Source organism: Pseudomonas sp. MIACH, assembly GCF_001269925.1.
GTDB lineage: Bacteria > Pseudomonadota > Gammaproteobacteria > Pseudomonadales > Pseudomonadaceae > Aquipseudomonas.
In genome coordinates this window covers 55,456-167,590 of sequence record NZ_LHVO01000064.1, presented here as the reverse complement: position 1 = coordinate 167,590, position 112,135 = coordinate 55,456, and the positions used below count along the sequence as shown (strand labels likewise).

Annotated in this window: 111 protein-coding genes, 4 tRNA genes, 3 pseudogenes and 1 riboswitch (2 of these 119 running past the window's edge); of the genes and pseudogenes, 37 read left to right on the top strand and 81 right to left on the bottom strand. The window is 60.3% G+C overall.

Going from position 1 to position 112,135, the window contains the following annotated elements; all coding sequences use genetic code 11:
* A protein-coding gene (locus AD670_RS28980) for an SDR family oxidoreductase (protein ID WP_053140187.1) crosses the window boundary here: on the bottom strand, positions 1–732 show its 5' portion. The gene continues 90 nt to the left of window position 1, outside the view; 732 of the gene's 822 nt are visible here — the first part of the coding sequence; the start codon lies at positions 730–732; its stop codon lies off the left edge, out of view.
* A 238-nt stretch (positions 733–970) separates the two neighbouring features.
* Positions 971–1,450: a GNAT family N-acetyltransferase gene (locus tag AD670_RS28975; RefSeq protein ID WP_053140184.1), complete on the bottom strand. Its 480-nt coding sequence runs from the start codon at positions 1,448–1,450 to the stop codon at positions 971–973.
* A 199-nt stretch (positions 1,451–1,649) separates the two neighbouring features.
* Between AD670_RS28975 and AD670_RS28970 the strand changes: the two genes are divergently transcribed.
* Both AD670_RS28970 and AD670_RS28965 read left to right on the top strand, forming a co-directional pair.
* Positions 1,650–1,979 carry a hypothetical protein gene (locus tag AD670_RS28970; RefSeq protein WP_053140181.1) on the top strand — a complete coding sequence of 110 codons (330 nt, stop codon included), beginning with the start codon at positions 1,650–1,652 and terminating at the stop codon, positions 1,977–1,979.
* A gap of 51 nt (positions 1,980–2,030) precedes the next feature.
* Complete coding sequence (locus tag AD670_RS28965; protein WP_053140178.1) at positions 2,031–2,297, top strand: hypothetical protein; 267 nt, start codon at positions 2,031–2,033, stop codon at positions 2,295–2,297.
* Between the two features lie 52 nt (positions 2,298–2,349).
* On the opposite strand, the gene AD670_RS28960 is transcribed toward AD670_RS28965, so the two are convergent.
* From AD670_RS28960 to AD670_RS28865, 20 genes are all read right to left on the bottom strand, one after another.
* Positions 2,350–3,267: a PfkB family carbohydrate kinase gene (locus tag AD670_RS28960; RefSeq protein WP_053140175.1), complete on the bottom strand. Its 918-nt coding sequence runs from the start codon at positions 3,265–3,267 to the stop codon at positions 2,350–2,352.
* The gene (locus AD670_RS28955) at positions 3,260–4,726 is read right to left on the bottom strand and encodes a cytosine permease (RefSeq protein ID WP_053140172.1); all 1,467 of its coding nucleotides are present in this window, start codon (positions 4,724–4,726) and stop codon (positions 3,260–3,262) included. Before AD670_RS28955 ends, AD670_RS28960 begins: the two co-directional genes overlap by 8 nt.
* A 77-nt stretch (positions 4,727–4,803) precedes the next feature.
* A complete protein-coding gene (locus tag AD670_RS28950; protein WP_053140169.1) occupies positions 4,804–5,814 on the bottom strand; it encodes an ADP-ribosylglycohydrolase family protein in 1,011 nt (336 codons plus the stop codon).
* The gene (locus tag AD670_RS28945; RefSeq protein ID WP_053140166.1) at positions 5,811–6,524 is read right to left on the bottom strand and encodes a GntR family transcriptional regulator; all 714 of its coding nucleotides are present in this window, start codon (positions 6,522–6,524) and stop codon (positions 5,811–5,813) included. Before AD670_RS28945 ends, AD670_RS28950 begins: the two co-directional genes overlap by 4 nt.
* Positions 6,525–6,595: 71 nt before the next feature.
* Entirely contained in the window at positions 6,596–7,156 is a 561-nt protein-coding gene (locus AD670_RS28940; RefSeq protein ID WP_053140163.1) for a DUF1285 domain-containing protein, read from the bottom strand.
* 16 nt (positions 7,157–7,172) lie between these two features.
* Positions 7,173–7,778, bottom strand: coding sequence for a DUF4823 domain-containing protein (locus tag AD670_RS28935; protein ID WP_053140160.1), 606 nt, complete (start codon positions 7,776–7,778; stop codon positions 7,173–7,175).
* Between the two features lie 144 nt (positions 7,779–7,922).
* Entirely contained in the window at positions 7,923–8,891 is a 969-nt protein-coding gene (locus AD670_RS28930; RefSeq protein ID WP_053140157.1) for a GTP 3',8-cyclase MoaA, read from the bottom strand.
* Between the two features lie 114 nt (positions 8,892–9,005).
* The gene (locus AD670_RS28925) at positions 9,006–9,665 is read right to left on the bottom strand and encodes a TetR/AcrR family transcriptional regulator (protein WP_053140154.1); all 660 of its coding nucleotides are present in this window, start codon (positions 9,663–9,665) and stop codon (positions 9,006–9,008) included.
* A 436-nt stretch (positions 9,666–10,101) separates the two neighbouring features.
* Positions 10,102–10,896 carry a TatD family hydrolase gene (locus AD670_RS28920; RefSeq protein ID WP_053140151.1) on the bottom strand — a complete coding sequence of 265 codons (795 nt, stop codon included), beginning with the start codon at positions 10,894–10,896 and terminating at the stop codon, positions 10,102–10,104.
* A 62-nt stretch (positions 10,897–10,958) separates the two neighbouring features.
* On the bottom strand, positions 10,959–11,948 hold the full coding sequence (locus tag AD670_RS28915; protein ID WP_053140146.1) for a DNA polymerase III subunit delta': 990 nt from the start codon (positions 11,946–11,948) through the stop codon (positions 10,959–10,961).
* Positions 11,941–12,573, bottom strand: a complete 633-nt coding sequence (gene tmk / locus AD670_RS28910) for a dTMP kinase (protein ID WP_053140143.1) — start codon at positions 12,571–12,573, stop codon at positions 11,941–11,943. Before tmk ends, AD670_RS28915 begins: the two co-directional genes overlap by 8 nt.
* 19 nt (positions 12,574–12,592) lie before the next feature.
* Positions 12,593–13,714: an endolytic transglycosylase MltG gene (gene mltG, locus AD670_RS28905; protein ID WP_053140140.1), complete on the bottom strand. Its 1,122-nt coding sequence runs from the start codon at positions 13,712–13,714 to the stop codon at positions 12,593–12,595.
* Between the two features lies 1 nt (position 13,715).
* Entirely contained in the window at positions 13,716–14,531 is an 816-nt protein-coding gene (gene pabC / locus AD670_RS28900) for an aminodeoxychorismate lyase (protein ID WP_053140136.1), read from the bottom strand.
* Positions 14,531–15,775 (bottom strand): beta-ketoacyl-ACP synthase II, encoded by a 1,245-nt coding sequence (gene fabF / locus AD670_RS28895; RefSeq protein WP_053140134.1) that lies wholly within the window; start codon positions 15,773–15,775, stop codon positions 14,531–14,533. The genes pabC and fabF overlap by 1 nt, the downstream gene beginning before the upstream one ends.
* A 127-nt stretch (positions 15,776–15,902) precedes the next feature.
* Complete coding sequence (gene acpP / locus AD670_RS28890; RefSeq protein ID WP_003442511.1) at positions 15,903–16,139, bottom strand: acyl carrier protein; 237 nt, start codon at positions 16,137–16,139, stop codon at positions 15,903–15,905.
* A 191-nt stretch (positions 16,140–16,330) separates the two neighbouring features.
* On the bottom strand, positions 16,331–17,074 hold the full coding sequence (gene fabG, locus AD670_RS28885) for a 3-oxoacyl-ACP reductase FabG (protein ID WP_015885432.1): 744 nt from the start codon (positions 17,072–17,074) through the stop codon (positions 16,331–16,333).
* Positions 17,075–17,098: 24 nt separating this feature from the next.
* A complete protein-coding gene (gene fabD, locus AD670_RS28880; protein ID WP_053140131.1) occupies positions 17,099–18,037 on the bottom strand; it encodes an ACP S-malonyltransferase in 939 nt (312 codons plus the stop codon).
* Positions 18,038–18,162: 125 nt separating this feature from the next.
* Positions 18,163–19,173, bottom strand: coding sequence for a phosphate acyltransferase PlsX (gene plsX / locus AD670_RS28875; RefSeq protein ID WP_082341067.1), 1,011 nt, complete (start codon positions 19,171–19,173; stop codon positions 18,163–18,165).
* Between the two features lie 4 nt (positions 19,174–19,177).
* Positions 19,178–19,360: a 50S ribosomal protein L32 gene (gene rpmF, locus AD670_RS28870; RefSeq protein WP_008152339.1), complete on the bottom strand. Its 183-nt coding sequence runs from the start codon at positions 19,358–19,360 to the stop codon at positions 19,178–19,180.
* Positions 19,361–19,373: 13 nt separating this feature from the next.
* Entirely contained in the window at positions 19,374–19,904 is a 531-nt protein-coding gene (locus tag AD670_RS28865; protein ID WP_027607804.1) for a YceD family protein, read from the bottom strand.
* A gap of 105 nt (positions 19,905–20,009) precedes the next feature.
* Between AD670_RS28865 and AD670_RS28860 the strand changes: the two genes are divergently transcribed.
* The gene (locus AD670_RS28860) at positions 20,010–20,588 is read left to right on the top strand and encodes a nucleoside triphosphate pyrophosphatase (protein ID WP_053140126.1); all 579 of its coding nucleotides are present in this window, start codon (positions 20,010–20,012) and stop codon (positions 20,586–20,588) included.
* Positions 20,589–20,674: 86 nt separating this feature from the next.
* Here the strand turns inward: AD670_RS28860 and AD670_RS28855 are convergent, their stop codons facing one another.
* From AD670_RS28855 to rluC, 3 genes are read right to left on the bottom strand one after another with little or no spacing between them, the layout of a single operon-like run.
* Positions 20,675–21,658, bottom strand: coding sequence for a S49 family peptidase (locus AD670_RS28855; RefSeq protein ID WP_053140122.1), 984 nt, complete (start codon positions 21,656–21,658; stop codon positions 20,675–20,677).
* Between the two features lie 21 nt (positions 21,659–21,679).
* On the bottom strand, positions 21,680–22,342 hold the full coding sequence (locus tag AD670_RS28850; RefSeq protein ID WP_053140117.1) for an HAD-IA family hydrolase: 663 nt from the start codon (positions 22,340–22,342) through the stop codon (positions 21,680–21,682).
* Positions 22,329–23,288, bottom strand: coding sequence for a 23S rRNA pseudouridine(955/2504/2580) synthase RluC (gene rluC, locus AD670_RS28845; protein ID WP_053140114.1), 960 nt, complete (start codon positions 23,286–23,288; stop codon positions 22,329–22,331). The genes AD670_RS28850 and rluC overlap by 14 nt, the downstream gene beginning before the upstream one ends.
* 767 nt (positions 23,289–24,055) lie before the next feature.
* On the opposite strand from rluC, the gene rne reads away from it, so the two are divergent.
* Positions 24,056–27,241 (top strand): ribonuclease E, encoded by a 3,186-nt coding sequence (gene rne / locus AD670_RS28840; protein ID WP_082341066.1) that lies wholly within the window; start codon positions 24,056–24,058, stop codon positions 27,239–27,241.
* A 403-nt stretch (positions 27,242–27,644) separates the two neighbouring features.
* On the opposite strand, the gene AD670_RS28835 is transcribed toward rne, so the two are convergent.
* The 3 genes from AD670_RS28835 to AD670_RS28825 all read right to left on the bottom strand — a co-directional run bounded on the left by AD670_RS28835 (position 27,645) and on the right by AD670_RS28825 (position 30,760).
* Positions 27,645–28,271, bottom strand: a complete 627-nt coding sequence (locus tag AD670_RS28835) for an NTP transferase domain-containing protein (protein WP_053140110.1) — start codon at positions 28,269–28,271, stop codon at positions 27,645–27,647.
* Positions 28,271–29,257 (bottom strand): XdhC family protein, encoded by a 987-nt coding sequence (locus AD670_RS28830; protein ID WP_053140108.1) that lies wholly within the window; start codon positions 29,255–29,257, stop codon positions 28,271–28,273. Before AD670_RS28830 ends, AD670_RS28835 begins: the two co-directional genes overlap by 1 nt.
* A gap of 171 nt (positions 29,258–29,428) precedes the next feature.
* Complete coding sequence (locus AD670_RS28825; RefSeq protein WP_053140106.1) at positions 29,429–30,760, bottom strand: dicarboxylate/amino acid:cation symporter; 1,332 nt, start codon at positions 30,758–30,760, stop codon at positions 29,429–29,431.
* Positions 30,761–31,099: 339 nt separating this feature from the next.
* Here AD670_RS28825 and AD670_RS28820 point away from each other — a divergent pair, with 339 nt between their 5' ends.
* Complete coding sequence (locus AD670_RS28820) at positions 31,100–32,098, top strand: AraC family transcriptional regulator (protein ID WP_053140104.1); 999 nt, start codon at positions 31,100–31,102, stop codon at positions 32,096–32,098.
* 138 nt (positions 32,099–32,236) lie between these two features.
* Here AD670_RS28820 and AD670_RS28815 read toward each other — a convergent pair whose 3' ends face one another.
* Genes AD670_RS28815 through AD670_RS28805 form a run of 3 tightly spaced genes read right to left on the bottom strand, consistent with a single transcriptional unit; the run spans position 32,237 to position 34,584 of the window.
* The gene (locus tag AD670_RS28815) at positions 32,237–33,583 is read right to left on the bottom strand and encodes an ATP-binding protein (RefSeq protein WP_053140102.1); all 1,347 of its coding nucleotides are present in this window, start codon (positions 33,581–33,583) and stop codon (positions 32,237–32,239) included.
* On the bottom strand, positions 33,580–34,257 hold the full coding sequence (locus tag AD670_RS28810; protein WP_017138377.1) for a response regulator: 678 nt from the start codon (positions 34,255–34,257) through the stop codon (positions 33,580–33,582). Before AD670_RS28810 ends, AD670_RS28815 begins: the two co-directional genes overlap by 4 nt.
* A gap of 18 nt (positions 34,258–34,275) precedes the next feature.
* Positions 34,276–34,584, bottom strand: coding sequence for a hypothetical protein (locus tag AD670_RS28805; RefSeq protein ID WP_053140100.1), 309 nt, complete (start codon positions 34,582–34,584; stop codon positions 34,276–34,278).
* A 135-nt stretch (positions 34,585–34,719) separates the two neighbouring features.
* On the opposite strand from AD670_RS28805, the gene AD670_RS28800 reads away from it, so the two are divergent.
* Positions 34,720–35,436, top strand: a complete 717-nt coding sequence (locus AD670_RS28800) for a 4'-phosphopantetheinyl transferase (protein WP_053140098.1) — start codon at positions 34,720–34,722, stop codon at positions 35,434–35,436.
* A 10-nt stretch (positions 35,437–35,446) separates the two neighbouring features.
* Here AD670_RS28800 and AD670_RS28795 read toward each other — a convergent pair whose 3' ends face one another.
* Positions 35,447–37,057, bottom strand: a complete 1,611-nt coding sequence (locus AD670_RS28795) for an ATP-binding protein (protein ID WP_053140096.1) — start codon at positions 37,055–37,057, stop codon at positions 35,447–35,449.
* Positions 37,054–37,779 carry a response regulator gene (locus AD670_RS28790; RefSeq protein ID WP_053140094.1) on the bottom strand — a complete coding sequence of 242 codons (726 nt, stop codon included), beginning with the start codon at positions 37,777–37,779 and terminating at the stop codon, positions 37,054–37,056. Before AD670_RS28790 ends, AD670_RS28795 begins: the two co-directional genes overlap by 4 nt.
* Before the next feature lie 736 nt (positions 37,780–38,515).
* On the opposite strand from AD670_RS28790, the gene AD670_RS28785 reads away from it, so the two are divergent.
* Complete coding sequence (locus AD670_RS28785) at positions 38,516–41,410, top strand: ribonucleoside-diphosphate reductase subunit alpha (protein ID WP_053140092.1); 2,895 nt, start codon at positions 38,516–38,518, stop codon at positions 41,408–41,410.
* Positions 41,411–41,678: 268 nt separating this feature from the next.
* Here the strand turns inward: AD670_RS28785 and flgE are convergent, their stop codons facing one another.
* The 6 genes from flgE to AD670_RS28755 form a co-directional block, all read right to left on the bottom strand.
* The gene (flgE, locus tag AD670_RS28780; protein ID WP_053140090.1) at positions 41,679–42,983 is read right to left on the bottom strand and encodes a flagellar hook protein FlgE; all 1,305 of its coding nucleotides are present in this window, start codon (positions 42,981–42,983) and stop codon (positions 41,679–41,681) included.
* Positions 42,984–43,014: 31 nt separating this feature from the next.
* The gene (gene flgD / locus AD670_RS28775) at positions 43,015–43,734 is read right to left on the bottom strand and encodes a flagellar hook assembly protein FlgD (protein ID WP_053140088.1); all 720 of its coding nucleotides are present in this window, start codon (positions 43,732–43,734) and stop codon (positions 43,015–43,017) included.
* A 16-nt stretch (positions 43,735–43,750) separates the two neighbouring features.
* Positions 43,751–44,194, bottom strand: coding sequence for a flagellar basal body rod protein FlgC (gene flgC / locus AD670_RS28770; RefSeq protein ID WP_053140086.1), 444 nt, complete (start codon positions 44,192–44,194; stop codon positions 43,751–43,753).
* Between the two features lie 3 nt (positions 44,195–44,197).
* The gene (flgB, locus tag AD670_RS28765; protein WP_003175633.1) at positions 44,198–44,605 is read right to left on the bottom strand and encodes a flagellar basal body rod protein FlgB; all 408 of its coding nucleotides are present in this window, start codon (positions 44,603–44,605) and stop codon (positions 44,198–44,200) included.
* 311 nt (positions 44,606–44,916) lie between these two features.
* Entirely contained in the window at positions 44,917–45,744 is an 828-nt protein-coding gene (cheR, locus tag AD670_RS28760; protein WP_053140084.1) for a protein-glutamate O-methyltransferase CheR, read from the bottom strand.
* 44 nt (positions 45,745–45,788) lie between these two features.
* Positions 45,789–46,721 (bottom strand): chemotaxis protein CheV, encoded by a 933-nt coding sequence (locus AD670_RS28755; protein ID WP_032886773.1) that lies wholly within the window; start codon positions 46,719–46,721, stop codon positions 45,789–45,791.
* Between the two features lie 92 nt (positions 46,722–46,813).
* Between AD670_RS28755 and flgA the strand changes: the two genes are divergently transcribed.
* The 4 genes from flgA (at position 46,814) to AD670_RS28735 (ending at position 49,409) form a co-directional block, all read left to right on the top strand.
* Positions 46,814–47,578 (top strand): flagellar basal body P-ring formation chaperone FlgA, encoded by a 765-nt coding sequence (flgA, locus tag AD670_RS28750; RefSeq protein WP_053140082.1) that lies wholly within the window; start codon positions 46,814–46,816, stop codon positions 47,576–47,578.
* 142 nt (positions 47,579–47,720) lie between these two features.
* On the top strand, positions 47,721–48,044 hold the full coding sequence (gene flgM / locus AD670_RS28745; protein WP_053140080.1) for a flagellar biosynthesis anti-sigma factor FlgM: 324 nt from the start codon (positions 47,721–47,723) through the stop codon (positions 48,042–48,044).
* 48 nt (positions 48,045–48,092) lie between these two features.
* Positions 48,093–48,563 carry a flagella synthesis protein FlgN gene (locus tag AD670_RS28740; RefSeq protein ID WP_053140078.1) on the top strand — a complete coding sequence of 157 codons (471 nt, stop codon included), beginning with the start codon at positions 48,093–48,095 and terminating at the stop codon, positions 48,561–48,563.
* A 96-nt stretch (positions 48,564–48,659) separates the two neighbouring features.
* Entirely contained in the window at positions 48,660–49,409 is a 750-nt protein-coding gene (locus AD670_RS28735; RefSeq protein WP_053140076.1) for a flagellar brake protein, read from the top strand.
* Between the two features lie 60 nt (positions 49,410–49,469).
* Here AD670_RS28735 and AD670_RS28730 read toward each other — a convergent pair whose 3' ends face one another.
* Complete coding sequence (locus tag AD670_RS28730) at positions 49,470–50,852, bottom strand: MFS transporter (protein WP_053140074.1); 1,383 nt, start codon at positions 50,850–50,852, stop codon at positions 49,470–49,472.
* Between the two features lie 277 nt (positions 50,853–51,129).
* Positions 51,130–51,206, bottom strand: a tRNA-Arg gene (locus tag AD670_RS28725).
* A 330-nt stretch (positions 51,207–51,536) separates the two neighbouring features.
* On the opposite strand from AD670_RS28725, the gene AD670_RS28720 reads away from it, so the two are divergent.
* The 3 genes from AD670_RS28720 to AD670_RS28710 all read left to right on the top strand — a co-directional run bounded on the left by AD670_RS28720 (position 51,537) and on the right by AD670_RS28710 (position 52,675).
* The gene (locus AD670_RS28720; protein ID WP_053140072.1) at positions 51,537–51,767 is read left to right on the top strand and encodes a hypothetical protein; all 231 of its coding nucleotides are present in this window, start codon (positions 51,537–51,539) and stop codon (positions 51,765–51,767) included.
* Positions 51,768–51,778: 11 nt separating this feature from the next.
* Positions 51,779–51,958 carry a PA3371 family protein gene (locus tag AD670_RS28715; protein WP_053140069.1) on the top strand — a complete coding sequence of 60 codons (180 nt, stop codon included), beginning with the start codon at positions 51,779–51,781 and terminating at the stop codon, positions 51,956–51,958.
* Between the two features lie 390 nt (positions 51,959–52,348).
* Positions 52,349–52,675, top strand: coding sequence for an Arc family DNA-binding protein (locus tag AD670_RS28710; protein ID WP_003175643.1), 327 nt, complete (start codon positions 52,349–52,351; stop codon positions 52,673–52,675).
* A 179-nt stretch (positions 52,676–52,854) separates the two neighbouring features.
* Here the strand turns inward: AD670_RS28710 and mgtE are convergent, their stop codons facing one another.
* From mgtE to ltaE, 8 genes are all read right to left on the bottom strand, one after another.
* The gene (gene mgtE, locus AD670_RS28705; protein WP_053140068.1) at positions 52,855–54,297 is read right to left on the bottom strand and encodes a magnesium transporter; all 1,443 of its coding nucleotides are present in this window, start codon (positions 54,295–54,297) and stop codon (positions 52,855–52,857) included.
* Between the two features lie 337 nt (positions 54,298–54,634).
* A tRNA-Arg gene (locus AD670_RS28700) sits at positions 54,635–54,711 on the bottom strand.
* A 72-nt stretch (positions 54,712–54,783) separates the two neighbouring features.
* Positions 54,784–54,860: transfer RNA gene (locus AD670_RS28695), tRNA-Arg, on the bottom strand.
* A gap of 108 nt (positions 54,861–54,968) precedes the next feature.
* Positions 54,969–55,059 (bottom strand) — tRNA-Ser (locus AD670_RS28690).
* A 62-nt stretch (positions 55,060–55,121) separates the two neighbouring features.
* Complete coding sequence (gene csrA, locus AD670_RS28685; RefSeq protein ID WP_003175645.1) at positions 55,122–55,310, bottom strand: carbon storage regulator CsrA; 189 nt, start codon at positions 55,308–55,310, stop codon at positions 55,122–55,124.
* Positions 55,311–55,484: 174 nt separating this feature from the next.
* Entirely contained in the window at positions 55,485–56,726 is a 1,242-nt protein-coding gene (locus tag AD670_RS28680) for an aspartate kinase (protein WP_053140066.1), read from the bottom strand.
* 94 nt (positions 56,727–56,820) lie between these two features.
* Positions 56,821–59,439 (bottom strand): alanine--tRNA ligase, encoded by a 2,619-nt coding sequence (alaS, locus tag AD670_RS28675; RefSeq protein ID WP_053140064.1) that lies wholly within the window; start codon positions 59,437–59,439, stop codon positions 56,821–56,823.
* 145 nt (positions 59,440–59,584) lie between these two features.
* A complete protein-coding gene (gene ltaE / locus AD670_RS28670) occupies positions 59,585–60,589 on the bottom strand; it encodes a low-specificity L-threonine aldolase (RefSeq protein WP_053140204.1) in 1,005 nt (334 codons plus the stop codon).
* 191 nt (positions 60,590–60,780) lie between these two features.
* Positions 60,781–60,950: riboswitch (FMN riboswitch) on the top strand.
* 113 nt (positions 60,951–61,063) lie between these two features.
* Here ltaE and AD670_RS28665 point away from each other — a divergent pair.
* Positions 61,064–61,573 carry a 6,7-dimethyl-8-ribityllumazine synthase gene (locus tag AD670_RS28665; RefSeq protein WP_016979790.1) on the top strand — a complete coding sequence of 170 codons (510 nt, stop codon included), beginning with the start codon at positions 61,064–61,066 and terminating at the stop codon, positions 61,571–61,573.
* Positions 61,574–61,706: 133 nt separating this feature from the next.
* Here the strand turns inward: AD670_RS28665 and astE are convergent, their stop codons facing one another.
* The 14 genes from astE to acs all read right to left on the bottom strand — a co-directional run bounded on the left by astE (position 61,707) and on the right by acs (position 77,709).
* A complete protein-coding gene (gene astE, locus AD670_RS28660; RefSeq protein WP_053140062.1) occupies positions 61,707–62,711 on the bottom strand; it encodes a succinylglutamate desuccinylase in 1,005 nt (334 codons plus the stop codon).
* Between the two features lie 11 nt (positions 62,712–62,722).
* Complete coding sequence (locus tag AD670_RS28655) at positions 62,723–63,013, bottom strand: hypothetical protein (protein WP_053140059.1); 291 nt, start codon at positions 63,011–63,013, stop codon at positions 62,723–62,725.
* A 38-nt stretch (positions 63,014–63,051) separates the two neighbouring features.
* A complete protein-coding gene (gene astB, locus AD670_RS28650; protein ID WP_053140057.1) occupies positions 63,052–64,398 on the bottom strand; it encodes an N-succinylarginine dihydrolase in 1,347 nt (448 codons plus the stop codon).
* A gap of 156 nt (positions 64,399–64,554) precedes the next feature.
* The gene (astD, locus tag AD670_RS28645; protein WP_172681535.1) at positions 64,555–66,024 is read right to left on the bottom strand and encodes a succinylglutamate-semialdehyde dehydrogenase; all 1,470 of its coding nucleotides are present in this window, start codon (positions 66,022–66,024) and stop codon (positions 64,555–64,557) included.
* Positions 66,021–67,046 (bottom strand): arginine N-succinyltransferase, encoded by a 1,026-nt coding sequence (astA, locus tag AD670_RS28640; protein ID WP_053140053.1) that lies wholly within the window; start codon positions 67,044–67,046, stop codon positions 66,021–66,023. Before astA ends, astD begins: the two co-directional genes overlap by 4 nt.
* A 52-nt stretch (positions 67,047–67,098) precedes the next feature.
* On the bottom strand, positions 67,099–68,118 hold the full coding sequence (aruF, locus tag AD670_RS28635; RefSeq protein WP_003175655.1) for an arginine/ornithine succinyltransferase subunit alpha: 1,020 nt from the start codon (positions 68,116–68,118) through the stop codon (positions 67,099–67,101).
* A 217-nt stretch (positions 68,119–68,335) separates the two neighbouring features.
* Entirely contained in the window at positions 68,336–69,556 is a 1,221-nt protein-coding gene (locus AD670_RS28630; RefSeq protein ID WP_053140051.1) for an aspartate aminotransferase family protein, read from the bottom strand.
* Between the two features lie 247 nt (positions 69,557–69,803).
* On the bottom strand, positions 69,804–70,784 hold the full coding sequence (gene argR, locus AD670_RS28625; RefSeq protein WP_053140049.1) for a transcriptional regulator ArgR: 981 nt from the start codon (positions 70,782–70,784) through the stop codon (positions 69,804–69,806).
* Between the two features lie 216 nt (positions 70,785–71,000).
* Positions 71,001–71,765 (bottom strand): ABC transporter ATP-binding protein, encoded by a 765-nt coding sequence (locus tag AD670_RS28620; protein ID WP_053140048.1) that lies wholly within the window; start codon positions 71,763–71,765, stop codon positions 71,001–71,003.
* A 27-nt stretch (positions 71,766–71,792) separates the two neighbouring features.
* Complete coding sequence (locus AD670_RS28615; RefSeq protein WP_053140045.1) at positions 71,793–72,905, bottom strand: succinylglutamate desuccinylase/aspartoacylase family protein; 1,113 nt, start codon at positions 72,903–72,905, stop codon at positions 71,793–71,795.
* Between the two features lies 1 nt (position 72,906).
* Positions 72,907–73,605 carry an ABC transporter permease gene (locus tag AD670_RS28610; protein WP_053140043.1) on the bottom strand — a complete coding sequence of 233 codons (699 nt, stop codon included), beginning with the start codon at positions 73,603–73,605 and terminating at the stop codon, positions 72,907–72,909.
* A complete protein-coding gene (locus tag AD670_RS28605; RefSeq protein WP_053140041.1) occupies positions 73,602–74,291 on the bottom strand; it encodes an ABC transporter permease in 690 nt (229 codons plus the stop codon). Before AD670_RS28605 ends, AD670_RS28610 begins: the two co-directional genes overlap by 4 nt.
* A 91-nt stretch (positions 74,292–74,382) precedes the next feature.
* Positions 74,383–75,168, bottom strand: coding sequence for an ABC transporter substrate-binding protein (locus AD670_RS28600; protein ID WP_053140039.1), 786 nt, complete (start codon positions 75,166–75,168; stop codon positions 74,383–74,385).
* 585 nt (positions 75,169–75,753) lie between these two features.
* On the bottom strand, positions 75,754–77,709 hold the full coding sequence (gene acs, locus AD670_RS28595) for an acetate--CoA ligase (protein WP_053140037.1): 1,956 nt from the start codon (positions 77,707–77,709) through the stop codon (positions 75,754–75,756).
* 411 nt (positions 77,710–78,120) lie between these two features.
* Between acs and AD670_RS28590 the strand changes: the two genes are divergently transcribed.
* The 5 genes from AD670_RS28590 to AD670_RS28570 all read left to right on the top strand — a co-directional run bounded on the left by AD670_RS28590 (position 78,121) and on the right by AD670_RS28570 (position 82,583).
* Positions 78,121–78,390 (top strand): DUF2790 domain-containing protein, encoded by a 270-nt coding sequence (locus AD670_RS28590; protein WP_053140035.1) that lies wholly within the window; start codon positions 78,121–78,123, stop codon positions 78,388–78,390.
* Positions 78,391–78,900: 510 nt separating this feature from the next.
* The gene (locus AD670_RS28585) at positions 78,901–80,151 is read left to right on the top strand and encodes a ribonucleotide-diphosphate reductase subunit beta (protein WP_024077017.1); all 1,251 of its coding nucleotides are present in this window, start codon (positions 78,901–78,903) and stop codon (positions 80,149–80,151) included.
* 365 nt (positions 80,152–80,516) lie between these two features.
* Complete coding sequence (locus AD670_RS28580; RefSeq protein WP_371263207.1) at positions 80,517–81,047, top strand: Bro-N domain-containing protein; 531 nt, start codon at positions 80,517–80,519, stop codon at positions 81,045–81,047.
* Positions 81,048–81,146: 99 nt separating this feature from the next.
* A complete protein-coding gene (locus tag AD670_RS28575) occupies positions 81,147–81,863 on the top strand; it encodes an HNH endonuclease (RefSeq protein ID WP_053140031.1) in 717 nt (238 codons plus the stop codon).
* 72 nt (positions 81,864–81,935) lie between these two features.
* A complete protein-coding gene (locus AD670_RS28570) occupies positions 81,936–82,583 on the top strand; it encodes an HAD-IB family hydrolase (protein ID WP_053140030.1) in 648 nt (215 codons plus the stop codon).
* Between the two features lie 114 nt (positions 82,584–82,697).
* Here AD670_RS28570 and AD670_RS28565 read toward each other — a convergent pair.
* Positions 82,698–82,943 (bottom strand): annotated as a pseudogene (locus tag AD670_RS28565) (LysR substrate-binding domain-containing protein); the annotation flags it as partial.
* A 68-nt stretch (positions 82,944–83,011) separates the two neighbouring features.
* Here AD670_RS28565 and AD670_RS28560 point away from each other — a divergent pair.
* A complete protein-coding gene (locus tag AD670_RS28560) occupies positions 83,012–83,959 on the top strand; it encodes a hypothetical protein (protein WP_053140026.1) in 948 nt (315 codons plus the stop codon).
* Between the two features lie 94 nt (positions 83,960–84,053).
* On the top strand, positions 84,054–84,434 hold the full coding sequence (locus AD670_RS31270) for a helix-turn-helix transcriptional regulator (protein ID WP_082341064.1): 381 nt from the start codon (positions 84,054–84,056) through the stop codon (positions 84,432–84,434).
* Here the strand turns inward: AD670_RS31270 and AD670_RS28555 are convergent.
* From AD670_RS28555 to AD670_RS28540, 4 genes are all read right to left on the bottom strand, one after another.
* On the bottom strand, positions 84,364–84,921 hold the full coding sequence (locus AD670_RS28555; protein ID WP_053140025.1) for an AAA family ATPase: 558 nt from the start codon (positions 84,919–84,921) through the stop codon (positions 84,364–84,366). The genes AD670_RS31270 and AD670_RS28555 overlap by 71 nt on opposite strands.
* 79 nt (positions 84,922–85,000) lie before the next feature.
* The gene (locus AD670_RS28550) at positions 85,001–86,506 is read right to left on the bottom strand and encodes an amidase family protein (RefSeq protein ID WP_053140023.1); all 1,506 of its coding nucleotides are present in this window, start codon (positions 86,504–86,506) and stop codon (positions 85,001–85,003) included.
* A gap of 101 nt (positions 86,507–86,607) precedes the next feature.
* Positions 86,608–87,393: a hypothetical protein gene (locus AD670_RS28545; RefSeq protein ID WP_053140022.1), complete on the bottom strand. Its 786-nt coding sequence runs from the start codon at positions 87,391–87,393 to the stop codon at positions 86,608–86,610.
* 108 nt (positions 87,394–87,501) lie between these two features.
* The gene (locus AD670_RS28540; protein ID WP_053140020.1) at positions 87,502–88,560 is read right to left on the bottom strand and encodes an MBL fold metallo-hydrolase; all 1,059 of its coding nucleotides are present in this window, start codon (positions 88,558–88,560) and stop codon (positions 87,502–87,504) included.
* A gap of 123 nt (positions 88,561–88,683) precedes the next feature.
* Between AD670_RS28540 and AD670_RS28535 the strand changes: the two genes are divergently transcribed.
* From AD670_RS28535 to AD670_RS28520, 5 genes and pseudogenes are all read left to right on the top strand, one after another.
* Positions 88,684–89,310, top strand: coding sequence for a TetR/AcrR family transcriptional regulator (locus AD670_RS28535; RefSeq protein ID WP_053140019.1), 627 nt, complete (start codon positions 88,684–88,686; stop codon positions 89,308–89,310).
* Positions 89,311–89,500: 190 nt separating this feature from the next.
* Positions 89,501–90,559 carry a diguanylate cyclase gene (locus AD670_RS28530; RefSeq protein ID WP_053140018.1) on the top strand — a complete coding sequence of 353 codons (1,059 nt, stop codon included), beginning with the start codon at positions 89,501–89,503 and terminating at the stop codon, positions 90,557–90,559.
* Between the two features lie 265 nt (positions 90,560–90,824).
* A pseudogene (locus AD670_RS32420) lies at positions 90,825–91,595 on the top strand (PAS domain-containing protein); the annotation flags it as partial.
* A 69-nt stretch (positions 91,596–91,664) separates the two neighbouring features.
* Positions 91,665–92,144 carry a methyl-accepting chemotaxis protein gene (locus AD670_RS32415; protein WP_371263206.1) on the top strand — a complete coding sequence of 160 codons (480 nt, stop codon included), beginning with the start codon at positions 91,665–91,667 and terminating at the stop codon, positions 92,142–92,144.
* Between the two features lie 84 nt (positions 92,145–92,228).
* Positions 92,229–92,750, top strand: a complete 522-nt coding sequence (locus tag AD670_RS28520) for a DUF1003 domain-containing protein (RefSeq protein WP_053140016.1) — start codon at positions 92,229–92,231, stop codon at positions 92,748–92,750.
* 57 nt (positions 92,751–92,807) lie between these two features.
* Here AD670_RS28520 and AD670_RS28515 read toward each other — a convergent pair whose 3' ends face one another.
* Positions 92,808–93,689, bottom strand: a complete 882-nt coding sequence (locus AD670_RS28515) for a LysR family transcriptional regulator (protein ID WP_053140015.1) — start codon at positions 93,687–93,689, stop codon at positions 92,808–92,810.
* Positions 93,690–93,769: 80 nt separating this feature from the next.
* Between AD670_RS28515 and AD670_RS28510 the strand changes: the two genes are divergently transcribed.
* Both AD670_RS28510 and AD670_RS28505 read left to right on the top strand, forming a co-directional pair.
* A complete protein-coding gene (locus AD670_RS28510) occupies positions 93,770–94,477 on the top strand; it encodes a CTP synthase (RefSeq protein ID WP_053140014.1) in 708 nt (235 codons plus the stop codon).
* Positions 94,474–94,797, top strand: coding sequence for an antibiotic biosynthesis monooxygenase (locus AD670_RS28505; protein WP_053140013.1), 324 nt, complete (start codon positions 94,474–94,476; stop codon positions 94,795–94,797). Before AD670_RS28510 ends, AD670_RS28505 begins: the two co-directional genes overlap by 4 nt.
* A gap of 105 nt (positions 94,798–94,902) precedes the next feature.
* On the opposite strand, the gene AD670_RS28500 is transcribed toward AD670_RS28505, so the two are convergent.
* Entirely contained in the window at positions 94,903–95,226 is a 324-nt protein-coding gene (locus tag AD670_RS28500) for a DUF2025 family protein (RefSeq protein ID WP_027605634.1), read from the bottom strand.
* A 232-nt stretch (positions 95,227–95,458) separates the two neighbouring features.
* On the opposite strand from AD670_RS28500, the gene AD670_RS28495 reads away from it, so the two are divergent.
* From AD670_RS28495 to AD670_RS28485, 3 genes are all read left to right on the top strand, one after another.
* Positions 95,459–96,586 (top strand): glycerophosphodiester phosphodiesterase family protein, encoded by a 1,128-nt coding sequence (locus tag AD670_RS28495; RefSeq protein WP_053140011.1) that lies wholly within the window; start codon positions 95,459–95,461, stop codon positions 96,584–96,586.
* Positions 96,587–96,686: 100 nt separating this feature from the next.
* Entirely contained in the window at positions 96,687–96,995 is a 309-nt protein-coding gene (locus AD670_RS28490) for a PepSY domain-containing protein (RefSeq protein WP_053140009.1), read from the top strand.
* A gap of 186 nt (positions 96,996–97,181) precedes the next feature.
* Positions 97,182–98,354 carry a GAF domain-containing sensor histidine kinase gene (locus AD670_RS28485; protein ID WP_053140007.1) on the top strand — a complete coding sequence of 391 codons (1,173 nt, stop codon included), beginning with the start codon at positions 97,182–97,184 and terminating at the stop codon, positions 98,352–98,354.
* On the opposite strand, the gene AD670_RS32410 is transcribed toward AD670_RS28485, so the two are convergent.
* The 3 genes and pseudogenes from AD670_RS32410 to AD670_RS32400 form a co-directional block, all read right to left on the bottom strand.
* On the bottom strand, positions 98,355–99,059 hold the full coding sequence (locus AD670_RS32410; protein ID WP_371263205.1) for a methyl-accepting chemotaxis protein: 705 nt from the start codon (positions 99,057–99,059) through the stop codon (positions 98,355–98,357). It lies immediately after the preceding gene.
* Positions 99,060–99,287: 228 nt separating this feature from the next.
* A pseudogene (locus tag AD670_RS32405) lies at positions 99,288–99,398 on the bottom strand (hypothetical protein); the annotation flags it as partial.
* Between the two features lie 402 nt (positions 99,399–99,800).
* The gene (locus AD670_RS32400; RefSeq protein WP_371263204.1) at positions 99,801–99,983 is read right to left on the bottom strand and encodes a hypothetical protein; all 183 of its coding nucleotides are present in this window, start codon (positions 99,981–99,983) and stop codon (positions 99,801–99,803) included.
* Positions 99,984–100,243: 260 nt separating this feature from the next.
* On the opposite strand from AD670_RS32400, the gene AD670_RS28475 reads away from it, so the two are divergent.
* The gene (locus AD670_RS28475; protein ID WP_053140005.1) at positions 100,244–101,263 is read left to right on the top strand and encodes a transporter; all 1,020 of its coding nucleotides are present in this window, start codon (positions 100,244–100,246) and stop codon (positions 101,261–101,263) included.
* A 341-nt stretch (positions 101,264–101,604) separates the two neighbouring features.
* Entirely contained in the window at positions 101,605–103,221 is a 1,617-nt protein-coding gene (locus tag AD670_RS28470) for an inorganic phosphate transporter (RefSeq protein WP_053140003.1), read from the top strand.
* Between the two features lie 63 nt (positions 103,222–103,284).
* Here the strand turns inward: AD670_RS28470 and AD670_RS28465 are convergent, their stop codons facing one another.
* The 3 genes from AD670_RS28465 to AD670_RS28455 form a co-directional block, all read right to left on the bottom strand.
* Positions 103,285–104,259, bottom strand: a complete 975-nt coding sequence (locus tag AD670_RS28465) for a biotin-dependent carboxyltransferase family protein (protein ID WP_053140001.1) — start codon at positions 104,257–104,259, stop codon at positions 103,285–103,287.
* Positions 104,256–105,134 (bottom strand): allophanate hydrolase subunit 1, encoded by an 879-nt coding sequence (locus tag AD670_RS28460; RefSeq protein WP_053140000.1) that lies wholly within the window; start codon positions 105,132–105,134, stop codon positions 104,256–104,258. Before AD670_RS28460 ends, AD670_RS28465 begins: the two co-directional genes overlap by 4 nt.
* Positions 105,135–105,269: 135 nt before the next feature.
* On the bottom strand, positions 105,270–106,082 hold the full coding sequence (locus tag AD670_RS28455; RefSeq protein WP_053139998.1) for a 5-oxoprolinase subunit PxpA: 813 nt from the start codon (positions 106,080–106,082) through the stop codon (positions 105,270–105,272).
* A gap of 104 nt (positions 106,083–106,186) precedes the next feature.
* On the opposite strand from AD670_RS28455, the gene AD670_RS28450 reads away from it, so the two are divergent.
* Entirely contained in the window at positions 106,187–107,104 is a 918-nt protein-coding gene (locus AD670_RS28450) for a LysR family transcriptional regulator (RefSeq protein WP_053139996.1), read from the top strand.
* Here AD670_RS28450 and AD670_RS28445 read toward each other — a convergent pair.
* On the bottom strand, positions 107,101–107,997 hold the full coding sequence (locus AD670_RS28445; protein ID WP_053139995.1) for a LysR family transcriptional regulator: 897 nt from the start codon (positions 107,995–107,997) through the stop codon (positions 107,101–107,103). The two genes, AD670_RS28450 and AD670_RS28445, sit on opposite strands and share 4 nt — an antisense overlap.
* Positions 107,998–108,102: 105 nt before the next feature.
* Here AD670_RS28445 and AD670_RS28440 point away from each other — a divergent pair, with 105 nt between their 5' ends.
* Complete coding sequence (locus tag AD670_RS28440; RefSeq protein WP_053139993.1) at positions 108,103–108,861, top strand: SDR family NAD(P)-dependent oxidoreductase; 759 nt, start codon at positions 108,103–108,105, stop codon at positions 108,859–108,861.
* On the opposite strand, the gene AD670_RS28435 is transcribed toward AD670_RS28440, so the two are convergent.
* Positions 108,760–109,272 (bottom strand): multidrug/biocide efflux PACE transporter, encoded by a 513-nt coding sequence (locus AD670_RS28435; RefSeq protein ID WP_053139991.1) that lies wholly within the window; start codon positions 109,270–109,272, stop codon positions 108,760–108,762. The two genes, AD670_RS28440 and AD670_RS28435, sit on opposite strands and share 102 nt — an antisense overlap.
* An 88-nt stretch (positions 109,273–109,360) precedes the next feature.
* Here AD670_RS28435 and AD670_RS28430 point away from each other — a divergent pair, with 88 nt between their 5' ends.
* Complete coding sequence (locus tag AD670_RS28430) at positions 109,361–110,215, top strand: LysR family transcriptional regulator (RefSeq protein ID WP_053139989.1); 855 nt, start codon at positions 109,361–109,363, stop codon at positions 110,213–110,215.
* 13 nt (positions 110,216–110,228) lie between these two features.
* Here AD670_RS28430 and AD670_RS28425 read toward each other — a convergent pair whose 3' ends face one another.
* The 3 genes in view from AD670_RS28425 to AD670_RS28415 are tightly spaced (at most 34 nt apart) and all read right to left on the bottom strand, a layout consistent with a single transcriptional unit that may run on beyond the window.
* Positions 110,229–111,452 carry an RNA polymerase sigma factor gene (locus AD670_RS28425; RefSeq protein WP_053139987.1) on the bottom strand — a complete coding sequence of 408 codons (1,224 nt, stop codon included), beginning with the start codon at positions 111,450–111,452 and terminating at the stop codon, positions 110,229–110,231.
* A complete protein-coding gene (locus AD670_RS28420) occupies positions 111,449–111,928 on the bottom strand; it encodes an SRPBCC family protein (RefSeq protein WP_053139985.1) in 480 nt (159 codons plus the stop codon). Before AD670_RS28420 ends, AD670_RS28425 begins: the two co-directional genes overlap by 4 nt.
* A gap of 34 nt (positions 111,929–111,962) precedes the next feature.
* Positions 111,963–112,135 carry the 3' portion of a YciI family protein gene (locus tag AD670_RS28415; RefSeq protein WP_053139983.1) on the bottom strand. Its footprint extends 172 nt past the window's final position, so the window shows 173 of its 345 coding nt (coding positions 173–345); the start codon falls outside the window, past its right edge — the gene reads right to left on this strand; it ends in the stop codon at positions 111,963–111,965.

Here is a 112,135-nt window from a genome sequence, read left to right as displayed (position 1 = left end):
CGTCATCGCCACCTCGATGGGCTGGCCGATGCGCTTGGGCGGGTGCAGGTCGAACGCACGCTGGCGCTCGGCGTGGGGGTCGGGGAAACCGTTCCAGTAATCGACGTTGAGCTGGGTTTCGATATAGCCCGGGGCGATGGCATTTACGCGGATGCCCTTGGGCGCGTATTCGATACCAAGGGCGCGGGTAAGGCCGAGCAGGCCGTGCTTGGCGACCGGGTAGGGAAAGCAGCCGGGAATGATGTGGCTGGAATGGGTGGAGGCGATATTGATGATGTTGCCGATGCCCTGCTCGATCATGTGCGGCAGCACCGTGCGGCAGCCGTACCAGGCGCCGTCGAGGTCGATGGCGAAGCAGCGGCGCCAGTCTTCGTCGCTCATCTCCAACGGGTCGCGGAACACATTGACCCCGGCACAGTTGACCAGCACATCCACGCGGCCAAAACGCTCGATCGCCACATTGACCAGCGCCTGCCATTGATCCTTGGACGTGATATCGACGGGTTGGGCGTAGATCTCGGCGCCGCGTTCGCGCCAGTGGGCAGCGACTTTCTCGACCTTTTCGCCCTGGATATCCCCAATCACCAGGCGCGCCTGCTGGGCCTGGAAACACGCGACGATCGCCTCACCAATGCCCTGGGCGGCGCCGGTGATGATCACCACCTTGTTCTTCAGGCGCTCGCCGTAGGTTGGCTCGGGCACGGCGGGTAATGACAACGGTTGGGCCTGCATCGCTTCACCTGTTTTATTTTTGGTAGTGAGTGCTGATGCGGACGACTATAAACCCATCATTTGAAATATCTCAATATATAAATTTGCATCCCATATATTGAACAAAAACAAAAAATAATGTGGGAGGGGGCTTGCTCCCGATTGCAATACATCAGTCACAGCAGCAGTGGCTGACACACCGCTATCGGGAGCAAGCCCCCTCCCACATTGGATCTACCGTGCGTTCAAGAAGGTGGCTTCAGCCGAGGGCGAAGTCCCGCAGCGCATCGCCTTCCATGCGATAGCGCACCCACTCCTCCTGCGGCTGGGCGCCGATGGATTTGTAGAAGGCAATCGCCGGCTCGTTCCAATCCAGCACGCTCCATTCAAAGCGCCCGCAACCGTTATCGAAGGCAATCTTGGCCAGGTGGCGCAACAGCTTCTTGCCCGCGCCGCCGCCACGTTGCTCGGGGTTGATGTAGAGGTCTTCCAGGTACAGGCAGTTGCTGCCCAGCCACGTGGAATAGCTGAAAAAGAACACCGCAAACCCAATCGGCAAGCCATCCCGCGAGCAGATCAGGCCATGGGCGGTGGCGCCCTCGCTGAACAGGCTGCGCTCGATGTCCACCACGCTGGCGATCACTTCGTGCCGGGCTTTTTCGTACTCGGCGAGTTCAGTGATGAATGTCAGGATCTGCGCAGCATCGCTGGGCACGGCGGGGCGAATCTCGATGGTCATGGGCGAGCCTTGGGCAATTTCAAAGCACACATACTAAGGCGCTTTGATGACTGATTGCAGTGCAATTTCTCGGTAGCCAGGCAGTCCACACACAAAATCTTACAGGTGATACAGCACCGTTCGTCGCCACCCAGGCACGATCATTAAAAGACGACTGACCAATAGAGGGTAAGGACATTAATCATATGGAGACACCCTCATGAAGAATTCCAAGTTTGCCGCCCTCGCCCTCACTGGCCTGCTGTCCGCCGCATCGCTGAGTGCCGTGGCTGCCACCTCCTCTACCGGGCCGACCAACCCAGCGACCTCTGAATCGCAAAAGTCCATGGGGACGGGTTTGGACACCAACGGCGGCGCAGTCATCGACAACACCAATGGCGCCGACCCGCATACCAAAGGCCAGGACACCGGTCGCCAGAGCCCGCCAGCCGTGGGCAACGGCAAAATGGGGCCATCGGTCAACGAGCCAAAGATCAATAAAGGCGACGACTCGAACCTGCCGGGCGCGCCAAAACAACCTGCACCTTGATCCCATGATTGAAAGACGAACACCCAACCATTTCCCAGTGAAGAGGTCTGCATGAACGTCGATAGAAACCTTGAAAAAGAAGTCCTCACCCGCCTGCTGCACGCCCACCCGCAAGGCTTGGGCAAGGAAGTGCTGGATAACTACCGCGGCGAAAAAGAGGTTGCCAGTGTCTTGGCATTCTTGCAGGACCGCGGGCTCATCAAGGATGGGCATGTCACCACCGACGATGCCGGTGAGTACTCGCTGAATCTGCCGATCAAGTTGACGGCGTCAGGTGTGGATGAAGCGCGCAAGCTCGAAGGTGAGACGCGCCAGTAGCCCTCATGCAAAACCCAATGTGGGAGGCCCCCCTCCCACATTTTTTTCGCGTTTACTCGGTGAGTAATGAGTCGACTTCGGCGCTGCCTGGGGAAGTTGCCGGCCCCCAATGCGTCACCGCCAAGGCTGCCGCTGCATTCGCCCGCCGTGCTGCCGCCGCTGGTTTCAAACCCGCCGCCAATCCCGCAATAAACACTCCTGCATGCGCATCCCCCGCGCCATTGCTGTCCACCGCCTGCACCTTGAAGCCGGGCACATGCTCGATCTGACCTGCACACCCCACCCAGCAACCATTCGGTCCGTCGCGCACCACCAGCAGCGTCTCGGCGGGCAGGTACTGATTAAGCGCGGGCAATGCGGCAGCGATGGTCGCCGCGCCGGTGAACGCCAAGGCTTCAGGGCCATTGCTGGTCCAGATATCGATACGTGGCAACAGCGCACGCATCAAGGCCGAATCCGGCGCCTTGACCAGCGGGCCCGGGTCGAACACCACCACGATTTGCCGTGGCAGTGCCAGCAGCCAGTCGATCAGCGGCTGGGCCTTGCCCTCCAGGAGCAGGCTGTAGCCACTGACATACACATAGTCATCCGGATGAGGCACAACATTGGCCAGGTCCTCGGCACTCAGTTCACCCTCGGCGCCGATATGGGAAATAAAGGTGCGCTCGGTGGTGGCCTCGGTCAGGGACACACACAGGCCGGTGTCCTTGCCGTCGCTGGCTGCCAGGGCCATTTCAATGCCCTCGGCCTGCATCGCCGCGCGGGCCAGATCGCCGAAGCGGCCAGTGCCGTGACGGCCCAGATAGACCACCGGCAAGCCATTGCGCCGCGCTGCCGCCATCACATTAAAGCCTCCGCCAGCTTCGAAGCTGGCGGACTTGGCCAGCACGTCGCCGCCGGTCGCGGGCAAGGTGTCGAGGGCCATGACCAGGTCGACGATGACCTGGCCGGTGTGCAGCAATCTAGACATTGGAGCTCTCTACTAACGCCGGACGACGGTCAGCCGCGCCGCCCAGTAGCGCATACATTCCGCCGGCAACCAGGAAGGTGACGATCCAGCCCAGGCCGTTGTGGCCGAGCCAGGAGTCGGACAACGGCCCGGCGAACCAGATGTTCTCGGCGGTGGTGCCGATGGTGGTGAAGCTGAAACCGAGCACGATGGCCACGGCCCAGGCGCCGAATGCACGCCATTCAACGCCGCCGCGATACCAGTAGGCGCTGCTTGGGCTCACGTCCAGCAGGTCCTCGGGGCTGTAGTAGTGACGATGGATCAGGTCGACCACGAAGATCCCCACCCACGCGGTGATCGGCACCGCCAGCAACGAGATGAAGGTGATGAACGGGCCGTAGAAGCTGTCGGCGATCAGCATGAAGTAGATGGAACCGGCGAAGATCGCCACGATATCGACGATCACCGCATGCACGCGCTTGACCTTCAGGCCGAGGGTCAAGGTGGTCAGGCCGGCCGAATACACCGACAGGTTGTTCGACAGCAACAGCCCGCCAAACGCGGTGATCAGGTACGGCACCGCCATCCAGGTCGGCAGCATGTCGCGGATCGCAATGATCGGGTCAGTGGCCGAGGCCAGGTCATTGTTGCCCACCGACAACAGGCCACCGAGGGTGATCAGCAATACCAGCGGAATCCCCGCGCCAAATGCCGCCGAGGCCACCAGGCGCACGGCCGTGACGCTGCGGTGCTGGTAGCGGGACATGTCGGCACCGGCGTTGGCCCAGCCGATACCGGTACCGGCGGCCATGGTGCCAACACCGATGATCATCGCGCTCAGGGGAGCCGGGGTGGCGTTGAACACCGCGCTCCAGTCGATGGTGGCGCAGAGGAAACCGCCCACCAGGATATTCAACGCGCCGAACACGTAGGTGGCCCACTTCTGGATCACCAGCAAGGTGGCGTGACCCAGCCCCGAAACTGCCAAGGTCAGCAGCACGAAAATGCCGATGAAAATCAGGGTGAGGACCGGTGCGCTTTTCGCCTCGACCGCAGAGCCGAACAGAATCGAACACAACGACAGCAGCACGAAGGCGGCGGTGGTGGTGTTAACGGTTTCCCAGCCCAGGCGCGACATCAACGACACCAGTGTCGGGCCGATATTGCCGCGTACGCCGAAGATGGCGCGGGACAGCGTCAGGCTGGGTGCACGACCACGCCGGCCGGCGATGGAGATAATGCCCACCACCGCGAAAGAGCCGGCGGCGCCAAGGATCGCGACGATGACCGCTTGCCAGATGGCCAGGCCGCGAAACGCCACGAGAGTCGCACCGAGCGGCAAGCCGAGGATGCTGATATTGGCGGCGAACCACACCCAGAACAGTTGCAGCGGATGGCCGTTGCACTCGCCTTCAGGGACCGGTTCGATACCGCGGGTTTCCAATTGTCCGGCGCTTTGACCGGAAGAAGTGCTGCTCATGGGGGGGCTCCTGGTGCCTGTATTGTTGTGGTTGTGGCAGGGAATCAAAGCGTTAAACGATCATCCTGACTCGGCGCCTACCGCGCTTGTCGCAAGGCCAGCAGGCTCTGGACCAAGGGCTGCAGGTCCAAGCCATTGACGGCTTTGACTTGATCGATCATCGCCTCAGGCCAGCACTGCATACCGAGGCAGGCACCGAGCATCGCGCCGAGCATCGCCGCAATCGTGTCGGTATCGCCGCCCAGACTGGCTGCCAGGCACAGCGCTTCGAACGCGTTCATGTCACCCACCGCGACTTGCTGGGCGAGCGCAAACGACACCACCACCGACTCCTGGGAGGCAACGGAGGTGCCGATCAATTCATACAGCAGGTCAGCGAACAGGGCTTTGTCGCCGCTGCCGACGCTCAGGGTTCGCGCCCAACTGATGCGGGTGGAAATCCGCCCACCGGCGATCCAGTGACCGTGATTTTCCGCCTGCTGGGCGACCTGAGTGCCGATATTCAGCGCTTCCCCCAGATCCACACCGTTGATGCCGGCCGACACCACCGCCGCCACTGCCGCCGCGCTGGAGATGCCCAGCGTGGTGTTGTGAGTGACCTGGCAGGCCTGGATAACCGCTTGGACAAACGCGGTCAGGTCGCTGACGTCGGCGGCGATGCCCACCGGCGTAATGCGCATGGCTGCACCGTTGGTGGTGCCGTAGCGCCCGGATTCTTCCGGCGTGTGGCCGGCGAGGATCATGTCGATGGCGCGCTTGGTAGACGGACCGAGCAGGTCCTGGGAGCCTTTGGCGCGCATCACCGCTTCCCAGTCGATCAGGCGCTGGGCGAGGACAGTCGGCGCGATCCTGCCTTGGCCTTCGACCAGCAATTCAGCCACCAGGATGGCCTGCTCAGTGTCATCAGTGATGGAGCCGGCCGGCATATTGGGCGCGATGGGTTGGTCGGCGTCGGCATCTTCCAGGCCGGTAATGGCACCGAAGCGCTGTTGCACTTGCTCACGGCTCAGGGACTGGGTGGGCATGCCCAGGGCGTCGCCCAGGGCCAGGCCGTAGAACGCGCCGAGCGCGCGGGTATTCGGGGTCATTTCGAAGATCCAAACTGCAGGTGCAGGCGAAAGTGCAGAGGGTCGAGCAAACTTTCGACGTACTCCATAAAGCGCTCGCGGCGGTCGTAAGTGGTGCGTGACGCCTTGAGAAACACGCTCCCGGCCGGTCGGCCAAGCAGCTCGGCGTCTTCATCACTGAGGGGCTCGGCGCCGATCCATTGGTCACCTTCGGCGCCGACATAGCCGTAGGCCGCCAGGGTAATGGTCAGGGAATTGTCGATCAGGCCAACCCGGGGCAAGCTTTCCAGGCCACCCGAAGCCGGCATCAGCGAGCGTTCAAGGGAGACGGCCGTGCCATCGGTGGTGCGTCGGCGGCGGTCGAGGGCAATAAACTGGTCGCTGCCGAAGCGGCTGAACAGATCGGGGCGTGTCACGGCTTCCAGGCGCAGGATATCGGTGGTGACCAATGCGCCGGTATCCGCCAAGGCTTGGGCCCAGCCACTGTTTTGATCGAGCACCATGCCGTCAAACGTAACAATGGAGCCGACACCGCTCTGGGTGGCGATGTAGTTGCGGCGTTTGAGCTCGGCGAGGGCTTCACGTAGCGTGCCGCGACTGACCGCAAACTCTTCGGCCAGTTGATGCTCGCCCGGCAGCAGGAAACCGTCGGCCATCACCCCACCCTCGATACGGCGGATGAGCTCGTCGACGACGCGTTTTTTCTTATCAAATCGAACATGTCTAATCATGTACAAATTGATAACCGAAAGCGCCCGTTTGCAGCAAGCGAATTATTTCAGGGAGATGAAAAAAACCAGACTCACGGCTCCAGGCCGATGCGGAAAAACTCGCCGCAGCTCCATACACCCAGCCAGTTCTGACCATTGATCGGCCGGCTCACCGCCAACTCAACCAATTGGTAGAAAACGTTGCGATGCACCAGGGCCTCGAGGTTGGTACGCACGCGCAGATAGGGCGACGGCTCCTGGGTGACGGGGTCGATTACCACCCGCAATGGGTGTTCGATATCGGCTTCGATGGGCTCGTCGACGTTGGTCATGAAGCGCAGTACCTGACCTTCGCCCTCCCCTTCGACTTCCAGGGTTACCGCGACAAAAGGCGCGTCATCTACGCTGATGCCGACTTTTTCCACGGGAGTGACCAGGAAGTAATCATCGCCATCGCGGCGGATGATGTTGGAGAACAACTTGACCATCGGCTTACGCCCGATCGGCGTGCCCTGGTAAAACCAGGTACCGTCGCGGGCGATGCGCATATCGATGTTGCCGCAGAAATCCGGGTTCCACATGTGCACCGGCGCCGGCCCCTTGCCCTTGGGCAGTTGAGCCAACAGATCGTTGGCCTTGGCGGAATCGGTCATGGCGTTCTCCTCGGTCTTACTGATCGCTCATGCCCAGCAGGCCTCGGGCGTACTGCGCCAAGGGGCGGGCAATCAGATCTTCTGGCTTGTTGTCGTGGAACGTCAGTAAACCGCCACGACTGCGAATACGTGCAGTATCAATCAAATACTGGGTGCTGGTCTCGATCAACATGATCTGGATAACACCGTTGTCCAGGCCAAGCCGGTCCAGCGCCTCTTGATCAGCCCATTCGTCGGCGTTGCCAATACGGTCATCTGCCTTGGCGAAACGGCAGTACAACAGGTAGTGGGCACCCGCCGCACGGGCTTCGGCCATCGCCTGTTCCAGGCCTTCCGGCTGACGAGCGCGGCGCACCATGGGAAAGTATTCGACGAAACCGTTGAAGGCTTCCTCGGCCACCACATTCGGTCGCGGGTAGGCACTGCCCGGCGGAACGAAGACGCCCTGGGCGATAAACACAAACGAGTCCGGCTGTATACGAACCGAGGCGGTACGACGGGTATCGCTGTGGTCAAGCAACCCGGCGTCGCTCATCTGATAGCGGGTGCCTTCGGCCATATCGCTGACGGTCATGCAGCCACCCAACGCCAGAGACGCCAGCAACAAAACCAGACTACGCATCCTAATCCTCCAGAAGCCGGTGACGGAAAACCGGCGAATGGGCACGAGATGCAGAATCCGCGCCATTTGGAAACAACGCAGACCTAAATGTGGGAGGGAGCAAGCCCCCTCCCCTATTGAATGATGTTTAATCTTGGGAAAGGGTTAACCACCGATGATCTTCATGATCGTCGCGCCGCCGGAGAACGCCACTTCCTGCTTGTCACCCAGGGCCTTCATCAGCAGGCCTTGCAGCGCCGGAAGCGCTTGGTGACGAGGTTTGTCCAACAGGTCGCCGACGTAGTGACGGTTGCTCGACGACAGGCAGCCATGCAGCCAGCCGGTCGACGACAACCGCAGCCGTGAACAGGTGCGGCAGAACGGTACGCTTTCGTTGGCGATCACGCCAAAGAAGCCTTTGCCCGGCACTTCGTAGCGCACCGCCGTGGCATCCACGGGAGCGTTGGCTTGCAGGTATTCGTGGTGTTCGCCGATCAGGCCGAGCAATTGTTGCAGGCTGACGAACTGCTGCAGGAACGCGTTGGAGTCCTTTGCAAGGTGGCCCATGCGCATCAATTCAATAAAGCGCAGCTCGTAGCCACGCTCCAGGCAGTAGTCGAGCAGCGGCATCACCTGGTCGAGGTTCTGGCCGCGCAACGGCACCATATTGACCTTGATCTTGATTCCGGCAGCGCGCGCCTGGTCCATGCCGTCGAGCACGGTGGCCAGGTCACCACCACGGGCGATGCTGCGGAAGGCGTCGGCGTCCAGGGTGTCGAGAGAGACGTTGATACGCCGAATGCCGGCGTCCACCAGCAGCGGCAGTTTGCGCGCCAGCAATTGGCCGTTGGTGGTCAGGCTGATATCGCTCAGGCCCATGCCGCCGACTGCGCCCATGAAAGCTTCCAGCTTGGGACTGACCAGCGGTTCGCCGCCGGTGATGCGCAAGCGGTCGATGCCCGCCGCCTCGATCAGATAGGCCACACCACGGGCCATTGCCTCGGCCGAGAGTTCGTCCTGGGCAGCCACCAGCCGCTTGCCGTTTGGCACGCAGTAGGTACACGCGTAATTGCAGGCTGAGGTCAGGCTGATCCGCAAATTGCGAAAACGCCTGCCTTGACGATCAACGATCATGGATCACTCCGGCAGAGGATGATTCGGGCGCGCTAAAAGCTGACTGATAAATCAGCTTTTAGCAAGATCCTTGCCTGAGTATATTCCTGGGGTAATGCGCCTGGCAGTAAATAATCAGCTGGCGGGCGTTTCGACGGGGGCCTGTGGCAGCTCTGCGCTGTGCTTGCGCTTGTTGCCCATGCGCACGCCGATGTCCATCAGGAACTGGAAAAAACCTTCCTGGTCTTCCAGCACGTTGCTCCAGAACGGCGAGTGGTAGAGCGCCACGGCGCCGTGCACCAAGGCCCAGGCGGCGCAGTAGTGGAAATACGGCGGTACGTCTTCAAGCTTGCCTTCGCTGATACGACCCTTGATCAGCAGGGTCAGGCGCTCGAAGTTCGAGGCGCGGATCTTGTGCAGTTCCTCGACCATCTCCGGTACTTGATGGCCCTTGACCACCTTCTCTTCCAGGCGGTCAAACAAGCGGTAACGCTGCGGGTCACGCATGCGGAACTCGAAGTAGGCCCGGGACAAGGCTTCCTTGTCCTTGTCGACATCGGCCGAATGCAGCAGCTCGTTCAGGTCGCGCTCATAGTCGAGCATCAGGCGAAGGTAGATCTCGGCCTTGGACTTGAAGTGTTTGTAGATCGTGCCTTTGCCGATACCCACGGCATCCGCGATCATCTCGACGGTGACGCTGTCTTCGCCTTGTTCGAGGAACAACTTGAGTGCGGTGTCGAGAATTTCCTGCTCACGGCGGCGAAACTCACGGACCTTACGGGGTTCTTTGTGCATGAGGAAGAGGTCTGCAAAGGTCGGAATAGGGAGGGTTGCGCAGGGCCACGAATACATGGCGATACGATTTACCCAGTGCGAGGGATTATCCCGACTGAACGGTCGTTGGGCAACGCCTATGTGAACCCGTGACGCACTTTACTTTCAGCACGCCAACGTTTTCATGGATCGCAGTCAGAAATAATACGCAACAACTACACCCGTACACGTGCCCAATGAGAACTCAAGCGAAGCGCGGGTATTCCAAATCTGTTTAAAAAACGATCAGTCGCGACTGGACTGAATCAGATACTGATCAATACTTGAACTGTCGGCGTGACATCTCCCCCAAGTGAAGCGCCGACCTGGGTACCGACGGACTGTGTGCCCTTGTTTTACTCCTAATGGTCTTAACCCGGATTCACCCCCCAGAACCCGGGTTTTTTTTGCCTGCGATTTAGTCGCGTCGCGCGGCTACATGGGCCAGCGGGAACAGGCGCTTGAAGTTCTCGGTGGTTTGCTCGGCAAAGCGCTCATAGGACTCACCGCGCAGCATGGCCAGGTAATCCGCTACGTCCCGCACATACTCAGGCAGGTTCGGTTTGCCACGATGGGGAATCGGCGCCAGGTATGGCGAGTCGGTTTCCACCAGCAGGCGATCGGCCGGCACTTGGCGCGCGACGTCGCGCAAGGCATCGGCATTGCGGAACGTGACAATGCCTGACAGGGAAATATAGAAACCCAGGTCAAGCGCCGCCTTGGCCATGTCCCAATCTTCGGTAAAGCAATGCAGCACGCCAGCCTGGGGTAAGGCGGCTTCGCGCAACAGGGCCAGGGTGTCGGCACGGGCGCCACGGGTGTGGACAATCACCGGTTTGCCGGTTTGCTGGGCGGCCTGCAAATGCAGGCGAAACGAGGCCTGCTGCAACTCGGCGGCTTCCGGCTCGTAATGGTAGTCCAGGCCGGTTTCGCCAATGGCTACCACACGCGGGTGATTGAGTTCGCCCAGCAGCCAGTCGAGGGCCGGCGCTTCGCCGGGCTTGAGGTCCAGCGGGTGGATACCCACCGAGCAATCCACATCGGCATAACGCTCGGCCAGGGCTTTGACGTCGGCAGCATTTTCGGCGCTGACGCCAATACACAGGAAGTGCCCGACCCCACGCTGGCGTGCAGCGTCGAGGGCAGCATCGAGGGAGCCGCCATGTTGGGCAAGGTCGAGGCGATCAAGGTGGCAATGGGAATCTACAAGCATAGGAAATTACGACTTAAGTCACGGAAAGTGTCTGGCCAACGATACACCGTCGGCCACTGAAATTAACGCCGGCCGAGCAAGCCGACCCACTGCACCAGCAGCGCTTCGAGCAACAGCACGCGGTTGAGGTTGGCCTTGCCGAGCACTTTCTGGCGATGGGCGAGGATCCAGTCCTGAATATTCAGCACCTTGTCCTGCGCGCTTTTCTGCGCGAGGTATTGCACCACCTTGCGCATATCCGGCAGGCCGAGGCCGTTTTCGTCCTGGGTCAACTGGTAGCGCAAGATCAGGCTCGACCAGTCGCAGAACCAATCGAACAGCAGCAGCAAGGGAATATCCTTCCAGGCGCTTTCAGCCAACTGGGTGGCGGACAGCTCTTGCTTGAGCAGTTTTTTCACCCCGTCCACCACCAGGGCTCGCTGCTCACGCACGCCCTGGGCTTGCAGCTTGACGGCAGCCAGCGGGGAACCGGCCGCCAGGGTCAACAGCTCGACCCGTTCTTCTGCGGAACAATCGGGCAGCGCCTGCGCCAGCCATTGCAGGCTCATAGCCTCGCTCGGCAACGGGCAGGCCTGCTGCACGCAACGGCTGCGAATGGTCGGCAACAAGCGGCTGGACTGGTGGCTCACCAGCAAAAGCACCGTGTCGCCGGAGGGTTCTTCCAGGCTCTTGAGCAAGGCATTGGCGGCGTTGATGTTCATCGCCTCCACCGGCTCGATCAGTACCACCTTGCGCCCGCCCATCTGCGCGGTCTGCACCACGAAGCTGACAAGGTCACGCACTTGGTCGACCTTGATCGCCTTGTCGGCTTCCTCGGGTTCGAGCAGATAGTTGTCCGGGTGGCTGCCGGCCTTGAGCAACAGGCAGGATTTGCACGCGCCGCAAGCTTCAAGGTTGACCGGGCGCTGGCACAGCAGGCTGGCCATGAGTCGCTCAGCCAGATCGCGCTTACCAATACCGATCGGCCCGTGCAGCAGATAGGCGTGGGCGTGCTGGGCACGACCGGCCAACTGTTGCCAGAGACTGTCCTGCCATGGGTAGGCTTCAGCCACGGGCGCGCTCCAACAGCTTGGGTAACAGGGCGTCGATGGCCTGCTGCACCTGCGTCAACGGCTGCGCCGCGTCCAGCAGGTGGTAGCGCGCCGGTTCAGCCTGGGCGCGCTTGAGAAACGCGCTGCGCACAGCATCGAAAAAAACCTGGCCTTCCAGCTCGAAACGGTCGAGACGCCCACGGGCGCTGGCACGCGCCATGCCCACTGCCACCGGCAGGTCGAACAGCAGGGTCAGGTCAGGACGTAAATCACCCTGCACAAAGGTTTCCAGGGTAGCGATGCGCGCCAGGGACAAGCCTCGGCCACCACCTTGATAGGCATAAGTGGAATCGGTGAAACGGTCGCAAATCACCACGGCACCACGGGCCAGGGCCGGGCGAATCACCTCGGCCAAGTGCTGGGCACGGGCAGCGAACACCAGCAGCAGCTCGGTGTCCGGATCCATCTGTTCTTCGCCTGGGGCCAGCAACACTTCACGGATGCGCTCGGCCAGCGGTGTCCCGCCGGGCTCACGGGTCAACACCACCTCGACACCTTCAGCGCGCAGACGCTCGGCCAGGTAATCGCGGTTGGTGCTCTTGCCGGCGCCTTCGGGGCCTTCCAGGGTAATAAACAAGCCAGTCACAGGCAGTCCTTAGTCAGAGTTATTGCGGGCTTTGCGGCGCGGCGGCGTCCGGCGCGGGCTCGGCGGGTGCATCAGCAGGCGGCGTCAGGTCTTCCGGCGGTTTTGCCAGCGGTGCCGGGCTTGAGCGGTAATCGGCGCGGCGCTTGAGTTGGAATTCGCGCACCGCAGCATTATGCGCACCCAGGTCATCAGAGAAAACATGGCTGCCGTCGCCACGGGCGACGAAATACAGGCTGCTACCCGGCACCGGGTTCAATGCGGCATGGATGGCCTCGCGGCCGACCATGGCGATTGGCGTCGGCGGCAGGCCCGCAATCATATAGGTGTTGTAGGGGTTGGCTTCCTTGAGGTGCGCGCGGGTCAACTTGCCGTTGTAGCGCTCGCCCAGGCCGTAGATCACGGTGGGGTCGGTCTGCAGCAGCATGCCGATTTTCAGGCGCCGTACGAACACCCCGGCGATCTGCCCACGTTCTTCGGGCACACCGGTCTCTTTCTCCACCAGGGAGGCCATGATCAACGCTTGATAGGGATCGGTATAAGGCGCGTCGGCAGCGCGTTTGCTCCACTCCTGGGCGAGCACGTCATCCAGACGGTTGTAGGCTTTTTTCAGGAACTCGACATCGGTCATCCCACGCACGAAGCGGTAGGTATCCGGGAAGAACCGACCTTCGGGGAACACGCCGGGGTGGCCGAGCTTGTCCATCACTTCGCTGTCACTGAGGCCCGACAGGGTCTGCACGATCTTTTCATGCTTGGCCAGGGCCGAACGCACCTGACGGAAATTCCAGCCTTCTACCAGCGTGAGGCTGTATTGCACCACTTCGCCCCGTTGCCACAGGCCGATCAGGCCTTCGGCGGTCATGCCTGGGGTCATGCGGTATTCACCGCTGTGCAGCGGCTGGCCGTCGAGGTTGAAGCGCCAGTACAAGCGCAGCCAGAAGGCGCCGTCGAGCACGCCGTCGGCTTCGAGGCGATTGAAGGTCCCGGTGGGGGTCGCCCCTGCCGGCACATCGAGCAATTGCTCCTGGGTCAGATTCAACGGCTGCTTGAGGGCAGCGTCATATTTCCAGGCGCAAAAGCCCAACAGCAAAGCCGCCGAGAACAGACCGATCAGCAGCAGTACAACCAGTTTTCGTATCAACTCAAATATCCAATAGCGCGCGAACAATGCCCTGCAGTTTACGGGTGAGCGGCCCAACCGACCAGCTCATCGCAGCGCAGCCACGCACCGGCCAAATGCCATAAACGCTGTTGCACACAAAGACTTCGTCAGCCTGCTGCAATTGCTCCAGGCTGATGTCAGCCACGGCCACCGGGATGTCCAGAGCATGCGCCTGGGCCAGAATCTCAGCGCGCATGACGCCCGCAACGCCGCAACGATTCAGATCGGCGGTTAGTAACAAGCCATTACGCACCAGGAACAGATTGCTGAAGACACCTTCGATGACACGCCCGGACATATCCAGCATCAAACCTTCGGCATGTTCGGCATCCTGCCATTCAGCACGGGCGAGCACCTGCTCCAGGCGATTGAGGTGTTTGAGACCAGCCAGCAGCGGCTGCTCGGCCAAGCGGGTGGTACACGCAAACAGACGAACACCGTCGGTTGCATGGGCCTGGGGATAGGTCGCAGGCGGACTGCCCTGCAAGATACGGCGCACAGGTGCGTCAGGGTTGATGCCATAGCCGCGCAGACTGTCGCCGCGCGTGAGGATCAACTTGAGCACACCGTCGCCGAGAGCGGCGGCATAGGCCTGCACTTCACTACGGACCAAGTGTGTATCCGTAACGAAAGCGAGGCGCCTGCAGCCCTCATCGAGGCGCTGCAGGTGACGGTCAAGCAGCACGGGCTGCCCGACCTTGACGGCGATGGTCTCGAACAGGCCATCACCGTACGCCAGGCCGCGATCTTTCAGGGGCACGCTGTCCGCTGGCTGACCGTCGACCCAGCTGTGCATCACTCGGCGAACCGGCGGAACACCAGGGAACCGTTGGTACCACCAAAACCGAACGAGTTGGAGATCGCAACGTCGATCGGCATCTCTTGCGGCTCATGCGGCACAAAGTTCAGGTCGCAGCCTTCGTCCGGCTCATCGAGGTTGATGGTCGGCGGAGCGACCTGGTCCTTGATGGCCATGACACTGAAGATCGCTTCGACCGCGCCCGCCGCACCCAACAGGTGGCCGGTCATGGACTTGGTGGAGCTGACCGCCAGCTTGTAGGCGTGCTCGCCGAACACCGACTTGATGGCTTCGGCTTCCGCCAGGTCGCCCGTCGGGGTCGAGGTGCCATGGGCGTTGATGTACTGCACCTGGTCCGCATTGACCTTGGCATCGCGCAGGGCGTTGGTGATGCAACGCGCAGCGCCGGCACCGTCGGACGGTGGCGATGTCATGTGATAGGCGTCGCCGCTCATGCCAAAACCGATCAACTCGGCATAGATGGTGGCACCACGCGCCTTGGCGTGCTCCAACTCTTCAAGCACCAGCGCACCGGCACCGTCGGCCAGTACAAAGCCGTCACGGCCCTTGTCCCACGGCCGGCTGGCACGGGTCGGCTCGTCATTGCGGGTCGACAGTGCACGGGACGCGCCGAAGCCGCCCATACCCAGGCCGCAGGCGGCCATTTCAGCGCCACCGGCGATCATCACGTCAGCTTCGTCATAGGCGATGTTACGTGCCGCCATGCCGATGCAGTGGGTGCCCGTGGTGCACGCCGTGGCAATCGCGTAGTTAGGCCCCTGCGCCCCCAAGTGGATGGACAGGAAACCGGAAATCATATTGATGATCGAGCCAGGCACGAAGAACGGTGAAATTCGACGAGGGCCGGAATCATGCAGCGTGCGGCTGGTTTCTTCGATATTGGTCAGACCGCCAATACCCGACCCCATGGCCACGCCGATGCGCTCACGGTTGGCGTCGGTAACTTCCAGGCCGGCGTTACGCACTGCCTGAAAACCGGCTGCCAGGCCGTATTGAATGAACAGGTCGAGTTTGCGGGACTCTTTGATCGAGAGATATTCCTCGACATTGAACCCCTTTACCGAGCCGCCAAAACGGGTGGAATAGGCAGAAAGGTCCGTGTGTTCGATCAGACCAATACCACTGCGGCCAGCCAGAATGCCCTGCCAACTGCTCGGCACATCCGTACCCAGTGGCGATAACATACCCATACCGGTGACTACGACGCGTCTACGCGACACAGCACTCTCCTTTTTCTAATGACGACACTTTGCTTCAGAGCTCACTTTTCATCAGCGCTAAAGAAAAAACCGCACGCCGTTACAGCAGTGCGGTTTTTCCCTAACAGCAAGCGACGACTACAAACGATTACGCCTGGTGGTTAGTAACGTAGTCGATAGCAGCTTGAACAGTAGTGATTTTTTCAGCTTCTTCGTCCGGGATTTCGGTCTCGAATTCCTCTTCCAGAGCCATCACCAGCTCAACGGTGTCAAGGGAATCGGCACCCAGGTCTTCTACGAAGGAAGCAGTGTTGACCACTTCTTCTTCTTTAACACCCAGTTGCTCGGCAACGATTTTCTTGACGCGCTCTTCGATGGTGCTCATACCTTGTTTAACTCCTAATGGACAAATTCAGGCAGCTGGCCAGTGGGTAAGTGTATAGAAAGCCATTTCAGCTTTTCAACTGAAAGCTTCACCCTGTACCCGGTACGCCACCTGCCTATAAATTAAGTTGCAGCTTTATAACGGATTTTAGACAGCTCGTATGACATTTTTTTGAAGCGATCCGTCACAATTTAACTCATGTACATCCCGCCGTTCACCGGGATTGTAGCCCCAGTCACGTATGCCGCACCGTCAGATGCCAGGAAAGTGACCACATTCGCGATCTCTTGAGCCTGGCCCAGACGGCCCAGCGGAATCTGCGTCAGCAACGCTTCACGCTGTGCTTCCGGCAGTTCGCGGGTCATATCGGTGTCGATGAACCCTGGGGCCACCGAGTTGACCGTAATCGACCGCGAGCCGACTTCACGCGCCAGTGCACGGCTGAAACCTTCCAGACCGGCCTTCGCGGCTGCATAGTTTACTTGGCCTGCGTTGCCCATGGCACCCACTACGGAGCCAATATTGATAATTCGCCCCCAACGGGCCTTGGTCATGCCACGCAAAACACCCTTGGACAGGCGAAACAGACTGTTCAGGTTGGTATCGACCACGTCGTACCATTCGTCGTCTTTCATGCGCATCATCAGGTTGTCGCGGGTGATACCGGCGTTGTTCACCAGAATTGCCGGCGCGCCAAACTGCGCGGTGATCTCGGCCAGCACGGCAGCCACGGACTCATCGCTGGTCACGTTCAGCTCAAGGCCGGTGCCTTGAACGCCGTTTTCCTTCAGGGTCGCGGCGATACGCTCGGCGCCCGAAGCAGAAGTGGCGGTGCCAATCACGACGGCGCCCTGACGGCCCAGTTCCAGGGCGATGGCCTGGCCAATGCCACGGCTCGCGCCGGTAACCAGTGCAACTTTACCTTGCAGACTCATGCAGGCTTCTCCTAAGTTCGGGGATCAGGCCAGCGCCGCACGAGCGGCAGCGAAGGCATCCGGGGTATTTAGATTGGCAGTCGACACGCCATCGGCGCAGCGCTTGTTCAGGCCAGCCAGGACTTTGCCCGGGCCGCACTCGACCAGTTCGGTGGCGCCATTGGCGGCCAGGGTCTGGACCGACTCGACCCAGCGCACAGGCTTGTAGAGTTGCTCCAGCAGGTCGCGTTTGAGGGTGTCGAGGTCGGCGGCCACGGCCGCGCTGACGTTCTGCACCAGCGGAATCTGTGGCGCCTGCCAGTTGATGGCAGCGATGGACTCGGCAAAACGCTCGGCAGCCGGGCGCATCAGCTCGCAGTGCGACGGCACGCTCACCGGCAACGGCAATGCACGCTTGGCACCGCGCGCCTTGCAGCCTTCGATGGCACGCTCGACGGCCGCCTTGGCACCGGCGATCACCACCTGACCAGGGGAGTTGAAGTTTACCGCGCTGACCACTTCGCCCTGGGCCGCCTCGGCGCAGGCTTCGATCACCACGGCATCGTCCAGCCCCAGGATAGCGGCCATGCCACCTTGCCCGGCCGGAACCGCTTCCTGCATCAGTTGGCCACGACGCTCGACCAGCTTGACCGCTTCAGCAAGGGTCAGGCTGCCCGCCGCCACCAGGGCGCTGTATTCGCCCAGGCTATGACCGGCCACGAAAGCCGGGCGCGCGCCGCCTTCCGCCAGCCACAAGCGCCACAGGGCGATCGAAGCGGTCAGGATGGCCGGCTGGGTTTTATCGGTTTGATTGAGCAGCTCTTCCGGCCCTTGCTGGGTCAGCGCCCACAGGTCGTAACCCAGGGCCTCGGAAGCTTCCTTGAACGTGTCCAGGATCAGCGGGTATTGCGCGCCCAGCTCGGCCAACATGCCGAGGGACTGCGAACCCTGCCCTGGAAAGACGAATGCGAGGGATGTAGACATGTAACAAGCCCCTAATGATCTGGTCGTCGGAAATGGTCGCTCCTCGGTGGGAGCGTACGAAACTGACAGATTGGATGGTCAATTGAACTGGCCGGTCACATTTAAGCATTCCCTGGCCAATTCGCCTAAGGCAACAGGTCTTCAAGACGGCCGTGCAAGCGTTGCGGCAGGTTTTCCTGGATTTCGATCAACGCCCGCGCAATCGCGCTCTGGAAGCCCTCCACACCGGCGGAACCGTGGCTTTTGACCACAATGCCCTGCAACCCCAGGAAACTCGCGCCATTATGCCGCGCCGGGGCCAGATCGGCCTGCAAGCGACGCATCAACGGCAGCGCCAGGGCACCCACCAGTCGCGATGCGAAATTCTGCCTGAACAACGCCTCGATGCGCGTGGCGATCATGGTCGCCAGGCCTTCGCTGGATTTAAGCAGGATATTGCCGACAAACCCGTCGCACACCACCACGTCCGCTTCGCCACGGTACAAGCCATCACCCTCGACAAAGCCGATGTAATTCAAGCCGCGTGCGCCCTGCAGCAGGGTGGCAGCCAACTTGACCTGCTGGTTGCCCTTGATGTCTTCGGTGCCGATATTCAGCAAGGCCACCCGCGGTCGAGCCACGCCCAGCGCCTCGGCGGCCACCGAGCCCATCACGGCGAACTGGAACAGGTGCTCGGCACTGCAATCCACATTCGCGCCAAGGTCCAGCAGCTGGCAATAGCCTTTCTGCGTCGGAATCGCCGCGACCATCGCCGGCCGATCAATCCCCGGCAGCGTCTTGAGCACATGCCGCGACAACGCCATCAATGCCCCGGTGTTGCCGGCGCTGACACAGGCTTGCACCTTGCCGTCCCGCAACAACTCCAGGGCCACGCGCATTGAAGAGTCAGGCTTGCCGCGCAGGGCAACTGCCGGCTTTTCATCCATGGTGATGGTTTCGCTGGCGGGCGTAACGCTCAGGCGCGCACGATCCACCGCCGGATGGCTGGCAATCAGTTCTTCAAGGAGGGAGGGTTGACCGACGAGGGTCAGGTGCAGCGAGGGGGTAGCAGACAGGCTGGCAATGCAGGCCTGAACAATGCTGCGGGGACCGAAGTCCCCGCCCATTGCGTCAATCGCGATGACTTGAGCAGACAAGTGATTACTCGTCAGCGCCCTTGTCGATCACTTTACGGCCACGGTATACGCCTTCTGGCGATACGTGGTGACGCAGGTGAATTTCACCGGTGGTTTTTTCTACAGACAGAGTGCTTGCCGTCAGGGCATCGTGCGAACGACGCATGTCACGGGCAGAGCGGGATTTTTTGTTCTGCTGAACAGCCATAATTGATTAACTCCTAAACGTTTGGGTCACGCTTTAACTGCGCCAATACACTGAACGGGTTGGACCGCGTTACCTCGTCCTCGCTCGGTTCGGACTCGTCATCGAGACCCGCCGGCTGCTGGCATTCTTCCGGATGATGAGCAGGCACAATGGGCAAGGCGAGCAGAAGCTCCTCCTCGATCAGTGCATGCAGATCCAAAGGATCTTCGCCCAGTTCCAGCACGTCATAACCTTTCGGCAACGACTGGGTATTCGCACCCTCCTTTACCACAGCATAACTGCACTCGCTGTGAATCGGCAGGGTGACCAGCTCAAGACAACGCTGGCAAACCATTTTGACTTCGGTGTCGATAAAGCTGTGAATTACCACAGATTTACGTTCATCTCGTTCAAAAACGAATTTGGCCTGCACCGTACCGACAGTGTCGGAAAGCGGGTCGCAGAGTCTCTCCAAATCGGCCAGCAGCAACTCACCTTGAAGGGAAGTGCCACGATCAGCCAATTTGCGCGGGTCAACGTGAGGTGGAATCGGGTCATTCAACATAGGCGCAGCATTATAGGGATGCACCCAGCCATGTCAAAGGAAATTCAGCCCTGTGCGTCAGCCGGTCGCCCCGCTAGAATCGGCGGCTGCCTTGAGGAGACGTATATGCTGCCTTTATTGCTCGCTTCCAGCTCGGTTTACCGCCGGGAATTGCTCAGCCGCCTGCACCTGCCGTTCATCTGCAGCTCGCCGGATATCGACGAAAGCCACGCCACCAATGAGTCCGCCGTGGATCTGGTCAAACGCCTGGCCGAACAGAAAGCCCGCGCCCTCGCCGCCAGCCACCCAGGCCACCTGATCATAGGCTCCGACCAGGTAGCTGCCCTGGAAGGCCGGATCATCGGCAAACCCCATACGTTCGAGAATGCTCGTGAGCAACTGCTGGCCGCCAGCGGCAAGCGCGTGAGTTTCCTCACTGGCCTGGCCCTGCTTAACAGCGAGACGGGGCACTGCCAGGTCGACTGCGTGCCCTTTACCGTGCACATGCGCGAGCTGGATGCAGCGCGCATCGAGCGCTACCTGCGGAGCGAGCAGCCGTATGACTGCGCGGGCAGCTTCAAGGCTGAAGGGTTGGGCGTGAGTTTGTTTCAGAGCACCGAAGGGCCGGACGCGACCAGCCTCGTCGGCTTACCGCTGATTCGTTTGGTCGACATGCTGCTCAGCGAAGGCGTGCAAATCCCTTAAGAGCACTGCAAAACCAAATGCGGGAGGGGCAAGTCGAATCGTCGCACCGCCCCTCCCACATTTTGATCTACGACAGACTTCAGCTATCAGCGCAGCGTCGGACCCTGGAAGCCCATATACAGCGCCAGCTTCTCAGCCACGCTGGCACCAAGCTTCTTGGAGAAACGATCAAACGGCGATTCTTCAACAGTGAAGTCCACCAGCTCTTTCTCGCCGATCACGTCCCGCGCCACCAGGCTGGCACTGCCCAAACCATCGATCAGCCCCAGCGGCAATGCTTGCTCGCCCGACCACACCAACCCGGAGAACAACTCCGGATGCTCTTTATCCTTCAGGCGATCCCCACGCCCCTGCTTCACGCTGGCGATGAACTGGCGATGGGTCGTATCGAGCACACCCTGCCAGAACTGGGTTTCATCGGCCTTTTGCGGCTGGAACGGATCAAGGAACGACTTATGCTCGCCCGAGGTGTAGGTGCGGCGCTCAACACCCAGCTTCTCCATAGTGCCAACAAACCCGTATCCGGCCGCCGTCACACCGATGGAGCCCACCAGGCTGGCCTTGTCGGCGTAGATCTGGTCAGCGGCACTGGCAATGTAATAGGCACCGGAGGCACCCAGGTCGGAAATCACCGCGTACAGCTTGGTTTCCGGGTGCAGGCCACGCAGACGGCGAATCTCGTCATACACATAGCCCGATTGCACCGGGCTGCCGCCTGGGCTGTTGATGCGCAGGATCACGCCCTTGACCTTGGGATCTTCAAACGCAGCACGCAGGCTGCTGACGATATTGTCGGCGCTGGCGGGCTCCTTGTCGGCGATCACCCCACGCACTTCGATCAACGCGGTGTAATTGGCGCCACGGGTTGCGCTCTTTTCCATATCCATCAGCGGGCTGAACAGCGCCAGCATGAGCAACAGGTAAGTAAAGGTCAGCAACTTGAAGAAAATCCCCCAGCGCCGCGCTCGACGCTGTTCCTGGACACCGGCCAGGAGCGTCTTCTCCAGCAGCTTCCAGCTCTTTTCATCACCGCTTTCAGCCTTTTCAGGCGCTTTCCACTCGTCACTCATACCATCAACCCCAGCAAAGACTTATTGGGCCCGATTGAGCCAGGCCTGCAATTCAGAAAAATGATCAATCGTGACCCGAGGCTCGTAGTGCTGCAAAGCCTCGGCGGACTGGGCGCCATAGCTGACCGCCACGCTGTCCATGCCGGCGTTGCGCGCCATCATCAGGTCGAAGGAAGCGTCGCCCACCATCAGCGCCTGTCGCGGCGAGACGCCGCAATGAGCAATGATCTGCTCCAGCATCAGAGGGTGAGGTTTGCTGGCGGTTTCATCCGCAGCGCGGGTGATATCAAAAGAATCTTCAAAGCCATGCGCCTTGAGCACTCGGTCCAACCCGCGACGGGCCTTGCCGGTGGCCACGGCCAGGTGATAGCCCTGGGCGCGAAAGGCCTCCAGCGACTGCGCCACACCGTCGAACAGCGGTGAAGGCGTAGCCTCCAGCGCGATGTAGTGATCAGCATAATGGTCGCGGAATGTCACCAGCTCAGCGTCACTGATCTGGGGGTACAGGGTACGGATCGCCTCAGGCAAGCCCAGACCGATAATGCCCTTGACCGCCAGGTCAGTGCACAACTCAAAGCCCGAACGCTTGGAAGCGGCGTGCATCGACTCGACAATCCGACCAATGGAATTACACAGGGTGCCGTCCCAATCAAAAATCAGCAGCTTGTAGTCAAGGTGCGACACTCAAACGCTCCACGGTCTTGGCCCACATCTCATCGACCGGCGCCTGCAGCTTCAGCTCGCCGCCGTCAGGCAGCGGCACGGTGAGCATGTAGGCGTGCAGGAACAGGCGCTTGCCACCCAGGTCGCGGATTTCCTTGGAAAAACCCTCATCGCCGTACTTGGTATCGCCAGCAATGCAGTGGCCCGCATGCAAGGTGTGCACGCGAATCTGGTGGGTACGCCCAGTAACGGGTTTGGCCTCGACCATGGTGGCGAAGTCGCCGAAGCGACGCAGCACCTTGAACAGGGTCAGGGCTTCTTTGCCCTCTTCGTCCACTTCGACCATGCGCTCGCCGGAGCGCAAGTTGCTCTTCTGCAAAGGCGCGCGGACGCTCTTGATCGAACTGGCCCAGTTGCCGCGCACCAGCGCCATGTAGCGCTTGTCCACGCCATCGCCGCGCAGGGCGGTGTGCAGGTGGCGCAACATGCTGCGTTTCTTGGCGATCATCAACAGGCCAGAGGTGTCGCGGTCCAGGCGGTGGACCAGCTCCAGCTCCTTGCAATCCGGGCGCAACTGACGGAAGGCTTCGATCACGCCGAAATTCAGGCCGCTGCCACCGTGAACCGCAATACCGCAGGGCTTGTTGATCACGATCAGCTTGTTGTCTTCGAAGACAATCGATGCTTCAAGGCGCTGCAGCAGGCCTTGAGCCAGAGGCACAGGCTCGTCGCGCTCAGGCACGCGCACCGGTGGCACACGGACGATATCGCCCGCCTGCAGCTTGTACTCAGGCTTGATGCGCCCCTTGTTCACGCGCACTTCGCCTTTACGCAAAATGCGGTAGATCAAGGTCTTGGGCACGCCTTTGAGCCTGGCCAGGAGAAAATTATCGATGCGTTGGCCGGCATATTCCGGCGAGACCTCAAGCAGCTGGACGCTGGGGGTCTGGGGGGCGGTAGTCGTCATGGCGGCGATGATAACAATTTTTTATGGAATTGAAGCACTTAATCATTGCTGCTATAGTCGCGAACGCCGCCAAAAGCGGCCTGGACAGAGGACTAGCGGCAAACTGCCGGCCCTGACCATCGCAATTCATCAGGACGCGAGGCCGTCCTACGGGGCGTTCACCACCCTGGAAGGCTTGAGATTGTAACAAGCGCAGGTGACATGAGGCCTGAAGCGAGTGCAGAAAGCAGAGTGAATACTCGCGTTCTGCGCCGATATTTACGGCCAGTTCACAAAGTGCAGTCAGTCTTGAGCCGGACCACGGCGAATGCTTCGGAAACAACGCCTGTTAAGAGCTGAGTGAGAGCGCAGTCGCCCACACTCAGTCTTGTTTAGCCATGAGCGTGGACTCCCCATTGGAGAACACGGTAAATGCCAACCCGCTGCGGATTCTGCGCGCGGCAGCACCCGAATTATCAGGGATACGTGTAGGGTGGAGATGCACAACCGTCGGACCGTGTAGCACTAGGCTTATATTTAGACGCTTCATCTCGTCCACAGTCGCCGGTTGATTCCTCCTCCTGACCTTAGCTTTTGTTGAAGTGGTGCCTTTGTCACCACCGCTAACAAGCAGGACGCGTCCGTCGCGATACCGGCCCAATTGGCCGATTTTGCTGGACACTGGAGTGGCCAACCACTCTTGACGCACCTGACACCGACCGTGAGAAGTCGTGTGTGCCGAACGCCGTTTCCGGCAGCCCGGAAACCGACGGTACAACATGAAAAGAATGCTGATTAACGCAACTCAACCCGAAGAGTTGCGTGTTGCACTGGTAGATGGCCAACGCCTCTACGACCTGGACATCGAATCCGGTGCACGCGAGCAAAAGAAGGCCAACATCTATAAAGGCCGTATTACTCGCATCGAACCAAGCCTTGAGGCTGCCTTTGTCGATTTCGGCTCCGAGCGCCACGGCTTCCTGCCCCTCAAAGAAATCTCCCGCGAATACTTCAAGAAAGCCCCAGAAGGCCGCGTGAACATCAAGGACGTCCTGAGCGAAGGCCAGGAAGTCATCGTTCAGGTCGAAAAAGAAGAACGTGGCAACAAGGGCGCCGCCCTGACCACCTTCATCAGCCTGGCCGGCCGCTACCTCGTGCTGATGCCGAACAATCCACGTGCCGGCGGCATCTCCCGTCGCATCGAAGGCGAAGAGCGCAACGAACTGCGTGAAGCGCTGAACGGCCTGATCGCACCAGCCGACATGGGCCTGATCGTGCGCACTGCCGGCCTGGGCCGCAGCAGCGAAGAAATGCAGTGGGACCTCGACTACCTGCTGCAACTGTGGACCGCCATCAAAGAAGCGTCTCTGGATCGTTCCGCGCCGTTCCTGATCTACCAGGAAAGCAACGTGATCATCCGCGCCATCCGCGATTACCTGCGCCAGGACATCGGCGAAGTGCTGATCGACAGCGTTGAAGCCCAGGACGAAGCCCTGACCTTCATCCGCCAGGTGATGCCGCAGTACGCCAGCAAGATCAAGCTGTACGAAGACAGCGTGCCGCTGTTCAACCGTTTCCAGATCGAAAGCCAGATCGAGACCGCTTTCCAGCGTGTCGTCGAACTGCCTTCCGGTGGCTCCATCGTGATCGACCCGACCGAAGCCCTGGTGTCCATCGACATCAACTCGGCGCGCGCCACGAAGGGTAGCGACATCGAAGAAACCGCCCTGCAGACCAACCTGGAAGCGGCTGAAGAAATCGCCCGCCAACTGCGCCTGCGTGACATCGGCGGCCTGATCGTGATCGACTTCATCGACATGACCCCCGCCAAGAATCAGCGCGCCGTGGAAGAGAAAGTCCGCGAATGCCTGGAAGCTGACCGTGCCCGCGTACAGGTCGGCCGCATCTCGCGCTTCGGCCTGCTGGAAATGTCCCGTCAGCGCCTGCGTCCATCCTTGGGCGAGAGCAGCGGCATCGTCTGCCCGCGTTGCAACGGCACCGGCATCATCCGTGACGTTGAATCGCTGTCCCTGGCGATCCTGCGCCTGATCGAAGAAGAAGCCCTGAAAGACCGCACCGCCGAAGTCCGCGCACAAGTGCCGATCCCGGTTGCCGCTTTCCTGCTCAACGAAAAACGCAACTCGATCACCAAGATCGAACTGCGCACCCGTGCCCGTATCGTGATCCTGCCGAACGATCACCTCGAAACGCCGCACTTCGAAGTACAGCGCCTGCGTGACGACAGCCCGGAAGCCCACAGCGGCCAATCCAGCTACGAAATCGCTGCTGCCGCTGCCGAAGTGGAAGAAGTCCAGCCAGCCGCCGCGACCCGCACCCTGGTGCGCCAGGAGGCTGCCGTGAAGACCGCGCCTGCCCGTGCCAACGCACCGGTGCCGGTTGAAGCCGCTGCCCCGGTTGCTGCGCCGGCCGCCCTGCCTGAGCCAAGCCTGTTCAAGGGCCTGGTGAAGTCGCTGGTCAGCCTGTTCGCCACCAAGGAAGAGCCTGCGGCGCCGGTTGTGGTTGAAAAGCCTGCAACCGAACGCCCAGCGCGCAACGAAGAACGTCGCAACGGTCGCCAGCAGAGCCGCAACCGTAACGGTCGTCGTGACGAAGAGCGCAAGCCACGTGAAGAACGTGCGCCGCGCGAAGAGCGCGCCCCTCGTGAAGAGCGTGCACCTCGCGAAACCCGTGAAGAAACCCCGGCCGTAGCCCGTGAAGAACGTGCACCGCGTGAAGAGCGCGCACCACGTACCCCACGCGCTCCGCGTGAAGATCGCAAGCCGCGCGGCGAGCGTGAAGAACGTGTGCGTGAACTGCGCGAGCCACTGGATGCCACCCCAGCTGTTGCTGGCGCTGCAGCCGCCACCGCTGAAGAGCGTCCAGCTCGCCAGCCACGTGAAGAGCGTGCGCCACGTGAAGAGCGCCAGCCGCGCCCTCCGCGTGAAGAGCGTCAACCACGTACCGAGCAAGCCGCTGCCACCAGCGAAGAAGAAGTGCTGACCGGCGAAGAGCAACTGCAGGAAGACGGCCAGGACAACGCCGAAGGCGATCGTCCACGCCGCCGCTCCCGTGGCCAGCGTCGTCGCAGCAACCGTCGTGAGCGTCAGCGTGATGCCAACGGCAACGTGATCGAAGGCTTGGAAGAGACCGGCGAGAACGCAGAAGGCACGAACAACGAGCCAACGGGTGCCGAACTGGCTGCCGGCCTGGCCGTTACCGCTGCGGTTGCCAGCTCGGTGATCAGCGCACCGGCTGAAGCCCAGGCGCATGAACAGGCTGAACGCGCGACTGCCGCTGTTGAAGAAACCGCAGCTGTAGAAGCGCCAGTTGCCGAGACCCCTGTGGTTGAAGCACCGGTCGTTGAAGCAACCTCTCCTATCGAAGCCCCAGTGGTTCCGGAAGTGGAAGTGGCACCGACCCGCGACGCCCAGCCAGAAGCCGAAGTGATTGCGGTAGAACCCGCTCCGGTGGCTGAGCCTGAACCAGTGGTTGAAGCCGCTGTTCAAGCCCCGGCGATCGAAGAAGCTGCCCCGGTGGTGCGTGAAGTTCGCGAAGAACAGACCGCCTTCCAGTGGACTGCCGAACCGGCCGCCCCGGTTGAAGCGCCAGCCCCTGCCCCCGTGGTAGAAGAAGCGCCAGCACCGGTTGCCGAAGTCGTGGTTGCAGAGCCAGCACCAGTGGTTGAGGCTGCTCCGGTGGTTGAACCTGCGCCAGCGGTTGAAGCGCCTGTGGTTGCCGAAGTTGCCGCCCCGGTGGTTGAAGCCACTCCGGCCAGCGCCCTGACCGAAAACGGCCGTGCGCCGAACGACCCACGTGAAGTGCGTCGTCGTCGCAAGGAAGCCGAGGCCGCCGCTGCTGCAGCAGCTGCTGCACCGGCCGTGGTCGAAGCTGTCGAAGCGCCAGCTCCGGTTACTGAAACCGTTGTTGAGCACAAGGCCCTGGAAGAAGAGCACGAACCTAAACCGTTCGCCTGATTCCTTCAGCCACTAAAAAGCCCCGCCTGAGTGATCAGGCGGGGCTTTTTTATTCAAGCGGAAAAACCGATCCATCACTTGTGCAATGTCTTCACCAACCCATACCGCCCGCCATCTTATCGTAACGATTTGCCGCGTTCTCAAGCCGCTGTTGCCCGGCAGCGTTCGAGAATACTGGCCTATTTTTTCCTGAATTGGACTCCTGAGGCTTCACATCAGCTTTCACCTCGGCTTTCGGCTGATCCGTCACGCCGGAGACAGGAGAAGACTGCACAACAGGAGGGGTAGGGACATAAGGTTGAATTCTAAGCATTAGCGCTACTCTGATTTTCGTTAAGGAACCGTAGCGGAACTGCTACAGCGACCTCATTTAATAAACAGCCGTAAATTTCGGACATCAGAGTTATCGCAATGCGAGGTCAGAGCAGTCGCCAACAGTTGTACCCCCACTTGCATCCTCATACCTCAGCTGTCTGGGTATATCCACATCCCATAACACGCCAGGATCATCCACCTGCACCTCTCTTACAACGGCATACGCAAACAGCGGCTTTGCCCCACGGTCACCGCTAAGCGCCATTAACGCCGGACCAAACGAACGCGCAAAGGCAACCGGATGTCCATATTGTCCAGCGTGCGCCAGCACATTGATGCTTTCCAGGCCCTCTATCACACGCTCAATACTGGAGGGCCGTATAAACGGCATATCCCCCAGCACCACCAACCAGCCATCCGCCGTGCCACTGGCGGCTACGGCTGCGGCGATGCTTTCACCCATGCCGGCTGACTGCAGCAGCAAGACCTGGCAGCCATACGCTTCGGCCAACCGAATGACCTCCGTGCGATCCGGCGAGGTCACCAGCCAGCGCGCCACCAGGCGATCCGGCAAATTCACCAATACCTGCTCGATCACCGGCCGCGTCACGCCATCATGACCCACGCAATCGGCGAGCAATTTATCCTGGTCAGCCCCCGCCTCGGCTCGGAACCGGCTGCCCTGCCCCGCCGCCAAAACAATCGCCGTCACCATTACTCAGCAACCACCGGCAGGGGCTTTTTCTGCATCGGCGCCACGCCGTTCTTGATCGCGACAATTTCCGCCATCAACGACAAGGCGATCTCCGCCGGCGTATGGCTACCGATATGCAAACCAATCGGCCCATGCAAACGCGCAATGGCCTGTGCCGATAAGCCCAGCGCCGCCAGATCCTCGCGACGCTTCTGGCTATTGACCCGCGAACCCAGCGCGCCAATGTAGAAGGCACTGGAGTTCAGTGCCGTCAGCAAGGCCATATCGTCGAGGCGCGGATCATGGGTCAGGCAGACAATTGCCGTACGCTCGTCGGTCTGGATGTTCAGCACTGCCTCATCAGGCATGCCCGGCACGAAGCGGCCGTGCTGCGCCTCCCAGCCGTAGACAAACTCTTGGCGCGGGTCGCAGATCAGCACTTCGAAATCCAGCAAGCGCGCCATCTCCGCCACGTAGCGTGACAACTGCCCGGCGCCGATCAATAACAGGCGCCAGCGCGGGCCGTAGATGGCCCGCAGGCGCTCACCATCAAATGTGACGACATCAGTCTTACTCGCCGCGCTCAGGCTCACGTGACCCGTGGCAAGGTCCAGTTCGCGCGCGACAATTTCATGGGCCTCACAGCGTGCGAGCAACTCCGCTACCCAGGCCCAATCGTCCACGCGCTCTTCAGTGAGGCGCAGCGTGCCGCCACACGGCAAGCCGAAACGCGCGGCCTCGTCGCGAGTCACGCCGTACGTCACCAACTGCACCGGCGGCCCGTCATGCGCCAGACGGCCATCCTGCAAGCGGGCGATCAAGTCGTCCTCAATGCAACCGCCGGATACCGACCCAATGACCACGCCGTCGCCACGCAAGGCCAACATCGCGCCCGGTGGACGCGGCGCACTGCCCCAGGTCTGGACCACGCTATACAACACCACCTGCTGCCCCGCGCGGCGCCATTCGAGCACGCTGCGCAGGACATTCAAATCAACACTGTCCATAAATCCTCCTGCCAGTCTGCGTTTGGAACCTGCCACGTGGCGCGAATTTCATCGAGTAGATGACTCTAAGTGAAAATATTGCAAAAAAGTAATCCCACACAAACGCAAACGCCCCGAACCAGTCGGGGCGTTTGCGGATAGCTGTCAGCGTGGGTTCACGCCATCAGCGGCTTACTTGATCACCGGTGCAGGGCCTTCGGCCACGCCCAGGTCATCTTCTTCACGGGTGTCGGAGATACCGCGACCACCGGAAGCCAACTCGCTTTGCAGTTGATCGGTGTCCAGTTCCTTGACCCACTTGGCCACAACGAGGGTGGCAACGGCGTTACCGACCAGGTTGGTCAGTGCGCGGGCTTCGGACATGAAGCGGTCGATACCCAGGATCAGCGCCAGGCCGGCAACCGGCAGGTGGCCGACAGCCGACAAGGTGGCAGCCAGTACGATAAAGCCACTACCAGTCACGCCGGCAGCGCCTTTGGAGGACAGCAGCAGCACCAGCAGCAGGGTGATCTGGTGGGTGATGTCCATGTGGGTGTCAGTCGCCTGGGCGATGAACACAGCAGCCATGGTCAGGTAGATCGAGGTACCGTCGAGGTTGAACGAGTAGCCGGTCGGAATCACCAGGCCTACGACGGATTTCTTCGCACCCAGACGCTCCATCTTGATCAGCATGCGTGGCAATGCGGATTCGGAGGAAGACGTACCCAGAACGATCAGCAGCTCTTCACGGATGTAGCGGATCAGTTTCAGGACACTGAAACCGTGAGCGCGGCAGATACCACCCAGCACCACCAGCACGAACAGCAGGCACGTGATGTAGAAGCAGATCATCAGCTGGCCCAACTGCACCAGGGAACCTACACCGTAGGCACCGATGGTGAACGCCATGGCGCCCAGGGCACCGATTGGCGCGAGCTTCATGATCATGTTGATGATGTTGAACATCACGTGGGCGAAGCGATCAATGAAGTCCAGCACCGGCTTGCCGTAGGCACCCAGGCGATGCAGGGCGAAACCGAAGATCACCGAGAACATCAGCACTTGCAGGATGTCGCCGTTGGCGAAGGCGCCGACGATGGTGTTCGGGATCACGTTAAGCAGGAAGCCAACGATGCTCTGGTCGGCACCGGCAGTCACATAGGCAGCGACTTTGGAGGCGTCCAGGGTTGCCACGTCGATGTGCATGCCGGCGCCCGGTTGCACGACGTTCACCACGATCAGGCCGATCAGCAGTGCGATGGTCGACACGATTTCGAAGTACAGCAGCGCGTAGCCGCCGGTTTTGCCGACCGATTTCATGCTTTGCATGCCAGCGATGCCGCTGACTACGGTGCAGAAGATAATCGGGGCAATGACCATTTTGATCAGCTTGATAAAGCCGTCACCCAGTGGCTTGAGCGCCACACCGGTCTGCGGGTAGAAGTGACCGAGCAAAATACCGATAACGATTGCAACGATCACCTGGAAATACAGGGATTTGTAGATTGGCTGACGAGTCGTCATTGCAAAGTTCCTCAATCGTCCCGTGTGGCAAATATCCGCCATTGCCCACGACACTTGAATTGCGAACCCTCCTGCACTGGAGGGATTTGTTGTTTGCGAGACCTGTAGGACCAGGCCTGCGCTGTAATCCTTATCGCAAACGCCGTGCCACTTTGCTGAAAACCCCTGAGGGCCTTAAGACATCAGGGCTACGGATTTTAAAGCACCCTCCAAAGTGCCAAGTCAGCTGGCGGATTTCCGCCGCACTGTCCAATCCCGTCCTACAATTTGGCGGATATCCGCCTTGTCGCCCTGCCAAGTGATGACTACCATCCGCCCTTCCATGGACGAGGGCCCCGTATGCGTGAACGTACCATCGCCAGTCATTACGCCCGGGCAGCCCTCGGCGGTGCGCGTCAGGCCGGTTACGACTATTCGGGCCTGCTGCAACAGCTGGGCATCACCCCGGAACTGTTGAGCGAACCCCGCGCCCGCATTGCGCCCGAGCAATTTACCCGGCTGTTGCAAATGCTCTGGCTGGCTCTGGACGATGAATACCTGGGCTTCGCCGAGGGCCCTAGCAAACGCGGCACCTTCGCCATGATGTGCCATGCGCTGATCCACTGCCGCACGCTGGAGAAGGCTCTGGAGCGCGGCTTATTATTTTATAGCCTATTCCCACAAGGCCCGCGCTGGCAGCTGACACGAGAAGGCGAAATGGCCCGCTTGAGCCTGGATGATTCTCAGCTGTGGGACCCGGATCACTTCCTCAGCGAATGCCTGCTGGTGATCTGGCACCGCCTGGGCAGTTGGCTGATCGGCCAGCGCATTCGTTTGCACCAGGCCACGTTCAGCTACCCGATGCCGGCGCACGCCGCTGAATATGACCTGCTGTTTCCCTGCACCCTGGTGTTCGGTGCCCCCAACAGTAGCCTGGTGTTTCCCGCCCGCTACCTGAGCCTGCCGCTGTTGCAGGACGAGCGCACCCTCAAGCATTTCCTTGAGCGTTCCCCCGCCGACCTGCTGTCACGCCCGGATGAAGGCGACAGTTTGAGCAGCCAACTGCGACGCTTGTTGAGCCGTGACCGCACGCCGTGGCCCGACCTGGAAGCCGTCGCCCAGCACCTGCACGTCAGCCCGCAGACCCTGCGCAGACATTTGCGCGAGGAAGGCACCAGCTTTCAGGCACTCAAGGATGAGTTGCGGCGGGACATCGCCATCTACCACCTGGGACGGGCGGATTTGTCGTTGCAGGAGATCGCCGAGCAGTTGGGGTTCTCCGAACCGTCGGCGTTTCATCGGGCGTTCAAGAAGTGGACAGGGCTGACGCCGGGGGCGTATCGGGCACAGGAGAGTTAGCGCTGCGTCGTTTGTGAGGGCCTCATCGGGGGCAAGCCCCCTCCCACATTTTGAATTTATTCACACATCAAACTTTGTGAACACAGTCAAAGGTGGGAGGGGGCTTGCCCCCGATAGGGCCAGCCCAGCCACTAAAGATCACACTGACGGAAAGTGAATCTTGAACGCCGCGCCACCCAGCGGTGAATCCCCCAGGGTCAGTCGTGCGCCGTAGCTTTCGATGATGTCCTTGACCACCGCCAACCCGATCCCCTGCCCCGGGTGCTGGCGGTCCAAGCGCTCGCCCCGTTGCAGAATCCGTGCACGCTGGTCCGGCGGTACTCCAGGGCCGTCATCTTCGATGCACAATTCGATGCCCTCAAGATTTTCCACCAGGCTGATGCGCACTTCGCTCAGGCACAGCCGATAGGCGTTTTCCAGCAGATTGCCGAGCAATTCGAGCAGGGCGCCCTTCTCGATCGGCACATCGCAGGCGTCCGGTAATTCAAGGACCACTGTGACGCGCTTGTCGCGGTAGACCTTGTCCAGCGTATCGCACAGGCTTTGCAGGACCGGCTCCAGGCGCACCTGATGGCGTACCAGACCGCTTTTGCGCAAGCTAGCACGCTGCAACTGATAGCTGATCTGCTGGCTCATGCGCTCGATCTGGGATTGCAGCACCCAGGCCTGATCGCGGTCTTCCGGGCGCTGCGCCATGTCTTCGCTCACGCTTTGCAACACAGCCAGCGGTGTTTTCAGGCTGTGGGCCAGGTCATCGAGGGAGTCGCGGTAACGCGCCCGCTGCTCGCGCTCGCTGTGCAGCAGGCGGTTCAGGGAGCCCGTGAGCCGCAGCAATTCGCGCGGGTGTTGTTCGGAGAGGCTTTCACGGGTGCCGCCTTCGATCTGGTCAAGCTCCTGGCTCAATCGCCGCAGGGCTTGCAGGCCCCAGGTCAGGCCCAACCACAGCAAGGTCAGCAGCACCAGCAATGCCGCGCCGAAACCCAGGTAGAGGTTTTCGCGCAGGCCTTCAAGGGTCAGTTGGTATTCGCGCACCGGTTGCAGGGCCACGATACTGAACGCCGCGCTCTTGCCGCCGAGCAGCTTGACCTCGACGTCGTAGACGAAGAACTCCTGGCCGTCGGCCTCGCGAATCCGCGCAAACTCGTTGCCGCGCCCGTCATAGCGCGGCTTGTAGTTGATGTTTTCGTCGCGGGTTGCCCGCGAGCGCCATACCAGGTGGCCTTCACGGTCGTAGATATAGCCGAGCAAGCGGCTATCGGCGAGGTTGAAACGCTCATCCGGCAATTGCGCCGGCATCAGCAGGCGATTGTTTTCCACCCGCGCCGCGGAGATCAGCGTGGTGACGTCCGACGCCAGGCGCTGCTCGATGGAATCTTGCAGTGCCAGGCTGAACGCGCCCTGCATGGCGGGCAACAGGCCCAGCATAAACAGCACGGCCAGGGTGGCAGCCGCGAGCATCAAGCGCACACGTAGCGAGCGGATCAACGGCAGCGCTCATTGAACAGGTAACCCAGGCCGCGCACGGTGTCGATCGGCTTGAACCCGGCCGGGCCTTCCAATTTACGGCGCAGTCGACCGACCAGGACTTCGATGACATTCGGATCACGCTCGTCGTCGTCGGGGTAGAGCTGCTCCATCAAGCGGTCCTTGGCGACCACCTGCTGGTGATGGCGCATCAGGTATTCGAGGATGCGGTATTCATAGGCGGTCAATGCCAGAGGCTGTTCGTCGAGAGACGCTTGCTTGCGGTTGAGATCGAGCAGCAAGGGGCCGGCGACGATGGTCGACTGGGTAAAGCCGCTGGAGCGGCGCAGCAAGGCGTTCATCCGCGCCTCCAGCTCTTCGAACTGGAACGGCTTGACCACGTAGTCGTCGGCACCGGCGGCCAGGCCTTCGACCTTGTCCTGCCAGTTGCCACGCGCGGTGAGGATCAGGATCGGAAAGGTCTTGGCCTGGCTGCGCAGTTGGCGGATCAGGTCCAGGCCGCCCATGCCGGGCAGGCCCAGGTCGATGATCGCCAGGTCATGGTTGAATTGACCGGTCTGGTACAGGGCCTCTTCGGCATTGGCCACGGCCTCGACCACGTGGCCGCTGTCGGTCAGGCGGGTAAACAGGTGATGACGCAGCAGCGCCTCATCTTCCACCACCAGCAATTTCATAAGGCTCTCCAAAGCAAATCAACTGTCCGACAGAGGGATATCATAGCGGCCCTGCAGGTCTTGCGGGCGCAGTTTAATGCCATTGAACTGGCCGGTCAGGTGTTCATAGCCGGCGCGATAGCTCGGCTGCGGGGCGGCCAAGCCAAGGGACTGACCCCAGGGCGTGGGCTGACTGCCCGCGTCTTCGATACTGACACGCTGCATCAAGATGCTGGATTTCTTGGTTTTCTCACGACCGAATGCGGCAAAGGCACCATCGGAGGCCTGAACCCCTGCGGTGGCACTGAGCATGGTTAACGCCAACATCAGCTTTTTGATCGCAGTCATGGTGCTACCTCATACGCGTTTGGCTGTGAGGCCAGACTACGCAGGCGCCCCTGAACTCCCCCTGAACAGGCTCTGAACCTCACCTGAACCACGGCGGGCTATCCTCTTGCTCCTCAACTCGGCAAAATACCGCCCATGACGCCCCTACCCGCTTGCTGCACCCCACTCGACGCCCATTGGCCGCTGCCCGAACCCTTGCCGGGCACGGTGTTTCTCAGCACCCGCTTTGACCCCGCATTGCTGGCCCCCGGCGACTTCCAGCACTGCGCCGTGCCGCCACCGGCGAGCATCCAGCGCTCGGTGGCCAAGCGTCAGGCCGAGTTTCTCGCCGGTCGCCTGTGCGCGCGCGCGGCCCTGCAACAGCTCGATCACACCAGTTGCATCCCGGCGATCGGCGAAGACCGCGCACCGGTGTGGCCCGCCCACATCAGCGGTTCCATTACCCACAGCACCGGACATGCCGCCGCGATTGTCGGGCACAAGGCGCAATGGCGCGGGTTGGGGATGGACCTGGAGAACGTACTGAGCCTGGAACGGGCAGAGCGTCTGGCCGGGGAAATTCTGACGGCGCAAGAGCTGCAGCGTATGGCTGATGTGCCGCGAGAGCAGATCGCCTTGCTGGTGACACTGACGTTTTCGGTCAAGGAGAGCGTGTTCAAGGCGCTCTACCCGATCGTGCAGAAGCGCTTCTATTTTGAGCATGCCGAGGTGCTGGAGTGGTCAGAGGCAGGGTATGTGCGCTTGCGCTTGCTCACAGACCTGTCCAGCGAGTGGTGCCACGGCAAGGAACTTACCGCGCAGTTTGCGGTGAATGAGGGGCAGTTGTTGAGCCTGATTGCCATCGGCGCTTGATAGACCGACATCAGGGTTTATCTTGATCCCTGGGCCAACTCAAGCTGAAACACGCGCCGCCCAAATTATTGCTTTTGCTGATCAATGCCCTGCCGCCATGCCAGTAGATAATCCGCCGCACAATCGACAACCCCAGGCCATGCCCGCCCGAGGCACGGGTGCGGCTGTCGTCCAGGCGCAGGAACGGCGTGAAGATACGCTCCCAGGCGCTTTCCGGCACACCGGGCCCGTCGTCCTCCACATCAATACGACAACGCACCTGGCCCACCTGATAACTGATCAACACCTGGCCCTGGGCGTGGCGCATGGCGTTGCTCACCAGGTTTTGCAGGGCGCGGTGCAAGTAACGCGGCTCGGCATCGACCCAGGCGTCATCCCAATGCGTTGAGGACAGGCAAATACCCCGTGCCACGGTCACCTGCGGGCGCAGTGGCGATAATTCGCCGATCACTTGATCAAGCAGCGCATCGAGGTCGACCCGCTGGAAAATCAACGCCGGCGCCCCCTGTTCCAGCCTTGCATAGGTGAGCATTTCATCCACCAGGCCGTCGAGGTCCTGGATATCACTGTCCATGCCTTCCAGGTACTTGCGCCGCGCTTCAGGCGTGGCGGCGTCGCCGATCATCTCCAGGCCGAAGCGCAGGCGTGCCACCGGTGTGCGCAATTCATGGGACACCGCGCGCACCAGTTCACGCTGGATCGCCAACAGTTGCTGCAGGTGCTCGGCCATGCCATTAAAGGCTGCCGCCAGGCGCCCCACCGAATCGGCGCCCCGGGCTGGCACACGTACCTCCAGATTGCCTTTGGCGATGCGCGTGGCGGCGGCTTCCAGGCCTCGGAGCCGGCGCTCCAGCTGACGCACCAATAGATAGACAATCAGGCCGATCAGAGTCAGGCCGATCAACGCGATCAGGACCAGCCATTGCGCCGGGTACGGGCTCATCTGATACAGCGGGCCGAGTTCCAGCACCCAGGGCGTTCCGACCATGCCGGCAAACACGCGGATCGAATCGCCGCCCTTGCCCAGGGCCATGACCGTATCGCCCTCCGATACTCGGCGGCGTTGGTCGTCGTCCATATCGGCCTGGTCGAGGGTCATCAGGTGCATTTCGAAACCAAAGCCCTTGGCCTCCTTTATATCCGCCAGCCGTTGCGGCTGCTCGGAAACGGGGAAGCGCACCAATTCGTCGGCCAGCAGGTAAATGGTCGCGCGGGCCAGTTGCTCGCTGATCTGCTGCACTTCGCCCGTAAGCACCCACTGTTCCTTATCGCTGACCAGGCGCAGCACCATTGCGGCGTGGGGCCCGGTCTGTTCCACCAGCACCTGGCCGCGTTGCAGACGGGTGCGCTGGCTGAGGTCCAGTTGGGCATCGGTGAGGCTGCGTAATTCCAGGGGGATGCCGAGCAAACGCTCCCACACGGCCAGGGCGCGCTGGCGTTCGATGGCGCTCATGGGCTGCAGGTTGTCGCCCATCAAGGCAAAGGTACCGTGGGCCAGGCGCTCACGGTATTGGCCGCTGCGCACCTCGTTGAGCAGGTGCAGGGCCAGCACGCCGAGCAGCGCCACCAGAATCAGCGCCGCGCACATGCCGCCATAGATACGCAGGAAGATCGAGTTCACAGCGGCATATCGGCGGCGGCTTCAGGAACGAACAAATAGCCTTTGCTGCGGATGGTCTTGATCAGCCGAGGGTGGATCGGGTCATCGCCGATTTTCGGGCGAATCCGTGAGATGCGTACATCAATGGAGCGGTCCTGGCCGTCATAGCCGATGCCGCGCAGGGCGATAAAGATTTCTTCGCGAGACAGGATGCGCCCGGCATTCGCCACCAACAGCCACAGCAGGTCGAACTCTGCACTGGTCAACTCGATACCGTTATCGTGCAGCCAGGCTTCGCACAGGGCGTTATCCACCACCAGCGGGCCGAATTGCAGGCGGCGCTGGCTTTCCACACTGGCGGGCTCCGCCGGCTCACTGCGGCGTAACAGGGCCTGGATGCGCGCCAGCAACAGGCGCGGGCGCACGGGTTTACACACGTAGTCGTCGGCGCCCATGTCCAGGCCCAGCACCTGGTCCATGTCGTCGGTACGGGCGGTGAGCATCAGGATCACGCCGTCGTAGCGCTCGCGCACCTTGCGACAGATACTCAGACCGTCTTCGCCAGGCAGCATCAGGTCGAGAATCACCAGGTCCGGTTGCTCGGCGATGATCCGCGCCGCAGCCAGGGCGCCATCACCTTCCACAGAAACCCGCAGGCCGTTGCTTTCCAGGTAATCGCGGGTCAACTCGGCGAGTCGCTCGTCGTCCTCGACGATCAGGATTTGCCAGGCTTCTTGCTCCACGGGTGATCCTCGTTGTTATAAAGGGATTCGTTGGCCGAGTAGGCCATACCTTATTTGTAATGTTTTGAGGGCATAACAAAGGCCGATTGTAGCCATGGTCAAACCCTCTCGCACAAGCCGGGAAATCCATTCGGTGATCGCGTTTTTTTGTGATAGGGTTCGCGCCCTCAAAAACCCGACTGGCCGTTTTTTCCTTGGAATATTCAGTGACAAACGGCGCGATCCAGCAGTACTGCGGCCTACACGGGCGTTCCACGTTTCATACACATTTTACCCACAGCGTTATCCACAGGTAGTGCGTTGCTAAGCCCCCCAAAACGCATTATCTTGTAGCTCGGCGCTAAAAAAACCCTACATGTAGGGTTTTTGAGCGAAAAGACCCAACACAAATCAGACAAGAAACTCAAGCCCTTTCTTGCTCCTGTTTGGTCTAACCCAAGCATTTTTTGAAAGCCCAAACCGCGCACGCGGATGGCAGCCGTTTTCAAGCTCCAACAGCGGAAAACGGTACGGGTGTTGCAGTGCTTGAACCTGGCAACTGTCACCCACCAGAAATACGGCCAGAGGCTTTAGAGCCTTGAACCGAAGACTTCGGCATGGAAGCGGCGCGATCAGCCCCCTTCCTCCTGTCCCGAAGTTGTTATGCCAGGCCCAGGCCTGCTGTAAATGCTTCAGGACGGAACGGTGGGCACCGTGATGGTGCCCAAATAAATATAGAATGTGGAGACAACCCCCCATGCAAACCGACACAACTCGCGAGAACCCGCAAGGCTCCGTGCCGCAGGCCGCTGATTCGAATATGGATCTGGCCGCCACTGCACCTGGCCAATTGCGCGTGATCAAGCGTAACGGGACTGTCGTTCCTTACACCGACGACAAAATCACCGTCGCCATCACCAAAGCGTTTCTTGCAGTTGAAGGCGGCACCGCTGCCGCATCGTCGCGCATCCACGACACCGTTGCCCGCCTGACCGAACAAGTCACCGCGACCTTCAAGCGTCGCATGCCATCGGGCGGCACCATCCACATCGAAGAAATCCAGGACCAGGTCGAACTGGCCCTGATGCGTGCCGGCGAGCAGAAAGTTGCCCGTGACTACGTGATCTACCGCGATTCGCGCGCCAAGGAACGTGCCGTGCGCACCCCGGCCGAAGAAGCCGCCGTACAAGCGCACCCATCGATCCGCATCACCCTGGCCGACGGCAGCTTTGCACCGCTGGACCTGGGCCGCCTGAACACCATCATCACCGAGGCCTGCGAAGGCCTGGAAGAAGTCGACGGTGATCTGATCCAGCGCGAAACCCTGAAGAACCTATACGACGGCGTGGCCCTGACCGACGTCAACACTGCCCTGGTGATGACCGCCCGTACCCTGGTTGAGCGTGAGCCGAACTACTCGTTCGTGACCGCGCGCCTGCTGATGGACACCCTGCGTGCCGAAGGCCTGGGCTTCCTGGGCGTGGCCGACAGCGCCACCCACCACGAAATGGCCGACCTGTACGCCAAGGCCCTGCCGGCCTACATCGCCAAGGGTATCGAATTCGAATTGCTGAACCCGATCCTGGCCACCTTCGACCTGGAAAAACTCGGCAAGGCGATCAACCACGAGCGCGACCAGCAGTTCACTTACCTGGGCCTGCAGACCCTGTACGACCGTTACTTCATCCACAAGGACGGGATCCGCTTCGAACTGCCGCAAGTGTTCTTCATGCGCGTGGCCATGGGCCTGGCGATCGAAGAGAAGCACAAAGAAGACCGTGCGATCGAGTTCTACAACCTGCTGTCGTCGTTCGACTACATGTCGTCCACCCCGACCCTGTTCAACGCCGGTACCCTGCGTCCACAGCTGTCGAGCTGCTACCTGACCACCGTGCCGGATGACCTGTCGGGCATCTACCACGCGATCCACGACAACGCCATGCTGTCCAAATTCGCCGGCGGCCTGGGCAACGACTGGACGCCAGTGCGCGCACTGGGTTCGTACATCAAGGGCACCAACGGCAAGTCCCAGGGCGTCGTACCGTTCCTGAAAGTCGTGAACGACACCGCCGTAGCGGTCAACCAGGGCGGCAAGCGCAAAGGCGCGGTGTGTGCCTACCTGGAAACCTGGCACATGGACATTGAAGAGTTCATTGAGCTGCGCAAGAACACCGGTGATGACCGTCGTCGTACCCACGACATGAACACCGCCAACTGGATCCCTGACCTGTTCATGAAGCGTGTCTTCGATGACGGCAAGTGGACCCTGTTCTCGCCATCCGAAGTGCCGGACCTGCACGACCTGACCGGCAAGGCCTTCGAAGAGCGCTACGAGTACTACGAAGCCCTCACCGAGTACCCAGGCAAGGTCAAGCTGTTCAAGACCATCCAGGCCAAAGACCTGTGGCGCAAAATGCTCTCGATGCTGTTCGAAACCGGCCACCCATGGCTGACCTTCAAGGACCCGTGCAACCTGCGCAGCCCGCAGCAGCACGTGGGCGTGGTCCACAGCTCGAACCTGTGCACCGAGATCACCTTGAACACCAACAAGGACGAGATCGCCGTTTGCAACCTGGGCTCGATCAACCTGCCGAACCACATCGTCAACGGCAAGCTGGACACCGCCAAGCTGGAACGCACCGTGAACACCGCCGTTCGCATGCTCGATAACGTGATCGACATCAACTACTACTCGGTGCCACAGGCGCAGAACTCCAACTTCAAGCACCGTCCGGTTGGTCTGGGCATCATGGGCTTCCAGGACGCGCTGTACCTGCAGCACATTCCTTACGGTTCGGATGCAGCGGTCGAGTTCGCCGACAAGTCCATGGAAGCGGTCAGCTACTACGCGATCCAGGCTTCCTGCGACCTGGCCGACGAGCGCGGCGCCTACGAGACGTTCCAGGGTTCGCTGTGGTCCAAGGGCATCCTGCCGCTGGATTCGCAACAGATCCTGATCGAGCAGCGTGGCCAGAAGTACATCGACGTAGACCTGAACGAATCCCTGGACTGGGCGCCGGTACGTGCCCGTGTGCAGAAAGGTATTCGTAACTCCAACATCATGGCCATCGCACCGACCGCGACCATCGCCAACATCACCGGCGTATCGCAGTCGATCGAACCGACCTACCAGAACCTGTATGTGAAATCGAACCTGTCGGGCGAATTCACCGTGATCAACCCGTACCTGGTTCGCGACCTGAAAGCCCGCGGCCTGTGGGACTCGGTCATGATCAACGACCTGAAGTACTACGACGGTTCCGTGCAGCAGATCGAACGCATCCCGCAAGAACTCAAAGAGCTCTACGCGACCGCCTTCGAAGTGGACACCAAGTGGATCGTTGACGCCGCCAGCCGTCGTCAGAAGTGGATCGACCAGGCTCAGTCGTTGAACCTGTACATCGCCGGCGCTTCGGGCAAGAAGCTCGACGTAACCTACCGCATGGCTTGGTACCGTGGCCTGAAAACCACTTACTACCTCCGTGCCCTGGCCGCGACCAGCACCGAGAAGTCGACCATCAACACCGGTAAGCTGAACGCAGTGTCCAGCGGCAACCACGGTGATGACTCGGTGCTCGCCGCACCGGCTGGCCCGGCACCCGTGCCAAAGGCCTGTGCGATTGACGAGCCGGATTGCGAAGCTTGCCAATAAGCTGAGCCGCAGGCGCTGAAAGGCGCCTGCTCGAAACCCCCGACATGCCCCCTGGGTGTGCCGGGGGTTTTCTTTTGCCCGCCAAATACATTCAACCGCAGGAGCTGGCTTGCCTGCGACAACGGTGTATCAGCCCCACCCAGTGGCTTGACGGAGCGCTATCGCAGGCAGAGCACTCGCCACCGTGGACCGAGTTATCTGTACGCCTCATGTTGCCGCCCAAAAAAAAGCCCCTCTCTCGAGGGGCTTCTTGTGCAGCGCTACCGCATCAGGTCATCTGAATGATGGTCTGCATGATGGTGCTCTGGGTAGAGATGGTCTTGGCGTTCGCCTGGTAGTTGCTCTGGGCCTTGATCAGGTCCACCAGCTCATTGGTCAGGTTGACGTTGGAGTTCTCCAGGGAGTTGGCCACGATCGAACCCAGGGTCCCGGCTTGCGGGGTGTCGTAACCTGGCTGACCCGAAGCGAAAGTCTCTCTCCAGCTGGTCCCACCTGCAGGCTGCAGGCCCTGTTCGTTGTTGAAGCTGGCCAGGGAGATTTGGCCAATGGCCTTGCTCTGCTGGTTGCTGAACGTGGCGAACAGTACACCACTGCCGTCGATTTTCAGGCCGGTGATCTGGCCAGTGGCGTAGCCGTCGGTGGTCGGCGGGTTGCGGTAGCTGGCCGAGTTGTACTGGGTGATATTGCCCATGTTGACGGCAATAGGCCCTGCAGTGGCTTCATTTGGCGTCCAAACACCGTCGGTCACCGAACCTGGGATCCAACCGGTGAGCGTGAGGGTCTTGCTGCTCACCCCGCCTGTCACGACATCCTTGAGCTTGCCGGCACCATCGAAGGTAATGGTGGATGGCACGGGAGCAGTGATGCCCGTCGTGGTCGGCTTGGAGCCATCCAGGTTACGGCCGTCGATCAACGTGTAGGCGTTCCACTCATTGGCGTCAGTTTTCACCATGTACTGCACCATCGAGTGCGAGTTGCCCTGGGAGTCGTACAAGGTGGTGCTGTACTGGGTGGTGAAGGTGGTGGTATCGGTTGGGTCGAACGGCTTGGTGGTCTGGTTGATCACCGGCTCCGACGAGTTCAGGTTACTGGTGGAGTCGACTTTGGTGGACGCCTTCGGCGGCAGGTACGACAGGTTCAGTTGCAGGTCGGTCAAGCCGCCCTTGATGATCTTGCCATCTTCATCCGCCGCATAGCCTTGCAGGCGCGAGGTGCCGGTGTTGTTGGTGATATAGCCATCTTTGTCGGCACGGAAAGCACCGCTACGGGTGTATTCCAGGGAGCCGTCGCTGCCCTTCTGCACGAAGAAGCCACCGCCCTGGATCGCCATGTCCAGCACGCCGCCGCTGTTGTTGACGTCACCCTGGGTGAACTGCTGGGACACAGCCGCCAGGTTCACGCCGTTGCCGATGCTGTTCTGGCCGGTGCCCAGCTTGGACGCGGCGTAGATGTCGGCGAATTCCGCACGGGACGATTTGAAGCCAGTGGTCGCGACGTTGGCGATGTTGTTGCCGGTCACGTCCAGTTGTTTGTTGGCCGCATAGAGGCCGCTAAGGCCGATATTAAAAGACATGTTTCTCTCCCTCTGCCGTATTTAGCCGGCTCTATGTACCGATAGTCTGAATTTGCGACAGCTTGACGCTGCCCATGCCACCGGCAAGGTTCAGCAGCATTTCGCCGCCGGTCTTGCTCAACGTCACGCTGGTTACTGTTGCCGGCAGCGAAGTTGCCAGGGCAACCGAGTCACCCTTGTCATTCTTGGTGGTGGCCGCGAAGGTGTAGGTGCCTGCGGGGGCCACTTCACCCTTGTCGTTCTTGCCATCCCAGATGAAGTCGGAGTTACCCGCGCTCTGGGCACCCATATCGATGGTGCGTACCACAATGCCGTCTTTGTCGGTGATCTTGATGGAAACGTTACCCGTCGCCGCCGTCACCGCCACCGAACCGGTCATGCTCTTGCTCGTATCCACCAGGGCCTTGTCGGTCTGGGTGATGATCGAGCGCCCTACCAGCGACGACGCCTGCAGCGCTTGCGACGAGCTGAAGTTACTGGAGATCGCATTCACCGAGTCGTTCAGGGTGTTGATGCCTTCCAGGCTGCTGAACTGCGCCAGTTGAGCAACGAACGCGCCGTTGTCCTGAGGCGACAGCGGGTTTTGGTTTTTCAGCTGAGTCACCAGCAGTTGCAGGAATGCATCTTTGCCCAGCGACTGATTGCCAGTGGCGGCGGAGGCAGTACTTGCCACATTGTTCGTTGCAGTGCTGACCTTGCTGTTGAACAGGTCCTGGACCGCAGTGTTGGTTGACGTATCAACAATGGCCATTATTCGGTGCCCCTTATCACTGACCCAGGGTCAGGACCTTCTGCATCATGGTTTTGGCGGTGTTCATCATTTCCGCGTTGGTCTGGAACGAGCGGCTGGCGGAAATCATGTCGGCCATTTCCTCAACCACGTTGACGTTCGGGTAGTAGACATAACCCTTTTCGTTCGCGGCTGGATGGTTCGGCTCGTAACGGGCTTCGAGGTTGCTCTGGTCTTCGACGACGCCGAGCACCTGCACACCTTTGCCCGCTTCGCCCTGATCCTGGAACAGCGAATCGCTGCCGCCGTTCTGGCCGCCCTGGAACATGGTGGCGAACACCGGGTGACGGGCGCGGTAGGTCTGGTCAATGCTCGAAGACACGGTCTCGGCGTTGGCGATGTTACTGGCGACGGTGTTCAAGCGCGTGGTCTGCGCGCTCATGCCACTGCCGGCAATATTGAAAACACTGGACAGGGACATGGCTTACTCTCCACGCAGGGCTGACATCAGCCCTTTGAATTTACTGTTGAGCAGGGTGAAGCTGGCCTGGAAGTTCACCGAGTTCTCGGCGTAGGCCGATTGCTCCAGCTGGGCGTCGACGGTGTTCTGGTCGATCGACGGCTGCATCGGCGTGCGATACAGCAGCGACTCGTCACCACTGCTCAGGCCTTGCGCTTCGATATGACGGCTGTTGGTCATGTTCAAGGCGAAGGTGCCGTTCTTGGTCTTGTCCTGCTGTGCGGCGAGCACGGCGGAGAAGTCCAGGTCCCGAGCCTTGTAGTTCGGGGTGTCGGCGTTGGCAATGTTGTTGGCCAGGACTTCGGCACGCTGGGCGCGGAAGCCCAGGGCTTGTTCGTGGATACCGAGCGCTTTATCGAAGCTGATGCTCATGGCGGAAACCTTTAGGCTGACCTGCTGTTCGTTAACAGGGTTATAGCAAGGCGCATGCCAATATCTGATAACCCCGTAAATCAAGGGGTTGCGAGAAGCTTGCCGGCGACAATGCCAGAAAAGCGGCAACGGGTTTCCGCGTGGCGCCAGTAAAGCGGCAATGGGCAGTTGCCGCTTTCTACACCTTTGCCGCAGAAAAAAAGTGGGAGGGGGCTTACTCCCGATGGCGGTGAATCAGTGATAGATACATCAACTGAACCACCGCCATCGGGAGCAAGCCCCCTCCCACTTTTTTGACCGCGTACGCTTTATTACTTGGCCTGGTAGATGATTCCCGGGCTGCACTGCACCATCTGGAAATGATCCGGCAGGCCATTGAGTGCCTCGGATGCACCGAGGAACAGGTAACCGCCACGCTTGAGGGTGCCGTGGATGCGCAACAGGATGTCCTTCTTCACCTCGGCCGAGAAGTAGATCAGCACGTTGCGGCAGAACACCATGTCGAACTTGCCCAGGCTGGCGTAGCTGTCGAGCAGGTTGAACGAGCGAAACTCCACGCGACTCTTGATCGGCGCCTTGACCGCCCAACGCCCTGCCCCTTTCGGGTCGAAGTAACGCTGCAGGCGTTCCTGGGACAGGCCACGACCCAGGGCCAGGCTGTCGTACTCGCCGGTCTTGCAGTTGGTGAGCATGGTGCCGGACAGGTCAGTGGCGACAATCTGCGCACCGGCCTTCAACTGGCCCATGTTGGTCCGTTCGAACTCATCGATGGCCATGGAAATCGAGTACGGTTCCTGCCCCGAGGAGCAGGCGGCCGACCAGATACGCAGGCGCTGACCCGGGCTGGCCTTGATGGCCTCCGGCAGCACTTTGCTCTTGAGCACTTCAAAGGGGTAAGTATCGCGAAACCACAGGGTTTCGTTGGTGGTCATGGCATCGACCACCATTTCCTTGAGGCCACTGCGTGGCTGCCCCTGGATCCGTTGAACCAACTCGCCCAGGGACTTGATGCCCTGCTGCTCCATCAGTTTGTTAAGACGGCTGGATACCAGGTATTGCTTGTTCTCACCGAGCAATATGCCACAGGCTTTTTCCAGGAAGACCCGGAACTGTTCAAAATCCAAATTACCCGTAGACACTGATACCGCCTCTAAAATCGTATGACCGCCAGGGGGAAAGCCCCCTAGCTGTGATCTGCTGCCTTGATCCGGTCGACTACCCGGGATGCCAGGTCATCAGGGCGGAATTTGGCCAGGAAGTCATCGGCACCGACTTTCTTGACCATCGCCTGATTGAATACGCCCGACAACGAAGTATGCAGGATGATATGCAGTTTTTGCATGCGTGGATCGCTGCGTATCTCAGCCGTGAGGGTGTAACCGTCCATTTCCGGCATCTCGATGTCAGAGATCATCATCAAGAATTCTTCTTCCGGCTTCTTGCCTTCATCCACCAGCTTGCGCAGGTAATCCAGGGCCTGGCGACCATCATTGAGCGCCACCACCTCGACACCGACGGTTTGCAGGCAGCGGGTCACCTGCTTGCGCGCCACCGAGGAGTCATCCACCGTGAGCACGCGCAGCGACACGGCTTTGTGCGCCGTTTCGGCATCGACCACACCCACGGAAATCGATTCCGAGGTGGGTGCGACTTCGGCGAGGATCTTCTCCACGTCGATGATTTCCACCAACTGGTTATCGACCCGCGTCACCGCCGTGAGGTAGTGATCGCGGCCGGTGCCCTTGGGCGGCGGATGGATCTCTTCCCAGTTCATGTTGACGATGCGCTCCACCGAGCGCACCAGGAAACCCTGGGTCTTGGTGTTGTACTCGGTGATGATCACGAACGGGTTCTCGCGGTCCTGCAGGCCAGCCGAACCGGTGGCCAGGGCCAGGTCAAGGATCGGGATAGTCGCGCCACGAATATTCGCCACGCCGCACACGACCGGGCTGGACTTGGGCATGATCGTCAGCTTGGGGCATTGCAGCACTTCCCGCACCTTGAACACGTTGATGCCATACAGCTGTTTGCCATCCAGGCGAAAAAGCAACAACTCCAGGCGATTCTGCCCTACCAGCTGTGTGCGCTGGTTTACTGAATCCATTACTCCTGCCATGCCATGACTCCTACGCTAAAACCTTTGGCTATACCTACAAGGGCGGCGCGCACCCAACACTAAACGGCACGAGCTTTGCTAATTTGATGGCTATGGATATTAAAACGACAGTTTCCCGACGCCTTGGCCTCACACCGTATCGCAGAACACTCTGCGTAACGTTGGCGCTGCTTGCTTTCAGCCTGGGCACCACGGCCCGTGCAGATAACGTCACCTTGCCTGATCTACTTATCGGCGTCACTCAAGGCTTTCTTGAGTTCACTGTAGAAGATTATCTGGCGACCACCCAGACGCCGGGACGTTATGAAATCCAAGTCAGCCAATTAGACCCGCGCCTGCGCATGCCAATGTGCGACAAGGAATTGACAGCCTCCCTGGAAAGTCCGGCCCAACCCATCGGGCGTGTGACCGTCAAGGTACGCTGCGAAGGCGCCTCGCCCTGGACCGTTTTCGTGCCGGCCCAGGTCAAATTGTTCCGTGATGTGGTGGTGGTTGCCCGCCCGCTGAAACGCACCGGGATTATCGGCTTTGAGGATGTGGCACTGCGCGAACGCGACATCAGCATGATCAACCAGGGCTACCTGACCTCCCTCGACCAGGCCATCGGGCAAAAGCTGACCCGACCAGTGGTCACCGACCAGGTGATTACACTGGTACACCTGGAGCAGGCGGAGGTCATTCGCAAGGGTGATCAGGTGGTGATTTCCGCCAGCAGCGGCGGGTTGCAGGTGAAAATGCCGGGCGAAGCGCTGTCCAACGGCGGCATGAGCGAACAGATTCGGGTCAAGAACCTCAACTCCAACCGCGTGATCAAAGCGCGGGTGACGGCCCCCGGGCAAGTCGAGGTAGCTTTATAGATCACTGGTACAGGACGCTGGGTTTTCCTACACTGTGCACGAGATGTCCCGTGCGGAGATTTATTGTCATTTGCGCCTAAAGTTTGTCCGGGTATGGCCGAAAACATGGCAAGCGTCCAAATACCCAGAGGTTTTTTTTATCATGGTCATCGATTTCAGCCGTTTAAATAACACCCCGACTACGTCAGGCACTACGCGCACCACCAGCACCAAGGACAGCGTAGAAGCCAAGGCGCCGGCGCTGCCCGTCAAGGCAGAGCAGGCCAGTGCCAGCCAAAGCGGGGAATCCGTACACCTGAGCAATGAGGCTCAACAGTTGCAGAAGGTCACTGACTCGCTGCGCGATCAACCGGTAGTCAATAAAGCCCGCGTGGCCGAATTGAAGCAGGCGATCGCCGATGGCAGCTATAAAGTCGACAGCAACCGTGTAGCCAGCAAGCTGCTTAACTTCGAAGCCGAGCGCTAGGCAAAGGCCTGCGCAGGGCTTTTGGACGCTTAAAACCCAAGGCCAGCCATGCATCACGACGAACATTTGCTTCAACTGATCATTGATGATCTAGCGCCGACGCAACAGCTGCTCGAGCTGCTTAAAGAAGAATCCCTGGCTCTCTATGGCCGGGATATGCCGCTGCTGGAAGAAATTCTGGCGCGCAAACAGTCGTTGATTGTCCTGCTGGAACAGCACGGCAAAAAACGCAGCCAGATCCTCATCAGCCTTGGCCTGCCGTCAGACCACGACGGCCTGGCGCAGTTGGCCAGCCACTCCTCGGTCGGCGATCAATTGCTGGCCCAGAGTAAAGAACTCAATCAATTGCTCGCCCAGTGCCAGGAAGCCAACCTGCTTAACGGTCAGTCGATCCAGCTTCAGCAAGCTACGACCGCCAACCAGTTGCGTATACTCCACGGCGGAGAGCCACCGGCACTTTATAACGCCCAGGGCTCCACCTCGCGCCTGGTCAAGCCAAGTACCCGCAGCCAAGCCTGACACCGGTTTACCGCGTGCCCTATCCAAGGCGCGCCACATGCTGGCAAAATGCCGGTTCTTGCGTGTAGTCGTATTTTGTCTGGAGATGGAAGAACCGTGTTCAACGCCCTTAATGCGGAAGATGCCCCGCAGCCCCCCAAGGTCCTCACCACGCCTCTGGAAATCGCCGGCACCTTGCGGATGCTGCAAGACAGCCATGATCCGCTGATCATCACCTTCCACGAACGCAGCCAACGCTTCCAGAGCTATCTGGTCGACGTCAACCGCGAAGGCAACACGCTGGCGCTGGACGAAATGATCCCCCGCGATGGCGAGCGCCACCTCGAAAGCGGCGAACCCTTTCGCATCGAAGGTTTTCATGATGGCGTACGCGTCGCCTGGGAAAGCAAAGGCACCCTGAGCATCAGCGAAAAAGACGGCCACCGTATCTACACCGGCAGCCTGCCGGACGAGGTGGTCTACCATCAGCGCCGCAACGCCTTCCGCGCCGCACTGAAGCTGGCGCAACTGGTGAACATCGAACTCGGTGGCGAAAAACTCAAGGCGCCGGTCAACGGCAAATTGCTGGATATTTCCGCCACCGGCTGCAAATTGCGCTTTGAAGGCGATATTTCCGAGCGCCTGCAACTGGGCCAGGTCTACGACCGATTTATCGCCGCACTGCCGTTTGGCAGCATGACCACCTCGGTCGAGCTGCGTTACCTGCACTTCGAAGACAAGATCAACACCACCTTCGCCGGTGTGCGCTTCCACAACATGAGTGGCCTGGTACAGCGCCAGGTCGAGCGTTTTGTGTACCAGTTGCAGCGTGAAGCGCGACGCTTCGACAAGGACGACGATTTTTAATCTCTAAAGATCGCGATAAAAAAACGGGCAGATCCTTTGGGGATCTGCCCGTTTTTGCATTCAGGGGCGCGCCCTGCTCAATTCATGAGGATGCTCGTCCGGCCCCAAGGGCTCGGGTGGCCCTTCGAAGGCTGGCTCATCCACGGGCGGCGCAGGATCGACCTGCGGCTCCGGATCGGGGGCAGTTTGCATCTGCTCCTGCACCACCTGCTCATCGACACGCGGGTCCAGCGCGGCCACCAGCGGCGAACTCGACATACTGTCGGGCATTGCCACGTGATGCAGAGGGGCGTCTTCCACCTGATGCAGGTTGGTCACTGCCTTAGGCCGGATGCGCCACACCAGGATCAGCGCGCACAGGCTGAAAAATGCGTACAGCATCTGGCTGCCGAACAGCTTCATCACCACACCCGCCAGCAACGGTCCGATGCTGGCGCCGACACCATAGGTCACCAACAGCATGGCCGTCAGCGATACCCGGCGATCGCCTTCCACATGGTCGTTGGAAAACGCCACCGCCAATGGATACAGGCAAAACTGTACGAGAGAACACAAGAAGCCTGCCACAAACAGCACTTCCAGCGGCACTTGGGTCATGATCGCCAACGGCAGCGCAGCTACCGCCAGGCACAAGGCGAAGCAGCGGATCAGCAACGCGCGATCATAGCGATCCGATAACCAGCCCAACGGCCACTGCACCAGCAGCCCGGCAAAAATGCAGCTACCCATGAACAGACCTACCTGTTCGGTGGTCAGCCCTTGCTGTGAAGCATAAAGCGGCGCCAGACCGTAGAACGAACCGACGATCAACCCCGCCCCCAACACCGTGCTCAGCGACTGCGGCACGCGCTTGATAAAGAAGCGCGGCTCCATCGGCGCAGGATGCAAGGCCGCCGGGTGAATGCGCCGGGTCATGGCCACCGGCACCAGGCACAGGGCGAAGCACAGTGCTACCAGCATCAGCAGCTCAAGACCAAGCTGGGGATGCATCACCAGGATCAACTGGCCTAATACCAGGCCGAGGTAGGAAGCGATCATATAACCGCTGAACACCACGCCACGCTGCTTGGCATCTGCCTGCTCATTGAGCCAGCTTTCGATGACCATGTACTGGCACATCATGCCCAGGCCCACGATCACCCGCAGCACGATCCAGGCCGGCAGCCAATCGATCAGGCCATGGCCCAGCACCGCCGCACCGACAATCCCGGCACACGTGGCGTAAGCACGGATATGCCCGACTCGGGCGATCAGGCGGTGCCCGATCTTGCCGCCCAGTACCAGGCCGAAGTAGTTGGCCGCCATCAGCGCACCGACCCATAGACTGTCGACATGGTCGGCCGCCAGGCGCAAGGCCAGGTAAGTACTGAGCAGGCCGGAGCCAATCAGCATCATCAAGGAGGCGAAATAAAGGGCTCGAAAAGATTTCCAGATTTGGCGCATCGGCGTTCCGAGCGGCTCCTTGCGGTGAGAGACAGGGCTATCAGCATGATAGTCCTGGGTGGTTGGTTCCGGACAGGCGGTATGAGCTGTTTCCGGGGATTATTTTGCTTGAACAGCTCAGACGCTGTCGGGTAAGGCTCAAGTTACACCGCCTCAGAAAATACCCGGCAGCACCTGCTGTGAACCTTGATCAGCGCCAAGGTTCGCCCGGTGTTTGAAAAGATCGAGCGCGCACAAAAAAGCCCCGCACAGAATAGGCTGTGCGGGGCTTTGAATCTGGTGTCCCAGGGCCGGTTCGAACGGCCAACCTTCCCCTTAGGAGGGGGATGCTCTATCCAATTGAGCTACTGGGACAAATGACAGCCATCGGGCCAAGGGCACTGCGACGGACGGCGTGCATGTTAACGGCCGAGGTGGGTTTTGTCATGTCGTCCGTAGGCTTTTTGAGTGTAGGCCGATCCTTGCCGGAGCAACCGTGGTTTCGCCCCGCAAATACGGGCACATGACAGGATCGTGCAAAATGCACTTCCCCAAAATGCCAGCATTGCAAATTGCAACCTTCAGACGCCTTAAAGCAAACTTAAACCATTGATTTTAATGGAATAATAGTTTGGCACGACACCTGCAATACTTCTCCGACAAGACCCATCCAGCCAGCCACGGCGTTAAGCGGAGAACATGACCATGAACAGTGCCATTCTGTTAACCCTCAACACCCTAGCCCTGGCTGCACTGCTGATGTTCCACTTTCAATCGACTGGCAGCAATGACCCGGCGCAGATCAGCCAGCAGGCAGTCCCTCACCACTTGCAACAACGTCCGCAACTGGCCGTGATGACACCGAATGCACAAGCGCCCGTACGCCTGACTCAAGGCACTCAGGCTGCACCTGCCTCTGAACACTGGGTTTTCTGAGGGATCCGCTGATGACCAAATCTGGCTGGCTGTTTCTGTGCCTGACCGCTGTCACTGGCCTGTACGGCCTGAGTGCCGACACGCAAGACGGTCAAACGACCGCACTTATTGCCAGCGGCGTTTGCGCCTGCGGTCTGCTGCTCACCCTCGTGGTAGGGCGTCGCATCAAATTCGACCCGGTTCTGCGCTGACACACCCCCCCTCTCCCGCCCTACCTTACGTCGCATGAGCTAGTAAATCGGCAGATTGCCACTAGTCTTAAAGATAAGGGCAAAAGGCCACTTTGCTATACGATGTGCGGCCTTAAACCCTGCTGCGGCCTGTGCCTGCGGGAGGATCGCCTGACGCCCCCTCTCGCAGAAAAGTTTTCCAACCAGTCCGCAAAAATGCAAATGAGTGCTGGCATAAAGCCTTTAGGCAGTTCAATATTTGTCACAGAATTGACGCCAAGGAACTGGCAAATCTGAGGCATGATGCGGCCTCTTTGCAATTCGGGTTGAACTTTGGTCGTGAGTCTTGTCTTAACACTCATCTTGCGGCCAATTCCAATAACCGCTCCCCTGAACTAACCGGTTAAATATATGCGCCCATTGAAACAGGCAATTTATTCCAGCCGTACGGCTGACAAGTTCGTCGTACGTCTGCCAGACGGAATGCGGGAACGCATTGCCGAGGTGGCTCGCAATCATCACCGCAGCATGAACTCCGAAATCATCGCGCGCCTGGAACAGAGCCTTATTCAGGAAGGTGCGCTGGGTGACGAGTTGAGCATGCGCCTGGACAGCCCCGAGCTGTCACTGCACGAACGCGAACTGCTGCAGCGTTTTCGTCAGCTCTCCCACCGCCAGCAAAATGCCCTCGTCTCGCTTATCGCGCACGACGTCGAGGCGGCCGCAGAAGCCAACTGAATCTGCCACTGAAAGCCGAAGCCAGCCATGTGCTGGCTTTTTTTTGCCTGGAGTTTGTAGAAGCAAGCTTGCTCGCGAAAAACCTGGGAGCGCCGTGGGTAGTCAGGTTTTGCGCGGTATCGTTGACGATTTTCGCTGGCAAGCCAGCTCCTACGGAGGAGCCGGCTTGAGAGAGGAGGTCAAAGCAAGAAGATCGTCGCCAGACCGAGGAAGATGAAGAAGCCACCACTGTCAGTCATGGCCGTGATCATCACACTGGCGCCCATGGCAGGGTCGCGACCAAGGCGTGCCAGGGTCATGGGGATCAGCACCCCCATCAGGGCGGCCAGCAGCAGGTTGAGCGTCATGGCAGCGGTCATGACCACCCCAAGGGACCAACTGCCGTACAGCAAGTACGCCACCACACCAATCACCCCACCCCACACCAGTCCGTTGATAAGGCCCACCGCCAGCTCCTTGCGCAGCAGGCGCGAAGAGTTGGCGGTACTCACCTGATCCAGCGCCATGGCCCGCACGATCATGGTGATCGTCTGGTTACCCGAGTTGCCACCAATGCCGGCCACAATCGGCATCAACGCCGCCAAGGCCACCAGCTTTTCGATGGAACCCTCGAACAGCCCGATCACACGGGAAGCGATAAATGCGGTAATCAGATTGACCGCCAACCACGCCCAACGGTTATGCAGCGAGCGCCAGACGGATGCAAAAATATCTTCCTCTTCACGCAAACCCGCCATGTTGAGGACTTCGGTTTCACTCTCTTCACGAATCAGGTCGACGATTTCGTCGATGGTCAGACGGCCGATCAGCTTGCCGTTCTTGTCGACCACCGGAGCGGAGATCAAGTCATAACGTTCAAAGGCCTGGGCCGCGTCGTAGGCATCTTCGTCAGGGTGAAAGCTCACGGTATCGCTGGCCATCAGGTCAGCAACTTTTTTCTCCGGATCGTTTACCAGCAGGCGCTTGATCGGCAGCACGCCCTTGAGAATGCCTTCGTAGTCAACCACGAACAGTTTGTCGGTATGACCCGGCAGCTCTTTGAGCCGGCGCAGGTAACGCAATACCACTTCCAGACTGACGTCTTCGCGGATGGTGACCATCTCAAAGTCCATCAGCGCGCCGACCTGATCCTCATCGTAGGACAACGCGGAGCGCACGCGCTCACGCTGCTGGCCATCGAGGGCCTCCATCAGCTCATGAACAACATCACGGGGCAGTTCAGGGGCGAGGTCGGCCAGTTCGTCGGCGTCCATCTCCCTGGCTGCAGCCAGGAGTTCGTGATCGTCCATGTCGGCGATCAGGGTTTCACGGACCGAGTCGGATACTTCGAGCAGGATGTCGCCGTCGCGATCAGCCTTGACCAACTGCCAGAGGGTCAGTCGATCATCGAGCGGCAAGGCTTCGAGAATGTAGGCTACGTCGGCGGAGTGCAGGTCATCAAGCTTGCGCTGCAACTCGACGAGGTTTTGCCGGTGGACCAGGTTTTCGACGAGGTCGTTATTCGGACCATCCTGGCGGTGCGTGAAATCTTCGACCACGCGCTGGCGCTGCAGCAGCTCGATAACTTGCGCCAGGCGATCCTGCAGGCTTTCTTGTGTTTTCTTTACTTCTACTTCGGTCATAGGCGAACTCCACTCCCAGCAGCGGGGCACGCCGGAAGGATCAATCAGTCAATTCATGATTGGTAAAACGGGGTACTGAGTAACTACTGGGTAAGTCCATGGAGGTATTCCATAAGCCCCGGCGGGGCTGACGGGCGCAATGATACACCTTGCGTGTGTTTTTAACGTCAAAAAACTGGAAAGAACAAGCGCTTGCGAGCCAAAGCTGAGTATTGGCTGCACCTATCACTGCGACGCCGCCGCGCGAATGGAAAACACATCAGAGAAGAGAAAAGATAAAAACCCACACAAACCCCAGACGGCAAAAAGCCCGCACTAGGCGGGCTTTTTGTTTGTATGGTGCACTCGACAGGATTCGAACCTGTGACCGCTCGGTTCGTAGCCGAGTACTCTATCCAGCTGAGCTACGAGTGCAGATTGTGTTTTTAGACCAGATCACAACTGGTTGAAGCCGAGCCACCTGCATTGCTGCAACTAACTCTTAAATGGTGCACTCGACAGGATTCGAACCTGTGACCGCTCGGTTCGTAGCCGAGTACTCTATCCAGCTGAGCTACGAGTGCATTTGTTGCCGCGCATTATAGGCCGTTCAATCTCTATGTAAAGCTATTTTTTCGTTTGATTTCAACAACTTAACGAAAAAACCAGATTGCAACGTACTAAGCAAATAATGGCGGAGAACGGGGGATTCGAACCCCCGACACCCTTTTGAGGTGTACTCCCTTAGCAGGGGAGCGCCTTCGGCCACTCGGCCAGCTCTCCGCAACACGGGGCGTATATTAACCACGTTCATCCCCGTTTGCAAACATAAAAAACGATAAAAATTAAAGGCTTGGTTCTTCGTCCTTCTCTTTCTTGATCCGCAGGTAGATTTCCTCGCGGTGGACCGCTACCTCTTTCGGAGCATTCACCCCGATACGTACTTGATTGCCTTTGACGCCGAGCACGGTCACGGTGATTTCGCCATCACCGATAATCAGGCTTTCTGCGCACCGACGAGTCAGAATCAGCATACCTTTCTCCTCACGCATTTCATTTCAGGAACAACAGTCTGCAAAAAAAAGGCGTTCGACCTACGACTCAATAGTCATAGCCCTAACGGCCTAAGTATTGTCGAGCGCACACAAAACACCATGCGCCCTACAAAAAATGAAAGGCGCGGGTTACCGCGCCTTCCTGGCATTGCCTCACTCGCCCTGTCGGGCCGGAGCGTCCAGCTCAAAAGCGGTATGCAGCGCGCGTACAGCCAACTCCAGGTACTTCTCTTCGATCACCACCGAGACTTTGATTTCCGAGGTAGAGATCATCTGGATATTGATGCTTTCCTTGGCCAGAGCCCCGAACATGCGGCTGGCAACGCCGGCATGGGAACGCATGCCCACGCCTACGATCGACACCTTGGCAATCTTGGTATCGCCGACCACTTCACGGGCGCCAATTTCGCTCGCGGTGTTCTCCAGGATTTTCAATGCCGCATCGTACTCGTTGCGGTGCACGGTGAAGGTGAAATCGGTGGTGTTATCGTGCGAGACGTTCTGCACGATCATGTCGACTTCAACATTGGCATCGCTGATCGGGCCCAGGATCTTGAAGGCCACGCCGGGGGTGTCTGGCACGCCACGGATAGTCAGCTTGGCTTCATCGCGGTTGAAAGCGATGCCGGAAATGATCGGCTGTTCCATGGATTCCTCTTCATCAATAGTAATGAGGGTGCCCGGACCCTCTTTGAAGCTGTGCAATACGCGCAGCGGAACGTTGTACTTGCCGGCGAACTCTACCGCGCGGATCTGCAACACCTTGGAACCGAGGCTGGCCATTTCCAGCATCTCTTCAAAGGTGATCTTGTCCAGGCGCTGGGCCACGGACACAACGCGCGGGTCGGTGGTGTAGACGCCGTCCACATCGGTGTAGATCTGGCACTCATCAGCCTTGAGGGCCGCAGCCAGGGCCACACCGGTGGTGTCAGAACCGCCACGCCCGAGGGTGGTGATGTTGCCTTGCTCGTCCACACCCTGGAAGCCCGCTACAACTACCACACGGCCGGCTTTCAGATCAGTGCGGATTTTCTGATCATCGATCTGCAGGATGCGCGCCTTAGTGTGCGCGCTGTCAGTGAGAATGCGCACCTGACTGCCAGTGTAGGACACCGCCGGCACGCCACGCTTGTTCAGCGCCATGGCCAGCAAGGCGATAGTCACCTGCTCGCCGGTGGACACGATCACATCCAGCTCGCGTGGCAGCGGCTGTTGGTCGCCACTGATTGCCTTGGCCAGTTCGATCAGGCGATTGGTTTCGCCGCTCATGGCCGACAGCACCACGACCAGGTCATCCCCGGCATCGCGGAATTTCTTAACCTTGTCGGCCACCTGCTCGATTCTTTCGACAGAGCCGACCGAGGTGCCTCCAAATTTCTGTACGATCAAAGCCATTTCTAAGCCGCCTCAGCCCGTAAAGGGGCGCCTAATATCCAATCAACCAACACTGAACAGCCCGTGACTAGACCACGGGCGGGTTAACAGTGCCTTAAATACCTGCTTCGACAAAAGGCACGGTCAGGGCCAGGGCCGCGTCCAGGGCACTGGCGTCTACACCACCGCCTTGCGCCATGTCCGGACGACCGCCGCCCTTCCCGCCTACTGCCGCAGCGGCTTGCTTCATCAAATCACCGGCCTTGAGTTGGCCAGTCAGGTCTTTGGTTACACCGGCAACCAGCACGACCTTATCCTCATGGACACTGCCGAGCAGGATCACTGCGCGGCCGAGCTTGTTCTTCAACTGATCGACCAGGGCCAACAGCGCCTTGCCGTCCTGACCGTCCAGGCGTGCAGCCAGGACTTTCACGTCCTTGACGTCAACGGCCGAAGCCGACAGATCGTCACCCGCAGCGCTGGCGGCCTTGGCTTGCAATTGCTCCAGCTGTTTCTCCAGCGCACGGTTGCGCTCCAGAACGGCGGACAACTTGTCGATCAGGTTGTCGCGGCTGCCCTTGACCAGGCTGGCCGCTTCCTTGAGTTGTTCTTCAGCCGCATTCAGGTAGGCCAGTGCCGCAGCACCGGTCACCGCTTCAATACGACGTACGCCCGACGCCACACCACCTTCGCTGATGATTTTCAGCAGGCCGATGTCGCCGGTGCGATTGGCATGGATACCACCACACAGCTCAACCGAAAAGTCGCCACCCATGCTCAGTACACGCACGTTGTCGCCATACTTCTCGCCGAACAGCGCCATGGCGCCCTTGGCCTTGGCGGTCTCGATGTCGGTTTCTTCGGTTTCTACCGGGGTGTTCTGGCGTACTTGCGCGTTGACGATGTCTTCCAGGGCCTTGATCTGCTCAGGCTTGATCGCTTCGAAGTGGCTGAAGTCGAAACGCAGGCGCTGGCTATCGACCAACGAACCTTTCTGCTGGACATGCTCGCCCAGCACCTGGCGCAGCGCGGCGTGCAGCAAGTGGGTGGCCGAGTGGTTCAGCGCGGTGGCATGACGTACGTCGGCATCAACCTGGGTGTCCACCGGCGCACCGACGGTCAGGTTGCCCAGTACCAACACACCGTGATGCAGGAACGCACCACCGGTCTTGGTGGTGTCGCGCACTTCAAAGCGACCGGAGGTCGAGCTCAGGAAACCACAGTCACCGACCTGGCCACCGGATTCAGCGTAGAACGGCGTCTGGTCCAGGACCACAACCGCCTCGTCGCCTTCGCTCAACACGTCAACCGACTTGCCGTCTTTATAAATGGCCACGATCTTGGCCGAGCCAACGGTCGCCTTGTAACCGGTGAATTCGGTGGGTACATCAACCTTGACCAGGGTGTTGTAGTCCAGGCCAAAGGAACTGGCGGAACGGGCACGCACGCGCTGGGCTTCCATCTCACGCTCAAAACCGGCCTCGTCGACGGTCAACTCGCGTTCACGGGCGATGTCGGCGGTCAGGTCCATCGGGAAGCCATAGGTGTCGTACAGCTTGAACACGACATCGCCCGGCACCACAGTGCCTTTGAGCTCAGCCAAGTCCTGTTCCAGAATCTTCAAGCCGTGTTCCAGGGTCTTGGAGAATTGCTCTTCCTCAGCCTTGAGTACACGCTCGATGTTGCCTTGCTGTTGCTTGAGTTCCGGGAAGGCGTCGCCCATCTCGGCCACCAAGGCGGCGACGATCTTGTAGAAGAAGCTGCCAGTGGCGCCCAGCTTGTTACCGTGACGGCAGGCGCGACGGATGATACGACGCAGCACGTAGCCACGGCCTTCGTTGGACGGCAGTACACCGTCGGCGATCAGGAAACCGCAGGAACGGATGTGGTCCGACACCACCTTGAGGGACGACTGGCTTTCATTGGCACAACCAATGGCTGCAGCCGACGCGCTCAGCAGGTTGGTGAACAGGTCGATCTCGTAGTTGGAGTGAACGTGCTGCATCACCGCACTGATCCGCTCCAGACCCATGCCGGTGTCCACCGACGGCGCTGGCAGCGGATGCAACACGCCATCGGCGGTGCGGTTGAACTGCATGAACACGTTGTTCCAGATCTCGATGTAACGGTCGCCGTCTTCTTCCGGCGAGCCCGGTGGGCCACCCCAGATGTCGGCGCCGTGATCGTAGAAGATCTCGGTGCATGGGCCGCACGGGCCGGTATCGCCCATGGTCCAGAAGTTATCGGACGCGTAAGGCGCGCCCTTGTTGTCGCCGATGCGAATCATGCGCTCGACGGGCACCCCGATTTCCTTGGTCCAGATGTCATACGCTTCGTCGTCCGTCGCGTAGACGGTCACCCAGAGCTTTTCCTTGGGCAGCTTCAACACGCCGGTCAGGAAGGTCCAGGCGAAGGTAATCGCGTCTTTCTTGAAATAGTCACCAAAGCTGAAGTTACCCAGCATTTCGAAGAACGTGTGGTGGCGGGCGGTGTAGCCGACATTTTCCAGGTCACTGTTCTTGCCGCCGGCACGCACGCACTTCTGGCTGCTGGTGGCGCGGGTGTAGGCGCGTTTTTCCTGGCCCAGGAAGCAGTCCTTGAACTGGTTCATCCCCGCGTTAGTGAACAGCAGGGTGGGGTCATTGCCTGGGATCAAGGAGCTGGAGGAGACACGGGTGTGACCTTGCTCTTCGAAGAAGCGAAGGAAGGCTTCACGGATTTCTGCGCTTTTCATAGGTTCTTCCACGGAGGCTGCGGCCAAAGGCCAGTGCGCAACATCATCAGACGGAGCGACGGCAAAAGGCCGCATTATATCGGCCCTTTGCCGGTGGTACAGCGTGTTTATGCGATAGAGAGGTTCAATTAGACGGTCTGCACGGTCATTTGCGCGAAAATTCGACGAATGTCGCGAGCACCTGTTCGATCTGCGCCCGGCTCACATCCAAATGAGTCACCATGCGCAGACGCGGCGCAGCACTCAACTTGATCCCACGCTCGGCAGCAAACGCCTTCAAGGCCTGGGCCTGGTCGCCGATCTGCACGTAGACCATGTTGGTCTGCACCGGCTCCACCGAATACCCGGCCTGGCGCAGTTCATCCCCCAACCACTGGGCGTTGGCGTGGTCGTCGACCAGGCGTTGTACCTGGTGATCCAAGGCATAGAGCCCCGCCGCCGCCAGGGAACCGGCCTGGCGCATGCCTCCGCCGACCATCTTGCGCAAACGGCGTGCCTTGGCGATCAACGCCGTGGAGCCGCACAGCACCGAGCCAATCGGCGCACCGAGGCCCTTGGACAGGCACACCGACACCGAGTCGAAATGCTGGGCGATCTCCCGCGCATCGACCCCAAGCTTGACCGCCGCGTTGTAGATTCGTGCGCCATCCAGATGCAGGGCCAGGCCGTGTTCGCGGGTAAACGCCCGCGCCTTCGCCAGGTAGTCCAGCGGCAGCACCTTGCCCTGCATGGTGTTTTCCAGGGCCAGCAGGCGGGTGCGGGCGAAGTGGAAGTCGTCGGGCTTGATGGCTTCGAGCACGTGATTCAGATCAAGGGAGCCATCCGCCTGCACTTCCAGCGGCTGTGGCTGGATCGAACCCAGCACCGCCGCGCCACCGCCTTCGTATTTGTAGGTGTGGGCCTGCTGGCCGACGATGTATTCCTCGCCGCGCTCACAATGGGCCATCAGCGCCAGCAGGTTGCTCATGGTGCCGGTGGGCACGAACAGCGCGGCCGCAAAGCCCAGGCGCTTGGCCAGTTCGGCCTCCAGGCGGTTGACACTGGGGTCTTCGCCGTAGACGTCATCGCCGCTGACGGCGGTGGCCATGGCGTCGAGCATGCCGGCGGTGGGTTGGGTCACGGTGTCGCTGCGCAGGTCGATCACAGACATGAAACAAGCCTCGAAGGGGTTCATTAAGATTCTTATGAGGATGATTACTGCGGGCAAAGCCGCGGAATATCAAGCCCCGCGCGTTCTCAATCGAATACCAACCAAACAAACCGATATAGCTTATCGATACGGCGCTCGTGCAGTTTCTGAAAAACCATGTTAAAAACTCTCCGCCGCCAGGGTTCTGGTGGCAACGTTCTCAGGGCGGGGTGCAATTCCCCACCGGCGGTAATTGCACGCAATGTGCATAGCCCGCGAGCGCTTGGCGCCTCGAACTGCTCAGGCAGGACGGCGACAAGGTCAGCAGACCCGGTGTGATCCCGGGGCCGACGGTCATAGTCCGGATGAAGAGAGAACGGGATTGGCACCTAAGGGCCGCACGCTGGACTCATGCCTGCATGACTCAGCGGTTCGTACCCTTAAATCCCATTCGATTCATAACGCCCTGTTTTTTTCTTAAACAGGAGTCAGAACATGCAACCCACCGCAATCGACAGCAAAAGCAAAAACCATCACGGCGAGCGCGTCGCGTTTATCCAGGCCTGCTGGCACAAGGATATTGTCGACCAATCCCGCAAAGGCTTCCTCGCCGAAATGATCGCCCAGGGCTACCAGGAATCGGACATCGATTTCTTCGAAGTCGGCGGTGCCTTTGAAATGCCCCTGCACGCCAAGCTGCTGGCCAAGACCGGTCGTTACGCCGGTATCGTTGCCGCCGCGCTGGTGGTGGACGGCGGGATCTACCGTCACGAATTCGTCGCCCAATCGGTGGTCAGCGGCCTGATGCAGGTTCAGCTGGAAACTGAAGTGCCGGTGTTCTCGGTGTCCCTGACCCCGCATCACTTCCATGCCGGCAGCGAACACCACGCGTTCTTCCACGATCACTTCGTGCACAAGGGCCAGGAAGCTGCACGTACGTGCGCCGACACCCTGCACAAGGTGCGGGCGATCCGTCGCAGCGAGCCACGGGCTGTAGCGGTCTAAGCAACACTGCAAAACAAAATATGGGAGGGGGCTTGCCCCCGATGGCGGTGTCTCAGCTCCAGATGAGCTGACTGACACACTGCTATCGGGGGCAAGCCCCCTCCCACATTTGGATCCGGATACGCCTTGAGACCTATGCCAGGCCCACGTCCGTGGTCGGCACAATCAATATTCCCGCCCGCAAACCATTCTTCACCTTCGGGTTGGGGAAGATGATGCGCGCCCCCTCCTCCTCGATCACCCAACGGGTCTTGGCCACGTCTTCGGCCAGCAGATAACCCTTTTCCAACTCCGAAAAGTTTTCCACGTCCGCCGGCAAGTGCAACAGGAACGCGTCGCTGTGCTTGATGATTTCCCGCGACACGGCGAACAGTTTCAACCCGTCCAGGCTGTCAGTCTCAGGCTCGGTACCTTCGATGATCTGCTTGAGGCGCAGCTCCAGGCGGGAAACATTCACGCCCTGGTTCTGCCCGAACGGCCGCGCCTTGCCCAGTTCCAGGGTAAAGGCCTCCGCCTCCAGCTGCTCGTAGGTAAACGCGGTGAACGTAATCGAGGCCTTGTTCTGCAGCAGCACCGCTTGCATGCCGGCAGCGTTCAGGCGCGCCAGTTCGTGGCGTGAATGCTGGCGCCCCTCCTTCCAGGGGTACAGCGCAAACTGCTCGATCTTCGAGCCGCGAATGGCGGTGTGCAGGTCGTAATGCAGGCGCGAACGGCCAGGCTGGCTGAAGAAGCTGCGGGCCAACTGTTCAAGCTCGGCGGCGCGCATGGCTTCGGGGCCGATGTTTTTTTCGTGACGGCCGTTGAACAGCCGGTTGACGTCCAGTTCAAGGTAACGCTCACCGCGGCGCATGGCCTCGGGGTTGCCGAACAGGAACAGAATACGGGTGCGGGGTTTGATCTCCCCACGGGCGATGCCATGCAACAGGCGGTCGAGCAATTCGATCGGCGCGGTTTCGTTGCCATGGATGCCGGACGACAGCAGCAGGTCGCTGCCATTGTCCGTTGCTTGCGGCGGGCGCACTTCGAGTGCGCCCTCGCTGAGCCAGCGCATCTGCACGCCGTCGACAGTCAGTTGAATTTTTTGCGCCGGTTCGCGACCGGCGAGGGTCAGTTCAAGCAGTTTGCCAAGGGCGAGCATACGCAGCTTCCTTAGTGGTTGCAGCCTGGGCCGTGGACGTGATCGTCATCATCACCTTCAACGTCGGCCGGTTCCATTTCCAGTTGCAGGCTCATCAGGTTGGTGGCCAGTGGGCGCATCAGCAGGTTGGCGTATTCGGAGTCGCCTTCTTCCACGTCCACGCCGATCAGCAGTTGGCCACGGCCGTCGTGCTGGATCCAGATTTCCTTACCCTGCCAGACCACGGCGACGCGGGTGCAGGAGGTTTCCAGCTGGGTGCCGTCGGTGTCTTCAAGGATCAGTTGCAGGGTGTCGGTGGTCATAAATAATTCTCAGCCATAGGGTGTAAAAAGAGGTGGCGTTAATTGATCTGGAAAGGATAAACCGAGCCCAGTTTAAGGATTTGCGTCAGTTCATCCAGTGCCGTCCGGCACTCAAGCAGCAATTGCGGGTCAGCCAGGTCGGTTTCGCGCAGGCTGTCGCGGTAGTGCTTGTCGACCCATTGGGTCAGTGTGTCGTACAACGGCGCGGTCATGATAACCCCTGGGTTCACCGCTGCCAGCTCGGTTTCGTTCAGGGCCACGCGCAAGCGCAGGCACGCCGGGCCGCCGCCGTTCTGCATGCTTTGCTTGAGGTCGAAGACTTTCACTTCGCGGATCAGCCCAGCGCAGGCCGTCAGGCCTTGCAGGTAATGCCATACGCGCTCGTTGGCGCGGCATTCTTCCGGCACGATCAGCAGCATCGAGCCGTCGGCACGGGTCAGCAACTGGCTGTTGAACAGGTAGGAACGTACCGCGTCCTCGACGCTGACCTGGGCACGCGGCACACACACCGACTGGAAGTTACCGCCCAGCTTGCCCAACTTGCCCTGTAACTCGGCCAGCATCTGTTCGGTATTGAGGAAAGCATCCTCGTGATAGAACAGCACCTCGCCGTTGCCCACCGCGATCACGTCGTTGTGGAACACGCCGGCATCGATCACCGCCGGGTTCTGCTGGGCGTAGACCACGCCTTCATCCTTCAGGCCATGCAGGCGGGCGACCGCCTGGGAGGCTTCGAGGGTCTGGCGCGCCGGGTACTTCTGCGGGGCCGGGTAACGAGGGTCGAACGCGCTGCGCCCGAACACGAAAAACTCCACGCCCGCTTCACCATATTCACGGCAGAAACGCGTGTGGTTGGCCGCGCCTTCGTCGCCGAACTGCGCCACCGCCGGCAACGCGGCGTGGTGGGCAAAGTGCTTCTGGTCGGCAAACATCGCCCCCAGCACGCGGCTGGTGGTCGGGTGTTCGATGCTGCGGTGGTATTTGCAGTTGAGGTTGGCGGCGGTGAAATGCACGCGGCCATCTGCCGTGTCGGCGCTCGGGCTGACGGTGGCGGCGTTGGCCACCCACATGCTCGATGCCGAGCAACTCGCTACCAACAACGGCATGGCCTGCTTCGCCGCCTGCTGGATGACCTGAGCGTCGGTGCCGCTGAAACCGAGGTTGCGCAACGCCGCTACGTCCGGACGCTCCTGGGGCGCGAGCACACCTTGCACAAAGCCCATGTCCATCAGGGCTTTCATTTTCTGCAGGCCCTGCAACGCCGCTTCCTTGGGGTTGGAGTGCTGCTGGCTGTTGCTCTGGGACGCGACGTTGCCGAAGGACAAACCGCCGTAGTTATGGGTCGGCCCCACTAGACCGTCAAAATTGACTTCATAGGATTTCATCGGCGAGGCTCCACGAACATCTGTTTTTATAGGCTTCAAAAGTCTTCAACACACCACAAATCCAGTGTGGGAGGGGGCTTGCTCCCGATAGCAGTCTGTCAGTTGATCAATCAGGTGACTGACACACCGCCATCGGGAGCAAGCCCCCTCCCACATTTAGATCAGCGTAATGCCGGGGCTTAGCGTGGCCGGGACCACCAGGCTTGGCGTTTCCAGCGACGCCACCGGGTACGCACAATAATCCGCCGCGTAATACGCACTGGCGCGATGGTTGCCCGAGGCCCCTACCCCACCGAACGGCGCAGTGCTGGCGGCGCCGGTCAGCTGTTTGTTCCAGTTGACGATGCCGGCACGGCTTTCCAGCCAGAACTGCTGGTAACGCGCTTCGGAATCGGACAACAAACCCGCGGCCAGGCCGTACTGGGTGTTGTTGGCTTCGGTAATCGCCGCCGCGAAATCAGCGTAGCGGATCACCTGCAACAGCGGGCCGAACAGTTCTTCGTCTTCGCGCTCGGTCACGCCGGTCACGTCAATGATGCCTGGGGTCAGCAACGCGGCCTGATCCTGTGGCTGGGTCATCTCCAACAGCGCCACAGCGCCATTGGCCAACATCAATTCCTGAGCCTGCATCAAGGCTTTCGCCGCGCCGAGGGAAATCACCGAGCCCATGAACGGCGGCGGTTGCTGGTCGAACGCACCGACTTCAATCGTCGCACTCACCGCCACCAGCCGCGCCAGCAGCGCATCGCCCCAGGCGCCTTCCGGCACCAGCAGGCGACGGGCACAGGTACAACGCTGACCCGCGGAAATAAACGCCGATTGGATGATGGTGTAGACCGCCGCATCCACGTCGGCCACTTCGTCCACCACCAGCGGGTTGTTGCCGCCCATTTCCAGGGCCAGGATCTTGTCCGGGCGCCCGGAGAACTGCTGGTGCAGATGATTGCCGGTGCGGCTCGAGCCGGTGAAGAACAAACCGTCGATGCCTGGGTTGGCCGCCAACGCAATGCCGGTCTCCCGCGCGCCTTGCAACAGGTTCAACACGCCCGCCGGCAAACCGGCTTCGATCCAGCACTGCACGGTCAGCTCGGCGACTTTCGGGGTCAGCTCGCTGGGTTTGAACAGTACGGTGTTACCCGCCAGCAACGCCGGAACGATATGCCCGTTGGGCAGGTGACCCGGGAAGTTGTAAGGACCAAACACCGCGACCACGCCGTGGGGCTTGTGGCGCAATACGGCGGTGGCGTCGCCCAGTGGGCCGCTCTTCTCGCCGGTACGCTCGCGGTAGCTTTGCACCGAGATTGCGATCTTGTTGGCCATGCTGGTGACTTCGGTGGCCGACTCCCACAGCGGCTTGCCGGTCTCTTCACCGATGCAGCGGGCAATTTCATCGGCGCGGTTTTTCAGGCTTGCGGCGAAGGCTTCCAGCACGCCGATGCGCTCTTCCAGCGGGCGCCGCGCCCAGGCCGGGAACGCCTGGCGCGCGGCCTGCACGGCCGACTCGACCTGCTCGACCGTCGCGCTATTACCAGCCCACAGCACCTGCTGGGTCACCGGGTTACGCGATTCAAACAGTTCACCCTGGCCAGCCAGCCAGCTACCTGCGATATACAGCGAATTCATTATTTCGACTCCCGAGCAGCAGACAACGGTACGGCACGCACTTGATCACCCACCACCAGTTGCAGACGCTTGGCGGTTTGCAGATCGACCACCAGCGTGCCTGCCGCCAGGCGTGCCGGTGCGGCGGTGATGCGGCAATCTTCGCGTTTGCGGTTATGGATCAGGAACGGCGTGGCGTCGTCCCCCGGTGTGCCGATGGCCAACACCAACGATTGGCTGTCGCGCACCGCACGGATCTTGGCGGTCTCGCACTCCACTGCCGGGCCGGCGTCGAAAATATCGACGTAGCCCTGGTAGCTGAAGCCTTCGCTCTTGAGCATGCTCAGCGCCGGCTCGGTGTCCGGGTGGACCTTGCCGATCACATTGCGCGCGTCTTCGGAAAGGAAGCAGCTGTACAACGGAAACTTGGGCATCAGCTCAGCGATAAACGCCTTGTTGCCCACGCCGGTGAGGTAGTCGGCCTGGCTGAACTCCATCTTGAAGAAGTGCCGGCCCAGGCTTTCCCAGAACGGCGAACGCCCGGCGTCGTTGGACACGCCACGCATCTCGGCGATGATCTTGTTGCCGAACAACTGCGGGAACTCGGCGATAAACAGCAGGCGCGCCTTGGCCAACATGCGGCCGTTGAGGCCGTTGCGGTAATCGGCATGCAGGAACAACGAGCACAGCTCGGAATTGCCGGTGAGGTCGTTGGCCAAGAACAGCGTCGGAATCTCACGGTAGATATTCAGTTCCTGGGAGGCGCTGACCGTCAGGCCGACCCGGAAGTTGTACCAGGGCTCGCGCAGGCCGACGGCACCGGCGATAGCGGAAATCCCCACCACGCGGCCTTCGTCGTTTTCCAGCACGAACAGGTAGTCGGCATCCCCACGCCCGGCGTCGCCGCGAAAGGTTTTTTCGGCCCAGCCAACCCGGTGGGTCAGGCGCTCTTCGTTGGCCGGCAACGTGGTGAGGCCGGTGCCGGTGCTGCGCGCCAGATCAATCAGGGCCGGTAAATCGCTGCTGCGTACGGGACGAACGATCATGCTATCTCCTCAGACGGGCCGCTGTTTGGCAGCCACCCGCGAAACTCTGTGTTTAAACCGCAACCAGTCGGACGCTGGCACCTTCGCCAACGCCCAGCGCCTCGGCCGCTGCCAGGTCCAGGGTCACTGGCTTGCCGGGCGCGTAGTCCAGCTCCAGCATCACCGCGCGGTAATCCTGCAGCTGCGCGTTGCTCACCAGGTACTGGCGGCCGACACCCTTGACCATCTCGCCGATCTTCACCGGCACCACGCGGCTCTGGGCGATCGAGCGAATGCCCGAGACCCGTGCGTGCAGCGTTGGGCCGCCGTCGAAGATGTCGATGTAGTGGTCAGTCTCGAAGCCTTCGCGCATCAGGATGTCGAAGGTGATCTGGGCACGCGGGTGCACCTGGCCCATGGCTTCCTGGGCTTCGTCAGGCAGCAGCGGCACGTAGATCGGGTAATGCGGCATCAGCTCGGCGAGGAACGTCCGGCTTTTCAGCCCGCACAGGCGCTCGGCGGCGGCGTAGTTGAGGTCGAAGAAGTTGCGGCCGATGGCGTCCCAGAACGGCGAATCGCCGTTCTCGTCGCTGTAGCCGACAATCTCGGTCACCACCGAGTCGGCAAAGCGCTCGGGGTGGCTGGCGACGAACAGCAGGCGGCCACGGGAATTGAGTTCCGACCACGGAGAACCGACCAGCTCCGGCACCACGTAGAAGCTAGTGAGCAGGCTGTTGCCGGTGAGGTCGTGGCACTGGGAAAGCACGTGAATCTTGTTGTGGATCTTCAGCTCGCGGGAGGCGTGCACGAAGGTCTCGTTACGAAAACTGTAGAAAGGCTCCGAGTAACCGGCCGAGGCAACGATGGCCGAGCAGCCCGCGAGCTTGCCGGTCTCGGTGTCTTCGAGCACGAAGAAATAGCTTTCTTCGCCGTTGAAACTCACCTCGGCCGCGAAGGACGCTTCGCTGGCGGCGATCTTGTCGCTCAGGCGTTCCACATCATCCGGCAAGGAGGTGACACCAATCGGGCTGTCCGCAGCCAGACGCTGTACCTCGCCCAGATCAGCCATTTGCGCGGGGCGCATCACCAGCATGGTGTCACTCCTTAACTCTAGAACTCACAGGAAAAAAAATACCGAACAGGTCAGGAACACCACATATCTTTTCATGTGGGGCATATTCCAGTGTGGGAGGGGGCTTGCCCCCGATAGCGGTGTATCAGTCACCAGATGCATCAACTGACAGATTGCTATCGGGGGCAAGCCCCCTCCCACATTTTTGACCCAGTCCAGCCGGCAGAAGGTGTCGCTATCAGGCTTGGGTCAACGTTTTTACCGCACGCTCGAAGCGATCCAGGCCTTCGTTGATGTCCGCGTCTTCCACCACCAGGCTCGGGGCAAAACGCACCACGTCCGGGCCGGCTTGCAGGATCATCAGGTTTTCTTTCTCGGCCGCGTTGAACACGTCCTTGGCCTTGCCTTTGAACGCATCGCTCAATACGCAACCGATCAACAGGCCCATGCCGCGCACTTCGGTGAAGATGCCGTATTGCTTGCCGATCTGCTCCAGGCGCGCCTTGAACAGGTCGTGCTTGGCGTTGACGCCGGCCAGCACCTCAGGGGTGTTGATCACGTCGATGACCGCTTCGGCCACCGCACACGCCAGCGGGTTACCGCCGTAGGTGGTGCCGTGGGTGCCGACCACCAGGTGCTTGGCCAGGTCTTCACGGGTGAGCATCGCCGCGATCGGGAAACCGCCGCCCAGGCTCTTGGCGCTGGTGAGGATGTCGGGCACCACGCCGTAGTGCTGGTAGGCAAACAGGTGGCCGCTGCGGCCCATGCCGGTCTGCACTTCGTCGAACACCAGCAGCGCATTGTTGGCGTCACAGAGTTCGCGGGCACCTTGCAGGTAAGCCAGTTCGGCCGGCAGTACGCCGCCTTCGCCCTGGATCGGTTCCAGCACCACGGCGCAGGTCTTGTCCGACACGGCGGCTTTCAGCGCTTCCAGGTCGTTGTAGGGAACGTGGGTGATGCCGGTGATCTTAGGCCCGAAACCATCGGAGTATTTGGACTGGCCACCGACGTTAACGGTGAACAGGGTACGGCCGTGGAAGCTGTTCAGCGCGGCAATGATCTCGTACTTCTCGGTACCGAAACGGTCGAACGCCACGCGACGGGCCAGCTTGAACGCGGCCTCGTTGGCTTCGGCGCCGGAGTTGCAGAAGAACACGCGCTCGGCAAACGTGGCGTCGATCAGCTTATGGGCCAGGCGCAGGGCCGGCTCATTAGTGAAGACGTTGGAGACGTGCCACAGCTTGTTGGCCTGTTCGGTCAGTGCACCGACCAGCGCCGGGTGGGCGTGGCCCAATACGTTGACCGCGATGCCGCCGGCAAAATCGATCAGCTCACGACCCGCCTGATCCCACACGCGCGAACCTGCGCCACGCACGGGAATGAAGGCGGCAGGTGCATAGTTGGGAACCATGACTTGGTCGAAATCGGCACGTTGCACCGGGGCTTGCTCAACGGACATCGGAGTCTCCTGAAGAGGAACGCCTGCCTGAAACTGGCGGGCGATGCAGGGATTGTAAGGACAGTTTTCAGCGCGGCCTTGCCGCCAAGCGACAACTTCTTATAGCGCCAACCCCCGTTTTACGCGGGTTTACGCCAATGCGACAAATAGCGTCGCAATGGCGCAGTTTAAACGGATACTGGGGTTTTCGGCAGTCTGCAGAGCAGTGGCTCAATGGGTGCGACACATCACGTCGAGCGTGCACACCTCAACCGCGTTCGGACGGCACCGACGAGAGTTCGAACGGGCTGCTGCTGCGCCGCTGGTTGCGGTCTTCACGCGGGGTGGCGCCAAAGAAGTTGCGGTAGGCGCTGGAGAAGTGCGGCCCCGAGGAGAAACCGCAGGACAGGCCGATCTGGATGATCGACTTGCTGGTTTGCATCAGCATCTGGCGGGCCTTGTTCAGGCGCAGTTCCAGGTAGTACTGGCTGGGAACGCGGTTGAGGTATTGCTTGAAGATCCGCTCCAGTTGTCGTCGCGATACACACACGTGCTGGGCGATTTCGTCGGTGGTCAGCGGCTCTTCGATATTGGCTTCCATCAACAGCACGGCCTGGGTCAGCTTCGGATGGCTGGAGCCCAGGCGGTTTTGCAGCGGGATGCGCTGGCGCTCGCCGCCTTCGCGGATGCGCTCCACCACCAGTTCTTCCGACACCGCACCGGCCAGTTCGGCACCGTGGTCACGGGCCAGCACCGCCAGCAGCAGGTCGAGTACCGACATGCCGCCGCAGGCGGTCAGGCGATCCCGGTCCCAGTCGAACAGATGGCTGGTGGCGATCACCTTGGGGAAACGCTCGGCAAAATCATCCTGCCAGCGCCAGTGCACGGCGGCGCGGTAGCCGTCGAGCAGGCCGAGCTGGGCCAACGGGTACACACCAGCCGACAAACCACCGATCACACACCCGGCGCGCACCAGTTGCTTGAGGGCGGTGCTCAGTTGGGAGGCGATAACGGTGGGCGGCTCATCCGCCAGCAGGAACAATTTCTGCAAACCTTCCAGCTTGCCCGCCCACGGTTCGCCCGGCAGTTGCCAGGCGCCTTCGGTGGCCGGCTCTGCGAGCAGGAACGACAGCTCGTAGACCACGTCCGGATGCACCCGCTGAGCAACGCGCAAGGCCTCCTCAGCCAGCGCAAGCGTGAGTGCTTTTGTGCTGGGCCAAATCAGGAAACCAATTTTGTGGGCGGTCATGGAGTGCTATCCGAAGCGAGTAACAGTAATGAAGACAAAGGCCAATGCTAGCCCGTAAACCAACACAAAGCTTAAAAACGATGAAGACCTGCTTGCCTGTAGGAGCGAGCTTGCTCGCGAAAAACCTGAGAACACCAGGGGTATCAGGCTTCCCGCGTTATCGTTGACGATCTTCGCGAGCAAGCTCGCTCCTACAGGGGGGAGCAGCGGCCTTGATTATTTCAAGCTGCCGGACAGGAACTGCTGCAAGCGCTCGGACTGCGGGTTGACCAGCACTTCCCGCGGGTTGCCACGCTCTTCGACGATGCCTTTGTGCAAGAACACCAGCTGGTTCGACACTTCACGGGCAAAGCCCATTTCGTGGGTCACCACCACCATGGTGCGGCCTTCCTGGGCCAGGTCCTGCATGACCTTGAGCACTTCGCCGACCAGCTCCGGGTCCAGCGCGGAGGTGGGTTCGTCGAACAGCATCACCTCCGGTTCCATCGCCAGGGCACGAGCAATCGCCACGCGCTGCTGCTCGCCACCGGACATATGGCCAGGGAACGCATCCTTACGATGGCCCACACCGACTTTGGCCAGGTAGTGCTCGGCCTTTTCACGGGCGTCTTTTTTCGACATGCCCAGCACGTGCACCGGCGCTTCCATCACGTTTTCCAGCGCAGTCATATGCGACCACAGGTTGAAATGCTGGAACACCATCGACAGGCGCGAGCGCATGCGTTGCAGCTGTTTCGGGTCGGCGGCCTTCATGGCGCCGTCCTTGCTGGCCACCAGTTTCAGCTCTTCGTTATTGAGCAGGATCTTGCCGGCGTGGGGTTGCTCCAGCAGGTTGATGCAGCGCAAAAAAGTACTTTTGCCCGAACCACTGGAGCCGATGATGCTGATCACATCACCGGCCGCGGCGGCCAGGGACACACCTTTGAGCACTTCATGACTGCCATAGCGTTTATGCAGGTCTTGGACTTCAAGTTTGTACATGCGGTCGATTCTCACAAAAACAGGTGGTCAGTCGTTGAGCAAGCGCCCGTGACGCAGCGCTTCGCGCCCCGCCACCTTGGCCAGCCAGAAACCCGCTTGGGCATAACGTAGCCGTTCAACGGCAAACAACACCCCCGAGGTGCCCGCGCACATCGTGCTTACGCGGTCTTCCAGGGGATCAATCACTTCAAAAATCGGCTCGCCCTTCTCGATCCAGTCCCCGGCTTTACGCAGGTAACTGATCACCCCGGCGTGCGGCGCGAACAGCAATTCGGTGCCTTCGAAAGGCACGCCTTCGCACGGTTCGTGTTGCGGCGCCGGCCATTCGCCCTTGATCAGGCCTTGTTCGGCGAGAAACGCGAGAATGCCTTCGGCGTGGAAAATCGCTTCGTCACGGCCGGTGTCCGCTTGACCGCCCAACTCCAGGGTCGTCGCCAGGCAGGCCAGCGGGATCTGCGCGTCGGGGAAGGTCCGGGACAGACGCAGCCACGGCAACGAGCAAGCCTCATCAAACGAGCTGCCACCGGAATCTTCCGCAAGCAAACCGACTTTCACATTCAAGTGCGCCGACAACGAACGCCACTGCGGCCAGTGCTGGGGCAGCGCGTACATGTGCAGCGCGGCTTCGGCGTCGCAGTGCAGGTCAAGGACGATGTCGGCCGTGCACGCATGGCTCAGCAACAGGCGCTGCATGCCTTGCAACTGACTGCTCGGCTCGGGCAATGCGTTGAGCGCATCGGCCATCGCCTGGCGAATCATGCGCACGTTGGCGTGAGGGTCATCCCCCAGCTTGCCAGTGAGCAACTCGGCCACCGGCTCGCTCAACTCAACGAAATCGCGGTTGAAATTCTTGCCGCTGCCCACCTCGAAACGGCCCTGGTGGCTGCCTTGCAGCAACTGGCCCAGGCCCATCGGGTTGGCCACCGGCACCAACTCGATCACGCCGTTGAGGGCACCTTGCGCTTCAAGTTCGGCGAGGCGTTTTTTCAGCTCCCATGCGGCGCGCATACCGGGCAATTCATCAGCGTGCAGGCTGGCCTGGATATAGGCCTTGCGCTCGCCGCTGCCGAAACGGAACACGCTCAGCTGGCGCTCGCAGCCCAGGTGGCCCCAGGGCAACAGGTGATCGATACGTTCCATATCAGTGCTTCCGTGGAGCCAGGTAGCTCAGCCAGCGGCGCTCGGCCAACTTGAACAGGCGCACCAGGATAAAGGTCAGGCACAGGTAGAACACGCCGGCGGTGATGTAGGCTTCGAACGGCAGGTAGAACTGCGCGTTCACCGTGCGCGCGGCACCGGTGATGTCGATCAGGGTGACGATGGACGCAAGGCTGGTGGTCTGCAGCATCATGATCACTTCGTTGCTGTACTGCGGCAGCGCGCGGCGCAGGGCCGACGGCAGCAGGATGCGGCGGTACAGCTTGTAGCGCGACATGCCCATGGCCTTGGCCGCTTCGATCTCGCCATTGGGGGTGGCCTTGAGGCTACCGGCAATGATCTCGGCGGTGTAGGCGCTGGTGTTGATCGCAAAGGCCAGGCACGCGCAGAAGGTCGCGCTGGACAGCAGCGGCCACAGGAAGCTCTCGCGCACCGCTTCGAATTGCGCCAGGCCGTAGTAGATCAGGAACAGCTGCACCAGCATCGGCGTGCCGCGGATCACGTAGGTGTAGAGCCAGGCCACACCGTTCACGACCGGTTGCTTGGACACACGCATCAAGCCCAGGGGCAAGGCGGCGAGCAGGCCGAAGAACAGCGAGATGGCGAGCAATTTCAGGGTGGTCAGCAGGCCGCCAAGGTACAGCGGCATGGCCTCCCAGATGACGTTGTAGTCGAAGATCATAGATCAGCCGCCCTTACGCCTACCGAGTAGCGCTTCTCAAGATGACGCAGGGCCAGCAACGACACGCTGGTGATCACCAGGTACATCGCCGCCACTGCGAGGAAGAAGGTAAAAGGTTCGCGGGTGGCATCAGCCGCCTGCTTGGCCTTGAACATCATGTCTTGCAGGCCCACCACCGAGATCAGCGCGGTGGCCTTGGTGAGTACCAGCCAGTTGTTGGTAAACCCGGGGATCGCCAGCCGGATCATCTGCGGCACCATCACCCGGAAAAACACCTGGAAGCTGCTCATGCCATACGCAAGGCCGGCTTCGGACTGGCCCTTGGGGATGGCCATGAAGGCGCCACGGAAGGTTTCCGACAGGTAGGCGCCAAAGATGAAACCCAGGGTACCGATACCGGCGGCCAAGGGGTTCAAGTCGATATAGTCGTCATAGCCGAGCATCGGCGCGACGCGGTTAAGCAGGTCCTGACCACCGTAGAAAATCAGCAGGATCAGCACCAGGTCGGGGATCCCGCGGATCACCGTAGAGTACAAGTCACCCAGCCAGGCCAACCAGCGCACCGGCGACAGGCGTAACGCGACCCCGATCAGACCCAGAACAATGGCCAAGGCCATGGACGACAAGGCGAGCTGAAGCGTCAACCATGCGCCATCGAGGATGACGGCCCCGTAGCCTTTCAACATGATTCAGGTCCTCGAAAAGGGGGATGAAAAAATGGCGCAAACCGCAGGAATTCTGTTGCTTGCGCCATTTCGAACAGTCAGCTAGGACGATTTACTTGGCTTCAGGGCCGTAAATATCGAAGTTGAAGTACTTTTTCTCGATTTCTTTGTACTTGCCATTGGCACGGATCGCGGCGATGGCAGCGTTGATACGGTCCAGGTTTTCCTTATCGCCTTTGCGCACGGCGATGCCTATGCCGTCGCCGAAGTACTTGGCGTCGGTGAACGCCGGGCCGGTGAACGCATAGCCTTTACCGGCTGGCGTATCGAGGAAACCTTCCTGCAACAGGGTGGCGTCGGCCACGGTGCCGTCGAGGCGACCCGCTTCCACGTCGAGGTAGATTTCGTTCTGCGAGCCATAAGGAACAATGGTGGCGCCTTTAGGTGCGAGGACTTCCTTGGCGAAACGGTCGTGGATCGAACCACGCTGCACGCCGATCTTCTTGCCTTTGAGTTCATCCAGGCTGTCGCTGACCGCAGTGCCTTCCTTCAACACCAGGCGCGCCGGGGTCAGGTAGTAGCGGTTGGTGAAGTCCACGGACTTCTTGCGATCTTCGGTAATGGACATGGACGACAGGATCGCGTCGATCTTGCGCACTTTCAAAGCCGGGATCAGGCCGTCGAACTCTTGCTCGACCCAGGTGCACTTGACCTTCATCTCTTCGCACAGGGCGTTGCCGATGTCGTAGTCAAACCCGACGATGCTGCCATCCGGCGCCTTCGAGGCAAACGGAGGGTAAGCCGCTTCGATACCAATTTTCAGAGGCTTGCCTTCAGCGAAAGCCTGCATGGACAGCACGGACAGCGCCAGGGCGCCCAACAGCACGAGTTTCTTCATCTTGGGACTCCATCGGTATAGGGCAAAACAGCAGTATGAGCCATGGCCCACGATGCGACTGAGTGAAACCGAATAGCGGTGCTGCGTCCTACACCAATTCAACACTGGAGACGACGAGCGAGTGATCGGCATTCTAACGACAGGCCGGAAGCCGATATTTCCTCAATGCGACAACAATTTACAGAAGCACTGAGAAAGCGGTTCCAGCACATTGACAGCCTCTGGTTTTTATGCAGAGGCAAAAGACATTAAACCTGTAGACGCTGCAAATTGCGGGCCTATTATTCGCAAACCCTTCTGGGACGGCAAGTGTGGCGTTTAATCTTATTTCCGGGGGTGTCTAAAGCGCGGTTTTTCGGGGCATAAGCGTAGCCCTTTGCCTCATGTTTGGGCGAGAGGTTACACATTTGTGCCACTCGGTAACATTCAGAAACCTCCTACGCAAAAAACCGATATTTATTTGACTGGTGGTCATGCGGATCTGTCAGCTCCTCCCCCATACCCACATTGGATCTCCACCGATTTCACTCACAAAAAAGCCCCACTCGGCTCACACCGAATGGGGCTTTGTCTGACCAGCCCGCCTTACGCGACGTTCATGGTCTTGTGTGTCTCAATCAAATGCGCCACTACCCCTGGGTCCGCCAGGGTGGAAATATCGCCCAAGCCGTCGTACTCGGCCGTGGCAATCTTGCGCAGGATGCGACGCATGATTTTCCCCGAGCGCGTCTTCGGCAAGCCAGGTGCCCACTGGATCACGTCCGGCGAGGCAATCGGCCCGATTTCCTTGCGCACCCAGTTCTTCAGCTCCAGGCGCAGGGCTTCGGTGGGTTCTTCGCCATTCTTCAGGGTCACGTACACATAGATGCCCTGGCCCTTGATGTCGTGCGGCACACCCACCACCGCCGCTTCGGCGACTTTAGGGTGGGCAACCATGGCGCTTTCGATCTCGGCGGTGCCCATGCGGTGGCCGGATACGTTCAACACGTCATCCACACGGCCGGTGATCCACCAGTAGCCGTCTTCATCGCGACGCGCGCCGTCACCGGTGAAGTACATGCCACGGAAGGTCTTGAAGTACGTGTCGACAAACCGGTCATGGTCGCCGTACAGGGTACGGGCCTGGCCTGGCCACGAGTCGAGAATCACCAGGTTGCCTTCGGCGGCGCCTTCGATGATGTTGCCCAGATTGTCCACCAGCGCAGGCACCACACCGAAGAACGGCCGTGCGGCAGAACCCGGTTTGAGCGCATGGGCGCCCGGCAGCGGGCTCATCAGGGTGGCGCCGGTTTCGGTCTGCCACCAGGTGTCGACGATCGGGCAACGGGATTGGCCGACGTTCTTGTAGTACCAGTCCCACGCTTCCGGGTTGATCGGCTCACCCACCGACCCCAACAGGCGCAGGCTGCTGCCATCGACGCCTTCGCAGGCAGCGGTGCCGGAAGCCATCATCGCGCGGATCGCGGTCGGGGCTGTGTAGAGGATATTGACCTTGTGCTTGTCGACGATCTTGCCCACCCGGGTGATGTCCGGATAGTTCGGCACGCCTTCGAACAGCAAGGTGGTCGCGCCATTGGCCAGCGGGCCGTAGACAATATAGGTATGGCCGGTGACCCAGCCGACGTCGGCGGTGCACCAGTAGATTTCGCCCGGGCGGTAGTCGAATACGCGCTCGTGGGTCAGGGCCGCATACAACAGGTAGCCGCCGGTGGTGTGCTGCACGCCTTTAGGCTTGCCGGTAGAGCCGGAGGTGTAGAGGATGAACAGCGCTTCTTCGGCGCCCATCTCTTTTGGCGCACACACGGTGCCCGCCACTTTCATCAGGTCTTCGTACCAGATGTCGCGATGCTGGTTCCACTTGATCGAACCATTGGTGCGCTTGCACACGATGACCTTCTGGATACTGCTGGTTTCCGGGTTGGTCAGCGCGTCGTCGACGTTGGCTTTCAGCGGAATTTTCTTACCCGCGCGAATGCCTTCATCGGCAGTGATCACCACCTTCGACTTACAGTCGATGATGCGACCGGCCAGGGCCTCCGGCGAGAAGCCGCCGAACACCACGGAATGGATCGCACCGATGCGGGTACACGCCAGCATGGCGACCACGGCTTCGGGGATCATCGGCATATAGATAGTCACCACGTCGCCGCGGTGCACATCCTGGCCGCGCAGGGCGTTGGCGAACTTGCAGACTTCTTCGTGCAACTCGCGGTAGGTGATGGTGCGGCTCTCGGCCGGGTCATCGCCCTCCCAGATGATCGCCGCCTGGTCGCCGCGCTCGGCGAGGTGACGGTCCAGGCAGTTGTAGGAAACGTTCAGGGTGCCATCGGCGAACCACTTGATGTCGACATGGTGATCGTCGAAAGAGGTCTGCTTCACCGCGGTGAAAGGCTTGACCCAGTCAAGGCGCTTGGCTTGCTCGCGCCAGAAGCCATCGGGGTTGACCACCGACTGCTGGTACATGGCCTTGTAGGTCGCCTCGTCGGTCAGCGTGTTGGCTGCTACTTCGGGGCGAACGGGGTACAGGGAAGCCGCACTCATCTTTCTTACCTCGGTGACATAGTTGTTGTTGTATGGCCCAGTTGTAGCCGGGGTGGGCCTATAGAACCATTCGACGATGGTAGTAACAAGACCCTACAAAATGCCCTGCTATCCCCCTTTGCCGCTCTGGCCCGCAGCCTGCGGGGCTTTGCGGCTGTGTGAAAAAACCTTTACCAGGCGATTGTTACAAAAACCGCCAATAGTCTTTATCAAAAGTACGGGTATATGAATATAACCCGCAGGCCTAGAATTACTTCCGCCAACCAAGGCACATTGATTAACACAGCAGTGATTAACAACGTAACAGCCCCCACGAAGGCACGTTAATCCGCACTAACCAACCCTAAGTTACACACGTGGCCTCACAAGGGCCCCGTGACCCCTTTCGCCCTGAAGAAGGTAAGTAAAGAAATGAAAGCTCTCGTAGTTATGGCCCTCAGCAGCTTGTGCGCCACCGCCGCCCTGGCCGACGAGGCCCCGACCGAGCTGGCCGGCCACAACGCCCCGATTGTTGAAGATTACACCTACAGCACCAAACTGGACGTCGCCAAAGTATTGTCCATGAGCAATATCCCGGAAGTCTGCGAAGTTGTACCGGTAAAGATGGAATATGAAGACTCCCAAGGTCAGCGTCATATCCTTAATTACCATGTCATGGGTAATGGTTGCTCTAACGGATAATAACTTCGTTAGTTAGACAGACCCGGATCTTATTCGCCGCAAGAAATCGTTCTTGCGGCAAAGAACCGGTCCTCCCTTCCCGCCCTCAAAAAGCCCTCCCCTCTTCCCCACAATAAATAGCCCACCGCCCGTCAAAAATTTCCTACCCCATCAAACCCCCGCAAACCCTCACTCTGGCTCAAATAGCCGCCTTTTTGTCTCTGATCCGAGACCATCCGCCGCAACACAAAGCCGAATTTTTCCCTATAATGCGCGGGTAAATCGGGCCTGCAATATCCCTTTACACAGGGACGAAGAGCCAGACCTTGAGCCTGCGCTGGAGCATGCACCTGTCGCTCCGCCCCTCAAGCCTCAAGCAGAGCACCGTTACCCAATTCCGTTTATTTGCCTGCGCGAGCTGTTGCAACAAACGATTCCTTAAGATCCACCGCGGCCCGAGGGCCGTGTGAACACCCAACCATCCGGTTTCACACGGGCACCTTTGAGCCCTCACGCAGGAGACGACACGTCATGCTGAGCTGGGACGAATTCGACAAAGAAGAAGACGGCGAAGTAGCCACCAAAGGCGCCAACGCCGGCCACGCCACCGAAGCCAACATGGACCGCCTCGACGGTGCCGGCGCCGCCGCCGCCATCGAAGCCCGCGCCGTCACCGCCAGTGACTCCGCCGCCATCGTGCGCGCCAAGGCTGCCCTGGACAAACTCGACGTCGCCGAAGGCCTCGCCGAACTTGAAGGCGCCTCCGCCCGCGTCGCCGTTGACGAAAAGCGCATGATCAACTGCCGCGCCGACCTCAACCAACTCGTACCCTTCAAGTACGACTGGGCCTGGCAGAAATACCTCGACGGCTGCGCCAACCACTGGATGCCGCAAGAGGTCAACATGACCGCCGACATCGCCCTGTGGAAAAACCCCGAAGGCCTGACCGACGACGAACGCCGCATCGTCATGCGCAACCTCGGCTTCTTCTCCACGGCGGATTCGTTGGTCGCCAACAACCTGGTCCTGGCCGTGTACCGCCTGATCACCAACCCGGAGTGCCGCCAGTACATCCTGCGCCAGGCCTTCGAAGAAGCGATCCACACCCACGCCTACCAGTACTGCATCGAATCGCTGGCCATGGATGAAGGCGAGATCTTCAACATGTACCACGAGATTCCATCGGTCGCCAAAAAGGCAGCCTGGGGCCTGAAATACACCCGCTCGATCTCCGATCCGAAGTTCGAAACCGGCACCGTCGACACCGACAAGGAACTGCTGCGCAACCTGGTCGCCTACTACTGCGTACTGGAAGGCATCTTCTTCTACTGCGGCTTCACCCAGATCCTGTCCATGGGCCGCCGCAACAAAATGACCGGCGTGGCCGAGCAGTTCCAGTACATCCTGCGCGACGAGTCGATGCACCTGAACTTCGGTATCGACGTGATCAACCAGATCAAAATCGAAAACCCGCATTTGTGGGATGCCGAGATGAAGGAAGAAGCGACCCAGATGATCCTGCAAGGGACTCAGCTGGAGATTGAATATGCTCGCGACACGATGCCGCGTGGCGTGCTGGGGATGAACGCGGCGATGATGGAAGACTATTTGAAGTTCATCGCTAACCGTCGCCTGTCGCAGATTGGCTTGAAGGAAGAGTATCCGGGGACGACTAACCCGTTCCCTTGGATGAGCGAGATTATGGACTTGAAGAAAGAGAAGAATTTCTTTGAGACTCGGGTTATTGAGTATCAGACGGGTGGGGCGTTGAGCTGGGATTAATTTCCAAGTTAAGCAACCTTGAGAAGCCCTGACTTGTTCAGGGCTTTTTTATGCGCTCATGATCTGAATAGGAACTGTCTTACGCAAGGATCATCCACAAAATGATTGATGCGAACTTCGATACTGATAGCCTCGTCCGCCGGTGCCTAAGAAACGCCCAACGTAGCCGCTAGCCCTGATTGCACAGCAGAAATCCGCCTGATCTTTGGTCATGGGGACATGATGCTGCACTAAGGACAATGCCTGTTGGAGTTTCTTGAATCCGCTCTCTACGTTGGGCCCTGGCCCTCCTGAAAATCACGTAGAGGTCATAGGAAATGCCTAACCAATATCTGCTCGACTTACCGGCGGCCAAGAATGCAGTAATGCCTGAGCCGTCTATTGCCGTCGTGTTCACCAGACATCATCTTCCTCTACACGCCCTCCTTTTAGAAAACCAACCATGGTTTTGCGCGCGCGACCTCGGGCGCTTGATGGGTTACTGCTTGGATGATCGAACGACTCGTAAACTTGATGACGATCAACGGCAATACCTGAAGTTACTGTTCCACGGTCAACCGGAAGAAATGCTGATGATCAGCGAGTCCGGTGCATATGCACTGCTGGTCTATCACTACGCTCCAGAAAACAGACTGTTACGGAGCTGGCTTACTCATGAAGTCGTCCCGACTTTGCGCGACGAGCGTCAGCCCCGGACGGTGGAGCGACCGCTACTGAGCATGTTGGACTGGCCGGAGATGTCGCTGAACCTGCTGCATTGGCAGGATGAAGGCTGGATTCGCCTTCGAGATATGCCATATCTATTGGTCAATCGAACCTATCGGAAAGAGTCAGCAAGGACTCCGTGGTGGCGCAAGGTCACTCAACCTTTCCGAATGAAGCAGCGAATCTACTAAGGCGGACGACCGCCGAATCCTACCAATGCGTAGGAAATTTCGTAGACGCAATAATGGCTACTCAGTATCGTCCGAGGGTTTTCTACCCTCGGCGGCTGTATGGATACGCAAAAAGGTAATACCGGATGGAGCGATGAGGAGCTTGAAGCTTCCGTTGATGCTTATCTCAGGATGTTGAAGCTGGAGGACGCTGGCCAGCCATATAAAAAATCAGTCGAACATGAGCTTTTACGCGTCGGTGCGCTGAGCGCTAGGTCATCTGCGTCAGTCGACTATCGTATGCGCAATATTTCTGCCGTATTTGAGACGCTGAATCAGAAACCTATTGCTGGTTACACAGCTGCAAACAATGTCGGCTCGGGAATCGTCTCTCGTATCATTCGGATACTTGCGCAGCGGGGCATCGTTGAATCTCAAGACAACGCCCCAACGTTTGATGAAGGGCTACTGGAGCAGCGTGCTGCAAAGCTTCAAAGCAAACCTATCAAGACCAAGCCCGAAGGCATCGCGGCCCCCCAACAAGTCAGTACAACCAGTACATCCTACGTACGCGACCCGGAAGTACGGGCCTGGGTACGCCAGCAAGCGGCAGGTATTTGCGAGGGTTGTGGGTTGTTTGCGCCGTTTAATCTAGACGATGGCCAGCCATTCCTTGAAGTACATCACGTCAAGCACCTGGCCCAGAAGGGTTCGGATCGCATCACCAATGCTGTAGCCTTGTGCCCCAATTGCCATCAGCGTTGTCACCGGTCGAGTGACCGGGAGGCTTTCACCGAGGGGCTTTACGCCAAGGTCGGAAGATTGGCACGGGAGTAGACTCCTGCTGTCACACCTGATGCACGCTCAAAAAATACTAGATAGGACCGAGGCCAACCCGTGAACCCAGACATGCTCGAAGCCGGCCCTGTGGATGCCAAAGTACTCTCCGTCTTTGACTTCGACGGCACCCTGACCCACCACGACAGTTTCGTGCCCTTCCTCAAGTTTGCCTTTGGCACCGGCGAGTTTTATGGCCGGATGGTCAAACTGGCCGTGCCTGGGCTGCGCTTTTTGGTGCGGCAGATCAGCCGGGATGAGTTGAAGGCGCAGTTGATCCGCACCTTTATGACCGGGGTGGAGAAGGCGTGGGTGCAGCAGAAGGCCGAGGAGTATTGCCAGCGCAATTGGGCACGGTTGATGCGTCCGGCCGGGGTGCTGTCGGTGGAGCAGGAGCTGGGCTCGGGGGCGGTGGTGACGCTGTGTTCGGCGTCGCCGGCGTTGGTGCTGCAGCCGTTTGCCGATCGGCTTGGGATCAAGTTGATTGGCACTGAGCTTGAGGTGGTCGACGGGGTGTTGACCGGCAAGCTCACCGGGAATAACTGCCGGTGTGAGAATAAGGTGCTGCGGCTTGAAGCGGTGTATGGCGATTTGGGCGAGTATCGGCTGCGGGCCTGGGGCGATACGCGTGGGGATCGGGAGTTGTTAGCGGCGGCACAGGATGCGCATTTTCGGCATTTTCATGCGAAGAAGAAAAAGCGGGCTCGGTTGCAGCGGTGATGCGGCTGGTGGGGTTGGCGGGGGATCGAGGTGATCCCATCGCAGCCTCGCTAAAGCTCGACACCTCCCACATTTGACCTTTTTCAGCCCCTTGATCTGTGTTCGGCGAGTGGTTTATGTGGTGGCTTTGAGATTTACGCCCAGGGCAGTGGCAAAGGCTTTTACCAGCGGGCTTCTTGGCGCGTTGTGGCGCAGGATCAGGTTGAACGCGGTGCTCAGGTGAACATGATCCGGGCACAGTGCGCGCAGGCGCCCTTCCCTTACGAGCGATGCGGCGTAGTGCTCGGGCAGGAAGCCGATAAACCGGCCGGTCAGCACAAGGATGGCGACCGCTTCAACCTGCGAGGCTGAGGCGGGTTGCAGGTTCTTGCTGATATTTACGTGGGTTCCCGCTATTAATAGCGAAACCTCTCACGGACCCGAGCCCCATGAAATTCGACACGGCCTACAGCCTGAGTCTCGACGACAAGCTGTCGATCTATGACGTGCGAGACCTGAATTTCGACGAAACCAACACCTTCGACTCCGACAAGGACAGTTTCCTCTGTCCCAACGATGCCTGTCGCGCTGCCTTTGAAGCAGGCAATGTGCTGAGCACGTTCAACGCCAAGAACGTCAACTACCAGCGCACCCCGCACTTCAAAAACACACCGAGCACCCGGCATATCGACGGCTGCCGCTATGCCAGCCTCCACAAGGGTGCAGCAGGCGAAAACGACGATGAGCGTGAGGACAATTTCCCATCGGAATTTGTCCTGACCCGTCGTACGTACGAGCGTAAAACCGCGGTGGTCGGCACCGAGGGATTGGTCCCACAAGATTCAGCGAAAACACCTTCAAGCCGCAGCGGCGAATCTGTCAGTTCGAGCGACACCACCCCGGACAAGACCAGCGTGTTCGCCCACCCGGTGGAATGTTACGTGTCGAACATCGACGACAAGGAAAAGCTCAAAAGCATGCCGTTGAAGATCGGCGAGCACACCGCGACTTACTCGACGTTTTTCAAGAAGATCGAATACCTGCAAGACAACAAGGGTTTGATCTACTGGGGCAAGATCAAAGCGATCAAGGACTACACCAGCAGCTTTCGCATCGACTTCGAAAAGAAAGTATGGCTCGACAAAAAGCCCTACTCGGTCAACGTCTACCTGAGCAAAAAGCTCATCGAGAACTACCGCAAGCGCAAGGCGTTCCTGGAGCAGATCAGGGCGGCGGCGGACAGTGAACGGGCGTTGTATTGTTTCTTCTATGGGGTCACGCCGGAATTGAAACAGGTGCCCAGCAAGAAGAACCCCGAGCAGACGTTCGGGGTGTTCAGCGCGAATATCGAGAACCTGGATCATCTGATCATTCGTGAGGCGCCGGGGTTGGAATAGCGGGTCGATAAAAATCCAGTTGATGAGCGGTCAAAACAACTGTACAAAAACACAGTATAGTTTGCCCTCCCCCGTCGAATCCTGGAGAAACCCCATGTCCTCTCTGGCAATGAGCTCTTTCGTAGAACAGCAGATCGTCCTGCATCAATTCACCGCCAAACACAGCGTACAGGCCCGCACGATGTTGGGCTGGAGCCGCGAAGAGCTGGCCCGCCAGGCGGGTGTGACGGTGGATGCCATCCAACAGTTTGAAAGCCAGGGCGACGTGGGTGATGAAACCCGTCTGGCATTGGCGTTTCGGTTGGAGGCTGAAGGGTTGGTATTTTTCCCGGGGTTTGCGCCGGGGTGGGGCATGAGCGTGCGGCGATTCACCACCTCCCCAACCGAACCCGCTGCCCCAAGTATTATTTCGCGGCTGATGGGCTCAACAGTGGCATCAATTGATTCACCAACGCCTCAGCCGAATGGTGCGTAGAGTCCAACCGGATCACCGGACAGGCCAGCGCCGCCAACCAGGTTTCATGCCGACGCAAGCTGCGTAGGCTGTGGTTGCCGTCGTCGTAACGTGCGGCCCAGGCCAGGAAGGCAACGCTGTTATCGTAGCGGCTGCCACCTTCCAGGATTTCAACCCCGTAGCGTTGCACTTCCCTCATGCGCAGGCGCTGCAGGCGTACCTGCGGGTGGAGGCGCAGGAACACCACGTGGGTGAACTGCGCGATCATCGGGTCGCCCCAGCCGCACAGTGAACCGGACAACACCCAGCCTTCCAGTCCGGCGGTCTGTTCCTGCAGCTGGCGGATGCGTTCATCCTTGGGCCGGGCAGCGCTGAAGGGAACCTCGGTTTGCTGCCAGTAGAAGTCGTCGGCATCGAAGTAAGCGACGTTCAGACGTTCTGCCAAGGCCCTGCCCAAGGTGCTAGTGCCTGCCCCAGCAGCACCGAGGATATGAATTTTATAGGCCATGGCTTCCCTCCATGGCAGTGAGTGTATATCCAGGAGGCGGCGGCCCTTGAGTTTGTAAACGCCAACAGCCGCCTATTGCTCAATGCCCGGTCCTGGAACCTGCCTTCGCGGCCTCCTCGTAGCCATGGGCTACGGCCAGCAGCGTAGGTTCGGTCCAGCGGGCACCAAAGAAGTATGCACTGCCCGGCACGCCGCGCTCGTCTTTGCCGGAAGGTACCGAGATCCCTGGATAACCGGCTACTGCGACCGCGAAATAGCTGTTCGTTTCAAAATCCGACACCACTGCATCAAGTGTTTCCCCGTCAATCAGCTCATCCACTGTGCTGCGGAAATCCTCGATAAGCGCGCCCCATAGCGGGTTGCGCTCCTCGGATGTCAGGGTGGATGCGTCGATTTCCTTGAGCAGCGGCTGGTGGTCGGTGTCGCTGCCATCGCGCTTTTCATTGAACGCGATCAACTCGGAAACTGACTTGACCGGCAACCCTGCGCGCTTGCCCAGGTAATCATTCAACTCGCTCTTCACATCAGCAAACAATAGCTCGCCATACCGTGATGCATCCGCCAACCGCACGTTCACCGGTACCAGCACTGCACCTTGTGCGCGAAGCACTTCCAGCGTTTTTTGAAATTGAGGGCTATTGTCCACCGGCAGGTTTTCGCCATTCGCGGAAAAGGTCGCGGGATAACCAATACGCTTATTCTTCAAGGCGCCAGGCTTGAGCAACGCTGTGTAGTCGATACCCTTGGGAGCATCCACATTGGCTGAATCCTGAGGATCGCTGCCCGACATGGCGTTGAGCAACAACGCGGCATCAAACACCGAGCGCGTCATCGGCCCCGGCGTGTCCTGTCGATGACTGGCAGGAATGATGCCGCTGCGGCTCAACAAACCCACGCTCGGCTTGAAACCAACCACTCCGTTAAACGCCGCCGGGACCATGATCGAGCCATTGGTTTCGGTGCCGACGGCCAAGGGCGCCAAACCAGCGGCGACCGCGACGGCTGAGCCCGAGCTTGACCCTCCCACCGGTGCATCCGCGTGATGGGGGTTGCGCGTTTGCCCGCCCCGCTGGCTGAAGCCGTCGGGGCTGCCGCGAAAGCCGGCCAGTTCGGTCAGGTTGGTTTTACCCAGGATCACTGCGCCTTGCTCACGCAGGCGTTCGACGATAAATGCGTCCTTGATCGCCGCAGCCCCCACCAATCCAAAGGCGCCTGCGCTGGTTTGCTGGGTGTCGCCCGTCTCGATATTGTCCTTGATGAGTACGGGAATGCCGTGCAGCGGTCCTCGCACCTTGCCGCTGGCGCGTTCGCGATCCAGCTCGCGAGCAATCTCCAGCGCTTGAGGGTTGAGTTCGATGATGGCGTTTAATCCAGGGTCGCGTTTGCGAATGCGCGCCTGCAGGAAGGTGACCAGATCTTCCGATGTGAGCCCGCCTGGCCTGGCCATTTGTTCACTGAGCTCGTGAACACTGGCATATTCCGTTCCCGGCGGAACCGGTTTGGAGGTGTCGGCGGTCAACTGCCGCCCCATCCAAGACGCCGCGTGGCTGACAAACGCATTCACACCATAACCAATACCAAACATGAACCACCTCGGGGGAAGAGTAAGAAGTGACGAAGGACCACCATTGAGCGGTGCGCCAGTCTAAAAACTTCCCTCCCCCCTTCCAGCACGACGTCGGCAGTTCAACGCGTAGTATTGTTCAACACCCCAGGTAGCCCATGCTGTGCCTTCCTCAGGGAACTGGCATTGCGATAACCCTGGACCAGCGCCGCCAGCGATTCCTTCGACCATCGCGCCCCGTAGAACCACAACGTCGAGCCTTCATCGAGCGCCTCGCCAAACCGTGGGTAACCACTCCAGCACGCTCTATGGAACGCCGCACTTTCGCTGTCCGACACCAAGGCATCCAGCCGATATCGACTCACAAGCCCATCGATTTCATTTTGACTGTGCAGGTCGGGCGTGAGGTCTCTGTCGAGACGTTGTGCCGGCACGGGCAACAGTTGCACCCCCGCCCGTCGAAGAACATCCAGTGCTGCCATAAACGGCGCTCGGTGTTGAATCGGTTCGTGATCATCGCCACGTCCATATCGGTCGGCATAACCCACGCGCCTGCCGGCCAGCGTCTGTGTGACGCTAAAGGGGTTGTTGTTCTGCACCATGGGCACCTCCACCATCACCGGAGCCTGGGGTTCGATACCGCTCAAGGCAATCAGCGTCAACGAGGGATCACGCATGGGTTTTATGGGAAGTGCCGGTGCGTTATACCCGGGGATCAGGACACCACCGTTGGAATAGGTTTGAAGGCGGGGATGGACATCAAACTCGATACTGCGGGGGGGCGATTGATCGGAGCAGGGGCGGTGGCCTGCTGGCTCCGGGCAGTTCATCTCCAAGAGCGAAGACAGAGGCTGGCCCACCTGGCAAACCGCCCCCGTTCGCAAGTATTTGCTGCTTTTGCTTTCCATCAGAACGCCCCCCTGAAATCACTATCCAGGGATCATCGCATCCTTCGCCAGAGCCTGTCGCAGAGCGGAAACAGCTTGCAAACTCCTTTTCTCCGCGGCTCTGCGCCATCAGCTCACGAGGTGCTCTTGCGCTTGCTGGGTTTCCACTTCCAGCCACCATGCATACCCACGCTCAGGCTGATTCAAACTGAACGCCTGACCCATCGGCGGTGTGGTAATCGACACGTTGCGCTCCCACGCCAGCGCCATGATGCGGTCGAAGGGTTCGTGCCAGGCATGGAACGCCAGGTCGAAAGTACCGTTGTGGATCGGCAGCAGCCAGCGGCCCTTGAGGTCAATATGCGCTTGCAGGGTTTGCTCCGGCTGCATGTGCACATGGGGCCAGTCAACGTTGTAAGCACCGGTTTCCATCAACGTCAGATCGAACGGGCCATACTGTTCGCCGATGCGTTTGAAGCCATCGAAGTAACCAGTGTCGCCGCTGAAAAAGATCCGCCGCGCGCCGTCGATCATCACCCAGGAACACCATAGGGTCTGGTTGGCATCAAACAGCCCCCGCCCGGAAAAATGCTGGGCGGGTGTGGCCACGAAACGAATACCCTCCACCTCGGTGCCGTGCCACCAGTCCAGCTGGCGAACCTTGCTGGCCTCAACGCCCCACTTGACCAGAATGTCACCCACGCCAAGCGGCGCGAGAAAGTAACGGGTCTTGTCGGCCAATTGGACGACAGCCTTATGATCAAGATGGTCGTAGTGGTTGTGGGAAAGAATCACCGCCTCCAGGGGCGGCAGCTCTTCAAGACTGATAGGTGGCTGGTGGAAACGCTTGGGGCCGGCCCAACTGAATGGCGAGGCGCGCTCGGCGAACACCGGGTCGGTCAGCCAGAATTTACCGCGCATTTTCAGCAAGACAGTGGAATGCCCCAGACGAAAGACGCTGTGGTCAGGAGCTGCAAGCAGTTGTTCACGGGTCAGCGGTTGCACGGGGATAGCCCCCACCGGTCGCGTGGTGCGGGGCTTGTTGAACAGCATGTTCCAGAAAATACGCAACGTTTTGGCAAACCCGCCGTGTTGCACAGGGGCGTCGTTGCTGAAGTGCGCCTTGTCCCGTTCGGCAGGCTTGCGCGCTGAAGGCGCGCGGTCGACAGGGGGTGAAATGATGGCCATTACAGAGTGACTCCTACGGTCCGCTCATAAGTTACACTGCACAGTGTAGTTTCAAGATTGCAACAAAATCCGCAGCAAGTAAACTACCCAGTGTAATTTCCCCTCAAGAGCCGAACGCCATCCATGACTGCCCCTCAACGCCTCACCGACCGCAAACGCGAAGCCATCGTAGCAGCGGCTATCGCCGAGTTTCGGGCCAACGGTTTCGAGGTCACCAGCATGGACAAGATCGCCGCCACCGCCGGGGTTTCCAAACGCACGGTGTACAACCACTTTCCCAGCAAGGAAGAGTTGTTCGCCGAAATTCTCCACCAGCTCTGGGCCAGCAGCGTCGCCCAACTCGACGTCAGCTACGCCAGCGACCGCCCGTTGCGTGAACAGTTACGCGGGTTGCTGGAGGCAAAGATGAAGATGATGTCGGACACCAACTTCCTCGACCTCGCCCGGGTCGCCATCGCGGCCACCATCCATTCACCGGAACGTGCGCAAGACATGGTCACCCGCCTGAGCCAGCGCGAAGAAGGCTTTACCCAGTGGGTACGCGCCGCCCAGGAAGATGGCCGCCTCTCCTGCATCGACCCGGCGTTTGCCGCCCATCAGATCCAGAGCCTGCTCAAGGCCTTCGCATTCTGGCCGCAGATCACGTTGGGCCAGCCGACCCTGGATGCCGCCCACCAGGCCAGCGTCATTGAGTCAGCCATCGACCTGTTCCTTGCCGGCTACGAAGTCAGCGCCTCCCGCCCCCAGTAAAAACCATTGCAGGAGCGACATTCCTGGTCGCTTTTGACGCATTCGCCCTCTGTTTTGCGCAAATGGCCTGGAAGGCCACTGATTATTCCTACTCGAATAACTGACAATATTCACAGGACTTATCCGATCAACGGGTGATCCAGTGGCCACGAGCCGCCGTATATGTGAAAAACAGTTGAACCAGGAATTTATGGAAAACAGACGAGGCAAAGGGCTCTCATTTGCCAGGCGTATCTATCAGCCAAGGATCATCGGCCTGGGTGTCGGCAGCATCAGCGTCACCGGCGCCTTGTACCCCCTGGCCATGCCGGGCTGGGTCTGGGCGTTGTTGCTGCTCAATGGATTTGCCTGGGCGCACCTGGCTTACCAGTTATCCACCCGCTCGCAGTTCCCTTACCAGGCTGAACAGCGCAACTTCTTGTATGACTCGGTATTCGGCGGGTTCTGGGCCGCCGCCGCGCAGTTCACGCCGCTGACGGCCGTGACCATCCTGTCGATGATGACCATGAACAACGTCGCCGCCGGCGGCAGGCGCCTGTTCCTGCGTGGCCTGCTCGCACAAGGGCTAGGGGTCGGCGTGGCGTGGGCGCTGTTCGGCATCAAGTTCAACCCCGAGGTCAGCCTGCTGCAGGTCTACACCTGCCTGCCCATGCTGACCCTCTACCCCATGGCCATCGGCATGGTCTGTTATCAACTGGCAATCAAACTGTCGGAACATAAACGCGCCCTCAGTGCCCTGAGCCGCACCGACAGCCTTACCGGTCTGCTCAACCACGGCTCGTGGAAAGACCTGCTGCACCTCAAGTTCCACAAGTGCCAACAGCAGCAAAGCCACGCCACCATCGCGTTGATTGATATCGACCACTTCAAGCAGATCAACGATACCCACGGCCATATCGTCGGCGACACAGTGCTGCGGCAACTGAGCCTGGAACTGCGACGCAACCTGCGGGAAAACGACCTGGCCGGGCGTTACGGTGGCGACGAGTTCTGTGTGATTCTTCCGCAAATGCCCCTGGAGCAAGCGGCGCAGATCATGGAGCAGATGCGCGAAACATTCGGCAATTACCGCACCCCGCAAATACCGGAATTGCGCGTCAGCCTGAGCATCGGTTTGGCGGATTTCCAGCCGCGCTACACAGACGCAGCCATGTGGCTGAATGCGGCGGACCGGGCGCTCTATGCGGCCAAGGACACCGGGCGTAATCGGGTCAGCGTCAGTGACGACCGGATCGCCTGTTCCGCCTGAAGTTGTCTTACAACTTCTCGTCTGAATCTTCCTTCCAACGCCGTAGGCGATAGCATAATGCCTCCATTGGTCGCCTGCCCAAAAATGGTCCTGCCCATAGGGCGAACTTCTTGTCAGGCTGATCACTCTTAACCCGTTGTTCCACCCCCGCTGTCAGCACAAGGAGGCTGACAATGAGCACGTCAACCGTACGGCGAATGCCTTACGGGGGCAGGCGCATATACATGGATACTCCCCCGACGCATGCTTGCCCGAGCACCCGAACATGCTATTCAACGCCCATAAGAAAACCATCAACACCCTGCAACACACCGTGGCTCACCAGGCCAGCCTGCTGGACGCGATCGAGCGCTCCATGGCAGTGATCGAATTTGATCCGCAAGGCGTTGTGCTGCGAGCCAATGACAACTTCCTCAATACCCTGGGCTACCGCGCCGAGCAGATCGAAGGCCAATCCCACCGGATGTTCTGCACGCCCGCCTTTGCCCGTAGCGCCGAGTACAACCAGCTGTGGTCCAACCTGCAAAACGGCCAGTTCCAGTCCGGCACCTTTGAACGGGTGGCCAGCGACGGTCAGTCGGTGTGGCTGGAAGCCAGCTACACCCCGGTGCGTGATGACACAGGCCGTGTGATCAAAGTGTTGAAGTACGCCCTGGACGTCACCCCGCGCCTGCAGGCCGAAAGCGAGGCCAACGCCAAGTTGGAAGCCATAGGCCGGGCAATGGCCGTCATCGAGTTCAACCTCGACGGCACGATCATCACCGCCAACGCCAACTTCCTGCAGCGCATGGGCTACAGCCTGGCGCAGATCCAAGGCCAGCATCACCGCCTGTTCTGCACACCAGAGACCGCCGCAAGCTCGGCCTACAGTGACTTCTGGCGGCGCCTGAATCAGGGCGAATTGTTCAGCGGCCAGTTCGAACGCGTGGATAAAAACGGCCAGCCCGTGTGGCTCGAAGCCAGCTACAACCCGGTGTACGACGCCAGCGGACGCCTGTGCAAAGTGGTGAAATTCGCCTCGGACATCACGGCACGCGTGCAACAACATGCCGCTGACGCGCAGAGTGCAGCCCAGGCCTATCACCTGTCCCTGCACACCCAGGACATGGCGGAAAAAGGCGCCGACGTGATCCAGAAAACAGCCAGCGGCATGCGTGAAATTTCCTCGGACATCGACAACTCCTCGCAACTGATCGCCAAGCTGGGCGAGCGCTCGCAGCAGATCACCACCATCGTCAACACCATTCGTGGCATTGCCGACCAGACCAACCTACTGGCACTCAACGCCGCTATCGAAGCGGCGCGCGCAGGTGAACAAGGCCGTGGATTTGCCGTGGTGGCCGATGAAGTGCGGCAGCTGGCGGCGCGCACCAGCGGTTCCACCACGGAGATCTCCAGCATGATCGCGGTGATCCAGGCTGAAACCCGCCAAGCCATCGACAGCATGGACGCGACCCGCGACCGCGCCGCCCAGGGTGTGGAATTGGCCAACCAGGCCGGTACGGTGATCCTGCAGATTCGTGAAGGCACCAGCGAGGCGGTGCACGCGGTGAGTGCGTTTGCCAATGAGCGTGGCGTCCACTAAGTAGGCCCCGGGTTATTCATGTGTAAGACAGGTCGCCAGGACTATAGTGATTCACTGTCTTAACGCTGATGACCCGAGACCACCATGACACCAGACAAGCCCGATACCGCGCCCGTCGACCACCTGCGCTTTCACCGGCGCCATGCCCACCTGGCGCCGACCTTTGGCAACGACACCTTTGCCCTCAAGGCCGAGGCTTTTGCGCGCTTCTTTGGTACACCGACCTTCCTCGGTGCGCAAACCGCGATCGTGATCTTGTGGGTGGTGCTCAACGTCACCGGTATCACCCACTTCGACGTGTACCCGTTCATCCTGCTCAACCTGGCCTTCAGCCTGCAATCAGCCTATGCCGCGCCGCTGATCCTGCTCGCCCAGACGCGCCAGGCAGCTCGCGACAAAGCCCAGTCCGACGCCGATGCGCAACACCGCGAAGCGCTGGCCATCGCCAATACCGAACGCCAGGCCCAGGCCGCGCAGACCACTAAACAGCTGCTGGAATTGCTGGAGCAAAACACCCGGCTCACGGAAATGACCAAGCAACTGACCGAACACATCGAAACCCTGACGTGCGAAATGCATGAGCATTACGTGCGAAAACCTCAATAACAACGCGAATTCCATGTGGGAGGGGTCAGCTCCTTCCCACACTGGTTCTATGCTGTGTCAGGGTTTCATCTGCACATGCCGTCCCAGCTCATCAAACAGCGTCACCACCGAGCGCAACGCCCGGCAATCGGGACGCGTCAACAGCCATAACGCCGTATCGTGCGCCGCCAATGCGGGGCCCAGCGGCTGCAAGCGGTCATCCAGTAGAAAATCCGGCAGCGCCGCTACGCCCAAACCGGCCCGCACCAGTTCGGTGACCGACAGCATGCTGTTGCAACGGTAACTGGGGCGCACACCGGGCAGGTGTTCGCGGCGCCACGCCACCGTGGGGTGATCGGGCAGGAAGTCATCCGGCGCGATCCAGGCGAGGTCTGCCAGTGTGCGACCGGCGTGCTGATGCGCATACGTAGCGCTGGCACACACCTGATACGTCACGGCCCCCAGGCAACGGCCAACAAGATGCTCCGGCGGTGCCTTGGTCAGGCGCAGGGCGATGTCGGCATCGCGACGGCTCAGGTTGGCGAAGTCATTGGAAGTGCTCAGCTCCAGGGTCAACGCCGGGTAGTCCGGCATGAACTGCGCCAGCGCCGGCAACAACAGCCCTTGCAGCACCGAGTCAGTACAGGTCAGGCGCACCGTGCCGCTGATCACCTCGCCGCCCTGCTCCACGCCGATTCGCGCCGCTTCCAGCGCCTGCTCGGCACGTTCAGCCTGCTGCGCGAGGTTGCTCGCCAGGCTGGTGGGCAGGTAGCCGGCGCGGCTTTTTTCAAACAGCGTCTGGCCCACTGCGGCCTCAAGCCTACGCACCGCGCGAAATACCGTGGACACATCCACCCGCAACAACGCCGCCGCCCGCGCCAGAGTGCCGCCACGCACCAGGGCGAGGATCAGCGACAAGTCGGGGTAATCGATTTGATAGTGCGTGGCTGCATTGAACATGTGGGCAAACGCCAATATTGATTGCGTGGGCGCCAATCTATTATGTGCATCAGGACACTACAAGCCATGGGATGCCCACGATGAAAGCCACCACCTTGCACCTTGCCCTGATCGGCGATTACAACCCCGATGTCATTGCGCACCAGGCCATTCCCGTTGCATTGCAATTGGCTGCCGAAGCGCTGGGCCTGAAGGTTCACCCGCAATGGCTGGACACCGACACCCTCACACCGGCCACTGAACTGCACGGCTTCGACGGTTTCTGGTGCGTGCCCGCCAGCCCCTACCGCGACACTGACGGCGCACTGCGGGCGATACGTTTTGCCCGCGAACAACGGCGACCTTTCCTCGGCACCTGCGGCGGTTTTCAACACGCGGTGCTGGAATACGCCCGCAATGTGCTTGGCTGGGCCGACGCGGAACACGGCGAACTGGCGCCGGATGCAAAGCGCGCGGTGATCATTCCCCTAAGCTGCTCCCTGGTAGAAGCCACCGACACCGTGGGATTGGCACCCTATACGCGCATCGCCGAAGCCTACGGCCGCTTGGACATCGAGGAGGGCTATCGCTGCCGCTACGGCATGAACCCCGCGTTCGCCGCGGCCTTGCTGGAACGCGAACTGATCGCCAGCGGGCATGATTCGGCCGGCGACCTGCGTGCGGTGGAGTTGCTTGACCATCCGTTCTTCGTCGCCACGCTGTTCCAGCCCGAACGCGCCGCGCTCAAGGGCATCACCCCGCCGCTGGCACTGGCCCTGCTCAAGGCTTGCCAGGAGTGCTCGGCATGATCGCCAAGACACCCGCCCCACCCTACTACGCGGTAATTTTCAGCTCATTGCGCACCGAGGGTGATCAAGGCTACGGCCAGGCCGCCGCCCGCATGTTGGAGCTGGCGCACGAACAACCAGGGTTTCTCGGAGTGGAATCGGCGCGGGAGGATGGCCTGGGAATTACCGTGTCGTACTGGAGCAGCGAGGCAGCGATCCTAGCCTGGAAACAGCAGGCCGAGCATCGGGCGGTGCGTGAACAAGGACGCGCCACCTGGTACTCGGCGTTTCAGACACGGGTGTGCAAGGTGGAACGGGCCTACACATTCCAAGGCCATTAACCTTCGTATCGCCCGGCTCTCTGTGGCGAGCCTGCTTGCTACAACAAGCCCGCACACCACAGAAAACCAGCCTGCTACGCAAGGCTCGCTTACCGCCTATGCCGTCTAGCTCACCAGACTGCGCAACGCGCTGATCTGCGGAATCTCCACCCGTTTCATATACACCCGCAGCGGCTCGCTGATATTGATGCGGTCGTCGATATTCTGGTCGAGCAGCAACTGGATACGCTCGCGGGACAAGGTCATGGTCTGCTCGGGGGCCGGCAGCCAGACAAATTCAGCGGTGGGGATGATGCCGTCGTCAGCCACGTCCATGCCGAAGGAGTCTTCGCTGAAACGCACGATGTACTGGCCGGTCTTGCGGTTGAGGCCAACAAAACCGTGGAGTTGGTCGGCGGCCTGGCAGATAAGCTCGGAGGTGATGCGCATGGTAAACCTCACTGAAAAGTCCCACAGGGACTGGAAAGATGGTTTACACGCGTGGCGGAAAGTACCGTCCTCTAACGGGACGGCTGCGAGCAAGAGTACTGCAATGCAGCGCAAAAAAACCGACAAAATTGGCGCGTGCGCACGTTAATGTCGGTTTGGTGATAGCGCCTTTCGCAATCAATTGTTAAAAAGGAGGCCTTCTCAAAGCTACCTCCACGAAAGGACTTCGCATATGCCTGTCACGTTTTCCAAGAGCGCCCTGCTGCTCGCCCTGGCGCTTGGCCTCGGCCAGGCACAGGCGGCCGAACCGATCAGCCCGGCTGAATTGGCGACAAACGAAGGCATTCCCTACCCCGCCGTGATCGCTCACCGTGGCGCGTCCTACGACGCGCCGGAATCCACCGCCGCCGCCTACAAAGTCGCGCGCGACCTGGGTGCCGACTATCTGGAAATGGACCTGCAGCGCAGCAAGGACGGCGTACTGTTTGCCCTGCACGACAACAACCTGCAGCGCACCACCGACGTGGCCACCAAGTTCCCCGAGCGCAAAGACGCCCCGGCCAACGAGTTCACCTGGAAAGAACTGCAAACCCTCGACGCCGGCAGCTGGTTCAACGCCGCCTACCCGGACCGCGCGCGTCCAGGTTTCGTTGGCCTGAAGATCCTGAGCCTGGACGACATCATCAAGATCGCCGAAGGCAACCCGCAGCACAAACCCGGCCTGTACATCGAGACCAAGGAGCCCAAGCAATTCCCGGGCATCGAAGCCGACCTGAAAAACAAGCTGCTGGACAAGGGCTGGCTCAGCTCCGCCGGCTCCAAGCTGGGCAAGAGCAACACCGGTGTCGGCCAGGGCAAGGGCCGCGTGGTGCTGCAGACGTTTGAAAAAGACAGCTTGAAAGAGCTGCAGAAAGAAATGCCGAACACCCCGAAGATCCTGCTGTTGTGGGTCGGCCCAGGCAGCATCGAGCCGAAATCCACGCAGACCTTCGCCGAGTCCGGCGAACCGACCAAGGCCGCCTACTACGCCAAGCAAGAGCCGAAAGACGCCGCCGAGTTCGAAAAATGGGTCGACGAAGCCAAGAGCCTCGGCGCCATCGGCACCGGTCCTTCGGCTGAGCTGACCGACCACGGTGACCAAAGCTATTCGGACCTGGTAAAGCCTGAGATGAACAAGCTGACCCACGACAAAGGCCTGCTGGTGCACGTCTACACCGTGGACGAGCCGGTCGACTTCGACAAAGTGATGAAAGCCGGCGTCGACGGCATCTTCACCAACCGCGCCGCCGAACTGTTGAAGTTCTACAAGCGCTGGCCGTCGTCCAGCGTGCAAGACCTGCTGAACGACTATAAGTACTGAGAGCCTCGGGCATTGGTGTCAGTGCGCCATTAAGGATGAATTAAGTTGCGCCGGTTAATCTGGCGCCACTTAAACAGCTCACCGAAAAAGGACACACACTATGAAAACCCTGACTGCCCTGTTCGCTGCCACCGCCCTGACCCTGACCGCCGGCCTGGCCCAGGCTGATGTTCGCCCGGACCACATCGAAGGCCTGCTCAAGTCCGGCGCGGTGATGCCTTTCGACAAGCTCAACGCCGCTGCCGTGGCCAAGCACGCCGGTGCCACGATCAACGACACCGAACTGGACCACAACAACAGCGGCGTACTGGTCTACGAAGTCGAGCTGACCGACACCGCCGGCAAGAAGTTTGAAGTCAAACTCGACGCCAAAACTGGCGCCGTACTGGAAGACAAACTCGACACCTGAGTGACCCCCGTCACCTGAAACCGCGCCACCTCCGGGTGGCGCGGTTTTTTTATGCGCGCTCGCTCACCACGCATAGGAAAAAACTTAATTTACCGCATGAAATTACACCTACATCACACAAGGTCGCTAAAATCCCAGGCATTGAACTGAGCCTCCTTCCCGCTCACCACTTGCCGAGACTGCTGCATGGGGCAAAAAGCCGCCGACATCGCCACTATTGGCCGAATCAGTGCCGTACCCGCGATGCTCCAGGTCATCAGCGACATGACCGGCCTGCGCTTCGCCGCGGTGGCGCGGGTGACCGACGACACCTGGACCGCCTGTGCCGTGCTCGACCAACTGGACTTCGGCCTCGGCGTCGGTGGCGAGCTGGACCTGACCACCACGATCTGCCACGAGATTCGCGGTTCCCATGTGTCCGTGGTGATCGACAAGGCCAGCGAAGACCCGCTCTACCACGACCACCACACGCCGCGCCTGTATCACTTCGAAAGCTATATTTCGGTGCCGGTGTTCCGCACCGACGGGCGCTTTTTCGGCACGATCTGCGCCTTGGACCCCAACCCCGCCGTGCTGCGCAGCAGTACGATCCAGTCGACCATGGAGTCGTTCGCCCGCGTGCTGTCGTTGCAGATCGAAGCCGAAGAAGCCGCGCAGCACACCCAGGCGCAATTGCAGGAAGAACGCGGCACCGCCGAACTGCGCGAGCAATTTATCGCCGTGCTCGGCCATGACCTGCGCAACCCGCTGTTTGCAATTAACGTCGCTGCCGAACGGCTGCTGCGCAAGCACCCGGACCCGGCCACCGACACCCTCGTGCGGCATATCCTCACCAGCGGCCGGCGCGCTGCGCAGTTGGTGGAAGACGTGCTGGATTTCGCCAGGGGCCGCATGGGCACCGGCATCCCGCTGAACATCGGCGATTGCCAGGGTTTGCAGGCGGCATTGCAGCATGTGGTGTCGGAGGTGCAGAGCGTGCATCCGCAGCGGGTCATCCGCGCAGATATCGGCGACCTGCAAGGGGTGCGTGGTGACCGTGACCGCCTGGCGCAGTTGCTCTCCAATCTGGTCGCCAATGCCATCCACCATGGCAACCATGACGGCCCCGTGGAGGTGCATGCGCAGGTCGAGCAAGACCGTTTCCATCTGTCGGTGAAAAACCCCGGGCAGATCAACGCGCAAGCCCTGCCCCGTCTGTTCGAGCCTTACTCACGCCCGGCGACGAACACGCCCCAGGCCGGCCTGGGCCTGGGGTTGTATATCGTCAAGCAGATTGCCGAGGCCCATGGCGGTGAACTCAACGTGTCCACCAGCGCCGAGCACGGCACGGTGTTCACGTTCAGCCTGCCCACCGGCTGATCAGGCGCTCAGGCGCGCGGTCACCTCATTCAACTCGCCGGACAAGCTACGCAGGTTGTGGCTCGCCGCTTCGGTGCGCTGCACATTGTCGAGGTTGGCCGTGGCCACGGTAGTGATCTGGGTGATATTGCGCGAAATATCCTCAGCCACCGACGTCTGTTCCTCGGCCGCCGTGGCGATCTGGCGGTTCATGTCGCGGATCGCTTCCACTGCCTGGGTGATGTGATCGAGCATGGCGCCGGCCTGGCTGACTTTTTCCACACTGTCATCGCTGCACGACTGGCCGCTGACGATCGCCTCGGCGGCATCGATCGCACCGGTCTGCACGGCATGGATAATCTGGTTGATCTCGATGATCGACGCCGCCGTGCGTTGCGCCAGGCTGCGGACTTCATCGGCGACCACCGCAAAACCGCGCCCCGCCTCGCCTGCACGGGCCGCCTCGATCGCGGCGTTCAGCGCCAGCAGGTTGGTTTGCTCGGCGATCCCGCGAATCACTTCCAACACTTTGCCGATACGCACGCTGTCGGTTTCCAGGCGCCGGATGATGGTGCCGGTGTTGAGGATTTCCGTGCGCATCTGGCCGATGGTGGCGATGGTGACCTTCATCACTTCACCGCCCTCGCGGGCCGACTGGTCAGCGTCATCGGCAGCGCGCGAGGCACTGGCGGCGTGACGGGCGACTTCCTGGGCGGTGGCCGACATTTCGGTCATGGCCGTGGCTACCTGGTCGGTGCGGTTGAATTGCTCGTGAGTGCCAGTGGCCATCAGCCCGGCAATCGAGTTCAACTCGCCGCTGGCGCTGACCAGATCGGTGGCGCTGCGTTGCAAGCGACTGAAGGTCTCGGCGAGGAAGTCGCGCAGGATATTGGCGGCAGCCGCCAATTGGCCCAATTCATCCTGGCGCTTGCTGGTGACGCGCTGGGCAAAACGACCATGGCTCAGTTGGGTGACATAGTCGATCAGGCCACGGATCGGCAGAATCAGGTTGCGGTTGATCAGCCACAGGCTGAACAGGCCGATCAAGGCACCCGACAGCAGCATGATTGCCAGGCCCACCATCACCGTGCGCTCAGCATAGGCGCTGATGGCCAGTGACTTTTGTGCGCCTTGTTCGCGCAGGTCGCTGACGAGAGCGCTCATCTGCTCGCTGGCGGCGCGGTCCACACCCTTCACGGCCGTGTCGCCCGCCGTAGGATCTGCACCCGCCGCCACGTAGGCATCACGCCCGCGCTGGTAAGCGACACCCAGTTGCTGGTGTTCCTGACGCAAGGTTTCGATGCGTTGGCTCAAGGTTGCGTCGCTGCGGGTCTGGCTGACCAAGCGCGTGAGGATGCCTTGGACATCACGTTGGCGGTCCTGGAACTGGCCCCAGTATTTCTCCATGTCCTGAGGCTGTTTGCCGCGCAACAGCACGTTTTTCCATTCCTGGACCTGCACCTTGAATTACAGGTTGGCTTCATCGATCAGTTGGGAGGTGAGCAACGGCCCTTCGAGCAAACTGCGGTAACTCTGCACACCGTTGGAGAGAAAGTTGAAACACGCCAGGGCGATCAACAGCATCGCCAGCAGGCTGCCACCGAGCAGCGACAGGATCTGTGCCCGCAGGGAGGTTCGCAAAACATTCATCGGGGGAAACCTCGAAACAGGGGAAAGGGTGCTAGCACGCCATGACTTCCCTGTCGTCAGAGGCACCACCCGTCCACAGCGGTGCTTATGGCCTGAATCGGCCGTGCTGGAGCCTTCTTGAGCGATTCCTGATGGGCGGTCAATAAAATGTCACTCAACAGAAATAAATTCAAAGCCGTCATAAAAATGTCAAATATCCCTGTAATGATTCGCCACGCGACCTGTGAAACGTCCTACAGGCCTTTTCTCTGCGAGCCTCCATGAACCACAGCATTGACCACAGCCACCAGGATTCCGATCTGTTTGGCTTGCTCTACGGTTTTCGTTTTCGCCCCGGTGAAAAGGGTGAACAGATTGATTCGGCCACCGCGCTCCAGGCCTTGCAGCAACCCGCCGATCCGGAAGAGTTCCTGTGGCTGCACCTGAACCTGGCGCACGCGGCGTGCGAGCGCTGGATGCAGGCAAACCTGGATTTGCCCGAAGAATTCTTCGAGGCCTTGCACGAAGGTTCACGCTCCACGCGTATCGAACACGTCGACTCCGCCTTGCTGGCGGTGGTCAACGACGTGGTGTTCAACTTCAGCAGCATGGTTTCGTCGGACATTTCCACGCTGTGGGTGTGCGCCCGCAGCCGGCTGTTGATCAGCGCACGCCTGCAACCCCTGCACTCGGTGGACAAGTTGCGCTCGTCGGTGAAGGCCGGCGAGCGCTTTCGCTCACCGCTGGAACTGCTGGTGCACCTGCTGCGCGACCAGGGTGAAGTGCTGACGCAGATCGTGCGCAAGACCAGCATCAGCGTCGACCATATCGAAGACCAGTTGCTGTCCTCGCGCCTGTCCACCAACCGCGCGGAACTGGGTGCGGCGCGCCGGGTGCTGGTGCGCCTGCAACGCCTGCTCGCGCTGGAGCCGGGCTCGCTGCTGCGTCTGCTCAACCGCCCGCCGCAATGGCTGCAAAAGGAGGACGTGAAGGAGTTGCGCAAATCCACCGAGGAGTTTGCGCTGATCATCAACGACCTGACTGCGCTGGGCGAACGGATCAAGCTGCTGCAGGAAGAGATCGCCGCCAACCTCAACGAGCAAAGCAGCCGCACGCTGTTCACCCTTACCGTGGTGACGGTGTTGGCATTGCCGATCAACATCATCGCCGGTTTTTTCGGCATGAACGTGGGCGGTGTACCGCTTTCACAGGATCCGGAAGGATTCTGGATCCTGGTGGCGTTGGTCGCGACCTTCACGCTGATCGCCGGGCGCTGGGCGTTTCGCAAGTTTTCAAATTGAAATGGGAAGGAGCTTGCCCCCGATAGCCCGGCAGACAGCGCTGTTGTGGCGAGCGGGCTTGTCCCGCGTTGGGCTGCGAAGCAGCCCCAAAACCAGCCTCTACAGAGTGTCTGATACACCGCGTTCCTCTTGACAGGGGCTGCTACGCAGCCCAACGCGGGACAAGCCCGCTCGCCACAAGGAGATGTGCCTGGGTCTGAAAAGTTGTGTAGCCCCTTGGTCTCCCCAGCGCTTTATAGACCAGTGGCAGATCCAATTACCTAAACAATGACTTGTGGCAGCATCGCTGTAACATTCTGCAACGAATATGAACGGCATCCTCCCCACACGGATGCCCCGGCATGGCCACCCCTTCCCTGACTGCCTCCACGCACTCATCCTCCGTCGATTCAAGACCGCGCCTGGACAAGAAACCCGGCCTGGTGACAGTGATCGTTTTCTTCGCCGTACTCGCCATGGGCCTGTTGTTTACCGCCTACAGCCTCATGCACGACATGCACGAAATGGGCGCCCAGCTCACCACGTGGACCCCTTTCCTGCTGCTGGGTGTGGCGCTGTTGATCGCCCTGGGTTTCGAGTTCGTCAACGGCTTCCACGACACCGCCAACGCCGTCGCGACGGTGATCTACACCAACTCGCTGCCGCCGCAGTTTGCGGTGGTGTGGTCGGGCTTTTTCAATTTCCTCGGTGTGCTGCTGTCCAGCGGCGCGGTGGCGTTCGGCATCATTGCCTTGCTGCCGGTGGAGTTGATTTTGCAGGTGGGTTCATCGGCCGGCTTCGCGATGATCTTCGCGTTGCTGATCGCCGCGATCCTGTGGAACCTCGGCACCTGGTGGCTGGGGTTGCCGGCCTCTTCGTCCCACACCCTGATCGGTTCGATCATCGGCGTCGGCGTGGTCAATGCCTTGATGCACGGCCGTGACGGCACCAGCGGTGTGGACTGGAGCCAGGCGATCAAGATCGGTTATGCCCTGCTGCTCTCGCCGCTGATCGGCTTCGCCTTCGCCGCCTTGCTGTTGCTGGCCCTGCGCGCCTTTGTGAAAAACCGCGCGTTGTACAAGGCGCCCAAAGGCGACACCCCGCCGCCGTGGTGGATCCGCGGCATGCTGATCCTCACGTGCACCGGCGTGTCCTTCGCCCACGGTTCCAACGATGGGCAAAAAGGTATGGGCCTGATCATGCTGATCCTGGTCGGTACCTTGCCGATGGCCTACGCGCTGAACCGCACCATGCCGGCCGAGCAATCGTTGCAGTTCGCCGCCGTCGCCGAAGTGACCCAGGTGGCACTGATGAAAACGGCGCCGCAAGCGTTGACGGGCGACCCACGGCCGGTTCTCTCGACCTACGTGCGCACCAAGGAAGCCACGCCCGAATTGGTCCCGGCCCTCGCCGCCCTCGCCGGCCAGATCGGCGAAGAAGTCAAAGGCTACGGCTCCCTGGCCAAAGTCCCCGCCGAAGCCGTGGGCAACGTGCGTAACGACATGTACCTGAGCAGCGAAACCATCCGCCTGATGGACAAAGGCAAGGTTGGTAATTTCGACGCCGACACCCAAGACAAGCTGCAACTGTTCAAGCAACAGATCGACAATGCCACACGGTTTATCCCGCTGTGGGTGAAGATCGCCGTGGCCATCGCACTGGGGCTGGGCACCATGGTCGGTTGGAAGCGCATCGTGGTCACCGTGGGCGAGAAGATCGGCAAGACCCACCTGACTTACGCCCAAGGCGCCTCGGCCGAGACCGTGGCCATGCTGACCATTGGCGCAGCGGATATGTTCGGGCTGCCGGTGTCGACCACCCATGTGTTGTCGTCCGGTGTGGCGGGGACCATGGTGGCCAATGGGGGTGGGTTGCAGATGCGGACGATCCGCAATTTGCTGATGGCGTGGGTGCTCACCTTGCCGGCGGCGATTCTGTTATCCGGTAGCCTGTACTGGCTGTTCACCAAACTGTTCTGACACACCCCAGATTGAAAATGTGGGAGGGGGCTTGCTCCCTCCTACATTTGGATGTGTGTCGTGTCAGTGGTTGAAGAGTCCCGCCATGGCCTTGAGCCGTTTCTTGTACACCCGCCGCGCCTCCAACGCCTCTTCCAACGTCACCGCCACAAACCCCGCCCGCTGGTTCGGCTGCATCTGCCCGATCAAGTCCAGGTCGGCACTGATCACCGTGCCAATCATCGCGTAGCCACCGCCCGACACCGCGTCCCGGTGCAGCACAATCGGCTCCAGCCCCGCCGGTACCTGGATCGAGCCAATCGGGTAGCAACTGTCGACGATATTCGACGGATCCGACCCCGCGCCGAACGGCTGCTCACGCGGTTGAAAGCTCAGCGCACTGCCGCCCTTGAAGCGATAGCCGATGCGGTCCGCCTCGGAGCCGACCGTCCACGGTTCGGCAAAAAAGCTGCTCTTGGCGCCCGCCGTCAATCGCTCGTAATACAGTCCCGGCACCACGCGCAATGTGACATCGCCGCCCACCGAGCGGCGCAACGCCATCGGCAAACTGTTGCCCGCACGCCCGAGACCGCTGGCGTCGCCGATGGGCAATTCATCGCCCTCCTGCAAGCGTCGCCCGTGGAAACCTCCGAGTGCTCCGAGGGTGTAAGTGGAACGGCTGCCGAGCACCAACGGCACGTCAATGCCACCGGCGACGGCGAGGTAAGTGCGGGCACCGGCCTTGGGAAATTCGAAACGCAGCACTTGCCCGGCACGCACCTGGAACGCGGTGTCCTGATGCACCACTTCACCGTCCAGGCGCGGCGACATCAACGCACCGCTGAGCGCGACCAAAGCGTCTCGTTGAAACTCCAGTTCCGGCCCGATCAAGGTGCATTCCAGGCCGGCTGCGCCCACCGGGTTGCCCACCAGATGGTTGGCTGCACTCAAGGCGTATTGGTCCAATGCACCCGATGGCGGAATGCCCAGGTGGTAATAGCCTTCGCGGCCCAGGTCCTGCACAGAGGTGGCGAGGCCGGGTTTGAGAACCTTGATCATGCCAGCGCCTCCTGCAGGGTTTTCGGATAGCCGATGGGGTCGGCGAGAAACGCATCGAGGGAAAATTCCACCGGACGGATGCGCAGGTCGAAACGTCCTGCCTCCACCTCGGCAACCGCCAGGTCGTAGGCGTCGCGGTCGATGGGTTTGAATTGCACGATGTCACCCGGCCGGAAGAACACCATATGCGCCTTGAGGTAGGCCAACTGCTGCGCCGGGTCGTAGATCGGCGCCGGGGTCACGCCGAACATCTGGTAGCCGCCGGCGCCGCGCACCGAGTAGATGCAACCGAAACAACCGCCATGGCCGAGGGTCAGCTTCGGCGTGTCGGTGCGCGGGCGCAGGTACTTGGGCACCTGCAACTGCCGCTCGCGCTCGACCATCTGGAACATGAACGGCAAGCCCGCGACAAAGCCGACCATCGAGACAAACCAGGGCGCACCACTGTGGGCGGCGATAAACGCATCGACATCGGCCAGGCCATTGATGCGCGCGGCGTATTCCAGGTCGGTGGCGCTGGGGTCTTGATGCCGGTCGCGAAACCGCATCAGGGTTTCATGGGTCCAGGGGTCGTTGTAGAGCACCGGAATTTCGATGATGCGTGTGTGCAAGGTGCGTTCGGCCACGGCCTGGGCTTCGGCGCTTTGCACGGCGTCGAGCAGCACATGGGGGGCGATGCGATCGGGGTCGAAGCGAATCTGGAACGACGCATTGGCCAGGCACACATCCAGCACGCCTTCCAGCGCCAGGCGCTCCACGGCACGGGTCACGGCCATGCCCTTGAAAAAAGCCTGCAGGGACATGCTCTCGCTGACTTCGGCAAACAGGTGTTCATCACCGCCGAAGCTGTAGCGGATGGGGGACGTTTCAGCCATGTCTGTTCCTCTTGGAATCGTTATAGAAAGGCAGGCAAAAAGTGATAGGTGGCGAGCGGGCTTGCCCCGCGTTGGGGCGTGTAGCGGCCCCAATACAAACGTCAGGTATAACTCCGCCGCCTGATTTCAGGGCCGCTACGCGCCCCAACGCGGGGCAAGCCCGCTCGCCACAACAAGCCCGCTCGCCACAGAGAGCCCATTCGTCACCACGATGCCCGCCTGGTCCAACGCTTCACGGGTGGCTTCCACCAGTTCCAGGGCGCCAGGGGTGTCGCTGTGCAGGCAGATGGAGTCGAATTCAATAAACAGGTCTTCACCTTCTACGGTACGCACCAGCCCCGTCTGACACGCCCGTAGGACGCGGGCCGCGACCGTGGCCGGATCCAGCGCACGGACGTTGCGGGTAAACACAATGGAGCCGGTCAGATCGTACTCACGGTCGGCATAGAATTCGCGCACCACCGGCTGCCCGAGTTCCTTGGCCACGCGCCAGATCACCGAGTTGGGCATGCAGTACAGCAGCAGCGTCGGCTCGATGATTTGCAGGTTCTGTACCAGCAGGCGCGCGGCTTCTTCGTCGCGGGCCAGGTGCATGTAGAGCGCGCCGTGAGGCTTGATATGTTGCAGGGTCATGCCCTGGGCGCGGGCGATTTCGCGCAGGGCGCCCAGTTGATAGAGCATGTCGTCCACCAGTTCCTGGGCCGGCGCATTGATATGCCGACGACCGAAGCCCACCAGGTCGCGAAAGCCCGGGTGTGCGCCGATGGCCACCCCCAATTGCTTGGCGCGCGCGACGGTGCGGCGCATGGTGCCAGGATCACCGGCATGGAAGCCGGTGGCGATATTGGCCGAGCTGATATAGGCCATCAGCTCCGCGTCGACGCCGTCGCCGATGGTCCAGGGCCCGAAGCCTTCGCCCATGTCTGAATTGAAATCCACTGCCTGCATCGGGGACGCTCCGCCAAAAGGTGATGCTCGAAAGTAGGCTGCGGCTTGACCCCTTGGGAAGATCTATTATCAGATGGCCTATCTTCTGAAAATCAGATAAAGCCATGTCCCTGACCTTGCGCCAAATCCGCTACTTCGTCGCCACCGCCGAAATCGGCCAGATTTCCCAGGCGGCGATTCACCTGAACATCTCCCAGTCTGCCGTGACCACGGCGATCAAGGAGCTGGAAGCCCTGCTCGGCGTGCAGCTGTTTGTGCGCTCGGCCCAGGGCATGAACCTGACCGATGCCGGGCGGCATTTTCTCAACCGCGCCTATGTGATTGTGCGCAGTGTCGACGACGCACTGAACAGCCCGTTGCCCGACTACCGCGCCAGTGGCGTGCTGCGCCTGGCGGCCAGCTACACGGTGCTGGGTTACTTCCTGCCGCACCACTTGCAGCGCATGGAACACTGGCACCCGGATGTGACCCTCGAGGTGTTCGAGCAGGAGCGCCAGGCCATCGAACAGGGCTTGCTCGATGGCCAGTTCGACATGGCCGTGGTCCTCACCGCGAACCTCACCCACCCGGCGATCGTCTCGGAGATCCTGTTCAACTCGGAACGTCGTTTATGGCTGCCCAGCCATCACCCGTTGTGCGAGCGCGGCGCCGTGAGCCTGGCGGATGTGGCACAGGAGCCGTACATCCTGCTCACCGTGGATGAGGCCGAACACAGCGCCATGCGTTACTGGGAACAGGCCGGGCAAACACCCAAGGTGCGGCTGCGCACCAGTTCGGTGGAGGCGGTGCGCAGCATGGTCGCCAATGGCAGCGGCGTGGCGATCCTGTCGGACCTGGTGCACCGGCCCTGGTCGCTGGAAGGCAAGCGCATCGAAACCCTGACCATCACCGACCCCGTCACGCCCATGAGTGTCGGCCTGGCCTGGCACCGCGAGCGCGCCTTTACCCCGGCAATGCAGGCGTTTCGCGATTACTTCCACGACGCCTTCCTGGCGCCGCAACAGCTGTCGGCGCGGCGTTAAAGCTGCGAATGCAGAATGCCCGCCAGCCAGTCCATGAACACCCGCACCCGCAGCGGTAGATGCCGTTGCCCGGCGTAGAGCAGGGACACATCCAGCGGCGGGGCCGGATAGTCCGGCAGGACCGCCACCAGTTCACCGCTCGCCAACGCTTCGCCCATGCCCAGGGCCGGCACCTGAATAATCCCGAAGCCGCCCAGGCAGGCAGACTTGTAGCCATCGGTGCTGTTGACCGTGATCCGCCCGGCCATGGGGATGCGCAGCACCTTGTTGCCCTGCACGTATTCAAACCCCGCCGAGCGTGAACCCAACGGCCGCACGTAATGCACCAGGTGGTGATCGGCCAGGTCAGCCAGTGTCCGGGGCACGCCGTAGCGTTGCAGGTAGGTGGCGCTCGCGCAGTTGATCATCGGCATGCTGCACAGCAGCCGCGCCACCACGCTCTGGTCCGGCTGCGCGCCGACGCGCAACACGCAATCGAAGCCTTCGGCGAGCAGGTCGACCTGGCGGTCGGTGGTGCTGATCTCCAGCTCGATCAGCGGGTGCGCGTCCATGAATTGCGGCAGACGCGGCAGGATCAGGTCCCGCGCCATCACGTTGGGCATGTCTACCCGAATCCGCCCGGCCAGTTGCGCTTCGTCCTGGCGAAACAGCCCTTCGAGTTCTTCCATGTGTGCGAGCAAATCCTTGCTGCGCTCATACAGCACGCGGCCGTCCTGGGTGGCCTGCACCTTGCGCGTGGTGCGCTGCAACAGGCGTGCGCCAAGCAGTTCTTCCAGTGCCTGCACATGCTCCGACACGGTGGAGCGCGGCAGGCCCAGGCTCTCGCCGGCGCCGGTGAAACTCGACAGCTCGGTGACACGCACGAAGGTGCGCAGCAGCTCCAGTTTGTTCATGGGATTGTTCGCCTTATTCGGCCAGTGATTCCGGTATAGCGTTGTTTATCACGTTACCCACGGACAAATACACTTCTTCCCACGATCACATCAGAGGACTGCACCATGACCCGTAAAATCGCATTGATCACCGGCGCCAGCCGTGGCCTGGGCAAAAACACCGCGCTGCACCTGGCGGCACAAGGCGTCGACATCATCGGCACTTACCACAGCAAGGCCGATGAAGCGCAGGCATTGGTCGCACAGATCGAACAGCTGGGCGGCCGTGCCGCGATGCTGAAACTGGACGTGAGCCAGAGCGCGACGTTCGCTGATTTCGTCGGCGAGGTTGCTGGCGTGCTCAAGGATGTTTTCGCACAGGACCGCTTCGATTTTCTGATCAACAACGCCGGTATCGGCATTCACGCCAGCTTCGCCGAGACCACCGAAGCGCAGTTCGATCAGTTGGTGGCGATCCAATTCAAGGGTCCGTTTTTCCTGACCCAGCAGCTGTTGCCATTGATCCGTGACGGTGGGCGCATCCTCAATATTTCCAGTGGCCTGGCGCGCTTCAGCCTGCCCGGCTACGCCGCCTACGCCGCCATGAAAGGCGCGATGGAAGTGCTGACCCGCTACCAGGCCAAAGAGCTGGGCGGCCGTGGCATCAGCGTTAACATCCTGGCCCCCGGCGCGATTGAAACCGACTTCGGCGGTGGTGCCGTGCGCGACAACGCCAACCTCAACGCCATGGTCGCCAGCAACACCGCCTTGGGCCGCGCCGGGTTACCGGACGATATTGGCGGCGCGATTGCCAGCCTGCTCGCCGACGGTAGTGCCTGGATCACCGGCCAGCGTATCGAGGCGTCGGGCGGTATGTTTCTGTAGGAGCTTGTCGCGCAGCACGTCATAACCCCAGTGATACACATAGGTGTACGGCAGGAAAAACAGCAGTACACCTATGTCGAGGATAAACGCCTGCACCAGGCTGATGTTCAGCCAGGCGGCAATCAGCGGCACACACACCAGGATCAAACCACCTTCAAACATCAGGGCATGCAGCACGCGGGTCCAGCCGTTGTTGGCCAGTTGCAGGCGCGCCTTGAGGCGGTCGAACAGGCCGTTGAAAATCACGTTCCAGGTCAGCGCCAACAGGCTGATCGCCAGGGTGACCATGCCCATCTCCAGGGCAGGCTTGTCCATGATCCACGCCAGCAACGGGGTGCAGATCAACAACGCCAGGGCTTCGAAACCAATGGCTTGGCAAACGCGTTCAGTAATCGACTTGGTAGGGTTCATGACCCGGCTCCGTGAGTGACGATGGTTGCCATCATTACCCTTTGACTCGATACTTCATAACCAATAACCATCGACCAAGGCGATAGTCATGGCCTCTAACGAAGTGCTGCAGGCGTTTGTGCAGGCGGCCACCCAAGGCTCGTTTTCGGCGGCGGCGCGCAAGCTCGGCAAGAGCCAGTCCACCGTCAGCGCAGCCGTGGCGAGCCTGGAGATTGACCTGGATGTGGTGCTGTTTGATCGCAGCAGCCGCAAGCCGACGCTGACGCCGGCGGGCCATGTGTTGCTGCAACGGGCCGAGCAGGTGCTGGAGGCCAGCAGCCGCCTGGAATTGGCGGCGAGCCAGTTGGCCCAGGGGTTGGAGCCGAAGCTGAGCATCGCCATGTCCGATACCTATCAGTCCGACCGTTTCGAGGTCGCCCTCAGCGCGTTTGAACAGCGCTACCCGGACCTTGAACTGGAATGCCTGATCGCCGAATGCGAAGACCTGATCGCCCTGGTCCAAAGCGGCCGAGCGCAGATCGCGTTTATTGAACACCAGGACGAGTACCCGCCAGACCTGACCCGCGCGCCCGTGGACGAGCGCACCGAAATTGCCCTGTTCGTGTCACCCAGACATCCGCTGGCGGGCGTGGATACCCTCAGCGCCCATGCCCTGCAACAGCACCGCGAGTTGCGACTGGCAAGCATCATTAACCCGAATGAAACCCGCGCCAACGGCCGTGTCTGGTCGGCCCCCAGTTACCTGATGCTGTTGGAGATGGCCCAGTTGGGTTTCGGCTGGGCACCGATTCCGCGCTGGTTGGTGGAGCGCTTCGGTGGCGGGCAACTGGTCGAACTCAAGGCACGCGGTTGGCCGCGCTCGGTGGCGGTGGATGCACTGTGGTCACGGCATCATCCGCCAGGGCCGGCGGGGAGTTGGTTGCTGGGGAAGATGTTGGAGTGATTTTTTTCAATCTTCATTGCTTGGGGAGATTGAGTTCGGCCAGGCGGTGTTCAAGGAAATGCTTTTCCGGGATCTGCTGGGTCAGCGACAGGGCTTTTTCGTAGGCTGTCCGGGCCTCTTCCACCCGCCCCAACTGCCGGCAAAACTCGCCCCGCGCCGAATGTGCCAAGTGGTAATCCAGCAACTCCCCGCGCGCCAGAATGCCTTCCACCAACTGCAACCCCGCCAGCGGCCCTTCGCGCATGGCCACCGCCACGGCGCGGTTCAACTCGATCACCGGCGACGGTACCGCCCTGAGCAACACATCGTAGAGCCCGATAATCTGCGGCCAATCCGTTTCCCCGGCGCTGGGTGCCTCGGCATGTACCGCCGCGATCGCGGCTTGCAGGCAATACGGGCCAAAGCCCCGCTGGGTCAGTGCCTGTTCCACCAGCGCGCAACCTTCAGCCACCAAGCACACATCCCACCGCGTACGGTCCTGTTCATCCAACAACACCAATTCACCGCTGGCAGAGGTGCGCGCCGCGCGGCGGGATTCGTGCAGCAGCATCAGCGCCAGCAGGCCCATCACTTCCGGTTCCGGCAGCAATTCCAGGAGCAGGCGGCCGAGGCGAATGGCTTCACGGGTCAGTTCCTCGCGCGTGAGGTCCGCCCCCATAGACGCCGAATAGCCTTCGTTGAAGACCAGGTAAATCACGCGCAGCACGCTGTCGAGGCGCTCGGGCAACTCGGCCAGTGACGGCACTTGATAAGGGATTTTGGCCTCGCGAATCTTGCCCTTGGCCCGCACGATGCGCTGGGCGATGGTGGTCGGGGTGACCAGAAAGGCGCGGGCGATTTCCTCGGTAGTGAGGTCGCAGATCTCACGCAAGGTCAGCGCCGCCTGGGCGTCGGCCGCCAACGCTGGGTGGCAGCAGGTGAAGATCAGGCGCAGGCGGTCGTCTTCCACGTCCTCAACGCTCCAGTCGGCGGCTTCCAGTGTGTCGGCCTGCGCCTGCAATAAGGGCGCAAAACGGGCTTGGCGGCGCAGGCGGTCGATGGCCTTGAAGCGCCCGGTCGACACCAGCCAGGCCCGTGGGTTGTCCGGCACGCCCTCTTGCGGCCAGCGCTCGACCGCGACGAAAAACGCCTCGTGCAAGGCTTCTTCGGCGAGGTCGAAATCCCCCAGCAGGCGGATCAGGGTGGCGAGGACGCGCCGAGACTCACTGCGGTAGATCGCCTCGATGGGAGGCGTCAATCGCGCATGCCCTGGGTCACCAGCGTCACCAGGCGGTCCAGGCTCTGGCCCCAGCCGTCGTGAAAACCCATGGCTTCGTGGGCCTGTTTGTCTTCGGCGCTCCAGTGCATGGCGCGGGCGGTGTAGAGGGTCTTGTTGCCCTCGACTTCTTGCAGGGTCACTTCGGCGGTCATGAATGGTTTGCCCGAGGGGATCCAGCCCGGCGTATAGGCGTCGGTAAACACCAGGCGTCGAGGGGCGACGATTTCCAGGAATACGCCCTGGGTCGGGTACTCACTGCCATCCGGCGCACGCATCAGGGTGCGAAACAGACCACCGACCCACAGGTTCATTTCGCACTCGGGGGTGGTCATGCCGTGGGGCCCCCACCATTGCTGCAATAAGGCGGGCTCGGTCCAGGCGCGAAACACCCGGCTGCGCGGCGCATCGATCACGCGGCTGATGGACAGTTCAAATTCGGCAGGTTGCGTAGGCATGGCTAAACCTCCTCAAGTCTTATGGTTGTTGTGTTCAGAGATTCAATTCGCGCACGGGGCGCACTTCCACACTGCCGACCCGGGCGGCCGGAATACCACCGGCCACCTGGATCGCGTCGTTCAAATCCTTGGCTTCGATCAGGTAGAAGCCGGCGAGCTGTTCCTTGGTTTCGGCAAACGGCCCGTCGGTGATCGACAGCTTGCCAT

Bases quoted from the DNA above. Each gene is read 5' to 3' on its own strand.
- rluC (WP_053140114.1), bottom strand. From the start codon at position 23,288: ATGACGACTACCGCCCCCCAGACCCCCAGCGTCCAGCTGCTTGAGGTC.
- fabG (WP_015885432.1), bottom strand. From the start codon at position 17,074: ATGAGTCTGCAAGGTAAAGTTGCACTGGTTACCGGCGCGAGCCGTGGC.
- AD670_RS28520 (WP_053140016.1), top strand. From the start codon at position 92,229: ATGACACCAGACAAGCCCGATACCGCGCCCGTCGACCACCTGCGCTTT.
- AD670_RS28930 (WP_053140157.1), bottom strand. From the start codon at position 8,891: ATGATCGTTGATCGTCAAGGCAGGCGTTTTCGCAATTTGCGGATCAGC.
- AD670_RS28955 (WP_053140172.1), bottom strand. From the start codon at position 4,726: ATGAGCAGCACTTCTTCCGGTCAAAGCGCCGGACAATTGGAAACCCGC.
- flgA (WP_053140082.1), top strand. From the start codon at position 46,814: ATGGATATTAAAACGACAGTTTCCCGACGCCTTGGCCTCACACCGTAT.
- AD670_RS28925 (WP_053140154.1), bottom strand. From the start codon at position 9,665: ATGCACAAAGAACCCCGTAAGGTCCGTGAGTTTCGCCGCCGTGAGCAG.
- astE (WP_053140062.1), bottom strand. From the start codon at position 62,711: ATGCTCGCCCTTGGCAAACTGCTTGAACTGACCCTCGCCGGTCGCGAA.
- AD670_RS28610 (WP_053140043.1), bottom strand. From the start codon at position 73,605: ATGATCTTCGACTACAACGTCATCTGGGAGGCCATGCCGCTGTACCTT.
- AD670_RS28710 (WP_003175643.1), top strand. From the start codon at position 52,349: ATGCGCCCATTGAAACAGGCAATTTATTCCAGCCGTACGGCTGACAAG.
- aruF (WP_003175655.1), bottom strand. From the start codon at position 68,118: ATGCTGGTGATGCGCCCCGCGCAAATGGCTGATCTGGGCGAGGTACAG.
- flgD (WP_053140088.1), bottom strand. From the start codon at position 43,734: ATGGCCATTGTTGATACGTCAACCAACACTGCGGTCCAGGACCTGTTC.
- AD670_RS28605 (WP_053140041.1), bottom strand. From the start codon at position 74,291: ATGTTGAAAGGCTACGGGGCCGTCATCCTCGATGGCGCATGGTTGACG.
- AD670_RS32415 (WP_371263206.1), top strand. From the start codon at position 91,665: ATGGCGGAAAAAGGCGCCGACGTGATCCAGAAAACAGCCAGCGGCATG.
- AD670_RS28965 (WP_053140178.1), top strand. From the start codon at position 2,031: ATGAACGTCGATAGAAACCTTGAAAAAGAAGTCCTCACCCGCCTGCTG.
- AD670_RS28570 (WP_053140030.1), top strand. From the start codon at position 81,936: ATGCTCGAAGCCGGCCCTGTGGATGCCAAAGTACTCTCCGTCTTTGAC.
- AD670_RS28560 (WP_053140026.1), top strand. From the start codon at position 83,012: ATGAAATTCGACACGGCCTACAGCCTGAGTCTCGACGACAAGCTGTCG.
- AD670_RS28465 (WP_053140001.1), bottom strand. From the start codon at position 104,259: ATGATCAAGGTTCTCAAACCCGGCCTCGCCACCTCTGTGCAGGACCTG.
- AD670_RS28920 (WP_053140151.1), bottom strand. From the start codon at position 10,896: ATGCTTGTAGATTCCCATTGCCACCTTGATCGCCTCGACCTTGCCCAA.
- AD670_RS28420 (WP_053139985.1), bottom strand. From the start codon at position 111,928: ATGCCTACGCAACCTGCCGAATTTGAACTGTCCATCAGCCGCGTGATC.
- rpmF (WP_008152339.1), bottom strand. From the start codon at position 19,360: ATGGCTGTTCAGCAGAACAAAAAATCCCGCTCTGCCCGTGACATGCGT.
- flgB (WP_003175633.1), bottom strand. From the start codon at position 44,605: ATGAGCATCAGCTTCGATAAAGCGCTCGGTATCCACGAACAAGCCCTG.
- AD670_RS28720 (WP_053140072.1), top strand. From the start codon at position 51,537: ATGAACAGTGCCATTCTGTTAACCCTCAACACCCTAGCCCTGGCTGCA.
- AD670_RS28630 (WP_053140051.1), bottom strand. From the start codon at position 69,556: ATGTCCGTTGAGCAAGCCCCGGTGCAACGTGCCGATTTCGACCAAGTC.
- AD670_RS28470 (WP_053140003.1), top strand. From the start codon at position 101,605: ATGGCCACCCCTTCCCTGACTGCCTCCACGCACTCATCCTCCGTCGAT.
- AD670_RS28545 (WP_053140022.1), bottom strand. From the start codon at position 87,393: ATGGAAAGCAAAAGCAGCAAATACTTGCGAACGGGGGCGGTTTGCCAG.
- AD670_RS28540 (WP_053140020.1), bottom strand. From the start codon at position 88,560: ATGGCCATCATTTCACCCCCTGTCGACCGCGCGCCTTCAGCGCGCAAG.
- AD670_RS28945 (WP_053140166.1), bottom strand. From the start codon at position 6,524: ATGATTAGACATGTTCGATTTGATAAGAAAAAACGCGTCGTCGACGAG.
- AD670_RS28960 (WP_053140175.1), bottom strand. From the start codon at position 3,267: ATGTCTAGATTGCTGCACACCGGCCAGGTCATCGTCGACCTGGTCATG.
- AD670_RS28860 (WP_053140126.1), top strand. From the start codon at position 20,010: ATGCTGCCTTTATTGCTCGCTTCCAGCTCGGTTTACCGCCGGGAATTG.
- AD670_RS28805 (WP_053140100.1), bottom strand. From the start codon at position 34,584: ATGACTGCGATCAAAAAGCTGATGTTGGCGTTAACCATGCTCAGTGCC.
- AD670_RS28475 (WP_053140005.1), top strand. From the start codon at position 100,244: ATGAACCACAGCATTGACCACAGCCACCAGGATTCCGATCTGTTTGGC.
- AD670_RS28970 (WP_053140181.1), top strand. From the start codon at position 1,650: ATGAAGAATTCCAAGTTTGCCGCCCTCGCCCTCACTGGCCTGCTGTCC.
- flgC (WP_053140086.1), bottom strand. From the start codon at position 44,194: ATGTCCCTGTCCAGTGTTTTCAATATTGCCGGCAGTGGCATGAGCGCG.
- AD670_RS28615 (WP_053140045.1), bottom strand. From the start codon at position 72,905: ATGGAACGTATCGATCACCTGTTGCCCTGGGGCCACCTGGGCTGCGAG.
- AD670_RS32400 (WP_371263204.1), bottom strand. From the start codon at position 99,983: ATGAATGTTTTGCGAACCTCCCTGCGGGCACAGATCCTGTCGCTGCTC.
- csrA (WP_003175645.1), bottom strand. From the start codon at position 55,310: ATGCTGATTCTGACTCGTCGGTGCGCAGAAAGCCTGATTATCGGTGAT.
- AD670_RS28825 (WP_053140106.1), bottom strand. From the start codon at position 30,760: ATGACGACTCGTCAGCCAATCTACAAATCCCTGTATTTCCAGGTGATC.
- AD670_RS28785 (WP_053140092.1), top strand. From the start codon at position 38,516: ATGCAAACCGACACAACTCGCGAGAACCCGCAAGGCTCCGTGCCGCAG.
- AD670_RS28460 (WP_053140000.1), bottom strand. From the start codon at position 105,134: ATGGCTGAAACGTCCCCCATCCGCTACAGCTTCGGCGGTGATGAACAC.
- AD670_RS28715 (WP_053140069.1), top strand. From the start codon at position 51,779: ATGACCAAATCTGGCTGGCTGTTTCTGTGCCTGACCGCTGTCACTGGC.
- AD670_RS28800 (WP_053140098.1), top strand. From the start codon at position 34,720: ATGACGCCCCTACCCGCTTGCTGCACCCCACTCGACGCCCATTGGCCG.
- AD670_RS28820 (WP_053140104.1), top strand. From the start codon at position 31,100: ATGCGTGAACGTACCATCGCCAGTCATTACGCCCGGGCAGCCCTCGGC.
- AD670_RS28620 (WP_053140048.1), bottom strand. From the start codon at position 71,765: ATGTACAAACTTGAAGTCCAAGACCTGCATAAACGCTATGGCAGTCAT.
- AD670_RS28855 (WP_053140122.1), bottom strand. From the start codon at position 21,658: ATGAGTGACGAGTGGAAAGCGCCTGAAAAGGCTGAAAGCGGTGATGAA.
- AD670_RS28975 (WP_053140184.1), bottom strand. From the start codon at position 1,450: ATGACCATCGAGATTCGCCCCGCCGTGCCCAGCGATGCTGCGCAGATC.
- AD670_RS28555 (WP_053140025.1), bottom strand. From the start codon at position 84,921: ATGGCCTATAAAATTCATATCCTCGGTGCTGCTGGGGCAGGCACTAGC.
- acs (WP_053140037.1), bottom strand. From the start codon at position 77,709: ATGAGTGCGGCTTCCCTGTACCCCGTTCGCCCCGAAGTAGCAGCCAAC.
- mgtE (WP_053140068.1), bottom strand. From the start codon at position 54,297: ATGACCGAAGTAGAAGTAAAGAAAACACAAGAAAGCCTGCAGGATCGC.
- AD670_RS28680 (WP_053140066.1), bottom strand. From the start codon at position 56,726: ATGGCTTTGATCGTACAGAAATTTGGAGGCACCTCGGTCGGCTCTGTC.
- AD670_RS28515 (WP_053140015.1), bottom strand. From the start codon at position 93,689: ATGTTCAATGCAGCCACGCACTATCAAATCGATTACCCCGACTTGTCG.
- AD670_RS28830 (WP_053140108.1), bottom strand. From the start codon at position 29,257: ATGGACAGTGTTGATTTGAATGTCCTGCGCAGCGTGCTCGAATGGCGC.
- argR (WP_053140049.1), bottom strand. From the start codon at position 70,784: ATGACCGCCCACAAAATTGGTTTCCTGATTTGGCCCAGCACAAAAGCA.
- AD670_RS28655 (WP_053140059.1), bottom strand. From the start codon at position 63,013: ATGACCACCGACACCCTGCAACTGATCCTTGAAGACACCGACGGCACC.
- AD670_RS28940 (WP_053140163.1), bottom strand. From the start codon at position 7,156: ATGACCGATTCCGCCAAGGCCAACGATCTGTTGGCTCAACTGCCCAAG.
- AD670_RS28530 (WP_053140018.1), top strand. From the start codon at position 89,501: ATGGAAAACAGACGAGGCAAAGGGCTCTCATTTGCCAGGCGTATCTAT.
- flgM (WP_053140080.1), top strand. From the start codon at position 47,721: ATGGTCATCGATTTCAGCCGTTTAAATAACACCCCGACTACGTCAGGC.
- alaS (WP_053140064.1), bottom strand. From the start codon at position 59,439: ATGAAAAGCGCAGAAATCCGTGAAGCCTTCCTTCGCTTCTTCGAAGAG.
- AD670_RS28730 (WP_053140074.1), bottom strand. From the start codon at position 50,852: ATGCGCCAAATCTGGAAATCTTTTCGAGCCCTTTATTTCGCCTCCTTG.
- astB (WP_053140057.1), bottom strand. From the start codon at position 64,398: ATGAAATCCTATGAAGTCAATTTTGACGGTCTAGTGGGGCCGACCCAT.
- fabD (WP_053140131.1), bottom strand. From the start codon at position 18,037: ATGTCTACATCCCTCGCATTCGTCTTTCCAGGGCAGGGTTCGCAGTCC.
- AD670_RS28600 (WP_053140039.1), bottom strand. From the start codon at position 75,168: ATGAAGAAACTCGTGCTGTTGGGCGCCCTGGCGCTGTCCGTGCTGTCC.
- AD670_RS28575 (WP_053140031.1), top strand. From the start codon at position 81,147: ATGGATACGCAAAAAGGTAATACCGGATGGAGCGATGAGGAGCTTGAA.
- pabC (WP_053140136.1), bottom strand. From the start codon at position 14,531: ATGCACAGCTGGGTCGACGGTCAGCCAGCGGACAGCGTGCCCCTGAAA.
- AD670_RS32410 (WP_371263205.1), bottom strand. From the start codon at position 99,059: ATGTCGGCCACCGCCCAGGAAGTCGCCCGTCACGCCGCCAGTGCCTCG.
- AD670_RS28950 (WP_053140169.1), bottom strand. From the start codon at position 5,814: ATGACCCCGAATACCCGCGCGCTCGGCGCGTTCTACGGCCTGGCCCTG.
- AD670_RS28665 (WP_016979790.1), top strand. From the start codon at position 61,064: ATGCAACCCACCGCAATCGACAGCAAAAGCAAAAACCATCACGGCGAG.
- AD670_RS28485 (WP_053140007.1), top strand. From the start codon at position 97,182: ATGGGGCAAAAAGCCGCCGACATCGCCACTATTGGCCGAATCAGTGCC.
- AD670_RS28505 (WP_053140013.1), top strand. From the start codon at position 94,474: ATGATCGCCAAGACACCCGCCCCACCCTACTACGCGGTAATTTTCAGC.
- AD670_RS28455 (WP_053139998.1), bottom strand. From the start codon at position 106,082: ATGCAGGCAGTGGATTTCAATTCAGACATGGGCGAAGGCTTCGGGCCC.
- AD670_RS28550 (WP_053140023.1), bottom strand. From the start codon at position 86,506: ATGTTTGGTATTGGTTATGGTGTGAATGCGTTTGTCAGCCACGCGGCG.
- AD670_RS28490 (WP_053140009.1), top strand. From the start codon at position 96,687: ATGAAAACCCTGACTGCCCTGTTCGCTGCCACCGCCCTGACCCTGACC.
- rne (WP_082341066.1), top strand. From the start codon at position 24,056: ATGCTGATTAACGCAACTCAACCCGAAGAGTTGCGTGTTGCACTGGTA.
- AD670_RS28450 (WP_053139996.1), top strand. From the start codon at position 106,187: ATGTCCCTGACCTTGCGCCAAATCCGCTACTTCGTCGCCACCGCCGAA.
- AD670_RS28435 (WP_053139991.1), bottom strand. From the start codon at position 109,272: ATGAACCCTACCAAGTCGATTACTGAACGCGTTTGCCAAGCCATTGGT.
- AD670_RS28835 (WP_053140110.1), bottom strand. From the start codon at position 28,271: ATGGTGACGGCGATTGTTTTGGCGGCGGGGCAGGGCAGCCGGTTCCGA.
- AD670_RS31270 (WP_082341064.1), top strand. From the start codon at position 84,054: ATGTCCTCTCTGGCAATGAGCTCTTTCGTAGAACAGCAGATCGTCCTG.
- AD670_RS28740 (WP_053140078.1), top strand. From the start codon at position 48,093: ATGCATCACGACGAACATTTGCTTCAACTGATCATTGATGATCTAGCG.
- AD670_RS28495 (WP_053140011.1), top strand. From the start codon at position 95,459: ATGCCTGTCACGTTTTCCAAGAGCGCCCTGCTGCTCGCCCTGGCGCTT.
- acpP (WP_003442511.1), bottom strand. From the start codon at position 16,139: ATGAGCACCATCGAAGAGCGCGTCAAGAAAATCGTTGCCGAGCAACTG.
- AD670_RS28535 (WP_053140019.1), top strand. From the start codon at position 88,684: ATGACTGCCCCTCAACGCCTCACCGACCGCAAACGCGAAGCCATCGTA.
- AD670_RS28755 (WP_032886773.1), bottom strand. From the start codon at position 46,721: ATGGCAGGAGTAATGGATTCAGTAAACCAGCGCACACAGCTGGTAGGG.
- AD670_RS28585 (WP_024077017.1), top strand. From the start codon at position 78,901: ATGCTGAGCTGGGACGAATTCGACAAAGAAGAAGACGGCGAAGTAGCC.
- AD670_RS28810 (WP_017138377.1), bottom strand. From the start codon at position 34,257: ATGAAATTGCTGGTGGTGGAAGATGAGGCGCTGCTGCGTCATCACCTG.
- ltaE (WP_053140204.1), bottom strand. From the start codon at position 60,589: ATGTCTGTGATCGACCTGCGCAGCGACACCGTGACCCAACCCACCGCC.
- AD670_RS28590 (WP_053140035.1), top strand. From the start codon at position 78,121: ATGAAAGCTCTCGTAGTTATGGCCCTCAGCAGCTTGTGCGCCACCGCC.
- AD670_RS28580 (WP_371263207.1), top strand. From the start codon at position 80,517: ATGCCTGAGCCGTCTATTGCCGTCGTGTTCACCAGACATCATCTTCCT.
- AD670_RS28935 (WP_053140160.1), bottom strand. From the start codon at position 7,778: ATGCGTAGTCTGGTTTTGTTGCTGGCGTCTCTGGCGTTGGGTGGCTGC.
- AD670_RS28445 (WP_053139995.1), bottom strand. From the start codon at position 107,997: ATGAACAAACTGGAGCTGCTGCGCACCTTCGTGCGTGTCACCGAGCTG.
- AD670_RS28430 (WP_053139989.1), top strand. From the start codon at position 109,361: ATGGCCTCTAACGAAGTGCTGCAGGCGTTTGTGCAGGCGGCCACCCAA.
- AD670_RS28440 (WP_053139993.1), top strand. From the start codon at position 108,103: ATGACCCGTAAAATCGCATTGATCACCGGCGCCAGCCGTGGCCTGGGC.
- AD670_RS28500 (WP_027605634.1), bottom strand. From the start codon at position 95,226: ATGCGCATCACCTCCGAGCTTATCTGCCAGGCCGCCGACCAACTCCAC.
- astA (WP_053140053.1), bottom strand. From the start codon at position 67,046: ATGATCGTTCGTCCCGTACGCAGCAGCGATTTACCGGCCCTGATTGAT.
- AD670_RS28510 (WP_053140014.1), top strand. From the start codon at position 93,770: ATGAAAGCCACCACCTTGCACCTTGCCCTGATCGGCGATTACAACCCC.
- AD670_RS28865 (WP_027607804.1), bottom strand. From the start codon at position 19,904: ATGTTGAATGACCCGATTCCACCTCACGTTGACCCGCGCAAATTGGCT.
- flgE (WP_053140090.1), bottom strand. From the start codon at position 42,983: ATGTCTTTTAATATCGGCCTTAGCGGCCTCTATGCGGCCAACAAACAA.